113 protein-coding genes and 1 tRNA gene (1 of these 114 cut by a window edge) are annotated in these 110287 nt (G+C 66.3%); 57 read left to right on the top strand and 57 right to left on the bottom strand.

Annotated elements, in window-relative coordinates:
* A protein-coding gene (locus JI664_RS20440; protein ID WP_207015630.1) for a sodium:calcium antiporter crosses the window boundary here: on the top strand, positions 1–79 show its 3' end. It extends 950 nt beyond the left edge of the window; the window shows 79 of its 1029 coding nt (coding positions 951–1029); the start codon falls outside the window, past its left edge; the stop codon is at positions 77–79.
* 19 nt (positions 80–98) lie between these two features.
* Here JI664_RS20440 and JI664_RS20435 read toward each other — a convergent pair whose 3' ends face one another.
* Positions 99–494 carry a rhodanese-like domain-containing protein gene (locus JI664_RS20435; protein WP_207015629.1) on the bottom strand — a complete coding sequence of 132 codons (396 nt, stop codon included), beginning with the start codon at positions 492–494 and terminating at the stop codon, positions 99–101.
* Positions 495–670: 176 nt separating this feature from the next.
* Between JI664_RS20435 and JI664_RS20430 the strand changes: the two genes are divergently transcribed.
* Together JI664_RS20430 and JI664_RS20425 are read left to right on the top strand one after the other, a co-directional pair.
* Positions 671–1369, top strand: a complete 699-nt coding sequence (locus JI664_RS20430) for a hypothetical protein (protein WP_207015628.1) — start codon at positions 671–673, stop codon at positions 1367–1369.
* Between the two features lie 61 nt (positions 1370–1430).
* Positions 1431–1778 carry a hypothetical protein gene (locus tag JI664_RS20425; protein WP_207015627.1) on the top strand — a complete coding sequence of 116 codons (348 nt, stop codon included), beginning with the start codon at positions 1431–1433 and terminating at the stop codon, positions 1776–1778.
* Positions 1779–1784: 6 nt separating this feature from the next.
* Here JI664_RS20425 and JI664_RS20420 read toward each other — a convergent pair whose 3' ends face one another.
* Entirely contained in the window at positions 1785–2921 is a 1137-nt protein-coding gene (locus tag JI664_RS20420) for an ROK family transcriptional regulator (protein ID WP_207015626.1), read from the bottom strand.
* A gap of 213 nt (positions 2922–3134) precedes the next feature.
* Positions 3135–3209, bottom strand: a tRNA-Thr gene (locus JI664_RS20415).
* Between the two features lie 86 nt (positions 3210–3295).
* Here JI664_RS20415 and JI664_RS20410 point away from each other — a divergent pair.
* The 3 genes from JI664_RS20410 to hisD all read left to right on the top strand — a co-directional run bounded on the left by JI664_RS20410 (position 3296) and on the right by hisD (position 5358).
* Positions 3296–3499 (top strand): hypothetical protein, encoded by a 204-nt coding sequence (locus tag JI664_RS20410; protein ID WP_207015653.1) that lies wholly within the window; start codon positions 3296–3298, stop codon positions 3497–3499.
* Positions 3496–3990 carry a DUF2948 family protein gene (locus tag JI664_RS20405; protein WP_207015625.1) on the top strand — a complete coding sequence of 165 codons (495 nt, stop codon included), beginning with the start codon at positions 3496–3498 and terminating at the stop codon, positions 3988–3990. The genes JI664_RS20410 and JI664_RS20405 overlap by 4 nt, the downstream gene beginning before the upstream one ends.
* A gap of 66 nt (positions 3991–4056) precedes the next feature.
* On the top strand, positions 4057–5358 hold the full coding sequence (gene hisD / locus JI664_RS20400) for a histidinol dehydrogenase (protein ID WP_207015624.1): 1302 nt from the start codon (positions 4057–4059) through the stop codon (positions 5356–5358).
* 112 nt (positions 5359–5470) lie between these two features.
* Here the strand turns inward: hisD and JI664_RS20395 are convergent, their stop codons facing one another.
* Positions 5471–6688 (bottom strand): urate hydroxylase PuuD, encoded by a 1218-nt coding sequence (locus tag JI664_RS20395; RefSeq protein WP_207015623.1) that lies wholly within the window; start codon positions 6686–6688, stop codon positions 5471–5473.
* 96 nt (positions 6689–6784) lie between these two features.
* Between JI664_RS20395 and JI664_RS20390 the strand changes: the two genes are divergently transcribed.
* The 3 genes from JI664_RS20390 to JI664_RS20380 are packed head-to-tail and all read left to right on the top strand — an operon-like array spanning position 6785 to position 9505.
* Positions 6785–7774, top strand: a complete 990-nt coding sequence (locus JI664_RS20390) for a LysR family transcriptional regulator (protein WP_207015622.1) — start codon at positions 6785–6787, stop codon at positions 7772–7774.
* On the top strand, positions 7758–8690 hold the full coding sequence (locus tag JI664_RS20385; protein WP_207015621.1) for a diacylglycerol/lipid kinase family protein: 933 nt from the start codon (positions 7758–7760) through the stop codon (positions 8688–8690). The genes JI664_RS20390 and JI664_RS20385 overlap by 17 nt, the downstream gene beginning before the upstream one ends.
* Entirely contained in the window at positions 8687–9505 is an 819-nt protein-coding gene (locus JI664_RS20380) for a metallophosphoesterase family protein (protein WP_207015620.1), read from the top strand. The genes JI664_RS20385 and JI664_RS20380 overlap by 4 nt, the downstream gene beginning before the upstream one ends.
* 21 nt (positions 9506–9526) lie before the next feature.
* Here the strand turns inward: JI664_RS20380 and uraH are convergent, their stop codons facing one another.
* On the bottom strand, positions 9527–9883 hold the full coding sequence (gene uraH, locus JI664_RS20375) for a hydroxyisourate hydrolase (RefSeq protein WP_207015619.1): 357 nt from the start codon (positions 9881–9883) through the stop codon (positions 9527–9529).
* A gap of 186 nt (positions 9884–10069) precedes the next feature.
* On the opposite strand from uraH, the gene puuE reads away from it, so the two are divergent.
* The 5 genes from puuE (at position 10070) to JI664_RS20350 (ending at position 15811) form a co-directional block, all read left to right on the top strand.
* Entirely contained in the window at positions 10070–11452 is a 1383-nt protein-coding gene (gene puuE, locus JI664_RS20370) for an allantoinase PuuE (RefSeq protein WP_207015651.1), read from the top strand.
* Positions 11449–12291 (top strand): bifunctional allantoicase/(S)-ureidoglycine aminohydrolase, encoded by an 843-nt coding sequence (locus JI664_RS20365; RefSeq protein WP_207015618.1) that lies wholly within the window; start codon positions 11449–11451, stop codon positions 12289–12291. The genes puuE and JI664_RS20365 overlap by 4 nt, the downstream gene beginning before the upstream one ends.
* An 88-nt stretch (positions 12292–12379) precedes the next feature.
* Positions 12380–12871, top strand: coding sequence for an ureidoglycolate lyase (locus JI664_RS20360; RefSeq protein WP_207015617.1), 492 nt, complete (start codon positions 12380–12382; stop codon positions 12869–12871).
* Between the two features lie 141 nt (positions 12872–13012).
* Complete coding sequence (locus tag JI664_RS20355) at positions 13013–14416, top strand: uracil-xanthine permease family protein (protein ID WP_207015616.1); 1404 nt, start codon at positions 13013–13015, stop codon at positions 14414–14416.
* Positions 14417–14467: 51 nt separating this feature from the next.
* Entirely contained in the window at positions 14468–15811 is a 1344-nt protein-coding gene (locus JI664_RS20350; protein ID WP_207015615.1) for an 8-oxoguanine deaminase, read from the top strand.
* Positions 15812–15987: 176 nt separating this feature from the next.
* Here JI664_RS20350 and JI664_RS20345 read toward each other — a convergent pair whose 3' ends face one another.
* From JI664_RS20345 to JI664_RS20325, 5 genes are all read right to left on the bottom strand, one after another.
* A complete protein-coding gene (locus tag JI664_RS20345) occupies positions 15988–16704 on the bottom strand; it encodes an alanyl-tRNA editing protein (protein WP_207015614.1) in 717 nt (238 codons plus the stop codon).
* Positions 16704–19220 carry a DUF3772 domain-containing protein gene (locus tag JI664_RS20340; RefSeq protein ID WP_207015613.1) on the bottom strand — a complete coding sequence of 839 codons (2517 nt, stop codon included), beginning with the start codon at positions 19218–19220 and terminating at the stop codon, positions 16704–16706. The genes JI664_RS20345 and JI664_RS20340 overlap by 1 nt, the downstream gene beginning before the upstream one ends.
* A gap of 38 nt (positions 19221–19258) precedes the next feature.
* Entirely contained in the window at positions 19259–20281 is a 1023-nt protein-coding gene (locus tag JI664_RS20335; protein WP_207015612.1) for a cysteine synthase A, read from the bottom strand.
* Between the two features lie 34 nt (positions 20282–20315).
* Entirely contained in the window at positions 20316–20741 is a 426-nt protein-coding gene (locus JI664_RS20330; RefSeq protein ID WP_207015611.1) for a hypothetical protein, read from the bottom strand.
* 85 nt (positions 20742–20826) lie between these two features.
* Positions 20827–21273: a hypothetical protein gene (locus tag JI664_RS20325; RefSeq protein ID WP_207015610.1), complete on the bottom strand. Its 447-nt coding sequence runs from the start codon at positions 21271–21273 to the stop codon at positions 20827–20829.
* Between the two features lie 147 nt (positions 21274–21420).
* On the opposite strand from JI664_RS20325, the gene hisF reads away from it, so the two are divergent.
* Together hisF and JI664_RS20315 are read left to right on the top strand one after the other, a co-directional pair.
* A complete protein-coding gene (gene hisF / locus JI664_RS20320) occupies positions 21421–22179 on the top strand; it encodes an imidazole glycerol phosphate synthase subunit HisF (RefSeq protein WP_207015609.1) in 759 nt (252 codons plus the stop codon).
* Between the two features lie 56 nt (positions 22180–22235).
* Entirely contained in the window at positions 22236–22547 is a 312-nt protein-coding gene (locus tag JI664_RS20315) for a phosphoribosyl-ATP diphosphatase (RefSeq protein ID WP_207015608.1), read from the top strand.
* A 205-nt stretch (positions 22548–22752) separates the two neighbouring features.
* Here the strand turns inward: JI664_RS20315 and JI664_RS20310 are convergent, their stop codons facing one another.
* Positions 22753–23190 (bottom strand): Lrp/AsnC family transcriptional regulator, encoded by a 438-nt coding sequence (locus tag JI664_RS20310; RefSeq protein WP_207015607.1) that lies wholly within the window; start codon positions 23188–23190, stop codon positions 22753–22755.
* A gap of 119 nt (positions 23191–23309) precedes the next feature.
* On the opposite strand from JI664_RS20310, the gene rocF reads away from it, so the two are divergent.
* The 7 genes from rocF (at position 23310) to JI664_RS20275 (ending at position 29853) form a co-directional block, all read left to right on the top strand.
* On the top strand, positions 23310–24242 hold the full coding sequence (gene rocF, locus JI664_RS20305; RefSeq protein ID WP_207015606.1) for an arginase: 933 nt from the start codon (positions 23310–23312) through the stop codon (positions 24240–24242).
* Between the two features lie 10 nt (positions 24243–24252).
* Positions 24253–25311: an ornithine cyclodeaminase gene (locus JI664_RS20300; RefSeq protein WP_207015605.1), complete on the top strand. Its 1059-nt coding sequence runs from the start codon at positions 24253–24255 to the stop codon at positions 25309–25311.
* Between the two features lie 137 nt (positions 25312–25448).
* Positions 25449–26492 (top strand): tetratricopeptide repeat protein, encoded by a 1044-nt coding sequence (locus JI664_RS20295; RefSeq protein WP_207015604.1) that lies wholly within the window; start codon positions 25449–25451, stop codon positions 26490–26492.
* Between the two features lie 118 nt (positions 26493–26610).
* Positions 26611–27516, top strand: coding sequence for a tRNA pseudouridine(55) synthase TruB (truB, locus tag JI664_RS20290; protein WP_207015603.1), 906 nt, complete (start codon positions 26611–26613; stop codon positions 27514–27516).
* A 186-nt stretch (positions 27517–27702) separates the two neighbouring features.
* Positions 27703–28560 carry a branched-chain amino acid aminotransferase gene (locus tag JI664_RS20285; RefSeq protein ID WP_207015602.1) on the top strand — a complete coding sequence of 286 codons (858 nt, stop codon included), beginning with the start codon at positions 27703–27705 and terminating at the stop codon, positions 28558–28560.
* Positions 28533–29339: a potassium channel family protein gene (locus JI664_RS20280; RefSeq protein WP_286174211.1), complete on the top strand. Its 807-nt coding sequence runs from the start codon at positions 28533–28535 to the stop codon at positions 29337–29339. The genes JI664_RS20285 and JI664_RS20280 overlap by 28 nt, the downstream gene beginning before the upstream one ends.
* A 58-nt stretch (positions 29340–29397) precedes the next feature.
* Positions 29398–29853: a universal stress protein gene (locus JI664_RS20275; protein WP_207015601.1), complete on the top strand. Its 456-nt coding sequence runs from the start codon at positions 29398–29400 to the stop codon at positions 29851–29853.
* 16 nt (positions 29854–29869) lie between these two features.
* Here JI664_RS20275 and JI664_RS20270 read toward each other — a convergent pair whose 3' ends face one another.
* A complete protein-coding gene (locus JI664_RS20270) occupies positions 29870–31021 on the bottom strand; it encodes an alpha/beta hydrolase family protein (RefSeq protein WP_207015600.1) in 1152 nt (383 codons plus the stop codon).
* A 102-nt stretch (positions 31022–31123) separates the two neighbouring features.
* Between JI664_RS20270 and pyrF the strand changes: the two genes are divergently transcribed.
* Positions 31124–31837 (top strand): orotidine-5'-phosphate decarboxylase, encoded by a 714-nt coding sequence (gene pyrF, locus JI664_RS20265; RefSeq protein WP_207015599.1) that lies wholly within the window; start codon positions 31124–31126, stop codon positions 31835–31837.
* Positions 31838–31978: 141 nt separating this feature from the next.
* Complete coding sequence (locus tag JI664_RS24100) at positions 31979–34651, top strand: mechanosensitive ion channel domain-containing protein (RefSeq protein WP_286174210.1); 2673 nt, start codon at positions 31979–31981, stop codon at positions 34649–34651.
* Positions 34652–34725: 74 nt separating this feature from the next.
* Here JI664_RS24100 and JI664_RS20255 read toward each other — a convergent pair whose 3' ends face one another.
* From JI664_RS20255 to ectA, 8 genes are all read right to left on the bottom strand, one after another.
* Positions 34726–35313, bottom strand: a complete 588-nt coding sequence (locus JI664_RS20255; protein WP_207015598.1) for a PqiC family protein — start codon at positions 35311–35313, stop codon at positions 34726–34728.
* A 1-nt stretch (position 35314) separates the two neighbouring features.
* Positions 35315–37396, bottom strand: a complete 2082-nt coding sequence (locus tag JI664_RS20250; protein WP_207015597.1) for an MlaD family protein — start codon at positions 37394–37396, stop codon at positions 35315–35317.
* On the bottom strand, positions 37393–38022 hold the full coding sequence (locus JI664_RS20245; protein ID WP_207015596.1) for a paraquat-inducible protein A: 630 nt from the start codon (positions 38020–38022) through the stop codon (positions 37393–37395). Before JI664_RS20245 ends, JI664_RS20250 begins: the two co-directional genes overlap by 4 nt.
* Positions 37989–38648, bottom strand: a complete 660-nt coding sequence (locus JI664_RS20240; RefSeq protein WP_286174209.1) for a paraquat-inducible protein A — start codon at positions 38646–38648, stop codon at positions 37989–37991. Before JI664_RS20240 ends, JI664_RS20245 begins: the two co-directional genes overlap by 34 nt.
* Before the next feature lie 223 nt (positions 38649–38871).
* The gene (locus tag JI664_RS20235) at positions 38872–40308 is read right to left on the bottom strand and encodes an aspartate kinase (protein WP_207015594.1); all 1437 of its coding nucleotides are present in this window, start codon (positions 40306–40308) and stop codon (positions 38872–38874) included.
* A 35-nt stretch (positions 40309–40343) separates the two neighbouring features.
* Entirely contained in the window at positions 40344–40736 is a 393-nt protein-coding gene (locus JI664_RS20230; RefSeq protein WP_207015593.1) for an ectoine synthase, read from the bottom strand.
* Between the two features lie 6 nt (positions 40737–40742).
* A complete protein-coding gene (gene ectB, locus JI664_RS20225; protein ID WP_207015592.1) occupies positions 40743–42035 on the bottom strand; it encodes a diaminobutyrate--2-oxoglutarate transaminase in 1293 nt (430 codons plus the stop codon).
* Positions 42036–42090: 55 nt separating this feature from the next.
* Positions 42091–42618: a diaminobutyrate acetyltransferase gene (gene ectA / locus JI664_RS20220; RefSeq protein WP_207015591.1), complete on the bottom strand. Its 528-nt coding sequence runs from the start codon at positions 42616–42618 to the stop codon at positions 42091–42093.
* Positions 42619–42842: 224 nt separating this feature from the next.
* Between ectA and JI664_RS20215 the strand changes: the two genes are divergently transcribed.
* Complete coding sequence (locus tag JI664_RS20215) at positions 42843–43331, top strand: MarR family winged helix-turn-helix transcriptional regulator (RefSeq protein ID WP_207015590.1); 489 nt, start codon at positions 42843–42845, stop codon at positions 43329–43331.
* Positions 43332–43488: 157 nt separating this feature from the next.
* Complete coding sequence (locus JI664_RS20210; RefSeq protein WP_207015589.1) at positions 43489–45780, top strand: arginine/lysine/ornithine decarboxylase; 2292 nt, start codon at positions 43489–43491, stop codon at positions 45778–45780.
* Between the two features lie 137 nt (positions 45781–45917).
* Here the strand turns inward: JI664_RS20210 and JI664_RS20205 are convergent, their stop codons facing one another.
* Positions 45918–46841 carry a patatin-like phospholipase family protein gene (locus JI664_RS20205; protein WP_207015588.1) on the bottom strand — a complete coding sequence of 308 codons (924 nt, stop codon included), beginning with the start codon at positions 46839–46841 and terminating at the stop codon, positions 45918–45920.
* An 11-nt stretch (positions 46842–46852) separates the two neighbouring features.
* Positions 46853–47281, bottom strand: a complete 429-nt coding sequence (locus tag JI664_RS20200; protein ID WP_207015587.1) for a MarR family winged helix-turn-helix transcriptional regulator — start codon at positions 47279–47281, stop codon at positions 46853–46855.
* Positions 47282–47371: 90 nt separating this feature from the next.
* Between JI664_RS20200 and JI664_RS20195 the strand changes: the two genes are divergently transcribed.
* From JI664_RS20195 to JI664_RS20175, 5 genes are all read left to right on the top strand, one after another.
* Positions 47372–48322 carry an MBL fold metallo-hydrolase gene (locus JI664_RS20195; RefSeq protein ID WP_207012272.1) on the top strand — a complete coding sequence of 317 codons (951 nt, stop codon included), beginning with the start codon at positions 47372–47374 and terminating at the stop codon, positions 48320–48322.
* 5 nt (positions 48323–48327) lie between these two features.
* A complete protein-coding gene (locus JI664_RS20190; protein ID WP_207015586.1) occupies positions 48328–48843 on the top strand; it encodes a DinB family protein in 516 nt (171 codons plus the stop codon).
* 13 nt (positions 48844–48856) lie between these two features.
* Positions 48857–50503 carry an FAD-dependent oxidoreductase gene (locus JI664_RS20185; RefSeq protein WP_207015585.1) on the top strand — a complete coding sequence of 549 codons (1647 nt, stop codon included), beginning with the start codon at positions 48857–48859 and terminating at the stop codon, positions 50501–50503.
* 2 nt (positions 50504–50505) lie between these two features.
* Positions 50506–50694, top strand: a complete 189-nt coding sequence (locus tag JI664_RS20180) for a DUF2783 domain-containing protein (protein WP_207015584.1) — start codon at positions 50506–50508, stop codon at positions 50692–50694.
* 230 nt (positions 50695–50924) lie between these two features.
* A complete protein-coding gene (locus JI664_RS20175; RefSeq protein WP_207015583.1) occupies positions 50925–52298 on the top strand; it encodes an L-serine ammonia-lyase in 1374 nt (457 codons plus the stop codon).
* A gap of 169 nt (positions 52299–52467) precedes the next feature.
* On the opposite strand, the gene JI664_RS20170 is transcribed toward JI664_RS20175, so the two are convergent.
* Positions 52468–53151: a thiamine diphosphokinase gene (locus JI664_RS20170; protein WP_286174208.1), complete on the bottom strand. Its 684-nt coding sequence runs from the start codon at positions 53149–53151 to the stop codon at positions 52468–52470.
* 172 nt (positions 53152–53323) lie between these two features.
* On the opposite strand from JI664_RS20170, the gene JI664_RS20165 reads away from it, so the two are divergent.
* Positions 53324–56545, top strand: coding sequence for a hypothetical protein (locus JI664_RS20165; RefSeq protein WP_207015582.1), 3222 nt, complete (start codon positions 53324–53326; stop codon positions 56543–56545).
* A gap of 65 nt (positions 56546–56610) precedes the next feature.
* On the opposite strand, the gene JI664_RS20160 is transcribed toward JI664_RS20165, so the two are convergent.
* Both JI664_RS20160 and JI664_RS20155 read right to left on the bottom strand, forming a co-directional pair.
* Complete coding sequence (locus JI664_RS20160) at positions 56611–56844, bottom strand: DUF2842 domain-containing protein (RefSeq protein ID WP_207015581.1); 234 nt, start codon at positions 56842–56844, stop codon at positions 56611–56613.
* A gap of 2 nt (positions 56845–56846) precedes the next feature.
* Positions 56847–58142 (bottom strand): adenylosuccinate synthase, encoded by a 1296-nt coding sequence (locus JI664_RS20155; RefSeq protein ID WP_207015580.1) that lies wholly within the window; start codon positions 58140–58142, stop codon positions 56847–56849.
* Between the two features lie 280 nt (positions 58143–58422).
* Here JI664_RS20155 and JI664_RS20150 point away from each other — a divergent pair, with 280 nt between their 5' ends.
* The 6 genes from JI664_RS20150 to JI664_RS20125 all read left to right on the top strand — a co-directional run bounded on the left by JI664_RS20150 (position 58423) and on the right by JI664_RS20125 (position 63040).
* Complete coding sequence (locus JI664_RS20150; protein WP_207015579.1) at positions 58423–58839, top strand: VOC family protein; 417 nt, start codon at positions 58423–58425, stop codon at positions 58837–58839.
* Positions 58840–59138: 299 nt separating this feature from the next.
* Entirely contained in the window at positions 59139–59537 is a 399-nt protein-coding gene (locus JI664_RS20145; RefSeq protein WP_207015578.1) for a DUF6524 family protein, read from the top strand.
* Positions 59521–59934, top strand: a complete 414-nt coding sequence (locus JI664_RS20140; RefSeq protein ID WP_349768753.1) for a VOC family protein — start codon at positions 59521–59523, stop codon at positions 59932–59934. The genes JI664_RS20145 and JI664_RS20140 overlap by 17 nt, the downstream gene beginning before the upstream one ends.
* A 113-nt stretch (positions 59935–60047) precedes the next feature.
* Positions 60048–60581 (top strand): preprotein translocase subunit SecG, encoded by a 534-nt coding sequence (gene secG, locus JI664_RS20135; RefSeq protein ID WP_207015577.1) that lies wholly within the window; start codon positions 60048–60050, stop codon positions 60579–60581.
* Between the two features lie 204 nt (positions 60582–60785).
* The gene (locus JI664_RS20130) at positions 60786–62429 is read left to right on the top strand and encodes a CTP synthase (RefSeq protein ID WP_207015576.1); all 1644 of its coding nucleotides are present in this window, start codon (positions 60786–60788) and stop codon (positions 62427–62429) included.
* 113 nt (positions 62430–62542) lie between these two features.
* The gene (locus JI664_RS20125) at positions 62543–63040 is read left to right on the top strand and encodes a hypothetical protein (RefSeq protein WP_207015575.1); all 498 of its coding nucleotides are present in this window, start codon (positions 62543–62545) and stop codon (positions 63038–63040) included.
* A 329-nt stretch (positions 63041–63369) separates the two neighbouring features.
* On the opposite strand, the gene JI664_RS24095 is transcribed toward JI664_RS20125, so the two are convergent.
* The 6 genes from JI664_RS24095 to JI664_RS20100 all read right to left on the bottom strand — a co-directional run bounded on the left by JI664_RS24095 (position 63370) and on the right by JI664_RS20100 (position 68307).
* On the bottom strand, positions 63370–63501 hold the full coding sequence (locus tag JI664_RS24095; protein WP_286174207.1) for a hypothetical protein: 132 nt from the start codon (positions 63499–63501) through the stop codon (positions 63370–63372).
* 238 nt (positions 63502–63739) lie between these two features.
* Entirely contained in the window at positions 63740–64342 is a 603-nt protein-coding gene (locus tag JI664_RS20120; protein WP_414707752.1) for a pentapeptide repeat-containing protein, read from the bottom strand.
* A 252-nt stretch (positions 64343–64594) separates the two neighbouring features.
* Positions 64595–66205: a peptide chain release factor 3 gene (locus JI664_RS20115; protein ID WP_207015573.1), complete on the bottom strand. Its 1611-nt coding sequence runs from the start codon at positions 66203–66205 to the stop codon at positions 64595–64597.
* Positions 66206–66284: 79 nt separating this feature from the next.
* A complete protein-coding gene (locus tag JI664_RS20110; protein WP_207015572.1) occupies positions 66285–66473 on the bottom strand; it encodes a hypothetical protein in 189 nt (62 codons plus the stop codon).
* Between the two features lie 124 nt (positions 66474–66597).
* Positions 66598–66810 (bottom strand): hypothetical protein, encoded by a 213-nt coding sequence (locus JI664_RS20105; RefSeq protein ID WP_207015571.1) that lies wholly within the window; start codon positions 66808–66810, stop codon positions 66598–66600.
* A 609-nt stretch (positions 66811–67419) separates the two neighbouring features.
* Positions 67420–68307, bottom strand: coding sequence for a sensor domain-containing diguanylate cyclase (locus tag JI664_RS20100; protein WP_207015570.1), 888 nt, complete (start codon positions 68305–68307; stop codon positions 67420–67422).
* A 324-nt stretch (positions 68308–68631) separates the two neighbouring features.
* Between JI664_RS20100 and JI664_RS20095 the strand changes: the two genes are divergently transcribed.
* A complete protein-coding gene (locus JI664_RS20095; RefSeq protein WP_207015569.1) occupies positions 68632–70209 on the top strand; it encodes a DEAD/DEAH box helicase in 1578 nt (525 codons plus the stop codon).
* Positions 70210–70276: 67 nt separating this feature from the next.
* On the opposite strand, the gene JI664_RS20090 is transcribed toward JI664_RS20095, so the two are convergent.
* The 5 genes from JI664_RS20090 to JI664_RS20070 all read right to left on the bottom strand — a co-directional run bounded on the left by JI664_RS20090 (position 70277) and on the right by JI664_RS20070 (position 74295).
* Complete coding sequence (locus JI664_RS20090) at positions 70277–70531, bottom strand: hypothetical protein (RefSeq protein ID WP_207015568.1); 255 nt, start codon at positions 70529–70531, stop codon at positions 70277–70279.
* A 157-nt stretch (positions 70532–70688) separates the two neighbouring features.
* Positions 70689–72059, bottom strand: coding sequence for a glutamate--cysteine ligase (locus JI664_RS20085; RefSeq protein ID WP_207015567.1), 1371 nt, complete (start codon positions 72057–72059; stop codon positions 70689–70691).
* A gap of 57 nt (positions 72060–72116) precedes the next feature.
* Entirely contained in the window at positions 72117–72632 is a 516-nt protein-coding gene (locus JI664_RS20080) for a hypothetical protein (protein WP_207015566.1), read from the bottom strand.
* A complete protein-coding gene (locus JI664_RS20075; RefSeq protein WP_207015565.1) occupies positions 72625–73500 on the bottom strand; it encodes a GNAT family N-acetyltransferase in 876 nt (291 codons plus the stop codon). The genes JI664_RS20080 and JI664_RS20075 overlap by 8 nt, the downstream gene beginning before the upstream one ends.
* 48 nt (positions 73501–73548) lie before the next feature.
* Positions 73549–74295: a 16S rRNA (uracil(1498)-N(3))-methyltransferase gene (locus tag JI664_RS20070; protein ID WP_286174206.1), complete on the bottom strand. Its 747-nt coding sequence runs from the start codon at positions 74293–74295 to the stop codon at positions 73549–73551.
* Between the two features lie 12 nt (positions 74296–74307).
* Between JI664_RS20070 and ubiA the strand changes: the two genes are divergently transcribed.
* From ubiA to JI664_RS20050, 4 genes are all read left to right on the top strand, one after another.
* Complete coding sequence (ubiA, locus tag JI664_RS20065; protein ID WP_286174205.1) at positions 74308–75315, top strand: 4-hydroxybenzoate octaprenyltransferase; 1008 nt, start codon at positions 74308–74310, stop codon at positions 75313–75315.
* 70 nt (positions 75316–75385) lie between these two features.
* Entirely contained in the window at positions 75386–77344 is a 1959-nt protein-coding gene (locus JI664_RS20060) for an OmpA family protein (RefSeq protein WP_207015562.1), read from the top strand.
* A 70-nt stretch (positions 77345–77414) separates the two neighbouring features.
* Positions 77415–77738: a hypothetical protein gene (locus JI664_RS20055; protein WP_207015561.1), complete on the top strand. Its 324-nt coding sequence runs from the start codon at positions 77415–77417 to the stop codon at positions 77736–77738.
* A 190-nt stretch (positions 77739–77928) separates the two neighbouring features.
* A complete protein-coding gene (locus tag JI664_RS20050) occupies positions 77929–78543 on the top strand; it encodes a hypothetical protein (RefSeq protein ID WP_207015560.1) in 615 nt (204 codons plus the stop codon).
* 14 nt (positions 78544–78557) lie between these two features.
* Here the strand turns inward: JI664_RS20050 and JI664_RS20045 are convergent, their stop codons facing one another.
* From JI664_RS20045 to JI664_RS19970, 16 genes are all read right to left on the bottom strand, one after another.
* A complete protein-coding gene (locus JI664_RS20045) occupies positions 78558–78998 on the bottom strand; it encodes a molybdenum cofactor biosynthesis protein MoaE (protein ID WP_207015559.1) in 441 nt (146 codons plus the stop codon).
* Between the two features lie 4 nt (positions 78999–79002).
* Positions 79003–79254, bottom strand: coding sequence for a molybdopterin converting factor subunit 1 (gene moaD, locus JI664_RS20040; protein ID WP_207015558.1), 252 nt, complete (start codon positions 79252–79254; stop codon positions 79003–79005).
* Positions 79251–79919, bottom strand: a complete 669-nt coding sequence (gene pgsA, locus JI664_RS20035; RefSeq protein ID WP_207015557.1) for a CDP-diacylglycerol--glycerol-3-phosphate 3-phosphatidyltransferase — start codon at positions 79917–79919, stop codon at positions 79251–79253. Before pgsA ends, moaD begins: the two co-directional genes overlap by 4 nt.
* Before the next feature lie 40 nt (positions 79920–79959).
* A complete protein-coding gene (locus tag JI664_RS20030) occupies positions 79960–81444 on the bottom strand; it encodes a PAS domain-containing protein (protein WP_207015556.1) in 1485 nt (494 codons plus the stop codon).
* A gap of 76 nt (positions 81445–81520) precedes the next feature.
* A complete protein-coding gene (uvrC, locus tag JI664_RS20025) occupies positions 81521–83380 on the bottom strand; it encodes an excinuclease ABC subunit UvrC (RefSeq protein WP_207015555.1) in 1860 nt (619 codons plus the stop codon).
* A gap of 289 nt (positions 83381–83669) precedes the next feature.
* Positions 83670–84452, bottom strand: coding sequence for an SDR family oxidoreductase (locus tag JI664_RS20020; RefSeq protein ID WP_207015554.1), 783 nt, complete (start codon positions 84450–84452; stop codon positions 83670–83672).
* 7 nt (positions 84453–84459) lie between these two features.
* Positions 84460–85392 (bottom strand): calcium/sodium antiporter, encoded by a 933-nt coding sequence (locus JI664_RS20015; RefSeq protein WP_207015553.1) that lies wholly within the window; start codon positions 85390–85392, stop codon positions 84460–84462.
* Complete coding sequence (locus JI664_RS20010) at positions 85389–85592, bottom strand: hypothetical protein (RefSeq protein WP_207015552.1); 204 nt, start codon at positions 85590–85592, stop codon at positions 85389–85391. The genes JI664_RS20015 and JI664_RS20010 overlap by 4 nt, the downstream gene beginning before the upstream one ends.
* Before the next feature lie 13 nt (positions 85593–85605).
* Positions 85606–86415, bottom strand: coding sequence for a S49 family peptidase (locus JI664_RS20005; protein ID WP_207015551.1), 810 nt, complete (start codon positions 86413–86415; stop codon positions 85606–85608).
* A gap of 90 nt (positions 86416–86505) precedes the next feature.
* Positions 86506–87141, bottom strand: coding sequence for a hypothetical protein (locus tag JI664_RS20000; RefSeq protein ID WP_207015550.1), 636 nt, complete (start codon positions 87139–87141; stop codon positions 86506–86508).
* Positions 87142–87225: 84 nt separating this feature from the next.
* Positions 87226–87831, bottom strand: coding sequence for a hypothetical protein (locus tag JI664_RS19995; protein WP_207015549.1), 606 nt, complete (start codon positions 87829–87831; stop codon positions 87226–87228).
* 52 nt (positions 87832–87883) lie between these two features.
* Entirely contained in the window at positions 87884–88450 is a 567-nt protein-coding gene (locus JI664_RS19990) for a hypothetical protein (protein ID WP_207015548.1), read from the bottom strand.
* On the bottom strand, positions 88447–89388 hold the full coding sequence (locus tag JI664_RS19985; protein WP_207015547.1) for an aspartate carbamoyltransferase catalytic subunit: 942 nt from the start codon (positions 89386–89388) through the stop codon (positions 88447–88449). Before JI664_RS19985 ends, JI664_RS19990 begins: the two co-directional genes overlap by 4 nt.
* Before the next feature lie 151 nt (positions 89389–89539).
* Complete coding sequence (locus tag JI664_RS19980) at positions 89540–89941, bottom strand: thioredoxin family protein (protein ID WP_207015546.1); 402 nt, start codon at positions 89939–89941, stop codon at positions 89540–89542.
* 20 nt (positions 89942–89961) lie between these two features.
* Positions 89962–90879, bottom strand: coding sequence for a cytochrome c biogenesis CcdA family protein (locus JI664_RS19975; protein WP_207015545.1), 918 nt, complete (start codon positions 90877–90879; stop codon positions 89962–89964).
* On the bottom strand, positions 90767–91936 hold the full coding sequence (locus tag JI664_RS19970) for a YbfB/YjiJ family MFS transporter (RefSeq protein ID WP_207015544.1): 1170 nt from the start codon (positions 91934–91936) through the stop codon (positions 90767–90769). Before JI664_RS19970 ends, JI664_RS19975 begins: the two co-directional genes overlap by 113 nt.
* Before the next feature lie 188 nt (positions 91937–92124).
* Between JI664_RS19970 and pheS the strand changes: the two genes are divergently transcribed.
* A complete protein-coding gene (gene pheS / locus JI664_RS19965) occupies positions 92125–93186 on the top strand; it encodes a phenylalanine--tRNA ligase subunit alpha (RefSeq protein ID WP_207015543.1) in 1062 nt (353 codons plus the stop codon).
* A gap of 14 nt (positions 93187–93200) precedes the next feature.
* Entirely contained in the window at positions 93201–93800 is a 600-nt protein-coding gene (locus JI664_RS24190) for an HAD family hydrolase (RefSeq protein ID WP_207015542.1), read from the top strand.
* Positions 93801–94002: 202 nt separating this feature from the next.
* Here JI664_RS24190 and JI664_RS19955 read toward each other — a convergent pair whose 3' ends face one another.
* Positions 94003–94989 carry a 2-dehydropantoate 2-reductase gene (locus tag JI664_RS19955; RefSeq protein WP_207015541.1) on the bottom strand — a complete coding sequence of 329 codons (987 nt, stop codon included), beginning with the start codon at positions 94987–94989 and terminating at the stop codon, positions 94003–94005.
* A gap of 60 nt (positions 94990–95049) precedes the next feature.
* Here JI664_RS19955 and dapF point away from each other — a divergent pair, with 60 nt between their 5' ends.
* Positions 95050–95877: a diaminopimelate epimerase gene (gene dapF, locus JI664_RS19950; protein ID WP_207015540.1), complete on the top strand. Its 828-nt coding sequence runs from the start codon at positions 95050–95052 to the stop codon at positions 95875–95877.
* 14 nt (positions 95878–95891) lie between these two features.
* Positions 95892–97151: a tRNA (N(6)-L-threonylcarbamoyladenosine(37)-C(2))-methylthiotransferase MtaB gene (gene mtaB, locus JI664_RS19945; protein ID WP_207015646.1), complete on the top strand. Its 1260-nt coding sequence runs from the start codon at positions 95892–95894 to the stop codon at positions 97149–97151.
* A 228-nt stretch (positions 97152–97379) separates the two neighbouring features.
* On the opposite strand, the gene JI664_RS19940 is transcribed toward mtaB, so the two are convergent.
* From JI664_RS19940 to JI664_RS19930, 3 genes are all read right to left on the bottom strand, one after another.
* Positions 97380–99275, bottom strand: coding sequence for an acyl-CoA synthetase (locus JI664_RS19940; protein WP_207015539.1), 1896 nt, complete (start codon positions 99273–99275; stop codon positions 97380–97382).
* Positions 99276–99377: 102 nt separating this feature from the next.
* Positions 99378–100313 carry an alpha/beta fold hydrolase gene (locus tag JI664_RS19935; RefSeq protein WP_207015538.1) on the bottom strand — a complete coding sequence of 312 codons (936 nt, stop codon included), beginning with the start codon at positions 100311–100313 and terminating at the stop codon, positions 99378–99380.
* A 9-nt stretch (positions 100314–100322) separates the two neighbouring features.
* Positions 100323–100607, bottom strand: coding sequence for an SCP2 sterol-binding domain-containing protein (locus tag JI664_RS19930; RefSeq protein ID WP_109535172.1), 285 nt, complete (start codon positions 100605–100607; stop codon positions 100323–100325).
* 89 nt (positions 100608–100696) lie between these two features.
* On the opposite strand from JI664_RS19930, the gene JI664_RS19925 reads away from it, so the two are divergent.
* From JI664_RS19925 to JI664_RS19890, 8 genes are all read left to right on the top strand, one after another.
* Positions 100697–101299, top strand: coding sequence for a tetratricopeptide repeat protein (locus JI664_RS19925; protein WP_286174204.1), 603 nt, complete (start codon positions 100697–100699; stop codon positions 101297–101299).
* 90 nt (positions 101300–101389) lie between these two features.
* Positions 101390–104353 carry a helicase-related protein gene (locus JI664_RS19920; RefSeq protein ID WP_207015537.1) on the top strand — a complete coding sequence of 988 codons (2964 nt, stop codon included), beginning with the start codon at positions 101390–101392 and terminating at the stop codon, positions 104351–104353.
* Positions 104350–104760 (top strand): RNA-binding S4 domain-containing protein, encoded by a 411-nt coding sequence (locus JI664_RS19915; RefSeq protein WP_349768752.1) that lies wholly within the window; start codon positions 104350–104352, stop codon positions 104758–104760. Before JI664_RS19920 ends, JI664_RS19915 begins: the two co-directional genes overlap by 4 nt.
* A 4-nt stretch (positions 104761–104764) precedes the next feature.
* The gene (locus JI664_RS19910) at positions 104765–105415 is read left to right on the top strand and encodes a 2-hydroxychromene-2-carboxylate isomerase (protein WP_207015536.1); all 651 of its coding nucleotides are present in this window, start codon (positions 104765–104767) and stop codon (positions 105413–105415) included.
* A 113-nt stretch (positions 105416–105528) separates the two neighbouring features.
* A complete protein-coding gene (gene fdxA / locus JI664_RS19905; RefSeq protein WP_207015535.1) occupies positions 105529–105867 on the top strand; it encodes a ferredoxin FdxA in 339 nt (112 codons plus the stop codon).
* 297 nt (positions 105868–106164) lie between these two features.
* Positions 106165–106674: a CarD family transcriptional regulator gene (locus tag JI664_RS19900; RefSeq protein ID WP_109535176.1), complete on the top strand. Its 510-nt coding sequence runs from the start codon at positions 106165–106167 to the stop codon at positions 106672–106674.
* Between the two features lie 112 nt (positions 106675–106786).
* Positions 106787–107473 (top strand): DUF2726 domain-containing protein, encoded by a 687-nt coding sequence (locus tag JI664_RS19895; RefSeq protein ID WP_207015534.1) that lies wholly within the window; start codon positions 106787–106789, stop codon positions 107471–107473.
* A 63-nt stretch (positions 107474–107536) separates the two neighbouring features.
* On the top strand, positions 107537–108277 hold the full coding sequence (locus JI664_RS19890) for a YebC/PmpR family DNA-binding transcriptional regulator (protein ID WP_207015533.1): 741 nt from the start codon (positions 107537–107539) through the stop codon (positions 108275–108277).
* Between the two features lie 105 nt (positions 108278–108382).
* On the opposite strand, the gene JI664_RS19885 is transcribed toward JI664_RS19890, so the two are convergent.
* Entirely contained in the window at positions 108383–109057 is a 675-nt protein-coding gene (locus tag JI664_RS19885; RefSeq protein WP_207015532.1) for an NYN domain-containing protein, read from the bottom strand.
* 145 nt (positions 109058–109202) lie between these two features.
* On the opposite strand from JI664_RS19885, the gene JI664_RS19880 reads away from it, so the two are divergent.
* The gene (locus JI664_RS19880; RefSeq protein ID WP_207015531.1) at positions 109203–110201 is read left to right on the top strand and encodes an aldo/keto reductase; all 999 of its coding nucleotides are present in this window, start codon (positions 109203–109205) and stop codon (positions 110199–110201) included.
* Positions 110202–110287: the final 86 nt, after the last annotated feature.

The following is a 110287-nucleotide window of genomic DNA, read 5'->3' as shown; positions in this document are numbered from 1 at the left end:
GCCGGCGCGGATCGGTATCGAAAGCGTGCTTCTGATCGCGGTCTATGCGCTGGCCGTGGTGGTCGAACTGCTCGCCTGAGCTGCCTTGGCCTGCGGCGTCAGCCCTTTTTCTGCGGCTTTTCGCCCACCGGGCCGCCCGACTTTTTCCAGCCGCCGAAGCCGTCGGTGATGTGCATCACCTTCTCCAGCCCCATTTCCTGCGCCACCCGTGCCGACAGCGCCGAGCGCCAGCCCGAGGCGCAGTAGAACACGAACGTGTCGCCGCTCTGGAATTGCGGCTTGGCATAGGGGCTTTCGGGGTCGATCCAGAATTCCAGCATGCCACGCGGGCAGTGAAAGGCGCCGGGGATCATGCCGTCGCGCTCAAGCTCGCGCGGGTCGCGCAGGTCGACGAAGGTGACGCCTTCGGTTCCGTGCATGGAAAAAAGCTCGGCGGCGGGGGCGTGGGCCACCACCTCGTTGGCCTCGGCCACCATGTCCTTGACGCGTTTCATTCGGCTCTCCCTGTTTCAGTCGCAGGCAAACACGGCGCAAAACGATGCGCAAGTGGGTTCTGGAAAGGCTTCGTTTACGGGTCTGTGTCCTCATGGGCTTCTGGTGCCGTGCCCGTTCCGTTCCGGCCTTTCCCGTTTCCGGTTTCCGATTTCCTGTTTCCCGTACGAGTGGTCCCATGCTTGCCTTGCTTCCCATCAGACTGGCGCTTGCGCCGATCACGCTGACTCAATCGCTGGCCAGTCTGCGCCGGCTCACGCGCCTGCCGCCTGTTCCGGGCGCGCGCAGCGGTGTCATCGGCTCGGGCCCGGCGCTGCATCTCTTCATCGTGGGCGACGGCGCGGCGGCGGGCCTTGGCGCCCCCACGCTCGAGCAAACCTTCGCGGGCTTTCTCGTCGCCGATCTAGCGCGCGATTTCACCGTGCATTGGCGGGTCGAGGCGCGATATCTGGCGACCTCGGCGCAGGCCCTGCGCCATCTTCAATCGCTGGATCTGGGGCGCATCGATGTGGCGGTTTCCGCGCTGGGCATCGCCGATGTGCGCGGGCAGGTGTCGCCGCGCCGGTTCCGTAACCAGCAGCGCGCGATTGCACGGCTGTTGCTCGATCACGGCGCCAGACAGATCTGGCGCACCGGCCTGCCGCCGGTCGAACGCCTGACACACCTGCCGCAGCCATGGCGGATGTTGATGGCGATCCAAGCCCGCGCGCTGGATGCCGTTCTGGCTGCGGAAACCGCGCCGCCGATCTATCGGCTGCCTTATGATCAGGCCTTGCTGCGACCCGATCTGCGCACCTCCGACTCGCTCTTCCCGTCGACGGCCGCCTATGCCGAATGGGCGCGGCGTCAGGCACGCGAGATCCGGCTCCGCGCCTGAGACGCCCTTTCCGCCGAAGCCGCTTCGCGTTATGACCGGCGCCAAAGCAAAAGGCGAGATCATGGCCGAGCAAGCCGAACCCAGACCCGAAAAGAAGAAGCGCCAGCAGCAGGTTTTCACCCTGCTCGTCCAAGTCGGCCGCAAGGACGGCGACGGTCTGCCCGAGGGCAGCACCGGCGCGGGCCTGTTGTGCTATGCCTCGGGCGTGGACGAGGCCGAAGCGGTGCGCGAAACCGTGGCAATCCTGAAACAGGCCGATCTCGCGCCGCTCGACGTGACCGGCTACGGCACGCTGGATGACCGGCTGAAACAGGGCGACGAGATCGACCCCGAAGAGCGCGCCCTGATGCAGCGCGCGCTCGAGGAAAACGCCGTGATCGTCGCGCAGATGACGCCGTTCGACGACTGACCCCCGTCAGTCGGTCATGAACCGCGCGCGCAGCGGGCCGCTCGCCGCGCCCAGCGCGCGCGCCTGCGGCCCGATCGTGCCCTCGCGCAATTCGGGCAGCATCAGACCCCGGCGAAGGCCGTCGGGGTCCGGCACCGCCAGCGCCGCTCGAACGCGTTCGGTCAGCGCCCGGCGCAGCGTTGCAGGCATCCAGCCGTCGAGGACCACCAGCGGGACGTCCAGCACCGCAACCGCCGCCTGCACCGCCTGCGCGATGGCAGGCGCGGCGCGGTTGAGCCATGTCTCCATGATCGGTGCGGGCAGGTCCCAGCCGTCGGGCGGCGCCCATAGCGCGCCGCCATCATAGCCCCCGGCATTCAGCGCCGTTTCTAGACCGCTGAGCGAGGCCAGATCGATCAATTGCCGCATCCGGCCCGAGACGTCGCGCACCGGCAACGACCCCAGCGCCCCGGCAAGGCCGCGGGCGCCCGCGAACAACCGTCCGTCCAGCACGATCCCGCCGCCGATATAGAACCCCATATGAACATGCAGAAAATCGCGCGCGCCCCCGGTCGCCCCGAAGGTCAGATCGGCGCTGCAGGCCGCGTTCGCGTCGTTCTGCGCCATCACCGGAAAGGGCAGGGCGGCACCCAGTTCCGCCGCGATGTCGCGCACGGCCCAGCCTTGCAGCGCGGCGCGGGCATCGCCAGCGGCCTCGGGCCAGTCCCAGATCCGGTCGGGCAGGGCGATCCCCAGACCGGCGATTCGCGCGCGCTCGGCCAGCGGGCGCGCGGCGCTCATTTCGGCCACTGCCGTCTGCGCGAAACGCAGTACGCGGTCGATATCGGGTGCCTCGTGCTGTTCGATGCGCCGCGCAAGGCAGGTGCCGAGAAAATCGATCAGCACCATCTCGACCGCTCGCCGCCCGATTCGCAGCCCGTAGAACAGCGCTCCGCCGGGCGCCAGCGCCATCGGCACCGAGGGCTGGCCCACGCGCCCGCGTTGCGGCGTGCCGCGCGTCAGAAGGCCTTCGGCTTCGAGCGCGCGCATGATTACCGAAACGCTTTGCGCCGACAGCCCGGTCCGCCGCGTGATCTCTGATTTGGCCAGCGGACCGTGACGGCGGATCAGTGTCAGCACCAGCCGCTCATTGCGTGCGCGCATGCCGCTCTGATTGGTCCCCGCGGCGAGGGGCGGCTGCGCATCATCCATCGGGCTGGCCATCCTGTGTGTCGATACGGGCAGGATGCCGCTCGCACGGGCAGGGGTCAATAATTGCTCAACAAGAGTGAATTATTCGACAAACAGCGCCGCCGGTGCCGAAAAACGGCCCGTCCGGCGCGCATTCCGCGCCCTGTTCACGATGAAGGGGAAGGGTGGTGCTGCAAGCGAGGATTGAACTCGCGACCTCTCCCTTACCAAGGGAGTGCTCTACCACTGAGCTACTGCAGCGTCGCCACGGGCGGCTGAATAGACGCATCCCGCGCCCCGCGCAAGCCCCATCTGGACATTATTTCACCCGACGCTAAGACAGACCCATGACCAAGCGCGATCCCGAACAGAACCCCGCTGCCGACGGCTTTGACGGCGCCCGCCGTGTGACGTCGGTGAAAGGCACCAAGGGCGACGAAGCGAAAGCGACGCGCGTGAAAGCGGCGCTCAAGGCCAATATCGCCAAACGCAAGGCGCAGGCGAAACTCCGCGGTGACAATGATCACGGCGAGGAAGAGGATAATTCATGACCGACGCCCGTTTCGAAGACGGCGACGACGCACCGCTGCGGCTGATCGCCCGCGATGCCGACGACCTGAACGTGATTTCGACCCTGGTGCAGGATTCGGTGCTGACCGGCGCCGATCTGCGCTACAGCAAGGCCCGCAGGCGGTTCACCCTGCTGCTCAACCGCTTCCGCTGGGAAGACGAATCGCGCGCCAAGGCGTCGGGCCGCCGGGTCGAGCGCGTGCGCAGCCTGCTCGATCTCAGCGATGTCACCGCCGTCGCCCATCAGGGTCTGACGCGCGACAACGACACCGTGCTGTCGCTGCTCTCGGTCGATTACACCCCCGATGCGCCGGGCGAGCCGGGCGAACCCGCCGGTCCGGGCCGTGTCGTCCTGACCTTCGCGGGGGACGGGGCGTTGCAGCTCACCGTCGAATGTCTCGAGGTCGAGCTCAGCGACGTCACGCGTCCCTATGCCGCGCCTTCGGGCCATGTGCCGCACCATCCCGACTGATCCCGCCCGCTTGCCCATCCTCCGCCGATCCCCTATCGCTGCCCCGACCATGCACAGGAGATCGCCATGACCCAGTTTCTGAACGGCCAGAATCCCGGTTTCGAGGCCGATTTCACCCATCTTCTGGGCATGAAGCGCGAAGACAGCGCCGACGTGGACGCCATCGTCGCGGGGATCATCGAGGATGTGCGCCAGCGCGGTGACGCGGCAGTGATCGAGCTGACGTCGAAATTCGACCGGCTCGATCTGACGCCCGAGACGCTGGCTTTCTCCAAGGCCGAGATCGACGCCTATTGCGCGCAGGTCACGCCCGAAGACCGCGCGGCGCTGGAACTCGCCGCTGAGCGTATCCGCGCCTATCACGAGCGTCAGAAGCCCGAAGATGCGCGCTGGACCGATGCCTCGGGCGCCGAGCTCGGCTGGCGCTGGTCGGCGGTTGCGGCGGCGGGGCTCTATGTGCCGGGCGGGCAGGCGAGCTATCCGTCCTCGGTGCTGATGAACGCGATCCCCGCCAAGGTCGCGGGGGTCGAACATCTGGTCGTCGTCTGCCCCACGCCGGGCGGGGCGGTGAACCCGCTGGTGGTGCTGGCCGCGCGCCTGTCGGGCGTCGACGTGATCTACCGCGTGGGCGGCGCGCAGGCCGTGGCCGCGCTCGCCTATGGCACCCAGACCATCGCGCCGGTGGACAAGATCACCGGGCCGGGCAATGCCTTCGTCGCCGCGGCCAAGCGCCGGGTTTTCGGGCGGGTCGGCATCGACATGATCGCGGGACCGTCCGAGATCCTCGTGATCGGCGACGGGACCGGCGACCCTGACTGGATCGCGCTCGATTTGCTCAGCCAGGCCGAACACGATCAGGTCGCGCAATCCATCCTCATCACCACCTCGCAAGCCGAAGCCGATGCCGTGACCGCAGCGGTCGAGCGCCATCTCGAAACGCTTGAGCGGCGCGAGATCGCAGGGGCGAGCTGGCGCGATTACGGCGCGGTGATCGTGGTCGAGACGCTCGACGAAGCCGCGGCGCTGTCGAACCGCGTGGCGCCCGAACATCTCGAACTCTGCGTCGAAGACCCCGAGGCTCTGCTGCCCCGGATCCGCCATGCCGGGGCGATCTTCCTCGGCCATTGGACGCCCGAAGCGATCGGCGATTATGTCGGCGGCCCCAACCACGTCCTGCCGACCGCCCGCTCGGCGCGGTTCTCTTCGGGGCTGAGCGTGCTCGATTTCATGAAGCGCACGACCCTCGCCCGGATGACCCCGGACGCGTTGCGCACCATCGGTCCTGCGGCCGAGACGCTCGCGATCAGCGAAAGCCTGCAGGCCCATGGTCTGAGCGTGCGCGCCCGTCTCGACAAGCTCAACGACTGAACGGCTTGCCGCCGCCCGGTCATCTTTAATCGTCAAATATCCTGCGGGGGATTTTCAAGGGGACGCAAAGTCCCCTTGAAGCGGGGGTGCGGGGGCAGCAGCCCCCGCGTCTTCATCCCGCGACCGAGCGGTACCAGTCGCGGATCAGCGCCCGCTCGTCCTCTTCCATCCAGCTCACATTGGCCGGTGGCATCGCGTGGCCGCGTCCGGCCTGCAGATAGATCAGCCGCGCGGCCCGGGCGACCTGCGCGGGGGTTTCCAGAACCACGCCCCTCGGCGCCCAGTTGATGCCGGGATAGCCCGGATATTCCGAATGGCACATCGAGCAGCGCCCGGCGACGATGGAATGGGCGTCCTCGAACAGGTCGGCCTCGGCGAAACGCGCGACCGAGGGGGGCAGCGCGGCCAGATCCTCTTCCTCGCGCATCGCGGGCGCGATCGACAGCCACATCAGGATCACGAAGATCACCGCCGTCACCGCCCAGGTCCAGGTCGGGTTGCCGGTGCGCGCGTGGTTCGAGTTGAAATAATGCCGGATCGTCACGCCCATCAGGAACACGAGCGAGGCGATGATCCAGGTGTATTGCGTGCCAAAGGCCAGCGGATAGTGGTTCGACAGCATCAGGAAGATGACGGGCAGCGTCAGGTAGTTGTTATGCGTCGAGCGCTGCTTGGCGATCTTGCCGTATTTCGGATCGGGTTTGCGCCCGGCCTTCAGATCGGCCACGACGATCTTCTGGTTGGGGATGATGATCATGAAGACGTTGGCCGACATGATCGTCGCGGTCCACGCCCCCAGATGGATCATCGCCGCACGGCCCGAGAACACGCTTGTGTAGAAATAGCTCATGCCGACCAGCACGACGAACAGCGCGATCATCACCAGTGTCTGGTTGGAATTGACGAAGCGCTTGCAGATCTGGTCATAGATCAACCAGCCGAAGGCCAGCGAGGCGATCGAGATCACAATCGCCTGCCACGGCGCCAGATCCATCACCGCCGGGTCGATCAGGTAGAATTCCGAGCCCAGGTAATAGACCACCACCATCAGCGAAAAGCCCGAAAGCCATGTCGCGTAGCTTTCCCATTTGAACCAGACGAGGTGCTCGGGCATCCGTTCGGGCGCCACGAGGTATTTCTGGATATGGTAGAACCCGCCGCCATGGACCTGCCATTCCTCGCCATCCGCCGGGCCGGGGATGTCGCGGTTCAGGCCAAGGTCCAGCGCGATGAAGTAAAAGGACGAGCCGATCCACGCGATCGCGGTGACGACATGCAGCCAACGCAGCGCGAATTCCGCCCAGGCCCCCATGATGGCGAGTTCGAACATTCCGGTGTCCCCTTGTGGTTTGCGCGCAGGCTATACCGGCCTGTGTCTTTCTGATAATCCGTCAAATCTCTGAGGACTTTCAAGCGGGGGCTGAAAATGTCCTATGTCAACATGATCCGTATGTTCGTGCGTGTCTACGATTTGGGCAGCATGTCCGCCGCCGCGCGCGATCAGCGCACGTCGCCTGCCGTGGCGTCGGGGCGGATCAGCGAGCTTGAGAAACATCTCGGCGTGCGGCTATTCAACCGGACCACGCGCAAGCTGCAGCCGACCGAGAACGGGCGGCTTTTCTACGATGGCGCGCAGGGCATCCTGCAGGCCATCGAAGAGGCCGAAGCGGCGGTCGCCGACGCCACGCAAAACCCGCGCGGGGTGTTGTATGTAGGCGCGCCTCTGGGCGTGGGGCGGCGGCTTCTGGGGCCGTTCGTGCCGGCGTTCAAGGCCGACTACCCGCTGATCGATCTGCGGCTGCGGTTGTCGGACCGGATCATCGACGTCACCGCCGAGGGGCTCGACGCGGTTCTGCATCTGGGGCGGCTGGAAGACAGCGCGCTGAAAATGCGGGTGATCGCCGAATGTCCCCGGCTTTTATGTGCCTCGCCCGAATACATCGCCCGGCGCGGCCTGCCGCAGGATGGCGCGGCGCTTGTGCGCGACGGGCATGATTGCCTGAACCTGCGCTATCCGGGTGCCAAGGAATTTCGCTGGACCCTGCGGACCCCGCAGGGCGAGCAGAGCTACGAGATCTCGGGCCCGTTCGAATCCGACGATGGCGACGTGCTGACCGACTGGGCGCTGGCCGGTCACGGCGTCGTGATGAAACCGGTCTTCGAGGTGGGCGCTTACTTGCGGACGGGCGCTCTGGTGCCGGTGGCGCGCGCGACACCGCCCTTGCCCGTCACGCTGAGCCTGCTCACGCCGCATCGGCGGCTCCGCGATCCGAAGGTGCGGTTGTTTGCCGATTTCATCGTCGGCCGTATCCGTGCCGATATGGCGGCGCAGGTGCAGGGGCTCGATCTTCCCGGATCGGATGGCCCGAAGATGCCGGCTATGGAGGCTGCAGAGCGCAATGCTCAAGACCGATGAGATCAAGAGCAGCGACATCTGCGTCGTTGCGAACCCGAAATCGGGCCGAAACAGCAAGGATGCACAGGCCATCGATCACGCGATGGAGGCTTTGGGCCCCGGCGCGCAGCTGCGCCGCTGGTCGCGCGACGGCGGCCTGCAGGACGAGGTGAAATCCGCCATCGCCGACGGGTTCAAGGTGATCGTCGCGGCCGGTGGCGACGGCACGGTGATGGGCGTAGCGCAGGCCATGGTCGGCGCGCAGGCGCATATGGGCGTGCTGCCGCTGGGCACGTTCAACTATTTCGCTCGCGGCCTCGGCCTGCCGCAGGAACCCGGCCCGGCGGCGGCGGCGATCCTGAAGGGGCGCCCGCACAAGATTTCGGTGGGCACGGTCAATGGCACGGTGTTCCTGAACAATGCCTCGCTGGGTCTGTATCCCGCCGCGCTGAGAGCGCGCGAGGATGTCTATAACCGCTGGGGCCGCTGGCGCTTTCTGGCGCATCTGTCGCTGATCCGCACGATCTACCGCTTCCAACGCCCGCATGCGATGCATATCACCACCTCGGGCGGGGTCGAGCGGCGGCTGCGCTCGCCGCTCGTCTTCGTCGCGCGCTCGGCCTACCAGCTGGGGTATTTCGGGCTCGAAGGCTCGGATGCGATCGCCAATGACGAATTCGCGGTCTTCGTCGCCCGCCACGGGTCGCGCTGGCAGATGCTGAAACTGGCGCTGCGGCTGGCGATGGGCACGATGAAGGCGGGGCGCGATATCGAGCTGCTTTCAACGCGCGAGCTGGTCATCGAAACCCGCCAGCCCCGGCCTTATGTCGCGTATGATGGCGAGAAGCAGCGCATGCCCTCGCCGCTGACCTTCAAGATCCACGACGACGCGCTCAGCATTATCGTACCGAACCCGGAAGACCGGGTTTCCGCATGACGCGCATCGCGCATTTGTCCGACCTGCATTTCGGCGCCCATGAACCCGCGCTTATCGACGCGCTCTGTGATGCGGTCGAGGCCGCCGAACCCGATCTTGTGGTGATCTCGGGCGATCTGGCACAGCGGGGAACCTGCGGTCAGTTCTCCAAGGCGCGCGCGCTGCTCGACTGCCTGCCCGGTCCGCAGCTTTGCGTGCCCGGCAATCACGACCTGCCGCACTGGAACCCGGTATTACGCTTCACCGATGGCTACCGCCGCTTCCGGCGCGTGACGCAGGGGCCGACCGAACCCGTCTGGCGCAACGACACCACCGCGCTGGCCGGGATCAACACGGCCCACCGCATGCACTGGAAACGGGGCGAGATCGACCCGGGTCAGATCGAGCATCTGCGCCGGGGCTTCGACAATGCCGGCGACCGGCTGTGCATCGCGGTGATGCACCATCCGCTCGAACACGCCGCGCTGAATGTCGATGCGCTGATGGTCGGGGCAGGGCGGCTTCTGGCGGCGCTGCCGGGGATGGGCGCGCGGATCGTGCTGTCGGGCCATGTCCATGTCAGCTATATCGGCCCCTTCACCGATGCGCCCGAGGTGCTGTTCGTGCAAAACGGCACCTCGCTGTCGACCCGGCGGCGGGGCGAGGACAATCTGTTCCTGACCCTCGATACCGGCCCCGACTGCGTCACCATCACCCGCCATGTCGCCGACGGTGCGCGCTTCGTACCACATCGACCCGAACGCTGGTCCTTCGCGCCCGGCGGCTGGCAGCTGGATGAGGCGCGCATGGGCCAGAGCCGCAGCGCAACTGGCTGACGCCGCGCCAGCAAGCGGGCCTCAACTGCCGCGATAGGTCGAATAGCCGTACGGCGACAGCAGCAGCGGCACGTGGTAATGCGCCTCCGCGTCGTTCATGCCGAAACGGATCGGCACCTGATCCAGAAACAGCGGGTCGTCCCCCGCCTGTCCGGTCGCGCGCAGGTAATCCCCGCAAAAGAAGATCAGCTCGTAGGTGCCGGGCTTGAACATGTCCTGCGGCAGGATCGGCGCATCGCTGCGTCCGTCGTCATTGGTCACCGTCTCGGCGATTTTCTTGTGCGAATTGCCGCTCACCCGGTACAGAGCGATGCGAATCCCCTCGGCCGGCAGGCCGCGCGCCGTATCGAGGACATGGGTGGTCAGATAGCCGGGCATGATGGTCTCCTGTTCGCTGCCCGGCCATTGTGCCTGCTGCGCGCGCAAAAGCCAGTCCGCTGCGCGGGCAAAGGTCTTTTCGGGATATTTTGATAAACGCGCCGATTTTTTTGGCTAGGTTGATGATCGACGCCTCTTCGTTTCAAGGACACCCCCGTGACCGACGCCCCCCGCTATCCCCGCAACATGATCGGCTACGGCCCCCGCGCGCCGCGCGTCGTCTGGCCCGGCGGCGCGCGCGTGGCGATCAGCCTCGTGCTGAATTATGAAGAGGGTGGCGAGAACCACATCCTGCATGGCGACGGCCAGTCCGAAGCCTTCCTGTCCGACATCGCCGGCGCCGCGCCGTGGCCGGGTCAGCGCCACTGGAACATGGATTCGATCTATGAATACGGCGCCCGCGCCGGGTTCTGGCGCCTGCACCGCCTGTTCACCGAACGCGCCCTGCCGCTGACGATCTACGGCGTGGCCACCGCGCTGGCCCGTTCGCCCGAGCAGGTCAAGGCGATGAAGGACGCGGGCTGGGACATCGCCAGCCACGGGCTGAAATGGGTCGAGCACCGCGACATGCCCGAGGCCGAAGAGCGCGCGCAGATCGCCGAGGCGCTGCGGCTTCATGCCGAGGTCGTGGGAGAGCCGCCGCGCGGCTGGTATACCGGGCGCTGTTCGGTCAACACCGTGGCGCTGACCGCCGGGACCGGCGCGCTCGACTGGATCTCGGACACCTATGACGACGATCTGCCTTATTGGCTGGAAGTGGGCGAGCGCGACCAGCTGGTCATTCCCTATACGCTCGAAGCCAACGACATGCGTTTCGCCACCGCGCCCGGCTGGGTCACGGGGCATGATTTCGGCCAGTACCTTATCGACAGCTACGAGACCTTGCTGGCTGAGGGCGGGCGCATGTTCTCGGTCGGGCTGCATTGCCGTCTGATCGGACGTCCAGGCAAACTGGCCGGGCTGATCCGTTTCCTCGACCACGTGGCCGAAAAGGGCGAGGCATGGTTCGCCACCCGCTCGCAGATCGCCGATTTCTGGGCCCAAACCTATCCGCATACGCGCTACGAGCGCCCCTCGCGCATGGACCGCGAGACCTTTGTCGCGCGCTATGGCTCGATCTTCGAACATTCGCCCTGGATCGCCGACCGCGCCTGGCAGCTTGAACTCGGCCCCGCCCATGATACCGCCGCAGGCCTGCACAACGCACTCGCGCGCATGTTCCGCTCGGCCACGCGGGAAGAACGGCTGGGCGTTCTCAAGGCGCATCCGGATCTCGCAGGCAAACTCGCGCAGGCCAGACGCCTGACGGCGGAATCCTCGAACGAGCAATCCAGCGCCGGGCTCGATGCGCTCACCGATGATGAGCGCGCGGCCTTTCAGGCGCGCAACGACGCCTATGTCGGGAAACACGGCTTCCCCTTCATCATCGCGGTCCGCGACAACACCAAGGCCTCGATCATGCAGGCTTTCGATACGCGCATCGCCAACGATACCGACACCGAGTTCGCCACCGCCTGCCGTCAGGTCGAGCGGATCGCCGAAATCCGTCTGATGGATCTGCTGCCATGAGCACCTATGCCACCCCCGCCGACGGGCTGCCGCCGCAGACCCAGCTTCATACCGGGCGCGCGGTCTTCACCGATGCCTATGCGGTGATCCCGCGCGGGGTGATGCGCGACATCGTCACCTCGTATCTGCCGGGCTGGGAAAAGACGCATGCCTGGATCCTTGCGCGGCCGCTATCGGGCTTTGCCGAGACCTTCGCGCAATACATCCTGCTCATCGACCCCGAGGGCGGCACAACCGCGCAGCCCGAACCCGATCCGCAGGCGCAGGGCGTGCTGTTCGTCCTTGACGGGCGCGCCACGCTGACGCTCGACGGGCAAGATCATGCGCTGGCGCCGGGGGGCTACGCCTATCTCGCGCCCGGCGCCGACTGGGCGCTGCGCAACGACCAGTCTCAGCCCGCGCAACTGGTCTGGGTGCGCAAGCTCTACGAACCCGCGCCCGGCCTCGACACACCCGACAGCTTCGTGACCAACGAGCAGCACCACGTTCCCGCCGCGATGCCCGGCACCAAGGGCGCCTGGGCCACGACCCGCTTCGTCGATCCGCACGATCTGCGCCACGACATGCATGTCAACATCGTCACCTTCCAGCCCGGCGGCCTGATCCCGTTCGAAGAAACCCATGTCATGGAGCACGGGCTCTACGTGCTCGAAGGCAAGGCGGTCTACAAGCTCAACAAGGACTGGGTCGAGGTCGAAGCGGGCGATTTCATGTGGTTGCGCGCCTTCTGCCCTCAGGCCTGCTATGCGGGCGGGCCGGGGCCGTTCCGCTACCTGCTCTACAAGGACGTGAACCGCCATCCCCGGCTCCGCTCGCCCTGGCCCGGAGCGCCGCGTTGAGCCGCGCCCCTTTCACTTTGTCGCAAATACTCCACGGGGGTCCGGGGGTGTGAAACCCCCGGGGCCCGCCACCAGCGCACAGGCTTGCATGACCGAGACGATCCGCATCCAGCCCCTCACGGCCCGGGCCTTCGCGCCCTTCGGCGACGTCCTCGCGGCCACGGGTGCGCCCGACAAGATCATCAATCAGGGCCTTTGCGGGCGCTTTCACGACCGCGCGCAGCTCGATTTCGGCCCTCAGGGGCGGGCAGGAATTTCTGTCTTCAACGCCGAGCCGCGCGCGCTGCCCTACCGGCTCGACATGGTCGAGCGTCACCCCGAGGGCAGTCAGGCTTTCCTTCCGCTGCACCAGAACCCGTTTCTGGTCATCGTCGCGCCCGATCACGACGGCACGCCGGGACAGCCGCGCGCCTTCCTGACCGACGGGGCGCAGGGGATCAATTTTCACCGGGGGACCTGGCACGGGGTTCTGACCCCGCTTTCGGCGCCGGGTCTGTTCGCTGTCGTCGACCGTATCGGCTCGACGCCCAATCTGCACGAACACTGGTTCACCGAACCCTACCGCGTGGGCCGCGACTGAGACCGGGCGCCGGGCGGGCACGCCGCGCGGCGCCCGGCCCGATATTCCGGGCCCGGCCCGGAGCTTAACCGGACCGCTTCCCCGGGGGAGGGCGCGGAGACGGCGCGAAGAATCAACACTCCCCCCAAGGGAAACGGACAGATGGCTTCACAGACGATCGGTACGCCCGAACAGCTCAGGGATCCGAATTACACGCCGCCTCTGGGCGTCGCCATTCCACTGGGGATCCAGCACGTTCTGGCGATGTTCGTGGCCAATGTGACCCCCGCGATCATCGTCGCGGGCGCGGCGGGGATCGGTTTTGGCTCGGATCAGGGGGCGCTGGGCTTCCCCGACATGACCTACATGATCCAGATGTGCATGCTGTTTGCGGGCATCGCCACGCTCTTCCAGACCATCGGCCTCGGGCCCGTGGGGGCGAAGCTGCCGATCGTGCAGGGCACGTCCTTTGCCTTCATCCCGATCATGATCCCCGCCGTGGCGGGGCTGGGCACGGCGGGGCTTGCGGGCCTTACCACCGGCATCGTGGTGGGCGGGATCTTCCATTTCTGCCTTGGTTTCTTCATCGGCAAGCTGCGTTTCGCCCTGCCGCCCCTCGTGACCGGGCTGATCGTGCTGATGATCGGCCTGTCGCTGGTGCGGGTGGGTATCCAATACGCGGCGGGCGGCGTGCCGCTTATCGGCACCGACGCGTTCGGCGCGCTGGCGATGTGGGTGCCGGCGCTGGTCGTGGTCTTCGTCACGCTGGGGATCAAGTTCTTTACCCGCGGATTCACCTCGGTCGCCTCGGTGCTGATCGGCATTATCTGCGGCTATGTCGTCGCCTATGTGATGGGGCAGGTCAATTTCGGCGCGCTTGATCGTGCCGGCTGGTTCATGGTCCCCACGCCCTTCCATTTCGGCTTCCAGATCAACTGGGCGGTGATCGTCGGCATGTGCTTCATGGCGGTCATTTCGGCCATCGAGACGGTCGGCGACGTCTCGGGCATCACCAAGGGCGGCGCAGGGCGCGAGGCCACCGACCGCGAGATCCAGGGCGCGACCTTTGCCGACGGCGCGGGCACCGCGCTGGGCGGTCTGTTCGGTGCGCTGCCCAATACCTCGTTCAGCCAGAATGTGGGCCTGATCGCCATCACCGGCGTGATGAGCCGCCATGTCGTGACCTTCGGGGCGCTGTTCCTCATCCTGTGCGGGCTGGTGCCGAAGGTGGGTGCGCTCATCAACACCGTGCCGATCAATGTGCTGGGCGGCGGCGTGATCGTGATGTTCGGCATGGTCTGCGCCTCGGGGATCTCGATGCTGGCCGATGTCGACTGGAACCGCCGCAACATGGTCATCTTCGCTGTGGCCCTGTCGGTCAGTCTGGGGCTGCAATTGCAACCCGATGCGCTGCAACACCTGCCGCGCGTCCTGCAGATCCTGCTGACCTCGGGCCTGCTGCCCGCCGCCGCGATCGCCATCATCCTCAACCTCGCGCTGCCCGACACGCTGTCCGAGGTCTCGACCGATGAGATCTCGGGCGGCATGTCCGGCCACAAGCGCTGAAACCGGCGCGCGTCCTCAATCGGGGCGCGCGCGCACCCTCACGGAGGTTCCATGCCCCAGATCCTGATCCGCAACGCCGAGATCGTCGTCACCATGGACGGCACGCGGCGCGAACTCGCCGGAGCCTCGGTGCTGATCGAGAACGGCGCGATCAAGCAGATGGGGCCGGGGCTGACCGCGCCCAATGCCGAGGTGATCGACGCTTCGGGCTGCGTGGTCACGCCCGGTCTCGTCAACACCCATCACCATCTCTACCAGTCGCTCACCCGCGCCGTGCCGGGCGGGCAGGACGCGCTGCTGTTCGGATGGCTCAAGACGCTCTACCCGATCTGGGCGCGCTACATGCCCGAGGACATGCATGTCTCGACCCAGCTGGGTCTTGCCGAACTGGCGCTGTCGGGGTGCACGATGTCGTCCGATCACCTGTATCTCTATCCCAACGGATCGCGGCTCGACGACACGATCCATGCCGCGCGCGAACTGGGGCTGCGCTTTCACGCCACGCGGGGCGCGATGTCGATCGGCGAATCGAAGGGCGGCCTGCCGCCCGATGCGCTGGTCGAGGATGAAACCGCGATCCTCAACGACAGTATCCGCGTCATCGACGCCTTCCACGACCCGTCGCCCGGCGCGATGACCCGCGTGGCGCTGGCGCCCTGTTCGCCCTTCTCGGTCTCGCGCGAGCTGATGCGCGACGCGGCCCTGCTGGCGCGCGACAAGGGGGTGATGCTGCATACCCATCTGGCCGAAAATGACGAGGATATCGCCTATTCGCTCGCGCAGTTCGGCGTGCGGCCGGGGCAATATGCCGAGGATCTCGGCTGGACCGGGCCCGATGTCTGGCACGCGCATTGCGTGAAGCTCGACGCCGCCGAAATCGCGCTCTTCGCCCATACGAAAACCGGCGTCGCGCATTGTCCCTGCTCGAATTGCCGACTGGGATCGGGCATCGCGCCGGTGCGGGCGATGCGCGATGCGGGCGTGCCGCTGGGGCTGGGCGTGGACGGCTCGGCCTCGAACGACGCGGGCGATCTGATCGGCGAAGCGCGGCAGGCGATGCTGATGCAGCGCGTGGCCAACGGCGCGGATGCGATGTCGGCACGCGAGGCGCTGGAAATCGCCACGCTGGGGGGCGCCACGGTGCTGGGACGGGCGGAAGAGCTGGGGTCTATCGAACCCGGCAAACGCGCCGATCTGGCGATCTGGGACCTGCGCGCGCTGGCGGCGGCGGGATCCTGGGACCCGGTCGCGGCGCTGGTGCTATGCGGTCCCCACCGCGTGCGACACCTGCTGGTCGAGGGGCGCGCGGTTGTGCGCGACGGACGCATCACGACGCTGGACGAAGCGGCGCTGGCACAAAGCGCCCGGCGCGCGACGATGCGGCTGATCGGGTAAGGGGGGCTGTCTGCCCCCCTCGCGCTGCGCGCTCACCCCCCGAGGATATTTATGGATCAAAGATGCGCGGTTAACGAAAGCCTAACGCCCCATCTTTAATCTCTAAATATCCACGGAGGGGGTCCGGGGGAGGGGCGTGCCTCTCCCCCGGGGCCGGGCGGGGGCGGACGGCCGGGTCAGTCGAGATGCAGCGACACGCGGCGGTTTTGTTTGCCCTTCTTCTCGATCTTGCCCAGCCGGACCCGGCCGATTTCGGCGGTGGAGGCGACATGGGTGCCGCCGCAGGGCTGCAGGTCGATCTGTTCGTCCGTCGTGCCGATGCGCACCAGACGCACGCGGCCCTGACCCATCGGCGGTTTCACCGACATGGTCTTCACCAGATCCATGTTCGCCGTCATTTCCTCGTCGGTGATCCAGTTGTCCGAGACCGTGAGGTCGCGGGCAATGAGCGTGTTGAGCGCGTATTCCAGCGCCTGTTTGTCTTCGGGCGCCTCGGGCATGTCGAAGTCGAGACGGCCTTTTTCGGCCCCGATCGCGCCGCCGGTTACTGGCAGCGGGATCACCACCGACAACAGGTGCAGCGCGGTGTGGACGCGCATGTGGCGGTGGCGGCGGTCCCAGTCGAGGATCATCGTGACCTCGGTGCCCGGCGCCGGGGCGGGCGCGCCTTGGGCGAGGATCAGCGCGACTTCGGTGGCGCCTTCCTTGCGGGTATCGGTGATCGCCGCCTCGCCCCCATCCCAGCGCAGAGTGCCGCTGTCGCCGGGCTGGCCGCCACCCGCCGGATAGAAGACCGAGGCATCGACCACCAACGCGCCATCGTCGGCGATACGGGTCACGCGGGCGGTGCAGTCACGCGCGTAAGGGGTGTCGCGGAAAAGGGCTTGGGTCATCAGGTCTGCTCCGGATCGGGGGAGCCGTCGGGCTCGGTTTCGACGGTCTGGTCGGCCCAGGCCTCGGGCGTGCGGGTGCCGAGCGTACTGTCGCGGGGCTCGGGCGTTTCCGCAGGTTTGGGCGCGTCGGGCCGGGGCGGAGGGGCCGAGGCGGGGCGCAGCGCTTCGGGATTGCGCAGCCAGATATCGCGCTGGGCATAGGGGATCTCGATCCCTTCGGCGGCGAAGCGTTCGGCGATCTTGTGGTTCACCTCGGTCGCGAGCGGCAGCTTCATGCCCACGTCGCGGATGATCGCGCGGATGCGGAATTCCAGCGCATCCGCGCCAAAGCCGACGAAATCCACGCCTGGTTCGGGATCGAGCACGACGATCGGCTCGTTCTCGACGATCTCGCGCAGGATCGCTTCGACCTTTCGGGTGTCGGTGCCGTAGGCCACGCCGATATTCAGCACCAGCCGCCCGGTCAGCGAGGATTTGGTGTAGTTCGTCACCGAGCCCGAGATCAGGTCGGCATTGGGCACGATGATCTTCGACTTGTCGAAGGTCTCGATCACCGTCGAGCGCACCGAAATGCGGTCGACGATGCCCTGATTGCCGCCGACCTCGATCCAGTCGCCTTCGGAGACCGGGCGCTCGATCAGCAGAATGATGCCCGAGACGAAGTTCGACACGATGGTCTGCAGGCCGAAACCGACGCCGACCGACAGGGCACCTGCGACGATGGCGAGGCCCGACAGGTTGATGCCCGCCACCGAGAAGGCGATGAGCGCGGCCACAGTGATGCCCAGATAGCCCACGCCCGAAATAAGCGCTTTCTGCGCGCCTTTCTCCAGCGAGGTCTTGGGCAGGATCGACGTTCCCAGCGCGCCCTGAAAGGTGCGGGTGGTAAGGTAGCCGATACAGAAAACGACGACGAACCACATCACGCTGGCGGGCGAGATCCGCGCGCCGCCGAAGCTGACGCCCTCGGAAAAGCGCGTCCAGAGCTCGAGCATGTCGGTCTCGCGCGCGCCCCAGATCAGCGCCAGCGGCACCAGCGCGGCCAGCGACAGCATCAGGCCGGCCAGCGCCGGAACCAGACCCTGCACCGCGCGCTCGTCGTCGCCGATGATGGTGACGTAGATCGCGATGATCAGGCGGTGCAGGACGATCACCGTGCCCACAACGCCCAGCGAATTGACCGGCGGATAGGTCAGCATCGCCGCCGCCGCGATATAGCCCACGGCGCCCAGAACCGGCGAGATCAGGCCGAAGAGCAGCAGCGTGCGGCATCCCAGCGTGAGCATCCGGTCGAAGAAGGGCGAGGCCGCGACCGCCACGCCGTCCTGCACCACCTGCCGGGGCTGGTGGCGGCTGAGCACGCGCGAGAAGCGGATCATCGTCAGCGCGCAGAGCAGCACCAGCGGATAGGTGAGCGAGGCGAGGGCGGCACTGTTCAGCGTCTCTTCGACCAGCACCGTGCCGTAGAGCATTTCGATCCCGGCCAGCGCGCCGAAGATCAGCGACAGCCCGCGCGCCTTGCGCCGGTCGGCGGCGCTGAGATTGAGCGACAGGCGCGGGTCCTCGACGATCGGGAAGATATGCAGCGACAGCCAGCGGGCGATGAAGAACGCCATGCCCGCCTGAATCAGCACCACCGACAATGCGTCCAGCGTGGTTCCGGTCAGATGCGTGAGCCGGATCGCCACCGCCAGCAGAACCAGCCCCAGAAACGGTACGACAAGCTGCGAGAGCGAAACGAAGAACGCCACCACCACCCGTCCACGCAGGATCGAGCTTTGATGCAGCAGCCGCATCGTCAGGCGTTCCATCCAGTGGCGCCCGCGCAGGATCAGCAGCAGCGCCAGCAGCAGGCAGACGATGGTAACCGGCAGGTCGCTGCGCAATTCCTCGCGCTTTGCAGGATCGTTCCACGCGCGCAGCACCTCGGCGCGCATGTTCTCCCACGACACCACCATCGCATCGAGCCCGGCCATCCATGTCGCCGGGTTCAGCGGCGTCGGCCCCAGCGACATCAGCGCATTGGCCTGCCTTTCGCGCAATTCGCGGTCGATGAGCCGGATCAGCGCCTCGGCCTGCGCCAGACCTTCGCCCGCCGCGCGGATCGGCGCTTCGCGCTCGGCCAGCGTGGCCTGCAATTCGGCCCGGCGCTCGGCGATGTCGTCAGGTTCGCTCTCTCCCTCTTCCGGCGCGGGGGGGAGCGAGGCGATCTGCTCGCGCAAGAGCGTCAGCCGGTCGGCGACCACCGCCTGCGTCGCGGTGAATTCCGTGCGCATCTCGACCAGCTGTTCGCGCAGCTGGTTGAGCGTCTCATCGGTGGTGAAATCGTTTTCCAGCGCCGTTTCGACCCGCGTCGCAAGCCGGGCCCAGGCGTCGTAATCGATCACGCCCTGATCGGTGCTCTGCGCGAGCGCGGGCGCCGGGGGCAGACCAGCCCCCATGACGCCCGCGAGCACAGCGATAAGAAACGCTGCCAGATGCGTCAGCATCGGCACACGGAAAGTCTTTGTAATCATGCCATCAGGCCCGAAGAATGCGGGGCCGCCCGTTCCGGTTAATCCTGGAACATCACTGGCAGGGGCAGGGGCGCGCGGTCAAGCCATTCGGGCACCGGCAGGCCCTTTCCCTTCAGGAAGTCGGGATTGAACAGCTTGGATTGATAGCGTGTGCCGTAGTCGCACAGGATCGTCACGATCGTGTGGCCCGGCCCCATTTCCTTGGCCAGACGCATTGCGCCCGCGACGTTCACGCCCGAGGACCCGCCCAGACACAGCCCCTCATGTTCGAGCAGGTCGAAACAGACCTGCACCGATTCCGCGTCGGGAATGCGGAACGACATATCCGGGGTGAAGCCTTCGAGATTGGCGGTCACGCGGCCCTGACCGATCCCTTCTGTGATCGAATTGCCGGGATTTTCCTCGCCGGTATAGATCTTGTACATGCCCGCGCCCTCGGGATCGGACAGTGCCACCTTGACGCCGCGCGGCTGCAACGCCTCGGCCACGCCCGCCAGCGTCCCGCCAGACCCCACGGCGCAGGTGAACCCGTCGACCGCGCCGCCGGTCTGCGACCAGATTTCCGGACCCGTCGTCTCGATATGCGCCTGCCGGTTCGCCACGTTGTCGAACTGGTTGGCCCAGATCGCTCCGTTGGGCTCGGTCTTGGCCAGTTCCTCGGCCAGACGACCCGAATATTTCACGTAATTGTTCGGATCCTTGTAGGGCACCGCCGGCACCTGCACGAGCTCGGCGCCCGCCAGCCGCAGCATGTCCTTCTTTTCCTGGCTCTGGGTTTCGGGGATGACGATCACCGTCTTGAACCCCATCGAGGCCCCGACCAGCGCCAGCCCGATGCCGGTATTGCCCGCCGTGCCCTCGACGATCGTGCCGCCGGGTTTCAGCAGCCCCTTGGCCACCGCGTCGCGGATGATGAACAAAGCGGCGCGGTCCTTGACCGACTGGCCGGGATTGAGGAACTCGGCCTTGCCGAGGATCTCGCAGCCGGTTTCCTCGCTGGCCTTGCGCAGACGGATCAGAGGCGTGTTGCCGATCGCCTCGGCAAGATTGCGGCGGATCATGCGGATCATCCTTTCGCGGACAGGACAGGAAGGGTTAGTGCAGCACGCCGCGCCGGTTCTGGGCGCGGGCGTAAAGCCAGCCGAACAAGGGCATCACCACCAGCACGGCGATGACCGCCAGCAGCGGCACGGGCAGCAGCATCACCGGCGGCGCGGCCAGAAACAGGCCGATCCCGACGGCAACTTCGAAGGCGAAGGCGGCGAAGAACAACAGCACCGAGGCATCGTCGCGCAACGCGAGGAAAATCGCGGCCACCACGCCCAGCCAGACGCCCAGTGCCCATGTCACCTGCAGCCACAACGCGTCGAGCGGCATCAGCGGCATCAGCGCGGGCCAGTCCTGCGCGCCCAGATCGAAACGCGCGATAACGTAATCGGCGCCCAGAAGACCGTGCCAGATCAGCAGGATCAGGGCGACGGGCATCAGCGAGGACGGAGCGGGAGCAGTCGGTTGGGCCATGTTCGGTGCCTGTGCTATTCGGTTTCAAAGTGGCGTGCGCGGGCGGCGGTGTCCAGCCCCCGCGACCATCTGGCCAAGAGGTAGCTCACCGCGCGGCAATGGCGAAGAGCGGATCGCTCGTCAGATGCCCGGCCAGCGAGACCGGCACGCCGCGCGTGATCATCCGCCGATAGACCGTCTCGGCCCGCGTGCCCGCCTGCAGTCCCGGCGGCAGAATTGCCCCGGTGGCCGCGCGCAAGGATGCCATCTGCATATCGAGGTCCCGGTTGTCTGCCGCACTGACACCCGGACATCCCTCGCGCAGGCCGGGATGGGCGGTTTGGCCCGCAGCCTCCATCATCGTCTCGGCCCGCGCCAACAGGCCGCATTCGGCGGTAAGCCGCTCGGCGGCGCTGGGGGCAGGGGCCCGATCGGGGGCGGACCGGTCGGGCAGGCCGCAGGCCGCCAGCAATACCAGCGGGACCGCGTAAAGCGCAGCGCGCATGGCAGGGCGGAACGGGGCGGTGGGCCGGGGGGCGTGCGGATTGGACATGCCGCGCGGTTTAGCCGCTCGCCACCTGCGTGTAAATCGCGCGCGCGGCGGCCCGCCGGAGCCGCCACAGGCGCATCGGGCCTTTCCCCCGGAGACGCGGGGCGCTAGGGAAGGGCCAACAGCCTTGCAAGACCAAAGAGCGTGGCCATGCTGAAAACCCGCATCATCCCCTGTCTCGACGTGGCCGATGGCCGCGTGGTCAAGGGCGTGAATTTCGTCAATCTGATCGACGCAGGCGACCCGGTCGAAGCGGCCAAAGCCTATGACGCGGCGGGCGCGGACGAGCTGTGCTTTCTCGACATCCACGCCACGCATGAAAATCGCGGCACGATGTTCGACCTTGTGACCCGCACCGCCGAGCAATGCTTCATGCCGCTGACCGTGGGCGGCGGGGTGCGCACCCATCACGATGTGCGCGCGCTGTTGCTGGCCGGGGCCGACAAGGTGTCCTTCAACTCGGCCGCCGTCGCCAATCCCGACGTGATCGCCGAAGCCGCCGACCGCTTCGGCTCGCAATGCATCGTCTGCGCGATCGACGCCAAGACGGTCGAGCCCGGGCGGTGGGAAATCTTCACCCATGGCGGACGCAAACCCACCGGCATCGACGCGGTCGAATTCGCCCGCACGGTCGCGGCCAAGGGCGCGGGCGAGATCCTGCTGACCTCGATGGACCGCGACGGCACCAAGGCCGGGTTCAACCTGCCGCTCACGCGTGCCATCTCCGAGGCTGTCGACGTGCCGGTCATCGCCTCGGGCGGGGTAGGGACGCTCGATCACCTCGTCGAGGGTGTGACCGAGGGCAAGGCCTCGGCCGTGCTGGCCGCCTCAATCTTCCATTTCGGCACCTACACGATCGGCGAGGCCAAGGCCCATATGGCCGCCGCCGGTATCCCCGTCCGACTTTGACCCCCCGACTTTGAGCCCCCGGCTTTGAGCCCCGAGTAATGACCCAAGAGGCTGTGATGAGCGCCATCGACCGTCTTGCCGCCACCATCGAATCCCGCAAGGGCGCCGATCCCGAAACCAGCTGGACCGCCAAGCTGTTCGCCAAGGGCCCCGAGAAATGCGCCGAGAAATTCGGCGAGGAAGCGATCGAGGCGGTGATCGAAGCGGTCCGGGGCGACCGCGAAAGGCTCGCGTCGGAAGCGGCGGATGTGCTGTTCCACCTGCTTGTCATGTGCGCCGCCCGCGACGTCTCGCTTGCCGATATCGAGGCCGAACTCGCGCGGCGCGAAGGGATGTCAGGCATCGCCGAGAAAGCCGCCCGGGGCTGAGCCGCGCCTTTGCCCGGCGCTGATCCTGTGGCGGGCTGCGGCCAGAGGGGGCTGTCTGCCCCCTCTGGACACCCCCGAGGATATTTAGAGAACAAAGATGCGCGATTACCCTTCGTTAATCGCGCATCTTTGTTCCGAAAATATCCTGGTGGTGAGGCCGCAAGGCCGAGGGGGCAAAGCCCCCTCACTGTTTCTTGCCGTAATCTCAGCGCCGGGGCGTGGCGCGGCGGGTGGACATCAACAGATGCGTTTCGGATTGTGTCACCGCGTCGAGCCTGCGGATGCGCGCCAGCGTGTCGTCGAGATGGGCGAGGCTGTCGGTCGCCAGATCCACGATCACGTCCCAGCGTCCGTTCGTCGCGTGCACTGCACGGACCGCCGATAGTGTCAGCATTCGACCGACAGCGCGGTCCGTGCCGCTGCCCTCGATCGCGACCATCATCAGCGCGCGCACCGGGCTTTCCGCCAGATCGCCCTGTGTCAGCGCGGTGAAGCCCTGGATCTGGCCCGTCTCGAGCAGCCGGTTCAGCCGCGCGCGGACGGTGTTACGGCTCAGCCCCAGGGTGCCGGCGAGGGTGGCGAGGCTGGCGCGGCCATCGCGTCGGAGCGCCGCGATCAGGCGCAGGTCGGTTTCGTCACTCATGCGAAATGCCCAAAGTCGTTGTGCGGAATGCACAATGAACTGCCCGAAACGGGCAAGGCGTCAAGTGGAATCCCGCGCGGCTGCCGCTACACTTTCCAGCACGCAACACAGGAGTCCCCATGCCCCAGACCCATTGCCTGCTGATCGGCGCGCCGGTCGATACCGGTCAGCGCCGCCCCGGTTGCCTGATGGGCCCCGCCGCCTATCGCACGGCCGGGCTGGCCGAGGCGCTTCAGGCGCTGGGCCATTCCGTCACCGATCTGGGCGACGTGACCTGCGCGCCGGTCGAAGCGGCAAGCAGCAATCCCGCCGTGCATCACCTGCCCGAAACGCTGGGCTGGAGCGCCGCGCTTGCGCAGGCCGGAACGCAGGCGATGGGACAGGGGATGCCGATCTTCATGGGCGGCGATCACTCGCTGTCGCTGGGTTCGGTCGCCGGGGTGGCGCAGGCCGCGCGCGATCAGGGCCGTCCGCTTTTCGTGCTGTGGCTCGACGCGCATAGCGATTTCCACACGCCCGCGACGACAGAATCGGGCAATCTGCACGGGACGCCCGTCGCCTATCTGGCCGGGCGCAATTTCGAGGCCTTCCCGCCTTTCCCTGCGCCCGTGCCGCCCGAAAACATCTGCCTGTTCGGTATCCGCTCGGTCGATGCGGCCGAACATGCCGCGCTGCTGGAGCACGAGATCGCCATCAACGACATGCGCGTTCTCGATGAACGCGGCGTCGTCGCGCCGCTGCGCGAATTCCTCGAGCGGGTCGAGGCGGCGAACGGCCTTTTGCATGTCTCGCTGGATGTGGATTTCCTCGACCCGATGGTCGCGCCAGCGGTGGGCACCACGGTGCCGGGCGGCGCCACGTTCCGCGAGGCGCATCTGGTGATGGAGATGCTGCATGAAAGCGAACTCGTGACCTCGCTCGACCTTGTGGAACTCAACCCCTTTCTCGACGAGCGTGGGCGCACGGCGCATCTGATGGTCGATCTGGTCGCCTCACTGATGGGCAAGAAGGTCTTCGACCGTCCGACCCGCGCCTTTCGCGGGCAGCATTAAGGAGCTGACAATGCAGGCCAATCCCGCCACTCCGCCCGCCCCCTCGGCGCAGGCGCTGGTCCCTTTTGTCTCGGTGGCCGAGATCATGGCGATCATTCACCGCATCGGGCTGAAACCGGCGCTGGCGGATCTGACCGACAGGATCGCCGCCGATTTCCGCCGCTGGCCGGATTTCGACAAGACCCCGCGCGTCGCCGCGCATTCGCCGATCGGGGTGATCGAGCTGATGCCGACCTCGGATGGCGAGCGCTACGCCTTCAAATACGTGAACGGCCACCCCGCCAATACCAAGGCGGGGCTGCAGACCGTGACGGCGTTCGGCGTGCTGTCGGCGGTCGCGACCGGCTACCCGCTGATGATGTCCGAGATGACGATGCTCACCGCGCTCAGGACCGCCGCCACCTCGGCGCTGGCAACCCGCGCGCTGGCGCGGCCCGATGCGCGCGTGCTGGCGCTGATCGGCAACGGTGCGCAGGCCGAGTTTCAGGCGCTGGCGCTGCAGGCCGTCTGCGGCATCGACACGGTGCGGCTTTTCGATACCGACCCGGCGGCCACGGCGAAATGCGTGACGAACCTTGCCGAGAGCGGGCTGACGCTGATCCCCTGCACCAGTGCCGAGGCCGCCTGCGAAGGCGCCGATGTCATCACCACCTGCACCGCCGACAAGCGGCTGGCCACGGTCCTGCATGACAACATGATCGGCGCGGGCGTGCATATCAACGCGATCGGCGGCGATTGCCCGGGCAAGACCGAGCTTGCGCCCGCGATCCTGTCGCGCGCCGAAATCTTCGTGGAATACGAGCCCCAGACCCGGGTCGAGGGCGAGATCCAGCAGGTCAGCGCCGACCATCCGGTCACCGAGCTGTGGCAGGTGCTGGACGGGCAGGCACCGGGGCGACGCGACGCGCAGGCGGTGACCCTGTTCGACGGCGTGGGCTTCGCGGTCGAGGATTTCTCGGCCCTCAACTGGCTCTACGACCAGATCCAGCCGGGCGGCACGATGCTGGACGTGATCGCGGATCCCGACGATCCGCGCGATCTGTACGGCATGCTGCGGCGCGCGGGCTGAGCGGTCGGGCTGAGCAGGCGGGCCCCCTTGTGGCCTTCTCCCCACAACAGGACGGCGCGTCATCGCGGCATCTTGGGAAGCGGCGCCCCGTCATGCTAGGCTTTGCGCGAACGTGGCGTACAGGTGGTGAGACGGGGATGAGCGAGACGCGATTTTTAGGCGTTGCCCTGCTGCTGGCTGGCCTTTGCGCCGTGACCCTCGCCCCCGGCGCGGCGCTGGCGCTGGTCGATGGCCCGCCGCCGGTCTCGGATTGTGACCGGCTGGCGGGGTTTCGCGGCCTTCCCCGGCTTCCCGACGCGCCCGGCACCTATGCGATCCGCTATCCCGAAGCAGCTGTTACGGCCTGCGAGGACGCGCTGCGGGCCGCGCCGGGCGATCCTTTCCTGTCGGTTCTTCTGGCGCGGGCGCGGGTGGCGCGAGCACGCGACGACCGCACGGCGCTCGATCTGCTCAACGGTGCCCATGACGCGCTTCCGGCGCTGGTTTCGGGCGAAATCGGCAAGCTCTACGAGACCGGGCGCGCCGGTTTGCGCACCGCCGACCGTCAAGCGCGCAGCTTGTACCAGGAGGCCTGCGACCTTGCCCCGGATCCCCAGTCGCGCCCCGGCTGTACGCGGCTGGGTGTGATGATGATCGAGGGGCGCGGCGGCGCGACCGATCTGGAAACCGGCTTTGGGATGCTCGAGCGGCTTTGCGGTGCGGGCTGGGGGGCGGCCTGCACGCAGCTTGCCTTTCAGACCGACCTGCGCGGGATCGGCGATATGGACACGCTGTCTACGCGGGTCGCGGCCCTGTTCGAGACCGGCTGCGCCGCGGGCGACCTGCTGTCTTGCAGCCAGTTCGGCTTCCGGCTGGAACTGGGCGAGGGCGTGGCCCATGACCCGGCGCGCGCGCAGGCGCTCTATCGCGAAGCCTGCGAGGGGGGCGAGCCGCAGGGCTGCAGTTATCTGGGCGAGATCTATCGTTCAGGACTGGGCGTTCAGCCCGACATGGTCGAGGCCACGCGGCTCTTCGCCATGGGCTGCGATGGCAACGACCCCTATGCCTGCGTCACGCTGGGCGACATCCTGTCGGACGGACGCGGCGTACCCGTGGACCTGCCCCGCGCGCGCTCGGTTCTGGAACATGCTTGCTGGCTGGGCGACCCCGAAGGCTGCGACAAGGCCGACAGCCTGCGCTGAGCGATCCGCCTCCGGGGTATCCAAGTGGACCGGCCTTTAACCCGTTGCCTTTCACCCGCCGCCTTGCACCCTTTGCGCCAAACCTTTATCCGCCGCCTCTGACCGCAAGGGGACGCATATGGCACGCAAGAGCAAGGGCCGCCCGATCTCGGGCTGGGTGGTGATCGACAAGCCTGCCGGGGTGACCTCGACCTCGGTCGTGGGTAAGGTGCGCTGGGCATTCGATGCGCAGAAGGCGGGCCATGCGGGGACGCTGGACCCGGCGGCGACCGGCGTTCTGGCCGTCGCGCTGGGCGAGGCCACCAAGACCGTGCCCTTCGTCACCGACGCGATGAAAAGCTACCGTTTCATGGTGCGTTTCGGGCAGGCCACCGATACCGACGATGCCGAGGGGACGGTGATCGCCACCCGCGACGCGCGGCCCGATGACGCGCAGATCGAAGCGGCGCTCGACGCCTTTCGCGGCGATATCGAACAGGTTCCGCCGCAATATTCCGCCGTTAAGGTCGAGGGCGAGCGCGCCTATGACATCGCCCGCGCCGGCGAGGCGATGGATCTTGCCGCGCGGCCTCTCTTCGTCGAGACGCTGCGTCTGCTCAGCCGCCCCGATGCCGACTGCGCCGAATTCGAGATGGTTTGCGGCAAGGGCGGCTATGTACGCTCGATCGCGCGCGATCTGGGCGCCGCTCTGGGGTGTCTGGGCCATGTGGTGTGGCTGCGGCGAGAATGGTCGGGGCCGTTTCGCGCCGAGGCCGGGCTGGGGCTGGCGCAGGTCGAGGAACTGGCGCGCACGCCCGAGCTCGACGCCTATCTGCTGCCGGTCGAGACCGGGCTTGCCGATCTGCCCGAATTGCCGCTGGCCCCCGATGGGGCGGTGCGGCTGAGAAACGGCAATCCGGGGCGCGTTCTGTCGTCGCGCGCGGCCCCGGGCGAGACGGCCTGGGCCAGTTTCGAGGGCAAGCCGGTCGCCGTGGGCACCTATATGGGCGGCGAACTGCATCCGAGCCGGGTGTTCAACCTCTGACGTCTGGCGCGGGTGGCAGGGTCGCCCCCGAAGACGAGTATTTAGGGCAGAATGAAGGGTCGGGCTCTTGCAAGAGGGGCCGCGGGCGAGACGGCCTGTGGCGCGCGGGCTTTGTGACGCGGCGCGCCTCTGGACCTTGCCGCGCGCAGGGTGTTTAACTCGCGCAGAAAGACAAAGGAGTGTTCCATGGCCGTCGGTTCCCGCATCCGTACCTATTTCGAAGGGCGTTGGCACGAGGGCGACGTGCCGGTCATGAAAGCCGCCGATCACGGCTCGTGGCTGGGAACCACGGTGTTCGACGGCGCGCGCTTTTTCGACGGCATGACGCCCGATCTGGATCGTCACCTTGCGCGGGTGAATCGCTCGGCCCACGCGCTTATGATCAAACCCTCGAAAACCGTTGACGAGTTGCTTGAGATCACCCGCGAGGGGCTCGAAGGGTTCGGCAACGCGGTCTATATCCGGCCGATGTACTGGGCGATCGACGGGGGCCATAGCGGCGTTCTGGCGTCTTACGGCGAGACCGGTTTCGCTTTGTGCCTTGAAGAGATCCCGATGGCGCCCGACACCGCCACGACCTCGCTCACCACCACGCGCTTCCGCCGTCCGACGCTGGATTGCGCGGTGACCGACGCGAAGGCGGGCTGCCTGTATCCCAACAACGCGCGGATGCTGGCCGAGGCGGTGTCGAAGGGCTTTGAGAACGCGCTGGTCTGCGACAGTCAGGGCAACGTGGCCGAAAGCGCCACCGCCAACGCCTTCATGGTCAAGGATGGCGAGGTATTCACGCCCATTGCCAACGGCACTTTCCTGTCGGGCATCACCCGGGCCCGTCATATCGACAATTTGCGTCAGGACGGGATCAAGGTGCATGAAACGGTGCTGACGCTCGACGATTTCCGGGGCGCGGACGAGGTCTTCCTGTCGGGCAACATGTCGAAGGTCACGCCGGTACGCGCCTTTGACGACGTGAATTACCAGACCGGCCCGATCTCCAAGCGCACGCGGGAATTGTATTGGGACTGGGCGGCCTCGCAGCGTTGAGCGAGGGACGGTTCAAGCGCGCCGTCCGCCTGCTCTATGAGGGGCACTCGAAACGCGCGAAGCGGTTCCGCTACGCGCTGATCCTGTTCGACGCCGCGACCATCGTCTATTTCATCCTCTCGGCGGCACTGCCCTATTCGGGGTTACTGATGGCGGTCAACGCGGCGCTGACGCTGCTGATCGCCGCCGATTTCGCCGCGCGGCTGTGGATCGCGCGCAACCGCATGGCAATGCTGCGGCGGGTCTATACGATTGCCGACATGGTGGTGCTGGCCTCGCTGCTGGTCGCGCCCTTCGTGACCGAGGATATCGCCTTTCTGCGGATCCTGCGCGGCCTCAGGCTCTTGCATTCCTATCACCTGCTCACCGACCTGCGGCGCGACGTCAAACTGTTTCGCCATTACGAGGACCAGATCCTTGCGGGCATGAATCTGCTGGTCTTCCTGTTCGTCACCACCTCGCTGGCCTTCGCGCTGTTCTTCGAGGCCCATGCCGGGGTCGGCGCCTATATCGACGCGCTGTATTACACCGTGGCGACGCTGACGACGACGGGCTATGGCGACATCGTGCTGGATAGCCCGGGCGGCAAGATCTTCTCGGTGGGGGTGATGGTGATCGGCGTGGCGCTGTTCGTGAACTTCGCCCGCGCGCTGTTCCAGCCCACCAAGGTCAAGTTCGAATGCCCCGAATGCGGGCTGAATCGTCACGACGCGGATGCGGTGCATTGCAAGCATTGCGGCGAGACGCTGAAAATCCCGACCGAGGGCTTCGGCGAGTAAGGCCGCTGGACACAGGCAAGGTCAGCGGTATGATGCGGCGGACCAACCGGAGACCTTTATGCGCAAGTTTCTCGTCGTGCTCGACGACAGCCGAGAATGCCTCAACGCGATCCGCTTCGCGGCTCTGAGGGCCGCGCATACCGATGGCGGAGTGACGATCCTGTCGATCATCCCGCCCGAAGAGTTCCAGCACTGGATCGGTGTCGCCGACCTGATGCGCGAGGAAGCGCGCGAGCGGATCGAGGCCCATTTCGAGGTCTTCGCGAAGTGGATGCGCGACAAGCACGCGATTCAGCCCGAACTGGTGATCCGCGAAGGGCAGGCGGTCGATGAGATCCTTGGCCTGATTGGCGAGGACCCGGAAATCGGCGTGCTGGTGCTGGGCGCCGGGTCGGACCGGTCGGGGCCGGGGCCGCTTGTGTCGCAGCTGTCGCGCAATTCCGGTTCGCTGCCGGTGCCGATCACTATCGTGCCCGGCGCGATGGACAAGGAACGGATGGAATCCATCGCCTGAACCGCCAAGGCGGGGTTCAGCCCTGCCAGCGTTCCAGTTTCAGCCCCTTGGACAGCGCGGGCTCGAAACCCTGCGCTTCGCTCAGCGCGGTGGCGGGGTCGAGATCCGCGTCGCGTGTCGTGTCGTCCTTCAGGTGCCGGTCGAGGAACGCCGCGGCGAAATGCTGCGCCAGCGCGTTCATCCGCACCGTGTCCCAGACCGGATCCGCGTAGTGACGGAACGGCGCCCAGCCCAGACGGTTGCTCTGTGCATAGCTCTCGGCCGGGGCGGGGATGGGCGCGGCGGCGTTGTGACCGGCATTGACGAAGGTCAGCAGCGTGCCGCCCGACAGCTCGGCGATGGCGCGCATCGCTTCATATCCCGAGATTTCATCGACGCTGCCTGCCATCACCAGTAGCGGCAGGGTCAGCCGGCTCAGCGCGCGGGTGGACCACAGGCCGTGGCCATTACCCCATGGCCCGATGGCGATCAGCGCGCGCAGATTGGCCGGGGCGGGGGGCAGCTGGCCCTCGACATGCGCGCGCAAAACGCCGCGCGGCGGTGCAAGCTCGTGCTGCGCCATTGCCGGGACCAGCCCCGCGCCGCCCGTCACCAGCGCACCGTAGCCGCCCATCGAGAAGCCCACGATCGCCGCGCGGTCGGGATCGGCCAGGTCGTGCTGCGCCAGTGCCTCCAGCAGGAAACGCTGATCCATCGGGCGGTGATACAGCGTGTGGCCGAAGGGCTTCTGGTCGTCATAGGTGCTGGCCGGGTGGTCGGCGGCGGCGACCAGATACCCGCGCGAGGCCAGCGCCTCGGCCAGATGCGCCATCAGGTAGCGGTTGCCGGGATAGCCGTGCGACAGCAGAACCAGCGGCCAGCGCCCTGTCGCCGGTACCGCGTCGCGCGCGGCTCGCCCGTGCAGCACTGCCCGCGTCTCGCCGTCGCGTAACAGCGTCTCGTAGTGCCCGCCCGGTTCGGTGCCGAGGCTCGCGGGATACCACAGCTCGACACACAGCCTGCGCGCGGTGTGGGGCAGGGGGGCGCCAGCGGGCAGCCCGTCCAGCGCATCGAGGTCCAGCCGTTCGGGGTCGGTCAGGGTGATCGTGCGCACGCCCACTGGCAGCGGTCCGGGGCCGGATAGCGGCGGGGAATCGGGGCGGGTGGCGTCGACGCGGTTGTGCTCCATCGGCCGGATGCTGCCGTGCCGCGCGCGCGAGCGCAAGCTTGCCGCAACGCCCGGTTCGGCGTATCAGCGGCGCGTCCCATCAAGCCTGACCCGGAGCCCCCCATGACCGACGCCGCCATGCCCGCCGATGACCGCCTGATCGTCGCGCTCGATGTTCCCAACGTTATGGCCGGGCTCGAACTGACGGGCCGGATCGGCGACGCGGTCAGCTTCTACAAGATCGGGCTGGGGATGCTGACGGGCGGCGGGCTGGCGCTGGCCAATGAGCTTAAGCAGGAACACGGCAAGCGCATCTTTCTGGACATGAAATTCTTCGACATCCCCGCCACGGTCGAGGCGGCGGTGCGCGGCATCGCGCAGTTCGATTTCGATTTTCTGACCGTGCATGGCGATCCGCATGTGGTGCGCGCGGCCAAGCAGGGCGCGGCGGGCAGCAAGCTGAAGATCCTCGGCGTGACGATCCTGACGGCGATGGACCGCGCCGATCTTGACGCGTCTATGATCGTGCCGGGCGACATGGCCGAGATCGTGACCGAGCGCGCGTCGCGGGCGTTCGAAGCGGGCGCCGACGGTGTCATCGCCTCGCCGCATGAAGCGGCGATGATCCGCGCGCTTCCCAATGCCGAGGGGCGGCTGATCGTGACGCCGGGTGTGCGGCCCGAAGGGTCGGCAGCCGACGACCAGAAGCGCATCGCCACGCCCGCCGATGCGGTGCGTGCGGGCGCCGATCATATCGTCGTCGGGCGCCCGGTCTGGGCCGCCGAAGATCCGGTCGCGGCGGCGGGCGCCATCGTGCGGGAACTGGCATCGGCCTGACGCGGCGCCTCTGACCCCTCATAGATTTGATGTATCTCGCTTGCGTCTTTTTTGGCGATCGGATGCAATCGGGCTATGTCGCAACGCAGCGGCGGTGACGAAAGCCGCCGAAAACGGAACCACACGGGCAGACCGACGACCATGACAATCACGTTTCTCCGGATCCGGGCGCTCTTGGTGCTCCTTGCGCTGAGCCTTGCCGCGCCCGCCACGCTGAGCGCCCAGACCGGGCTGATCCCCGGCACCCAGAGCACGGAACGCTCGGATACGGCTTCGGGTGACGCCGCTTCCGGCGATACGGGCTCCACCGCAGCGGCCTCGGCCACGACGCCGCAATCCAGCCTGCAGCTTCTGCTCGACGTGATCGAGAATCCCCAGAGCCGTGACGCGCTGATCGCCGATCTGCGCGCGGCGCAGACCAGCGCCACCCCGGCGGACGAGGCCGTCGTTCAGACGCTTGCCGGCGACAACCCGGTGCCGCCCGAACAGCTGTCGTTCAGCCGCCGCATCGCGCTGATCACCCAGGAGACGGTCGAAGATATCGCAAGCCGGGCGGAAACCACGTGGAACCAGCTCATGCGCGCGCCCGCCGTCTTCGACGGGCTGAGCGGGCGCGAGGCGGGCGTCTTGCTGACCGCGTTGCAGGAACTGGCGCTGATCATCGTCGGCACCGTCGCCGTGTTCATCGCGCTGCGCCTTCTGGGCAAGGTGCTGTATGCGCGGATGGGCGCTGCGGCGGGGGCGAGTGGCTTTCTGCGCACGGCGCTGCTGTTCATTGGCTCGGTTCTTGTCGATGCGCTGTTCGTGCTGGCGGCCTGGGCGGTGGGCTACCTGATCGCCACGGTTTTCCTTGGCAGTTTCGGGCGCGTCGGCATCCGCGAGACGCTGTATCTCAACGCCTTCCTGATCGTCGAACTGGCCAAGGTGGTGGTGCGTCTGGCGCTTTCGCCCTCCGCTTCGAACCTGCGCCCGCTGCCGGTGTCGGACGAGGCCGCCAAGTACATGGCGTCGCGGTTCAACCTGATGGTGGGGCTGGTGGGATACGGCCAGCTTCTGATCGTGCCGATCATCAACGCGAATGTCTCTTTCGCGGCGGGCAGCGCCACCTCGGCGGTGATCGCGCTGATCGCGATGGGGCTCGCGTTCTGGCTGGTCTGGCGCAACCGCCGGCCGGTGGCCGACTGGCTTCAGCGCGGCGGCCAGACCGAGGCGCAATATCTCGAAGCGCAGCGCGCCGCTGAAGAGGCCGCGCGTCTGATCGCCGAGGAAGAGGCCGCACAGGCCGAGGCCACGCGCCTTGCCGCGCTGGCAGAAAGCGCGGCGCGCGAGGATGGCTCGACAGCCGGGGCGCCCAACGAATTCACCATGAGCGAAGCCGCCGCGCAGGAAGCGGCCGAGGAAAAGGCCCTTGTGGCCGAACAGGCCGCCGGCGAAGCGGCCGAGCGCGAAGCCGAGGAACGCGCCGCGCGCGAGGCTGCGGCGGAAGCGTCCGCGCAGGCAGCCATGCAGGCCGAAGAGGCCGAAACCGCAACCCAGCCCGCCGCCGCGCCCACCACGCCGCATATGCGCGGGCCGCTGGGTGTACTGGCGCGCAACTGGTACTGGCCGGTCAGCCTGTATCTGCTGTTCATGCTGGTCATTGTCCTGACCCGTCCCGGCAACGCGGCCTTCCGCGCGCTGGTGAATTCGGGGCAGGTGCTGATCGTGGTGCTGCTGGGCGTGATCGTCTCGGGCGCGCTGACACGGATCATGGTGCGCGGCGTGCAGCTTCCCGAAAGCGTCACCGCGCGGATGCCGCTTCTGGAAACCCGGCTCAACGCCTTCGTGCCCAAAGCGCTGTTCGTACTGCGGCTGGCGATCTTTGTTGTCGTCTTCGCCTTTGCCCTCAACGCGATCAGCGTGATCGACATGCGCAGCTGGCTGGCCAGCCAGATCGGCCTGCGCCTGACCAGCGTGCTGTTCTCGGTGGCGGGCGTGCTGCTGATGGCGTTCATCCTGTGGGTCGCGCTGACCTCGTGGGTGGACTACCGGCTGAACCCGGAATTTGGCACGATTGCCACCGCGCGCGAGCGCACGTTGCTGACGCTTCTGCGCAACGCCGCGACCATCGCGCTGGTGGTCATCACGCTGATGTTCGTGCTGTCCGAGATCGGTCTCGACATCGCGCCGCTTCTGGCCTCGGCCGGGGTGCTGGGTCTGGCCATCGGTTTCGGTGCCCAGAAGATGGTGCAGGACATCATCACCGGCATCTTCATCCAGTTCGAGAACGCGATGAATGTGGGCGATGTCGTCACCGTCGCAGGCACGACGGGCGTGGTCGAACGGCTGACGATCCGCTCGGTCAGCCTGCGCGACGTGACCGGGGCTTTCCATGTGATCCCGTTCTCGTCGGTGGACATGGTGACCAACTTCGCGCGCGAATTCGGCTATTTCGTCTGCGATATGGGCGTGGCCTACCGCGAGAAGACCGAGGATGTGAAAAAGGCCATGTTCGACGCGTTCGAAAAGCTCCGGACCGATCCCGATTACCGCGATGCGATCATGGGCGATCTGGAATGGTTCGGCATCAACGCCTTCGGCGACAGCGCCGTGGTGATGCGCGCGCGGATCAAATGCGTGCCGGGGATGCAATGGGGGGTCGGGCGCGCCTATAACGGCGTAGTCAAAGAAATCTTCGATGCCCGCAATATCGAGATCCCCTTCCCGCACCAGACGCTGTTCTTGGGCGAGTCGAAAGCCGGCGAGACGCAGGAATTCAAACTGCGCCTGCAGGGCGACGGGCAGACGGCGCTGCCGGGCAGTCAGACCAGCTAAGGCATAGCGCGAAACGAGAAAGGCGCCGCGACCCGAATGGGCGCGGCGCCTTTTTCATGCGCTCGTGCAAGGGATCAACGCGACAGTCGCGTCACGATCCGGTCGCGCAACTGTGCCAGCGCATCGCCATAGGCCGCCGCCAGCGCCGAGGGCGAGGCGGGCATCTCGGCCACAACCGAGGTGATCTCGAACCGGTCGATGAATTCGCGCACCACCTCGTCGATCGAGGCCACGGCGAATTGCCCGCCCATTTCGAACGTGCCGTCATGGTTCAGGATCAGCCGGTCGATCCGCACCTGCAATTGCACATCCGCCCGGTCGCTCAGCGGCCACGGTTCGGCGGCGACGCTGGCGGTACTGGCCAGATCGAGCGAACGCGCGAGCTCGGCGGTGATCGCCGCGCCCGTGGGGGCAGCCCATTGCGCGTCGGGCAGCGGCACCAGCCCGCCATCGGGGCCGCGATACTGCATCTGGCTGTCCTCGGCATAGGCCGGGACCAGCACGTCGCGCACTTCGATGCTCGAGACATAGAGCCGCCGCTGCGCGGTTTCGGCCCCCGGCGAGGTTTCGAGCGGGTAGAGCACGGCATTGCCGCCGAGCACGCAGCCCGAAAGCAGCGACAGGGCAAGGGCAGGGGCGATCAGGCGGAAGGTTGGTTTCATGTCAGCGTCCGAACAAAATGGAATTGGGCGAACGCTCGAGCGTCCGGGCAAGCTGGGCGAAAGCGCGCGCGGCGTCGCGGGCTTCGCGCAGCGTGGCGAGGGCCTCTTCATTGACGGGCGAGCGCGCGCCATAGGCCGCGACCAGCGCCTCGGCCTGCGCGACCAGTCCATTGAGCCGCTCGGCCAGTTGCGGCAGGTCCTGCGTCGCGGTGGCGATGGCATCGGCCGCCGAGCGGGCCGAGCCCAGCGTCGCGCTGACCTCGTCCACCAGCCCCGAGCCGCGCAATTCGGCCAGCGCCTGCTCGACCTCGCGCAGGGCCCCGGCAAGGGCCGGGGGCACCGCCTGCGTGCCGTCGTCATCAAGGAAGGTGTCGGCAGTGTTCAGCAGGTCGCGCGCGGCATTGACCAGCCCTTCGGCATCGAGATCGCCGATCCGTCCGACCACGCGGCGCACTTCGCTGATCAGCGCGGGCACCTCGGTCGTCGCATCGTCGATATTCGCCGCGACGCCCTGAACCGCCTGCATCGTTTCGACCAGCGTTTCGACCGCGCGCTGTTCCTCGAACCGCGCAAGCACGGCGCGCAGATCGGCCACCGTACCCTGAACGTCGCCCGGCAGAGCCTGCATCGAGTCCGATCCCACGAAATCGCGCGCATCATCCACCAGCGCCACCACCGAGGACGGCAGGGCGCGCGTGCCTTCGTCGGCCAGAAGATCCTCGGCGGCATCCATCAGGTCGATGGCCTGTTGCAGCACGCCCTCGATCGGCAGATCGGTCAGCCGCGCGATCAGCCCCTGCGCCGAGGTCGTCAGGTCGGTCAGGTTCGACGGCGCCGAAGGGATCACCGGCAATGCATCCTCGGGGCGCAAGAGCCGCTCGGGCGCGCTGTCCTGCACTTCGAGCAGCTCGACCACCAGCGAGGTCGAAAACACGCCCGATGCCGAGAGCCGCGCGCGCAGACCCGCCGCGACCTGCGCTTCGAGAAAGGCCATCAGCCGGTCGGGCGTGGCATCGGCGCCCAGCCCGAAAGCCGAAGGATCGAGCGCCAGCGCCGCCTGCATCCGGATCAGCGGGGCCGGGCCCATATCGACCTGCCGCGCGGCGATGCCGGTGACTTCGCCCACGCGCACGCCCCGGAAGCGCACCGCCGCGCCGGGCGACAGGCCCTGCACCGAGCCGTCGAATTCGGCGGCGATGCGCAACTGGTCCGAGGCCACGACCGAGGTGGCGCTGGCCATCGCCGTGTCTTCGTCTGAATACAATTCGAACACCGTGTCGGCGTCGATGGGCTCGCCCCCCTCGGTCAGCGTGTCGAAGGCAATGCCGCCCGTCAGGATCGAGGCCAGATTGCCCACGCTCAGCCGCAGCCCGCCGGTGCCCAGCGACACGGCGAAACCCGACGTGTCCCAGAACCGCGCGGTGGTCGACAGGCGCTGGTCATAGGGGGCTTCGATGAAGCCATCGACGACCACGCCCTCGGCCCCGTCCAGCAGCCGGGGCGCTTCGATCGAGCCGACTTCGACGCCGCGAAACAGGATCGGGGCGCCGGGGGTCAGGCGGTTGCCGTCGGGCGCGCGCAGCGTGATCCGCGTGCCCTGACGACCGGGCATGACCAGCGGCGCCTCGTCCCGCCCGGTGAAGCGGCGGCTGCCATCGGGCACGCTGCCGGGCACCAGAGCGGCCTCGATATAGACGCCCGACAGCACCGTGTTCAGCCCCGTGATCCCGCGCGCGCTGACCTGCGGGCGCACGACCCAGAACTGCGCTTCGGCGGACAGCGCCTCGGCCGCGGTGCGGTCGATCCGCGCCTCGACCTGCACATGCTGCATGTCGGGGGTAAAGTTGACCGTCTCGACCATGCCGATGGCCACGTCGCGATAGCGGATCTCGGTCGTGCCCGCCGCGACCCCGGCGGCGTTCTCGAAACTGATTTCGATCAGCGTGCCGCGATCGGCGAAGCTTTGCCACGCGATGCCCAGCGACACCGCGACAGCCAGCACCGGCACCAGCCAGACGGGCGAGAGATTGCGCCAGAAGGACCGGCGGGGGGGAGTGATCTCCATGTCGGAGGGCGTGCTCATTCGGTATCGGTATCCGCGGATTGCCAGATCAGGCGAGGGTCGAAGGCTTGCGCCGCTAGCATGGTGAAGATCACCGACAGGGCGAACGAGACGGCGGCGATGCCCGGGGCGATGGTGGCGGCAAGGTTGAATTGCACCAAGGCGACAAGGATAGCCACCACGAACACGTCGATCATCGACCAGCGGCCGATGAATTCGACGATTTCATAGAGATGGAAGCGCGTGCGCCCCTGCATCGGCCAGCCCCGGTGCACCGCCACCGCCAGATAGCCGATAGTGATGAACTTCGCGATCGGGATCAGGATCGAGGCGACGAAGACAATCCCCGCAACCCCCCAGGAGCCATGATGCGCCAGATCTATGGCGCCGCCCAGAATGGTGCTGTCGGTTTCCTCGCCCAGCATCGAGGTGCGCAGCATCGGATAGGTATTGGCGGGGATATAGACGATCAGCCCGGCCAGCAGCCATGCCAGCACCGGTTGCAGTCCGGCAGGCCGTGACAGGGCCGCGCCGCAGCGCGAACAGGTCTGCGCCGTGCCCAGATTGGCGCGGCCACAGATCCGGCAGCCCAGAAGGCCTGCCTTCTGCGCGGTCAGGACCGGCTGCGTTGTTCGAGCGTGCGCCATAGCGTCAGCCTGCACATGAAGTTGTCGTTAAGGATGTTGACCAGAACCAGCAGCGCCAGCGCCCAGAAGGCCGCGCCAAGCCCGACATGCGCCAGGCCTGCGATCTTGACCAGCGCCACGGCCACGCCGATGACGAAGATCTCGGCCATCGCCCAGGGTTTCATCTCTTCGGCCAGCCGTAGCGCGGTGCGGGCATGGGGCGGGGCGTACCAGCCCAGCGACATCGGCGCGAGCGCATAGACAATGGCCACCAGCCGCAGCACCGGCAGCACGATGATGAAGGCCGCCACCGCCAGCGCCAGAGGCAGGCTGAGCGACTGCGAAAAGGTCAGCGCCGCGTCCAGAACCGAGGTCCGCCGCGTGATGCCGCCGGCGGTGATCTCGATGAAGGGAAAGAACAGCGCGGCGGTCATCAGGACAAGCGAGGTCGCGGCCAGCATGACGATCCGCGCCATCGCGTTCTCGCGCGGGGCCATCAGCGAATGGCCGCAGCGCGCGCACCGCGCCCGCCCGCCATTGGGGACGCTTGCGACCTTGTAGAGGGCGTCGCAGCTGGGGCAGACGATCAGCTCGCTCAGCGCCCCGGCGCCGTCCGTGCCCCCGGCCTCGTTTTGCCTGTCCGTCAACTTACCCGATCCAGTCCAGATGCGCGGCCTATCCCGCGCCATTGGGACCAAGGTAAACCGAACTGGCCGATTTCAACCAGCCTTGCGGCGCAGACTGCCTGCAAAGTCCCGTGAAACGGGGGATTTTCGGGCCGCTGGACTTCGGGCGGACAAGCGAAAAAGGCGCCCGGCGGTAAAGCCGGACGCCCCTGTGGAACAGCGACCACGCGGTACGATGAACGGCTCAGGCCGCTTCGCGCGCGCTTTCGCGTTGTTTCTGACCCACCAGCGTGCTGTGCAGAACGCCCACCGCATGGTCGCCCTGATCGCGCGCGACGATGAACTGGATGTCCACGTTGCGCGGCGTCTGGTGCGCGGCGATCACGTCGATCCCGGCTTCTTCCAGCGCGGCGAGACCCCGGCTGAACGCCTTGAGACCGCTCAGATCGCGCCCGATGGCCGACACGACCGCCAGACTGCGCGCGCTGACCTGCGCCGAAGGATAGGCGGCTTCCAGCTCACGGATCACCCGGCGCACGGTCTTCAGCGGTGCCTCGACATAATGCGTGATGGTATTCGCGTTCGAGGTCTTCGACACGATCCGAACCTTGTGACGCGTCAGCGCCTCGAGCGTGGTGCTGTCATAGCCCTTCACACCGACCATGTCGGGTTCGAACAATTCCAGCGCCACCACGTTCAGGCCGGTGACGATCTCGACCCCCGGCGTGCCGCCGACGCTGTCGTCGATCAGCGTGCCCGGATCGCCCGGATCGAAAGCGTTCGTCACACGCAGCGGAATCCCCGCCTGACGCAGCGTCTTGGCAGCATTGGGGTGGATCGCTTCCATGCCCAGATTGGACAGCTGATCGGCCACGTCGTAATTCGTGTGCCCGATCTTGCGCACCGCATCCTCGCCCACCAGCTTCGGGTCGGCCGAGGACAGGTGGAACTCCTTGTGGATGATCGCCTCACGCGCGCCGCTATGGGCGGCCAGAGCCGAGAAGGTCACTTCCGAATAGCCCCGGTCGTATTCCTGCATCAGCCCTTCGCTGCACTGGGCATAGCCCGTGACGATCGGCATTTCGCGCGTCAGGTCGATACCGTCGAGCCCGTGCGCGATGCGCTCGTTGAGCGTGCATTCGGTCTCGTCGCGCCAGCCCGACAGATCGACGAAGCGTGCATTCACGCCGTGACGCTGAAGGTGCAGCATCGTGACATACGCCGAATGCGCCTCTCCCAGTCCCGACAGCAGCTCGCGCACGATCAGCATGTGCGAGGCCAGCCGGAAATGCCCGTAGGAACACAGCCGACGCAGGTCCAGCAGGACGCTGCGCGCCCCCGAGATCCGGTCGCGCACAAAGGCATCGGCCTTCACGCGGTCCTCGTCTTGGGACAGGATCGTGTTGTGCGCCTCGACCATCGCATCGGCCACGCGGGTCAGCGCCCCCAGCCAGCTATGGTCGTTGTCGTCATTGGCGAACATCGCGTAGACGCCCGGCTCGCCGGTCTTCTTGTGTTCCAGCAGCAGGTTGGTGATGCCGCTGAAGGCCGAAACCACGAAGACGCGGTGATACAGGTCCTCGCCGCTGCGGTCGCCGGCGAACAGGGTGTCCGTCAGCTCGGGGATGCGGCTCATCGAGGTGCCGCCGATCTTTTCGACAGTGTGGGCGGGATAGGTCAAAATGTCTTCTACCCGACGCGGGGCCGGGCCCTCTGTTAGTCGTTCACCAGCGCGTAGGAACCGTCTTCACGGTGGACTTCCTTGCCGGTGACAGGCGGATTGAAGCAGCAGGCCATGACAAGCTCTTCTTCAGCGCGCAGAATGTGCCGGTCGTGCTTGTTCAGGGCGTACATGACGCCGGGCTTGATCTCGTGCGTTTCGCCGGTGGCGATATCGGTGATCGAGCCCTTGCCCTGCATGCAATAGACGCTCTCGAAGTGGTTCTTGTATTCGAACGTGTGCTCCGAGCCCGCATCGAGGAAGGTGATGTGGAACGAGAAGCCCATGCCGTCATCGGCCAGAAGCATCCGGACCGAGGTCCATTTGGCATCCGACACGACGCGGGTTCGGTCGTCTTCGAGGATCTTGTTGAAATCGCGAACGATCATGTTGGTTTACTCCGCAGCAATCTTGGTGCCCGACATTTCGCCGATGACCGCGCGCGCGGCGTCCATCAGGATGTCGAACCCTTTGATGAATGTCTCTTTGCTGGTGGTCAGCGAGGCCAGCACCTTGACCACCTGACCTTCGGACCCAGAGGTCTCGATGACCAGTCCGTTTTCAAAGGCGCGCGCGCAGATCGCCGACGCCAGATCGCCCGACCCCACATCGACGCCCTGCATCAGGCCGCGGCCCTTCATCGTCGAGCCGGGCACCATGTCGGCCAGCTCGGACAGGCGGGTGTGGATCAGCGTGGTCTTTTCGACCAGTTCGGCGCGGAAGGCTTCGGTGGCCCAGAATTTCTCGATCGCGACGCGGGCGGTGACGAAGGCATGGGTGTTGCCCCGGAACGTGCCGTTATGCTCGGCCGGGCCGAACACGTCGTATTCGGGGCGCACCAGCACCAGCGCCATCGGCAGGCCGAAGCCCGAAATCGACTTCGCCATCGTCACGATGTCGGGCATCACGCCCATCTCGTCGAACGAGAAGAAGCTGCCGGTCCGACCGCACCCGGCCTGAATGTCGTCGATGATCAGCAGCGCGCCGTGCTCTTTCGCCAGAGCCGCCACGCGGCGGATGAAATCGGCGCTTGCGGCGTTCAGGCCGCCTTCGCCCTGCACGGTTTCCAGCATGATCGCCGCCGGGGCATCGACGCCGCTGGACGCGTCCTTCAGCACGGCGTCCAGATAGGCCGCGCTGTCGAGACCTTCCATGTAGCAGTCGAAGGGCAGGCGCATCACGCCGTTCAGGGGTGCCGAGGCGCCGCCGCGGTGATAGCCGTTCCCGGTCGCCGCCAGCGCACCCATGGTCACGCCGTGGAAGCCGTTGGTGAAGGCGATGATGTCGTTGCGGCCGGTGACCTTGCGCGCGATTTTCATCGCCGCTTCCACCGCGTTGGCGCCGGTGGGGCCGGTGAACATCACCTTGTGGTCCATGTCGCGCGGGGCAAGGATGTGCTCTTCGAACGCGGTCAGGAAGCCGCTTTTCGTATCCGTGTGCAGGTCGAGACCATGGGCAATGCCGTCGCCCGCGATATGCTCGATCAGGGCGGCCTTCATGTCGGGGTCGTTGTGGCCGTAATTCAGCGACGAGCAGCCGGCGAGGAAGTCGATATACTCGCGACCCCCGGCATCTTTCAGCATCGAGCCGCTGGCGCTGGTGAACACGGTGTCGAAGCCACGGCAATAGCTGCGGGCTTCGGATTCGCGACGTTTGTAAATACTGGCTGTAGCGGACTTGTCCGTCATGAGAAAATTCCTGTGATTGGGGGAGGGAAGGAAGACGCGGCGCCGAAGACGGCCCTCAGGCCATCGCGCGGCTGTCTTCCATCGAAATCGTTACCATGTGCTCGGTGTTGTGCTGGTCACGGAAATGCACCGACTTCTTGAAGTGGGCCTCGGACGACAGATCGGCGTCCCGGCGGTCGGCGAATTTGCGAAACAGCGCCCACGAGGCATCGTTATCGGCGGTGATGGTGGTCTGCATCTTGGACACGTCCTTGCAGACGTCGCGATGCAGAAGCGTGCTCAGCATCCGGCCACCCAGACCAAGACCGCGCGCGGCCTCGCCCACGGCGACCTGCCAGACGAACACCGTGTCCGGCTCATGCGGCAGCACGTAGCCCGATACCCATCCGACGATCTCGCCGTCCAGTTCGGCCACCACGCAGGTGTCGCGGAAATGGTCGCATTGGATCAGGTTGCAGTACATCGAATTTTCGTCGAGCGGCTTGCAGGCGCGCACCAGCTCCCAGATGTCGGCGCCATCCTCGGCATTGGGCTTGCGCAGCGTCAGATCGCTTCGACGGAAAAGGTCTCGTGCGTGTTGCATGTGCTGTGGCCTCGCATTTACTTCGAAAGGCTAAGTAGCATTCCGCCCCGGGTGTTTCAACCTTGCCAGGGAATTTAGCGCGTTTTTCTGCCCTTCGCGCCCGCGTAGCCTTGTTTTTAAGGGTGTTTTGGGTCCTTGGGGCTGGACTTTTTGCTTTGCTTAGCTAAATGAAGGGTTGAGCGGAGGCTGTTTGCAAGTCCCGCGCCCTTCTGCAAGATCAACCTATGGACCGTGTCGATATCTCTCTGATTGCCCTCCGCCGTATCCTTCGTGCCACCGACGAGTTCGGTCGCAAGCTCGCGCAGAGCGTGGGTTTGACGGCTGCGCAGTTCCGTGTGCTGCAGATCGTTGCCGAAGAGGGCCATTGCACCGCGACCGAAATTTCGCATCGCATGCGGATCACGCAGGCGACGGTGACGTCGCTGGTGGACAAGCTGGTGCGTCAGGACATGGTGGTGCGCGAGCGGTCGCAGACCGACCGGCGCCAGACCAATATCGTCGTCACCGACAAGGGTCATCAGGCCGTCGACGATGCGCCCGATGCGCTGCAGCAACGATTCGTCCGCAAGTTCGAAGCGATGCAGGATTGGGAACAGGCGATGATCATTGCCTCGCTCGAACGTGTGGCCTCGATGCTGGACGCCGACGAAATCGACGCCTCGCCGGTGCTTGATACCGGCTCGATCAGCAATACCCTCGTTCGGCCCATGTAAGGGGCTACGCTTTAAGCGTCCTACCCGGCACCGGATGCGCCATGCCGGTCCCGTCCTGTCCGGTTGTTTCGATGTGACCCGGAACCCTGCTCTTGACGGCGGGGCTAAGGGGGCGGAAACACAGCCTCAGCCGCGCCACCGATCGAAAGGAAGATCGATGAAGTTCCGCTTTCCCATCATCATCATCGACGAGGATTTCCGCTCCGAGAACACATCGGGGCTGGGTATCCGGGCGCTCGCCTCGGCTATCGAGAACGAAGGGTTCGAAGTGCTGGGCGTCACCAGCTACGGCGATCTGAGTCAGTTCGCCCAGCAGCAAAGCCGCGCCTCGGCCTTCGTTCTGTCCATCGACGACGAGGAATTCACGCCGGGCCCCGAACTGGACCCTGCCGTCCAGCAACTGCGCGCATTCATCGAGGAAGTGCGCTGGAAGAACGACGAGGTGCCGATCTTCCTGCATGGCGAGACCAAGACCTCGCGCCACTTGCCCAACGACATCCTGCGCGAGCTGCACGGATTCATCCACATGTTCGAGGATACGCCGGATTTCGTGGCCAAGCACATCATCCGCGAGGCCAAGAGCTATCTCGAAGCGATCCAGCCGCCCTTCTTTAAGGCGCTGCTCGATTACGCCGAGGACGGGTCCTATTCCTGGCATTGCCCGGGCCATTCCGGCGGCGTCGCCTTCCTGAAATCGCCCATCGGGCAGATGTATCACCAGTTCTACGGTGAAAACATGCTGCGCGCCGATGTGTGCAACGCGGTCGAGGAACTGGGCCAGCTTCTGGACCATAATGGCGCTATCGGCGCGTCCGAGCGCAACGCTGCGCGGATCTTCAACGCCGATCATTGCTTTTTCGTCACCAACGGCACCTCCACCTCGAACAAGATGGTCTGGCACCATACCGTGGCGCCGGGCGACGTGGTGGTCGTGGACCGCAATTGTCACAAATCGATCCTGCATTCGATCATCATGACCGGGGCGATTCCCGTCTTCCTGAAGCCCACGCGCAACCATTGGGGCATTATCGGCCCGATCCAGCGCTCGGAATTCGAGCCCGAGACGATCAAGGCCAAGATCCGCGCGAACCCGCTGCTCAAGGATTACGACGCCGACGCGGTGCAGCCGCGTATCATGACGCTGACACAGTCGACCTATGACGGCGTGCTCTACAATACCGAGGTCATCAAGGGCCTGCTCGACGGCTATGTCGACAACCTGCATTTCGACGAGGCCTGGCTGCCCCACGCGGCCTTCCACCCGTTCTATGGCACCTATCACGCGATGGGTCGCAAGCGCGGGCGCACCAAGACCTCGGTGACCTATGCCACGCAATCGGTGCACAAACTGCTCGCGGGGATCTCGCAGGCCAGCCATGTTCTGGTGCAGGATGCTGAAGAGGTGCCGCTCGACCGGCATCTGTTCAACGAATCCTACCTGATGCACACCTCGACCAGCCCGCAATATTCGATCATCGCGTCCTGCGACGTGGCCGCCGCGATGATGGAGCCGCCGGGCGGCACCGCGCTGGTCGAGGAATCGATCCTTGAATGCCTCGATTTCCGCCGTGCGATGCGCAAGACGGACGAGGAGTTCGGCGACAACGACTGGTGGTTCAAGGTCTGGGGCCCCGATCAGCTGGAAGAAGAAGGCATCGGTCGCAACAAGGACTGGGTCCTGCGCCGCACCGATGAGGACGGCGTGCATCTGGCCGATGGCGAAGACAGCTGGCACGGCTTTGGCGACATGGCGCCGGGCTTCAACATGCTCGACCCGATCAAGGCCACGATCATCACGCCGGGGCTCAATCTGGACGGGCGGTTCGAGGAGTGGGGCATCCCCGCCTCGATCGTCACCAAGTATCTGGCCGAGCATGGCGTCGTGGTCGAGAAGACCGGGCTCTATTCGTTCTTCATCATGTTCACCATCGGCATCACCAAGGGCCGGTGGAACACGCTTCTGGCCGCATTGCAGCAGTTCAAGGACGATCTCGACAAGAATCAGCCGCTCTGGCGCGTGATGCCCGAATTCTGCGCCAAGTTCCCGCGCTACGAGCGTATGGGGCTGCGCGATCTCAGCCAGCATGTGCACGCGCTTTACGCCAAGCACGACGTCGCGCGGCTGACGACCGAGATCTATTTGAGCGATCATACGCCGGCGATGACGCCTTCGGACGCCTTCTCGCATATCGCGCGCCGCAAGACCCAGCGCGTGCCGATTGACGAGCTTGAAGGACGGGTGACGACCTCGCTGGTGACGCCGTATCCGCCGGGCATCCCGCTGCTGATCCCGGGTGAGGTCTTCAACGCCAAGATCGTCGATTACCTGCGCTTCAACCGCGAATTCGGCCGCACCTGCCCGGGGTTCGAGACCGATATCCACGGTCTGGTGCTCGAGACCGATGACGACGGCGTCGTGCATCACTACGCCGATTGCGTGGCGGAATAAGCGATACGGTGGGGCGCTGGCCAATCTCGGCTGGCGCCCCCGTTCTCTGGTTGCGGGCAGATAGTTTTTTCTAAAAACAAGGGCTTTAGTATCCCAGTGCCTTTGGTCACGCGGTTGTGCCGGGCCAAAGCTCAGACCTAAAGCCCCAGCGCGATTTCCATATGGTCGGCCTGCGCGCGTACAAGGCGGCGCCCTTCCTCGATGCATTCCGGCGCGCGGTGCAGGTCCATGATCGACACGCCCTTCAGCCGCGCGCCCAGCAGCACCTGCGGCGGGTCGCCCGCCAGCCGAGAGCGGCGGATCTGTTCGGACATGATGTCGATCACCGCCATGGCCAGCGTCATGTAGGACGGCTCGGGCGGGTCCGGCTCGGTCTGTGGCGCGTCGGTGTCGCCGTCCTTGGCCCCGTCTTTGTCGCCGGTCCAGAGGTTGCGCAGAGCCTCGGGGATCATCGCCCCGAAGGCCGCGCCGCGCGGATGGGCTTCGGCCACGTCATAGAAGCCCCCGGCGATGCCCGCATCCGGGTTGACCGCGATCACCGCCTCGGCCCCCAGCGCCCGTGCGGCCGAGACCGGCACCGGGTTCACCACGCCGCCATCGATCAGCCAGCGCCCTTCATGCAGTTGCGGGCGCAACAGGCCGGGGATCGAGACGGACGCCCGCACCGCTGTCGCCAGCTTCCCCTTGCGCAGCCAGATTTCCCGCCCGTGGCGCAGCTCGGTCGCGACGGCGACGAAGGGCAGGGCGAGCTCTTCGATCGTCTCAGGCATGTTCAGCCCCTTCAGCATCGTCAGAATGCCCGCACCGCCGACCAGACCGGCCCCGGCGATGCCCACATCGATCAGCGGCAGGATCGTGCGCAGTGTCAGGCCGGTTGCCCAGTCTTCCAGCGCGTCGAGCTTGCCCGCAGCATAAGCCGCGCCCACCAGCGCCCCCATGGACGACCCGGCGACCACGTCGGGGCGGATACCCATCGCTTCCAGTTCGCGCAGCACGCCGATATGGCACCAGCCGCGCGCGCCGCCCGATCCCAGCGCCAGCCCGATTACCGGCTTTTTCATGCTCTGTCCTTTCAATCCTGCCCGAAGAGTCTTTCCAGTACCTTAAGCCCTTCGTCGATCTTGTGACGGTCTTCTGCGCTGAGCGGGGCGAGTAATTCCTCGGTCGCGGCGACCATTTCGGGTCGGATGCGGTTGAAGGCGCGCTTGCCCTTCAGCGTCAGGGCCGCATGGGCGACGCGGCGGTCGGCTTCGTCGGTGCGGCGCGTCACCCAGCCGCGCGCTTCCAGCGCGGCCAAGGCGCGGCTTACCTTGGTCTTGTGCGCGGGCACGCGTTCGCACAGCTCGCTCGCGGTCAGTGTCGGGGCCTCGGCCAGATTGACCAGAACCCGCCATTCCATCCGCGTCAGCGCGTGCCGCCGCCGATAGATGGCCTGCGTGTTTTCCGAGGTCAATTCGGCCAGAAGGTTCAGGCGATAAGGCAGATATCCCTTTAGAAACATAGGTCTGAAAAGCCCCGTTGATAGTTACATTTTCAACTAATATCCTGCACGAAACATGATTCGTACAGACAGGAAACGGGAGAATTGGTGATGGCCAAAGCATTTGCCTCCGCCGGGGACATGACCGAGAAGACGATCTCCTTCACGCAGGTGGGCGAGGGTCTTTACGCCTTCACCGCCGAGGGCGATCCGAATACCGGGGTGATCATCGGCGATGACAGCGTGATGATCGTCGAGGCGCAGGCGACGCCGCGTCTGGCGCGCAAGGTGATCGAATGCGTGCGCTCGGTGACCGACAAGCCGATCACGCATCTGGTTCTGACCCATTACCACGCCGTGCGCGTGCTGGGGGCCGCTGCCTATGGCGCGCGCGAGATCATCATGTCCGACACCGCCCGCGCGATGGTCGCCGAGCGCGGTCAGGAGGACTGGGATTCGGAATTCGGCCGCTTCCCGCGCCTGTTCCAGGGGCACGAGGAAATCCCCGGCCTGACCTGGCCCACCACCACGTTCTCGGATTCGATGACCGTCTATCTGGGCAATCGCCGGGTCGACATCATGCATCTGGGGCGCGCGCATACGGCGGGCGACGCGGTGGTCTGGGTGCCCGATGCCGAGGTGATGTTCACCGGCGATATCGTCGAATACCACTCGGCCTGCTATTGCGGCGACGGTCATTTTGCCGATTGGGAACAGACGCTTGCCAATATCGCCTCGTTCGAGCCGCGGGCGATTGCGCCGGGCCGGGGCGATGCGCTGGTGGGCGACGAGATGGTCACGGCGGCGATCGAGAACACCGCCGATTTCGTGCGCTCGACCTACAAGCCGGTGGCCCGCGTCGTGGCGCGCGGCGGCACGCTGAAAGAGGCCTGGGACGCGGTGCGCGCGGAATGCGATCCGAAATTCAAGGATTACGCGATCTACGAGCATTGCCTGCCCTTCAATGTCGGCCGCGCCTATGACGAGGCCCGCGGCATCGACACCCCCCGCATCTGGACCGCCGAGCGCGATCAGCAGATGTGGAACGACCTGCAGGGGTGAGAGCGATGCGCGACCCGTTCCTGATGATGGCTCTGAACAACGCTTGGGCGAATGCGACGCTCTACCGGGCGCTGTCGGGGCTGTCGGAGAACGGGTTCGCGGCCCCGCGCCCGGGGTTCTTCCCCTCGCTGAAAGCAACGCTAAACCATATCTGGCTGGTCGATCTCTATTACATCGACGCGCTGGAAGAGGGGGGCGAGGGGCGCGCGGTCTATGACCGGCCCGAACACGACAGCGTGGCCGCTCTGGCCGCCGACCAGGCCGCGGCCGATCTGCGCCTTGCGCGGTTTTGTCAGGCGTTGACGCCCGCGATGCTGGACGCGCCGCGCGTGACGCAGCGCCCCGAAGGGCCGGTGACCGAGCAGGTCGGGCCGATCCTGCTGCATCTGTTTCAGCACCAGATCCATCACCGGGGTCAGGCGCATACGATGGTGGCCGATGCCGGAATCGCGCCGCCACAACTGGACGATTTTTATCTCGAATATGGCCGCGTGCCGAGCGCACAGGCCTATTTCGGCTGACGGAGGAGCCCCGATGTTCGACGACCGCTATACGCTTGCCTACAAGCTGTACCCCTATGAGAAATCCGCCGATCAGGATCTCGACGCGCCCGTCCGGCACCCGGTCGTGGTGGTGGGCGGCGGGCCGGTCGGCGTCGCCACCGCGTTGGATCTGGGCCAGCAGGGGATCCCGGTTCTGGTGCTCGACGACCACGAGGGCGTCGGCATGGGCTCGCGCGCGATCTGCTTCTCGAAGCGGTGCCTCGAGGTTGCAGACCGCTATGGCTGCGGCACGCCGATGGTTGAAAAGGGCGTGACATGGAACCTGGGCAAGGTTTTCCATCGCGACCATAAGGTTTTCGAATTCAACCTGTTGCCCGAGGATGGCCACAAGTATCCGGCCTTCATCAACCTGCAGCAGCCCTATTTCGAGAGCTTCATGATCGAACGCCTGCGCGCGCTGCAGGCCGAGGGCGCGCCGATCCAGCTGCGCGGCAAGAACCGCGTCGACGCGATCGAGGTGAAGGACGACCATGTCGTGCTGACGGTGATGACACCCGACGGCCCCTATACGGTCGAAGCCGACTGGCTGGTCGCCTCGGACGGGGCCAGTTCGCCGCTGCGCGACAAGCTGGGACTGGGCTTCACCGGCAAGGTGTTCCGGGACAGCTTCCTGATCGCCGATATCCGCATGAAGGGCGACGTGGATTTCCCGACCGAGCGCTGGTTCTGGTTCGAGCCCAGCCATGGCGAAGGCGCGTCGATGCTGCTGCACCGTCAGCCCGACAATGTCTGGCGCGTCGATTTCCAGATCGGCTGGGATGTCGACCGCAAGGAAGAGCTGAAAGAAGAGAATATCCGCCGCCGGCTCGACGCCTTCCTGCAAGGGGTCGAGTACGACATGGTCTGGTCGTCGATCTACACGTTCCAGTGCAAGCGGATGGAACGCTTCCGCCATGGCCGCGTGTTCTTCGCGGGCGATGCGGCGCATCAGGTCTCGCCCTTCGGCGCGCGGGGCGCCAATTCGGGGATGCAGGATGTCGACAATCTGGGCTGGAAGCTGGGGCTGGTGATTCAGGGCAAGGCCCCCGAGGCGCTGCTCGACAGCTATTCGGACGAGCGCGTGCATGGCGCGGATGAGAATATCCTCAACTCGACCCGTTCGACCGATTTCATCACCCCGAAATCCGAGATCTCGAAGATCTTCCGCGACGCCGTGCTGGCGCTTTCGGATACCCATGACTTCGCGCGGCCCTTCGTCAATTCGGGCCGCCTGTCGGTGCCCTGCTATTATGACGGCCTGCCGCTGAACGGCGCGGACGACCTGCCGGGCGGTCCGGCCCGGGCCCGGCCCGGCGCGCCCTGCCCGGACGTGCCGCTGGGCGACGGGTTCCTGATCGACCGGCTGGGCGCGCGCAAGGGGGCGACGTTCCAGATCCTCGCCATCGATGCCGAGGTGCCGGAGCGTGTCAGTGCGCAGGGGCTCGATCTGGAGGTCGTGAAAGTCTCTGCCGCCGACGCGCCGCTTGTGGGGGAGCGCTATCTGGGCGCCGCATCATCGGCCGTTTACCTGATCCGCCCCGACCAGCATGTCGCGGCGCGCTGGGAAGCCTGGGACGAACAGGCGGTCGCGCAGGCGCTTGGCCGTGCGATAGGCCTCGATATGGGTAAGGAGCTGTGAGAATGGGACACCTGAACACGAGCCGCAACGTGGCGCGCGCCGACGATGTTTATCAGATGCTGATCGACGCGCATGAGGGCAAGACCAAGGATGAGAGCGACGCGTTCAACGCGCGGCTCATCCTGACGCTGATGAACCATATCGGCGACGAGGCGGTGATCGCCGAGGCGCTGGCGGTGGCCGAGGGCTGAGCTGGCCCGCAGGCGGCCGAAGCGCGCTCCACCCGCCCACCCCCGCGCGCTTCGGCCGCCGCCCCGTCCTCTGGCCGTCCCGGCGGTGCGCGGGCGGTGAGGGCGCTGTCGAGTATTTTCGGCAGCGTGAAGGGGGAGGGCGCAAAAGCGGCTTTGGGGGTCGCTGGCGGTCGAGTGGGGCAGGGCCTGACGGCTAGGGTGGCGCGAACATCCTTTCGGAGCGCGCGCCCATGTTCCTGTCCGTATTCGACATCTTCAAGATCGGCGTCGGCCCGTCATCCTCGCATACGATGGGGCCGATGGTCGCCGCCGCGCGGTTCCTTGATCGGCTGCGCGGCTCGCCGTTCCAGCCGCACGGGCTGCGGGCGTCGCTGCATGGCTCGCTCGCCTTTACGGGCGTGGGTCATGCGACAGACCGCGCGGTGATCCTTGGTCTTGCGGGATTCGTGCCCGAAAGCTTCGATGCCGCGCGCGCCGAGGCGGTGATGGCCGAGATTGCCGCCAGCAAACAGGTCAGCCCGCCCGATCTGCCGGTGATGCAGTTCGATCCGAAATCCGATCTGATCTTCGATTACGGGCCGGCTTTGGCCGGGCATGCCAACGGAATGATCCTGATGGCGACCGATGCGCAGGGCGATGTCATCGCGCAGGAGACCTATTATTCCATCGGCGGCGGTTTCGTGGTGACCGAGGCCGAGCTGCATGCGGGCGATAGCGGCCCCGGCACGACGCCCGTGCGCTACCCGTTCGAGAGTGCCGAAGCGATGTTGGCGATGGCGCGCGAAAGCGGGCTGCCGATCGCCACGATGAAGCGCGCGAATGAGCTGACGCGGCGCAGCCCTGAAGAGCTGAAAGCGGGCATCGCGCGGATCTGGTCGGTGATGAATGCCTGTATCGAGCGCGGGCTCGAGGGCGAGGGGATCCTGCCCGGCGGTCTGAAGGTGAGGCGCCGCGCGCGCGGCATTCATCAGGCGCTGCTGGCCGAGCGGGGGCTGAACCTGACCGCGCCGCATGTGATCAATGACTGGATGTCGGTCTATGCCATGGCCGTGAACGAGGAAAACGCCGCCGGCGGGCAGGTTGTGACGGCCCCCACCAATGGCGCGGCTGGCGTGGTGCCGGCGGTGATCCGTTACTGGCTCGACCATGTGCCGGGCGCGTCGTCCGAGAAGGTCGAGGACTTCCTGCTGACCGCAGCGGCGATTGGCGGGTTGATCAAGCATAATGCCAGCATTTCGGGCGCCGAATGCGGCTGCCAGGCCGAGGTGGGCTCGGCCGCGTCGATGGCGGCGGCGGGGCTGTGCGCGGTGATGGGCGGCAGCCCCGAGCAGGTCGAGAACGCCGCCGAGATCGCGCTTGAGCATCATCTCGGCATGACCTGCGATCCGGTGAAGGGGCTGGTGCAGGTCCCTTGTATCGAGCGCAACGGGCTGGGGGCGATCAAGGCAGTGTCGGCGGCCTCGCTGGCCTTGCGCGGCGACGGGGCGCATTTCATGCCGCTCGATAATTGCATCGAGGCGATGCGTCAGACCGGCGCGGATATGAGCGAGAAATACAAGGAGACCGCTTTGGGCGGGCTTGCGGTCAACGTGCCCAATTGCTGAAGCGGGCAGGGGGGCTTTGCCCCCCGGTTCGTGCTGCGCCCGACCCTCCCCCCAGGATATTTGCGGATTAAAGATGCGGGTTGTGCTGAAGGTCAGGCTTTCGTGCAGTGTAGGAAAAATGACAGCCGGTGGCCGCCATCGGCCCTGTTCAGGCGAAGTCATGTTGCATTTATGAAAGCGCCGGCCAGGTGGGCGCGTCCTTCAGGCCTGTCAGAAGTGCGTCGAGCGCGGTGACCGGGACCAGAAGCACCATGTGCGGCGCGGCGGGGGCGAGGCGGATCGGCCCGGTTTGCGCGGCGTTCGAGGTGCCGATGCGCCCCAGCGGGTCGAAATGCAGCGCGTCGGTAGGCCATTCGAGCCCGTTCGAGGCGCAGCGTACCGGAGCCAGCGGGTAGAGTGAGACGCGGGTCCCGGGATCGAGCCGCAGCGACAGGGCGGGGGGGCAGAGCAGGCAGAGATCCTCGCCGGTATCGAGGATCAGCCGACGCTCGGGATTGCGCGCCAGCGTGCTCATCGCGGCCAGCGTATGGTCGAGCCGGGCGCCGGTGAAGCCCACCGCGATCAGCACCGGCGCCGAGACTGCCGCCAGCACCTTGTCGAAATCGGTGGTTTCCTGATCGGGATTATGGTGGATGCGCGCGGCGCCCAGCGTGTCGCGGGCGCCCGCTGAGAGCGAATCGAGATCGCCCACGACCAGATCGGGCCGGTATCCCAGCGCCAGCGCGGCATCCGCGCCGCCATCCGCCGCCACCAGATGCGGGGCCACGGCCAACGCACGGCTGAGCGAGGCCTCGCTTGGCGCGCCCCCGCCGATCAGGGTGACGCCCTGCGTTTTCGTCATGAGAACCGACATGCGCGCTACTTGTCGCCATGGCCCGGCGCTTGTCAATTGGGGCAGGTCCGGGCAAGCTTGGCCACAATCCGATCAAGAAATTACCTTGTGCGCTCCTTACTGGCGCACCCTTGAGGCAGTCAAAGTCGAGCTTGAACAGTAGACCTCGAAGTCATTGAGGGTTGAGAAGCGTATGGTCGGTCCGAGCAAAATCCTGACGGTGTCGTATGGCACGTTCTCGTGCACCCTCGAAGGGTTCGACGAGCCGTTCAGCACGATGAAAGCGATCGCCGAGTATTTCCGCGATCTCGCTGCCGAGGACCGGTATTTCGGGGCCGAGCCGCCGACACCGGATGCCGAGATGCTGCACCGGATCGCCGAGCGCGAGATCAAGCGCCGGGTCGAGGCGAGCATTCAGGAAAACGGTGTCGTGTTGCGCCCTCAGATCGAGGCGGCGCAGGACGAGGCCGATGGCGAACCGGCGGAGCAGGGGAGCGACGCGGTCGCCGATCAGCCCGCCGAGGATCGCGCCGAGCAGAACGTCGCGCCGCGCCATGCCGCCAGCGCCTCGACCCTCGCGGCCGCTGATGCGGTCGATGCCGCTGCGCGCCGGGGAGAGGCCGCGTCGCAGACCGGCGAAGACCAAGGCGATCAGGGGCAAAGCGAGCCGCTGGAAACCGGTCAACTCAGCGACATCTCGGCCAAGCTGCAGCGCATTCGTGCCGCGGTCGCGCAGGTGCGCGCCGCCGAGCAGGAGGAAGCCCCTGCAGCGGCCCCGCAAGCGGATGTTCAGGACGCCGTGCAGGATGCGATGGCGTCGGCCGATGAGGCAGCGGACATCGCGACGCAGGCCGATGCGGACGCGCAGGGTGCCTGGGGCACGCCCGCCGAACCTGCGCCCACCGATCTGGTCGACGCGCCCGCCGACGAACAGCCCAATCAGCCCGGCGCGGATACCGAGACGCTCGCGCAGGCCGCGCCCTTTGACGACACGCAAGCCGACGCGCAGACCCCTTGGGCTGCCGAGGGCTGGATCGACACCGCATGGGAGGAAAGCCCCGCCGAGCCCGCGCTCGACCCCGCACCAGTTACGAATGATGGCTGGTCGCAGGACGTGGCTCAGGACGAGGCGCAGAGCTGGAACAATGGCTGGCAGGATAGTGGCGATTTCGCGCCCGCGCCCGAGGCCGAGCCGCAGCAGGCCCCGCAGACCGCCTATTACGGCGACAATCAGGTTTTCGCCGATCAGCAGTTCGACGCGGGTCAGGCCGCGCCGGTCCAGAATGACCATGGCGGCTACGCGGCCCCGTTTGAGCCCGCGCCGCTCTATGGGTCGATGGAAGAACTGGCGGACGAGACCGCCGATGGCGACCGCGCCGCAGAGGAAGCCGCCCGTATGGAGGCCGAGCGCCTCGCGGCTGAGGAAGCGGCGCGCCTTGAGGATGAGCGTCAGGCTGCTGAGGAGGCTGCGCGGCTTGAAGCCGAGCGTCTGGCGGCTGATGAAGAGGCGCGTCTTGAGGCCGAGCGTCTGGCGGCCGAGGAAGCGGCGCGTCTTGAGGCTGAGCGTCAGGCTGCTGAGGAGGCAGCGCGTCTTGAGGCTGAGCGTCAGGCGGCTGAGGAAGCAGCGCGGCTTGAGGCTGAGCGCTTGGCTGCCGAGGAAGCGGTGCGGCTTGAGGCCGAGCGTCAGGCTGCCGAGGAAGCAGCGCGTCTTGAGGCTGAGCGTCAGGCTGCTGAGGAAGCGGCGCGTCTTGAGGCTGAGCGTCAGGCTGCTGAGGAAGCGGCGCGGCTCGAGGCTGAGCGTCTGGCTGCTGAGGAGGCAGCGCGTCTTGAGGATGAGCGTCGGGCTGCTGAGGAAGCGGCGCGTCTTGAGGCTGAGCGTCTGGCTGCCGAAGAAGCCGCGCGGCTTGAGGATGAGCGTCAGGCTGCCGCCGTTGCGGCGCGGCTGGCGGAAGAGGGTTCGATGTCTGACATTGAAATGTCAGACGACCTTGGCGACGAAGACGACCTTGTTGCCGCCGAGGCCGCGCGCCTTGCCCACGCGCAGGGTACTCAAGTTGACGACGCGTCAGAAGCCGTTGAAGACACGAATGAAAGCGCCGCCGACGACACTGACGAGAGTGAACGTCTGGCAGCGGAACGTCAGCGCCTAGAAGCGCAGGTCCGTGCCGAACTGGCGGCGCGCGACAATGGCGACGATCAGGCTGCGGACCCGGCGACCGAACAGGCTGCGGCGTCGCAAACGCCCGCCGCGCCTCGTCAGGGCCGCCGCGTGGTGATCGTTCGTCCGGCGCCGCGCGCGGCAGCTCCGGCCCCGCAAGTGGACAGCGAACCCGCGCAGAGCGAAACCGCCCCGGCCGCGCTTGACGCCGGACAGCGGGACGCCACCGACAGCGTGCGCGCCACCATGGCGGCGTTCGCCGAGGACGGTTTCTCCGATGAGGATGCGCTTGAAGACACCCAGCCCGTCGCCGCCGAAACCCCGGTTGACGCGGAAGACGCCGCCGAGACCGACAATGATGACGATATCGAAGCCCGCGTTGCCCGCGCTCTGGGGGACACCGGCCTTGCCGCCGAGGACGAAGCCGAGCTGGTCGCCGAACTCGCCGCCGTCGAGCGCGAGTCGGAAACCGCGCGCCGTGCCGAAAGCGAACGCCGCGCGCTGCTGCGCGGGCAGGAAGCCGACGCCGCTGTCGATCGTCTGATCATCCAGGCCGATACCGAGCTTTCGGGTGAAGACGCGCAGCGCCGTCAATCGACGCTGAGCCATCTGAAAGCCGCCGTCATCGCCACCCGCGCCGACGAGGAAGCCGGTTCGGCCCGCAACCCCGAAGTGGCCCAGCAGGCCGAGATCGCCCGCTACCGCGCCGATCTGGAACGCTCGGTCCGGCCCAATGGCGACGAGGCCAGCGACGAGCGCGGACCGCGCCGCCCGCAACGTCCCGCAAGCCATCGCACCGAGCGTCCGCGCAGCGCGCAGCCGCCTCTGGTGCTGGTGAGCGAACAGCGGATCGACCGGCCCAGCGACACCGAGCTGGTGCGTCCGCGGCGGATCAATACCGGGGCGCTCGCGGTCGAGGAATTGTTCGACGAGGATGCGCCCGCGACACCGATGCCACGGGGCAAGGCCTTCGACGATTTCGTCGGGCCCATGCACCTGACCACACTTGCCGAACTGACCGAGGCCGCTGCGGCCTATATTACGCATGTAGAGGGGCTCGAGGAATTCTCGCGCCCGCAGGTCATGCGGCACGTCGTGTCGACCGGCCTGCCGATGACGCGCTCGCGCGAGAACCTGCTTCGCACCTTCGGTCTGCTGATGCGCCAGGGAAGCCTGGCGCGTTCGCGTCGCGGCCAGTTCCAGCTCGCCTCGGGATCGGAATTCGCAGAACAGGCTCGTCGCTTCGCCGGGAAGTAACCGGCGCGACGCCATCGCGGCCAGAAAACGAAAACGGGCGCCGATCCCTCGGCGCCCGTTTCGCGTTACAACTCGTCGCGCGGATCTTCGTCGGGATCGGCCTGCCCGACCCCTTTGAACACCGCCTTCAGCGGAAAGGCCCAGACCACGCCCAGCACGACATAGACCAGCAGCTCCAACAAGATGGGCGGCCGCTCGAATAGGCCCACGATGCTGATCGCCACGACGATGTAGAGCGGCAGCGCGACCAGCAGGACCAGAAGCGACAGCCGCCGCCGGGTTTTGTATGACAACGCCATGATCAATCCGCGAACGGGTCGGTAACGAGGATCGTGTCCTCGCGCTCGGGCGAGGTCGAGACCAGTGCCACCGGGCATTGGATCAACTCTTCGATGCGGCGGATATACTTGATCGCCTGCGCCGGCAGATCGGCCCAGGACCGCGCGCCCACGGTCGATTCCGACCAGCCGTCCATCTCTTCATAGACCGGCGTGCAGCGCGCTTGTTGGTCCGAGGCGATTGGCAGGTAATCCAGCCGCTTGCCGTCCAGCTCGTATCCCACGCAGATCTTCAGCACGTCGAACCCGTCGAGCACATCGAGCTTCGTCAGAGAGATTCCGGAAACGCCCGAGGTCGCGCAGGTCTGGCGCACCAGCGCCGCGTCGAACCAGCCGCAGCGCCGCTTGCGCCCGGTCACGGTGCCGAATTCATGGCCCCGCTCGCCCAGACGCTGACCGACTTCGTCATCCAGCTCGGTCGGGAAGGGACCTTCGCCCACACGGGTGGTATAGGCTTTGACGATGCCCAGCACGTAATCGATCGAGGTCGGGCCGACGCCCACCCCGGTCGCCGCCTGACCGGCGATGACGTTGGACGAGGTGACGAAAGGATAAGTGCCGAAATCGATGTCCAGAAGCGCGCCCTGCGCCCCTTCGAACAGGATGCGCTTGCCTGCCTTGCGCGCCTCGGTGAGCACTTTCCAGACCGGCGCCGCATAGGGCAGGATCTCGTCCGCGATGGCGGTCAGATCGGCCAGCAGACGCTCGCGGTCGACGGGTTCGATGCCCAGACCACGCCGCAGCGGGTCGTGGTGCTGAAGCGCCCGGTCGATGCGCGCGGCCAGTGTCGCGGGATCGGCCAGATCGGCCACGCGGACCGAGCGGCGCCCGACCTTGTCCTCATAGGCCGGGCCGATGCCGCGCCCGGTCGTGCCGATCTTCGTGCCCTTGGACGCCGCCTCTTCGCGCGCACGGTCCAGTTCGCCATGGATCGGCAGGATCAGCGGCGTGTTCTCGGCGATCATCAGCGTCTCGGGGCTGATCTCGACACCCTGATCGCGGATCTTGGCGATCTCCGAGACCAGATGCCACGGGTCCAGAACCACGCCATTGCCGATGACGCTGAGCTTGCCGCCGCGCACCACGCCCGAGGGCAGCGCGTTCAGCTTGTAGACCTTGCCGTCGATGACAAGGGTATGGCCGGCATTATGGCCCCCCTGAAAGCGCGCGATCACATCCGCGCGCTCGCTGAGCCAGTCGACGATCTTGCCCTTGCCCTCGTCGCCCCATTGGGCGCCTACGACAACCACGTTGGCCATGACGGAGTCCTTCCCCGGTTTGGTGAAACCGTGCGTTCTATAGCGATGCGCGCGCGCGGGTGAAACAGTCTTTTCGGACGCTGCCCGTTTCGGCGCCCAGTTTCGGTGCCCGGTTTCGTCGCACGGCCTTGGTGTGCCGCGGCGCCTGAAGGCCGCCGCGCCGGGGGCTTATCGGGGCGCGGGCGTCCGGGGCCGGGTGTTGAGCGCGCGGCAGGGCCGATCTACACGGGAACGACAGGCGCATCCGACCTGCGCCCGGTCCGGAAAGGGAATCACCCGCATGATCGCCTATGTCACGGTCGGCGCGGACGACATCGCCCGTGCGAGACGCTTCTACGACGCGCTTTTGCCCGCGCTGGGTTACGCGCTTACCGAAGGCCCCGAGGGGCTGAGCTATGCCCTGCCAATGACGCCGGGGCAAAACCCGGTCGCGCCCGACTTCTACGTCAAACCCACATTCGATGGCCGCCCGGCCTCGGCCGGAAACGGCGCGATGACCGCGTTTCAGGCACGCACGCAGCAACAGGTACGCGATCTTCATGCCGCCGCCCTTGCCGCCGGTGGCACGAATGAAGGCGCGCCGGGCTTTCGCGCCGCGTATGGGTCGCATTTCTACGTGGCCTATCTGCGCGACCCGCAGGGCAACAAGATTGCGCTCTTCTCCAGCGACCCGAATGAGCCGGGCCGCGACGACTGACCACGACAGCCCCTGCTGGCCACGTAGCCGGAACTCGCTGTCCCGGCCCCATGGCGGCTCTGCGACGTCTACCCGAAACAAGGGGACGCAGGGGGCAGAGTTCGGCCCCCAAATCAGGGCCGGGCTCCCCCCCTTTCACTTTGCCATAAATACTCATGCGACCGCCCCACCCGTGGTGACGCAGGGACACGGGCACTGCACAGACGCGACCCCCTCACACCCCCGTGCAGGCCGTTCCTCTGGACAGCGCGCCGCCTCTTGGGCACCTATGGGGTCAACGTTTCAAAAGGTTTTCCCGCATGCCCTTTCTCATCCGCTGGCTCATTGCCTTTGTTCTGGTCGCCGCGACATGGAATCCCACGCCGTGGAACTTCACCCGCTGGGTGCTCGATACCGGCACCGAGCAGCTTCCGATCTCGGTGCTCGTCGGGCTTGTGCTGCTGATCGGCTGGATCATCTATCTGCGCGCGACGCTGCGGTCGATCGGCCCGCTGGGCATGGTGCTGGTCGGGGCGGTCTTTGCCGCGCTGATCTGGGTACTGGTCGACTATGGCATCATCGACATTTCCAATCCCGGACTGAATGCGTGGCTGGGCATCCTGATCGCGTCGCTGGTTCTGGGGATCGGGCTGAGCTGGTCGATCATGCGGCGGCGAATCAGCGGGCAGGCGGATGTCGACGATGTCGATGTCGAGTGACGCAGCGAACGGGATGCTCAGCTATCTGACGCTGGGCACCAAGGATCTTGCCCGCGCGCAGGATTTCTACGACGCGGTGCTTGGTGCTTTGGGCTATGCCCGGCTGGGAAACGACGCGCATGGGCGGGGATACGGCCTGCCCGGCGCGGGGCATAGCGGGTTCTGGATCAACGAGCCCTATGACCGCAGGCCAGCCGGGGCGGGAAACGGCACCATGGCGTGTTTCAACGCCCCCTCGCGCGCGGCGGTGCGGGCCTTCCATGCCGCAGGTCTTGCGCAGGGCGGCACGGACGAGGGCGCACCGGGCCTGCGCGACTACGGGCCGCATTTCTACGCGGCCTATCTGCGCGATCCCGACGGCAATAAGCTCTCGGCGGTCTGCGAGGTGCCGGAGTAAGGGCCTGCATGCCGGATTGAGGGGGAAAACACCGGTCCACAAGCGGGCCAAGGGGCTTGCGCCCCCAAATTGAGCATCATAGATAGGCGCGAACCGAGACAAAGGCCGCCCCCATGCAGACTGTCGTCCTGATCATTCACCTTCTCCTCGCGCTGTCGCTGATCGGCGTCGTGCTTTTGCAGCGCTCGGAAGGCGGTGGTCTGGGGATTGGCGGCGGCGGCATGGGGCCGCAGGCGGGGCGTCCGCCACTGACCGGGCTGGCCAAGCTCACCTGGGGCTTCGCAGGGGCGTTCATCATCACCTCGCTTGCGCTCACCGTGATCGGCGCGTCGAATTCGGCCGAGACCTCGGTCCTCGACCGGCTCGGTGCCGGGGGTGGGGCGGAAACCGCGCCTGCCGGCGACACACCGTCGATCCCGCTGCCCGATATCCAGCTTCCGCCCGCGGGCGACCAGCCGGCGCTGCCGCCGGCGGGCGACGCCCCCGCGCTGCCGCCTGCAGAGGCGCCTGCCGAAACCCCGGCTGAGGCACCCGCCGAAGCGCCGGCGCCCGAGGCCGCGCCCCAAGACGCGGCCACCGAAACGGCCCCCGAGGCCGCGACGGGAACGGACGACCAGACCGCGCTGCCGCCGGTTCCGGCCGAGTAAACCAGACAGACCTAACCGAATCCCGGTGTCCCGGATCCAGCGATCCGGGCCGCCTCATCCGATCTATTCAACCCACATTTTGGGCCAAGCGCCCTGTCCGCTCAGCATGTTGCGTCCGTATTGCGGATCGCGCGGGATTGCGCTATAGCTCGACTCCCGTGATCCGGCCATTCTGGGCGGCGACGAACACGGGAGTTTCCGAACATGGCGCGCTACGTTTTCATCACCGGCGGTGTGGTGTCGAGCCTCGGCAAAGGGCTGGCCTCGGCGGCGCTGGGGGCGCTTCTGCAGGCCCGTGGCTTCACCGTGCGTCTGCGCAAGCTCGACCCCTATCTCAACGTCGATCCCGGCACGATGTCGCCGTTTGAGCATGGCGAGGTCTTCGTCACCGATGACGGCGCCGAGACCGATCTCGACCTCGGCCATTACGAGCGTTTCACCGGCGTTCCCGCGCGCAAGACCGACAGCGTTTCGTCGGGCCGCATCTATTCCAACGTGCTGGAGAAAGAGCGTCGCGGCGATTATCTCGGCAAGACGATCCAAGTCGTTCCGCATGTGACGAACGAAATCAAGGACTTCCTTGCCGTAGGCGATGACGAGGTCGATTTCATGCTCTGCGAGATCGGCGGCACCGTCGGCGATATCGAGGGCCTGCCGTTCTTCGAAGCCATCCGCCAGTTCATCCATGAGCGCCCGCGCGGCCAGTGCATCCTGATGCACCTGACGCTGCTGCCCTATCTGGCGGCCTCGGGCGAGCTGAAGACGAAGCCCACGCAGCACTCGGTCAAGGAATTGCAGTCGATCGGCTTGGCGCCCGACGTGCTGGTCTGCCGGTCCGAGCATCCGATCCCGGAAAAGGAACGCGCCAAGATCGCGCTCTTCTGCAATGTCCGCCCCGACGCCGTGATCCCGGCCTATGACCTGAAGACGATCTACGAGGCCCCGCTTGCCTATCACCGCGAGGGGCTGGATCAGGCCGTGCTTGATGCCTTCGGTATCACCCCCGCGCCGCGTCCCAACCTGACGCGCTGGGAGGACGTCATGGACCGTCTGACCCATGCCGAGGGTCAGGTCCGCGTGGCGATCGTCGGCAAATACACCCAGCTGGAAGACGCCTATAAATCCATTGCCGAGGCGCTGACGCATGGCGGCATGGCCAACCGCGTCCGGGTCATGGCCGAATGGATCGATGCCGAGCTGTTCGAGACCGGCGACCCCACGGCCGTGCTGGAAGGCTTCCACGCGATCCTTGTCCCCGGCGGCTTTGGCGAGCGTGGGACCGAGGGCAAGATCCGCGCCGCGCAATGGGCGCGCGAGCGCAAGATCCCCTATCTGGGGATCTGTCTGGGGATGCAGATGGCGGTCATCGAGGCCGCGCGCAACCTCGCCGGGATCAAGAATGCCGGGTCCGAGGAATTCGACCACGAGGCCGGCGCCAAGCGCTTCGAGCCGGTGGTCTATCACCTCAAGGAATGGGTGCAGGGCAATTACAAGGTCCAGCGCTCGGTCGGCGACGACAAGGGCGGCACGATGCGTCTGGGCGCCTATGACGCGGCGCTCAAGGCCGATTCGCTGGTGGCCAAGGTCTATGGGGCGACCGCCATCGAGGAACGCCACCGCCACCGCTACGAAGTGGACATCCGCTACCGCGAGCAGCTCGAGGAACAGGGCCTGTGCTTCTCCGGCATGTCGCCCGATGGCCGCCTGCCCGAGATCGTCGAACACAAGGGCCACCCTTGGTTCATCGGCGTGCAGTTCCACCCCGAGTTGAAGTCGAAACCCTTCAAACCGCACCCGCTGTTCGCCGATTTCGTCCGCGCGGCGGTCGAGGTTTCTCGGTTGGTGTGACGATCCGGACCGCTGTCTGCGGGTCCGCTGTCCACTGGGTCCATTTCGGCGCCGAGTTCGGCGGGCGATTTGGCGCTTTGTAGATCGCTTCCCGCATGGGATGATCCGGCGTCATGAGTTTGATTGGCGCCTATCTTCTTCTGTCTGCCATCGCGCTTGTCGGCGCACTCGCCGGGGGGCTTGCGGTGGCGATGCGCGTGGCCCCGTATCGCGGGACCAATCCCGATTTGCCGATCATCACGCGGCTGACGATCTTTGCCACGACGGTTGTGGCCGCGCTGCCGCTTCTGGCGGTGTTCCTCGGCCTGATCGACATGGCGGGGCTGGCAACCTACGGGCTGCTTGCGCTGACTTTGGGAGCGGGGCCGCTGATGCTGATCGTGCCGCCCGCGCGGCTGCCGCGATCCGAACCGGCGATTCTGGCCGCGTTTGCCGTTGCGGCGATCTGCGCGGCCGCGACGCTGTTTTCGGCCAGCGTGCAGTTGCGCGACGCCCGGGGCCGCCTCCATCGCGCCTGTGGCGCCGCCACCGACACGATCCTGGCCGAGCGGGCCTGCCGGGCGCATGTGGACAGCGTTCTGTCCTTGCCCGAGGGGATCGAGGCGCCGTGACGCCCGGCCCCTGAAGCCCGCCCGCGCCCGTGATCAGACCATCATTTCTTTCGTCGCCGTCAGCTTGACGCCAGGATGGTCGCGTTCGATCCGGTCGATGTCCCATTGCTGCCGCGTCAGATAGACCAGATCGTCGTCATGGTCGCGCGGCGATATGCTGCTTGTTGACGTTGATGACCTTGTAGACCTCGCCCTCTTTCAACGTGTCTCCGATTTGCAGTCTTGTAACTGTCGCCGTCGGGCGCGTGATCTCACGCACCGATCGGACAGACAAAAGGCGGGGAGTTCCCCGCCTTTTTCAATCCCGTATGCTGCCCGTCAGGGCCCGCTCACTTGACCTTCTTGCCGCCGATCGTCAGGTCCTTGCCGGCATTGGAATTGGCCGTGGCCAGAACCTTCGGCTTTTCCTGTTTCGGTTTCTTCGCTTCGCGGTTGCCGCGTTTGCTGTCGCCCTTGCCCATAGTGATCTCCGTTGCCGAAACACCGTTGGGCTTATGCCCGCCGGTCCGTTGCCTAGGGGAAAGTCAAGAAGGCCGGGTGGTCCGCACCGGGCGGTGGCTTTCGACAAGCAGCAGGCCCGCTTGTCCGGGTCTAACCCGACCAATGCCTGCATCTCAAATCTGGTGCCTGGACGGGACTTTTGCAAGGGGGAGGACGACCGGCTGGCGGTGGCGGCAAGCCACCACCGCGCGCGCCGTGTCAGTCGCCTTGGCCAGTCGCGTCGTCGTCGCCTGCGGCGCTGTCGCTGTCATCAGCGGCTGCAGCGTCATCCGCCGGGCTGGCCGATTGCTGCTCGAAGCCTTCCGGCATCTCGGCGTCCGCAGTGTTTGCGCCGCCAAAGCGTGCGTTTTCAAGGCTGGTGTCGGAAAAATCCGCGTCGTCCAGAACGGAACCAGCGAAATTGGCGTTGTCTGCGCTGCCGTCGGAAAGATCGGCTTCGGTCAATGTCGCGCCCGCAAGATCGGCCTGCGTCAGGGTTGCGCGCGACAGATCGGCCTCGGTCAGGTCGGCACCCGACAGATCCGCCTCGGTCAGGTCAGCGCGCGAGAAGTCCGCCTCGGTCAGATCGGCGCCGGCGAGATCCGCCCGTACAAGCGTGGCGCGTGACAGGTCGGCTTCGGTCAGGTCTGCCCCGGCCAGATCGGCGTCGGTCAGGTCGGCGCCTGACAGGTCGGCCTCGCTCAGATTGGCACCCGCGAGGTCGGCGCCGACCAGATCGGCGTCCGATAGATCGGCTTCCGACAGATCCGCGCCAGCCAGATCGGCTCCGGCGAGGTTGAGCCCGGACAGGTCGGCTTCCACGAAATCGCCTCCGGCGAGGTCACAAGACGGGCAATCCTCGCCATCGCGGACCGAGGCAGAGCGGGCGGAATCATACGCCAGAGCGGGCGAACCCGCAGTAAAAAGCACGAGGGCAACAAGGGTAAATGTACGCATGAGACGCCTATGTCTGTTGTTTTTCTAGGGCGTCGAGAGTGACGAGACGCAGCTCGGATGGCAACGATTAATAAAGGCGGCGAACCGGCGAGGCGTTTCAGCGGCTTTCGGGCTGCCTCAGACCATCATTTCCTTCGTCGCCGTCAGCTTGACGCCCGGATGGTCGCGCTCGATCCGGTCGATGTCCCATTGCAGCCGCGTCAGATAGACCAGATCGCCGTCATGGTCCGTGGCGATATGCTGCTTGTTGACGTTGACGACCTTGTCGACCTCGGCCTTTTCGCCCGAGATCCAGCGTGCCGAGGTGAATTGCGACGGCTCGAAGCGCACGGGCAGACCGTATTCCAGCTCGATCCGCGAGGCGAGGACCTCGAATTGCAGCGCGCCCACGACGCCGACGATGAAGCCCGCGCCGATATTCGGTTTGAAGACCTTGGCCGCGCCTTCCTCGGCGAATTGCATCAGCGCCTTTTCCAGATGCTTGGCCTTCATCGGGTCGCCCGCCCGGCAGGTCTGCAACAATTCCGGCGCAAAGGAGGGAATGCCGGTGAAGCGGATCGCCTCGCCCTCGGTCAGCGTGTCGCCGATCCGTAGCTGGCCGTGGTTGGGGATGCCGATGATGTCGCCCGCCCAGGCCTCTTCCGTCAATTCGCGGTCCGAGGCGAGGAACAGCACCGGGTTCGACACCGCCATCGGCTTGCCCACCCGCACATGCTGCAGCTTCATCCCGCGCTGGAAATGCCCCGAGGCAAGGCGCACGAAAGCCACGCGGTCACGGTGCTTGGGGTCCATATTGGCCTGCACCTTGAACACAAAGCCCGTGACCTTCTTCTCTTCGGGGTCGATCTGACGCTTGTCGGTCGACAGGGGCTGCGGTTCGGGTCCGAATTCCGCCATGCCGGCCATCAATTCGCGCACACCGAACGAGTTGATCGCCGAGCCGAACCAGATCGGCGTCATCGAGCCGTTCAGGACCTGCTCGCGGTCGAAGGCGGGCAGCAGTTCGCGCGCCATCTCGACCTCTTCGCGCAGGGTCTCCAGCATCGCAGCGGGGATATGCTCGGCCAGTTTCGGGTCGTCGAGGCCGCTGATCTTGACCGTCTCGCCAACCTTGTTGCGGTCGGCGCGGTCCATCAGTTCCAGCCGGTCGTGCAGGATGTCGTAACAGCCGAGGAAATCGCGCCCCTGACCGATCGGCCACGAGGCGGGGGTCACGTCGATGGCCAGATTTTCCTGAATCTCGTCGATGATGTCGAACGTGTCGCGGCTTTCGCGGTCCATCTTGTTGCAGAAGGTCAGGATCGGCAGATCGCGCAGGCGACAGACTTCGAACAGTTTCTGCGTCTGGCTCTCCACGCCCTTGGCGCCGTCGATCACCATGATCGCTGCGTCAACGGCGGTCAGCGTGCGATAGGTATCCTCGGAAAAGTCCGAGTGGCCGGGCGTGTCGACAAGGTTGAAGCGGAAATTGCTGTCGCCGCTGACGAAGTCGAAGGACATGGCCGAGGCCGAGACCGAGATCCCGCGGTCCTTTTCCATCTGCATGAAGTCCGAGCGCGTGCGCCGCGCTTCGCCCTTGGCGCGGACCTGTCCCGCCATCTGGATCGCGCCGCCGAACAGCAGGAACTTTTCGGTCAGCGTGGTCTTGCCGGCGTCGGGGTGCGAGATGATCGCAAAGGTCCGGCGGCGGGCGATTTCGGGCGGCAGGGTGGGGCGATTGTCCAGCATGTCGCGCCTGTAGCCCAAAGCGCGAGACGTGTCCATTGCCGGGCGTGTGCGGGGCAGACCGCACAGCACTGGGCGGGCGTCAGGTGCGCTCGGACATCTCGGGTGCCATCAGCGTGTCAGGGCGTGCAGGCGGGGGTGCCAGCATCCGCAGCGAGACGGCGCAGCCCCCCTCGGCATTGCACGGCGTCGTCGGCATCGAGGCGACGGCGATCGAGCCGTTGAGGGTCAGGGTGAGCAGGGTGGCAAGGGCGAGGGCGGTACGGGTCACGGCGGTTTATCCTGGCTGGATTCTGGCTGGCTGGGCTTTGCGCCCGCTGTCGCCAGATCAACCGACAAACGAGTCGCAAGTTCCGGCACCGGCAGAAAAAACACGCGGCAGATTCGCGTCCGGTTCAGCGCTGACCGATTGACGGGATCACGACTGCCGCGCGCAAGGCCAGACCTTCTGGACGTGGCGGGGGCGGGCTGAGCATCCTGAGCGGCAGGGTGCAGACAGCCCCCGGCTGGCAGGCATGCGATTGCGGTGGCACGTCAGCGGCGGCGGCGAGCGAGCCATTGAGCGACAGGGTGAGCAGGGCGGCCAGGGCAAGCGGCAGGCGGATCATGGCAATTCCTTCGCGATCAAAGGGCCGCGCCCGGATCCGCAAGGATCACCGCGCCAGCCATCGAATACGCATAGGTCGCGCGGGCGGCTGTCACGGTTCAAACGTCCCTGCGCCACGCCGCTCCGCCCTTCGATGCGCCGGACGAAAAAAAAGGCCGCCCGAAGGCGGCCGAAGAAAATTCAAGGGACAAACAAACGATGAGGCCGGACACGAGGGGACGCCCGGCCTCTTCACTCAGCAAACGTGGCATCTCGGGAAAGGTTCCCGCCGGATCGAAAAAAAGTTTGGGGTCTTCGCCAACCGGAAAACGGCGCTCTGAAACCCGGGGCGAGCCGCGGCTTTCAGCGCCCGCGCGCAAGATCACCGGGCAGGACGCGGGGCACGGGCCGGGGACGCTGGCGCGTGCCCTGCCAGATGGCGGGCGGGAACGAGGGCAGGGCGATGCGCGGCGGGTTCATGGCAGCTCTCCGGGGGGGCGGGATACCGATAGGTCGCACGGTCTGTGCGCCAGGTTCAAACGCGGCCACGGCAGACACGAAAAAGCGCCCCCTCAGGGACGCTGAACAGACGGCAATGAGTCCCTTGCTGTTAGCCCCGCGCAGCGCCGGGTCAGTTCAGCATCGCCGCGGCAGGGGGCGGGTCGCTGTCTTCGATGCAAACGCGGTTCCGGCCCTCGGATTTGGCGACGTAGAGTTGACTGTCGGCGCGGTCGCTCCAGTCTTCCATGTCGAGCACGTCATGGCTCGCCTCGGCCACGCCGAAGCTGGCCGTCACGTTGATCTGGCCATAGCCCGGGATCGGCAGGGCTTCGACGGCGCTGCGGATGCGTTCGGCCACTTCCGCAGCCCCCTGCGCGCCGGCATTGGCCACCAGCACGGCGAATTCCTCGCCGCCGACACGACCGAAACTGTCCTCGACCCGCAACTCGCGCAGCACGCAGCGCGCAACGGCTTTCAGCACGGCATCCCCGGCGGCATGGCCCCAATTGTCGTTGATCGACTTGAAGTGATCGAGATCGAACAGCACGAGCGAGGCGCGCGCCTGGGTCCGGGAATAGGCGGCGAAGGCCTTGCGCAGGATATCCTGAAACGCGCGGCGGGTCATGGCACCGGTCAGCACGTCGCGGCTGGCCTCTCCCCACAATTCGACCTGATCGACCACCAGCCGGGCGAAGCCCTCGAGCAACTGGCAGTCGCGATCGGTGAATTCGCGCTCAGCAGTGTCGAGGATGCGCAGCGAGCCGATCACCTCCTGATCCTTGATCAGCGGGATTTCCAGAAACGACCGATAGACGCCGCCATCGGCATTGGCGGGCGCACCATGCAGGGCGATCGAAACGGCAGGGACACAGAAGACCGACTTGATCAGGTCGATTGCGGCAGCGAATTGCGCGGGTCCGGGCAAAGCCGCCTGGATCGGTGTGTTCAACATGCAATCGTCCTCGGCCACGAGCGGCGCGGCACTGACAGGCAGTGGTACGGAAACTTGGGCACTCATTACACTCATCCTGGTCGATGTCGCCGGATGTCCCTTTTGTCGCCCGGGAATGCGACGGGGATGGGGACGGGCTGGGGCAAAAAGAAGGTTAAATCCGGGTTAACCTTGGAAATTCCGGGGCGACGCGCCCCATTTTCGCCGCAAAGTTGATGGGCAGGCGCCTGAATAAGAGGAAACGCCCTGTAGTCATTGACCCAAGCCGCAAATTGCGCTAGGTCGCCGCATCGGTCACGGCCTTGCGCGCGTGACCCGACCGCTGCCGGGGCGCGACGACTGGCGTCCCATAAATCCCTTGCGGCCCGATGCCGCAACAGATGGACGCCCATGACGAAATTTACCGATCTGAAGCTGGACCCCAAGGTCCTCAAGGCCGTTACTGAAGCCGGCTACGAAACGCCGACACCGATTCAGGCGCAGGCCATTCCCGAAGCGCTGGCCGGGCGCGACGTGCTGGGCATCGCCCAGACCGGCACCGGCAAGACCGCCAGCTTCACGCTGCCGCTGATTACCCGCCTGTCGCGGGGCCGCGCGCGCGCCCGGATGCCGCGCTCGCTGGTGCTGGCACCGACGCGCGAACTGGCCGCTCAGGTTGCTGAAAACTTTGACATTTACGCCAAGCACACCAAGCTGACCAAGGCGCTGCTGATCGGCGGGGTTTCCTTTGCCGAACAGGACAAGCTGATCGACCGGGGCGTCGATGTGCTGATCGCCACGCCCGGTCGTCTGCTCGACCATTTCGAGCGCGGCAAGCTGCTGCTGACCGGCGTCGAAGTGATGGTCGTGGACGAAGCCGACCGGATGCTGGACATGGGCTTCATCCCCGATATCGAGCGGATTTTCCAGCTCACGCCCTTCACCCGCCAGACGCTGTTCTTCTCGGCCACCATGGCCTCGGAGATCGAGCGCATCACCAACATGTTCCTGTCGAATCCGGTGCGCATCGAAGTCGCGCGTCAGGCGACGACCGCCGAGACGATCGAGCAGCAGCTTATCGAGCTGTCGCCCACGCGCCGCGACCGGGCCTTTGCCGAGAAACGCGCGCTGCTGCGGGCGCTGATCGAATCCGAAGGCGAGGCCTGCACCAACGCGATCATCTTCTGCAACCGCAAGATCGACGTGGATGTTGTCGCCAAGTCGCTGAAAAAGCATGGTTTCGACGCGGCGCCGATCCATGGCGACCTCGACCAGTCGGTGCGTACGCGCACGCTGGAAGGGTTCCGGGATGGCACGATCCGTTTGCTGATCGCCTCGGATGTGGCGGCGCGCGGGCTCGATATCCCGGCGGTGAGCCACGTGTTCAACTTCGACGTCCCGTCGCATTCCGAAGACTACGTCCACCGCATCGGTCGCACCGGGCGGGCGGGACGCAAGGGCAAGGCCTATACCATCGCCACGCCGTCGGATGACAAATATCTGGCCGCTATCGAGAGCCTTCTACAAAAGCCGCTGCCGCGCACCGCGGCGCCCGAGGGCTATGCCGAGTCCGCGTCGAGCGCCAAGCCGGAGCGCAAGCGCGCGGAGAAATCCGAGAAGCCCACGCGCAGCCGCCGGACGCGCGGTGACAAACCCGCCAAGGCGCAAGAGAATGCCGTGGTGGCCGAGGTCGAAGAGCCCACCGTCGCCCAGCCTGAGGCCGTCGAAGCCAAGGCCCCCCGCGAAGAGGCCGCCCGCGCCGAGCCGTCGCGCACCGAGACCGTGCAAAGCGAAAAGCCGAGCAGCGACAAGCCGCGCAACGAAGCCGCGCGCGACGACAAGAGCCGCGAGGCCCGGAACGATAATCGCAACGAGAACCGCAATGATCGCGGCGGTCGTGGGCGCCGCAATCGCGAAGAGCCGGTGGTCGGCATGGGCGATCACGTTCCCGATTTCCTGCTGCGCGAATTCCGCGCCAAGGCGAGCTGAGCGCGCCACGCATGTCACGAAAAAAGGGGCGCCCGTCGGGCGCCCCTTTTGCGTTGCGGCTCTGAGTTCAGCGCCGTTCGAGCAGGTCGGCGGTGCGCTTGGTGTTCTGATAGATGCCAAGGCCCAGATACATGAAACCGGCGATCAGCGTGACATAGATGAGCCCGCCGATCAGCACGCCGATGGCGACAAGACCGCTGGGAATGCCGGTCTGGCTGGGCACCATGAACACGCCCACGGTGCCGACAAGCACCCCGATCAGCAGGATGACAACGAGGACGTTGATCAGCTTCTCGAACATGTTGATGAAAAAGTCGCGCATGGAAATCTCCTGATATCGAATGAAAATCCGCAAAAAAGGTCGCGGTGGCGCAAACAAGCACGGCACGCGGGGCTCATCAAGCCATGCGTGCCGTCTGTGTCGTCGAAATGTCGATCTGTTTACCGCGCTGTAACGAAACAGCACGCCCGGCTTCGGGTCAGTAGCTGTATTCGCCGTAGATCCGCGACAGGTCACCGTTCCAGTCGCCATGATAGCGTGCCAGCAGCTCGTCAGCCGGGGCTTGCCCGGTTTCCAGACTGTCTTGCAGCGCGCTGAGGAAATGCGTCTCGTCGGGGACAAGGCCGCCGGCACCGGGACGCGCCCGCGTCTTCAGGCCCGCCTGCGCGATATCGACCACCTGCTTGGCCAGATCGAGCATTTTCACCCCCGGCACCTCGGCCTGCAGCCCGTCGACGCTGGCCGCGACGCGCAGCCCTTCGCGGGTTTCCAGATCCCAGTCCTTGCACAGATCCCATGCCGCATCGAGAGCGCTCTGATCGTAAAGCAGGCCCACCCACAAAGCGGGCAGGGCGCAGAGCCGGCGCCACTGGCCGCCATCGGCGCCGCGCATTTCCAGATATTTCTTCACACGCGCTTCGGGGAAGATCGTTGTCAGGTGATCGGCCCAGTCCGACAGCGTCGGCATCTCGCCGGGCAGGGCGGGAAGTTCGCCCTTCAGGAAGTCGCGGAACGACTGACCCAGCGCATCGATATACTTGCCGTCGCGATAGACGAAGTACATCGGCACATCGAGCGCGTAATCGACATAGCGCTCGAACCCCATGCCGTCCTCGAAGACGAAGGGCAGCGTGCCGGTGCGTGACGGGTCGAGATCGCGCCAGATGCGCGAGCGCCACGATTTGTGCCCGTTGGGCTTGCCTTCGAAAAACGGTGAGTTGGCAAAGAGCGCGGTGGCGACGGGCTGCAAAGCCAGAGCGACGCGCAGTTTCTGCACCATGTCGGGCTCGGACGCGAAGTCCAGATTCACCTGCACCGTGCAGGTGCGGTACATCATCTGCGTGCCATGGGTGCCGACCTTGGGCATGTAATCGGTCATCAGCCGGTAGCGCCCCTTGGGCATCATCGGCATCTGTTCATGCGTCCATTCCGGCGCCGCGCCCAGCCCGATGAAACCCACGCCGACCTCGTCGGCGATGGATTTCACCTCGCGCAGATGCTCGTTCACCTCGTCGCAGGTCTGGTGGATCGTCTCGAGCGGCGCGCCCGAGAGTTCCAACTGTCCACCCGGCTCGAGGCTGACATTCGCGCCGTCGCGCGTCAGGCCGATGATCTTGTCGCCTTCCAGAACCGGGTCCCAGTTGAAGCGGTCGCGCAGCCCTTCCAGCACCACGCGGATCGAGCGGTCGCCGTCATAAGGCAGCGGCTTGTGGCTGTCCTTGCAATAGCCGAATTTCTCGTGCTCGGTGCCGATGCGCCAGTCGTCCTTGGGCTTCGAGCCCGAGGCGAGGTATTCGGCCAATTGGTCGCGATGCTCGATCGGCCCGCCGCCGGATTGGGGGATAGACATTTTTAACTGGCGCTCCGGGCTGGTCTTTGGAACGTCAGACCTGTCGCGTGGGACGGCTCAAGTCAAGAGGCGGCGCGTGGGATGTCGCCAAATCAACCGCGCGCGGGGCGCCGGGCCGTCATCGACCATGCGCAAAAGTCGCTTCATGTCGAAGCCCGGCAGCAGTCCGAACGCATCGAACAACGCCGGATGGCCGGTCGCGGCGCGCGGAATCGCAAGGATCGTGCCGTCGAAGGATTCGACCAGCCAGAATTCCGCATCGGCACTGAGCGACAAGGCCAGTACGTGATCGAGCGCCACGACACCGCCGCCGCGCGGGCCGAGATAGCGGATCTCGCCCTCAATCACCTCGATCACGCCGGTCGCGATCCCCTTGGCGGTGAAGCGTGCGCGCTGAATGGCGCCCAGCGTCAGCCCCGCGCCGACCAGCGCCAGCAGCCAGCCCGCCCAAGGCACCCAGCCCGGCCCGGTCAGCCCCCACCAGCCCCCCACCAGCGTGATGACCAGCGCGCCGCCGGTCTCGCCCCAGCGATGGATCGCCGCGCGCATCTCGGGGCGGATGAAATCAAGCATCCAAAGGCCCCCTCGGGGTCTTGAGCAGCGCGATGGCGAAATCGCCGATCCGCTCGAACCCGATCGCTTCATAGGCGCGGCTGGCGGCGGGCGAGGCGGCGAACAGGATCGCCTGCCGGACGCCCGTTTCGCGCGCCTCGGCCAGATGCCGGGCGACGGCGGTGCGCGCGGCGCCCGCATTGCGATGGTCGGGCGGGGTATAGACGCCGCCCACCTGTACCATGTCGGGCAAATGCGCGTTGAAAGCTGTCATCGCCAGCGGCGTGCCGTCACGCTCGAGAATCCGGGCGTTCTGCTCAAGGATCGCACGGGCCGCCCGGCTGCGGGCCAGCGCGGCGGCCCGTTCGGGGCTGGCCCCCAGCGCTTCGATTTCCGATGCGGTGTACCAGGCTTCCAGCAGTGCCAGATCGGCAGGGACGGGGGCACGGAGCGACCCGTCTGCAAGGCCGTCGTCCTTCAGCCGGGACAGATCCAGCCGGTAGAGCGGTTCGTTGCGCCCCACGGCCAGCAGGTCGTCGGTCATTCCCAGCGCCTTGCGCGCCAGCGTCGCCTGTGCGACCGCGCCCGTCAGCCCCAGAAACCGCCGTGCCCCGATCCAGCGCGCCACGGCCTGCCATGTCTCGGGGTCCGCCTGTGGCGCCTGAAAGGTCGCGTATCCGCCATTCGTCAACCCGAAGACCCCGGTGATCGCGTCCCCGGCCTCGCGGGTCAGCGCCACATCCATAGCACGCGGCGATTCCGTATCCCCCAGTCCGTGCTCACGCAGGTTCGAGCGCAGGAACATCGAGCTTTCGGCCCGGGCGCTCAGGAAATCCTCGATCGCGGGAAGGTCGGCATCCGTGGCCGGGAGGAGGGGGGAGTGGGACATGACCTGTTTGGTGTCCGGTTTCGCGGGCTCTGTAAAGGGCCGGGGCCTTCAGCCGCCCCAGTCGCCATGCCGCAGCTGCCACAGCGTCAGCGCCGCCACCGCCGCCGTATCGGCGCGCAGGATGCGCGGGCCAAGGCTCAGACGGCGGATGAAGGGCAGGGCGGCAAGCCGCGCGCGTTCAGCGGCCGAAAAGCCGCCCTCGGGGCCGATCAGGATCGCGGCGGGTGCCGGCGCCGGGTCGGCGATCTCCGCGCCCGCAAGGCTTTCATCGGCCCACCACAGCAGCCGGTCTTCGGGCCAATCCGCGAGCAGCCGGTCAAGGCGCTGCAGCTCGGCCACCTCGGGCACGAAGGTGCCGCCCGATTGCTCGGCGGCTTCGACGGCATGGGCCTGCAGCCGGTCGCGGCGGACACGCTCGGAATTGGTGAATTCGGTCTGCACGGGCAGGATACGGGCGGCGCCCATCTCGACCGCCTTTTCGACGATGAAGTCGGTGCGCGCCTTCTTGATTGGCGCGAACAAGAGCCAAAGATCGGGCGGATCAAACTGCGGCGCGGTCTGCACCAGCGCCGCCAGCGTCCCGCCACGCTTGCCAAGTTCCACAACCTCGGCGCGCCATTCGCCGTTGCGGCCATCGAAGAGCGCGACCGCGTCGCCTGCGCCCATCCGCATCACATTGCCAAGGTAATGCGCCTGCGGCTGCGTAACAGCGACGTGTTGCCCTTCCGCCAAGCCATGCTCTACATAGAGCCGGACCTTGGGGCGTTCGGTGTCTTGAGGCGTCATCTTGGGCATGGACGGGACTGTATGACCGGGGCAGGGCAAACACCAGAGGGCGGCGAGGGCCAGCGCGCGGCGTCTTCCGACAAAGCCGATACCGCGATCCACGACCGGGTCGAGGGAAGCTGGGTCGACACCAAGGCGCCCGAGGAACTGCGCCCCTATCTGCGTCTTAGCCGCGCCGACCGGCCCATCGGCACATGGTTGCTGTTGCTTCCCTGTTGGTGGGGCGCGCTTCTGGGCGCGCTGGCCGCCCCCGAAACGCGGGGCCTGAGCACGCTTTGGATCATGATCGCTTGCGGGGCGGGAGCCTTCCTGATGCGCGGCGCGGGCTGTACGTGGAACGACATCACCGACCGCGATATCGACGACAAGGTCGAGCGCACGCGCAACCGACCTTTGGCTTCGGGCGCGGTGTCGGTGCGCGAGGCGCTGATCTGGATGGCAATCCAGATGATCGCGTCGTTCCTGTTGCTGCTGACCTTCAACGCGGCGGCCATCGCGCTGGGCATCCTCGCGCTGTTGCCGGTGGCGATCTATCCCTTCGCCAAGCGCTTCACATGGTGGCCGCAGGTCTTTCTGGGCCTCGCCTTCAACTGGGGTGCGCTTCTGGCCTGGACGGCGCAGACCGGCAGTCTGGGCTGGCCTGCGGTGATCCTGTATCTCTCGGGCATCGCGTGGACGCTGTTCTACGACACGATCTATGCCCATCAGGACCGCGAGGACGACGCGCTGATCGGCGTGAAATCCACCGCGCGGCTGTTTGGCGAGAATACCGAGAACTGGCTGCGCGGGTTTCTGGTCGCGTCGGTCGTGCTGATGTCGCTGGCGATCATCTATGCGCTGGCCCCGCTGGCCGAGCCTTTGCGGCTGTCGCTGACGCTGGCCGGGGCCTGGGCCTTTGGCGCGCATCTGAACTGGCAGCTGGGGCGGCTGAACATCCACGACAACGACATTCTGCTGCGACTCTTCCGCTCGAATCGCGATGCAGGGCTGATCGTTGTGCTGATTCTTGCCGCTGCGCTGTTGGTGTGATTGCATCGCGCCCGTCATCCGGCTAGGTCAGGCCTGATCGGCCCGACCGGGCGGCCCTGACGGAACTTCTATGTCACACAAAACCCTGATCGTCTCGATCGCGGCCTTTCTGGTGGCGGCGTGTCTGGCTCTGGTGACCTCGCTTGTGCTGGTCGGCATGGTCGAAAAACGCACCGGAGACGCGGTCAGCAACGCGTTCCGCCGTGCCGGGATCAACTGGGCCGAGATCGATATCGACGGGCTCAATGTCGGCATCAGTGGGACGGCGCCGACCGAAAGCGCCCGCATCCGCGCCTTGCAGGTCGCGGGCGAGGTGATCGACAGCTCGCGCGTGTCCGAAACCATCGTCGTGCCGGTCCGCACCGCCATCGTCGCTCCCACCTTCCGCGTCGAACTGATGCGCAACCGTGAAGAGCTGTCGGTGATCGGCCTTGTGCCCGAAGCCGCCGATGGCGGACCGCTGGTCGACCGCCTGGCCGGCGCGCTGCCGGGGCTCGAAGTGGTCGACATGCTGCAGACCTCGGACTACGCGGTGCCGGGCGGCTGGGTCGCGGCGATCAATTTCGCCATCGAGGCGCTCGAGCGTTTCGATGTGGGCCGTATTTCCGTCACCGCTGGCCGGATCGAGGTCGAGGCGCTGGTCGATGGCCCCGCGCAACGGCGCGAGATGGAACAGGCCCTGCGCGCCATCGCCCCGCGCGGTCAGGTGCTGCGGCTTGACCTTGTTGCGCCGCGTCCGGTCGCCGCGCCCTTCCTTTTGCGCGTCGATGCCGAAGGCGGGGCGCTGCAGACCGCGTCCTGCGTGGCCGACACCGCCGAAGCGCAGGAACGCATCGCCGCCGCGCTGACCGAGGCGGGCGTGACGCGGCGGCTCAATTGCCCGCTGGCGCTGGGTTCGCCCACGCCGCGCTGGGGCGAGGGGGCCGCCGTTGCCATCGCCGCGCTGGCCGAGCTGGGCGAGGGCAGCCTGACCATCTCGGACGGGACGGTGATCCTGTCGGCGCCACACGACATCGACGCTGCCGCTTTCGACCGCGCTGTGGGTCGGCTTGAAACCGCGCTGCCGGGCGCTTTCAGCCTCAACGCCGTCAAGCTCGACCCGCCCGTCGAGCAGGAGGAGGGGGCCGGCGCCGCGCCCGAAATTCAGCTTATGCTCAGCGAAGAGGGCCATCTGACCGTCGGCGGTCGTCTGCCCGACGAGCGTATCCGCGCCGCCGTGCGCGCTTTTTCCGGCGCTCGTTTCGGCCCCGATCAGGTCGAAGTCGCGGCGCGGCTCGATCCCGAACTGCCCACCGGATGGTCGGTTCGTGTGCTCACCGCGATCGAGGCCTTGGCCGAACTCCATCACGGCAGCGGCGTGGTGCGCGCCGACCGGGTGACGATCCGCGGCGTGTCGGGCAATCCCGACGCCCGCAGTCAGGTCACACAGGCCCTGCTGCAGGGGCTGGGCGCGCAGGCGAATATCGCCGTCGATGTGACCTATGACGAAGCGCTCGACCCGGTTGCCAATGCCCCGACGCCCGACAATTGCGAAGCGCAGGTGCAGACCATCCTTGCCGAGGACAAGATCACCTTCGATCCCGGCTCGACCGAGATCAACGAGGCGGCGGGACAGGTTCTGGACCGGATCGCCGACGTGCTGCGCGAATGCGGCGAATTGCCGCTTGAGGTCGCAGGCTATACCGACAGTCAGGGCCGCGAGGAAACCAACCTCAATCTCAGTCAGGCGCGCGCCGAAGCCGTCATCAACGGCTTGCTCGCGCGGCGGGTTCTGGTCGCCTCGCTGGTGGCGCAGGGCTATGGCGCAGCCGACCCGATCGCCGATAACGGCACCGAGGCCGGTCGCGAGGCCAATCGTCGGATCGAGATGCGGTTGATCCGCCCCGAACCCGATCCCGAACCCATCGACCCGGCGCTCGAAGCCGAGCTGGAATTCGAGATCCAGGAAGTCGGCGACGACACGATTCGCCCGCGCCGCCGCCCCGGCAGCGAGCCGGAAGTCGAGGAAACCGTGGGAAGCGGCGATTGACCTCGCCGCGTTAGCCCGCCATGACCGATCCGAGAGACCCAAGCCTGAAGCGCGCGCCGGAGAGACTGGAATGAACCGCACCGAATTCGTTGTCGTGACCCTGATCGTCCTGACCGCCGCCTTCGCGCTGGGTTGGTTCGTCAACTGGGTCGTGCATCGATTCACCCGCGTGACCAAGGCCGATCTGGGCGAGCTGGAACGCATGGCGCAGGCCCTGCACGAGGCCGAGGAAACCCGCGATCAGGCCATTGCTTATATCCAGCACCGCGACGAAGAGGTCAGCCGCGAGATGTCGGCCCTGCAGGCCGAGCTGCGCGCGGCGATGGAAGGCCTGCGCGACGCGCGCTACGAGGCCGAGAACCTGCGCCAACGGCTGGCCGAGCAGGGGCAGTGATCCGTTCCCGACCGGCGCACCCCCAGGGGGGCGCCGCGCGTACACATCGCCGCGAGCAGGTCTTGCCCGGTGCCGCGCGCACGGGCAAAGTGTCGGCCATGTTGAAGCCGAGCGAGACAACAATATGAGGGCTCGTTCCCAGCACCTGACCCGGCCCGTGCCCGGTCGGCCCCTTCGCCCTGCAACCCCGATGACCGCCCTGTCGCGGCTTCTGCGCGCCGTGCCGCTTGCACTTGCGCTGAGCGTTGGCGGCGTCGCGGGACTGGCGGCCCAGAGCCTGCCCGACACCGCTGCGCGGATCGATCAACTGATCGAAACCGGGCGCAGCGCCGAGGCGGTCGAGGCCGCGCGTCAGTTCCTGCAGCAGGTTACTGACCGCACCGGCTTCGGTGTCGCCAATGCACAGCTGACTGTCGGGCTGGCCGAAGGCTTCGGGATGTTCGAGCCGCGCCCCGACAATCGCTTCATCGTCGACGAGCCGATCTATGCCTATGTCGAGGTTTATGGCTTCAGCCTGTCGCCGCTCAGCAATGGCGCCAACCGGCTGTTGTTCGACGTCTCGTTCACGCTCGATTCGCCCGAGGGCGAGCAGCTGACCGACGACATGATCTCGATGGGCGAGGTTCAGCTCGATTCGTTCCGCGAGCCGATCGACGGTTATTTTCACCTGACCTACCGCGTTACCGGCGCCGAGGGCTCGTATATCCTGCGCACGCAGGTGATCGACCGGGCCAGCGGCCAGATGGCGGAGTTTTCGCTGCCGGTGGTGTTTTCCGCTGCAGGGTCGGCGCCGGCCGAGAAATAGCCCCGGGCAGGGCTTTACCAGCGCTTCAGCGCGGTTTCGTCACGCTCGGCCGCTTCGACCCAGGCTTCGCCCGTCGCGGTGATTTCCTTTTTCCAGAAGGGCGCGCGGGATTTCAGGTAATCCATCAGGAATTCGGCGGCGGCGAAAGCCTCAGCGCGGTGGCGCGAGGCGGTGGCGACCATCATGATCGTCTCGCCCGGTGCCAGCGGGCCATGGCGATGGATGATCAGCACCTCCGTCAGATCCCAGCGCTCGCCCGCCTGTGTGGCGATGTCGTTCAACGCACGCTCGGTCATGCCGGGATAATGCTCGATCTCCATCCGCGCCAGCTGCCCGCCCGCATCGCGCACGATGCCGCAAAAGCTGACCACGGCGCCGGCGCCCGGGGCGGATGCCGTGAAAGCATTGCATTCGGTGCCGTAGTCGAAAGGCTCGGCCTGAACGCGGATATCCATCACCTCAGCCCCCGGTCATCGGCGGAAAAAAGGCCACCTCGCGCACGCCGTCGAGCGGCGCGTCGAAATCGCTCAGTTCCTGATCCAGCGCCACGCGCACGGCGGCGAGATCGGAAAAGGCCAGCGCGTAACGCTCGCCTTTCGCGCGCAATTCGTCGACCAGCGCAGAGACGCTGCGAGCCTCGGTCTGAAGGGTTTCGCGCGGTTCGCCGATGCGTTCGCGCAGCCAGGCGAAATACAGGATCGTGATCGTCATTCCGAGCCGTCCTTCAGATGCGGCAAAGCCTTGCGCAGGTAGTCCCAGCCGGTAATCGCGGTCAGCGCGGCGGCAATCCAGATCAGGGCAAGGCCGATGGTCCAGACGACTTCGCCGCTGAGATTGGCGAGCGAGAGCATGTTGAGCTCGGCATCGATGCCCGCATCGGTCATCTCGCTGATCAGGGCGTTGTTGCTGGCAAGGGCCTGCTCGCGCACATATTCCAGCCCCAGAGCGGCGAACAGGGTCGAGATGGCGATCATCTGCGCCGTCGTCTTCCATTTCGCCAGCTTGGTGACCGCCAGAAGGCGCGAGGTATTGCCCAGATATTCTCGCAGGCCCGAAACGAAGACCTCGCGGAACAGGATGATCGTCGCGGGCAGAATCAGCCACGGATCCATGCCCGAATAGCCGGTGATCACCAGAAGCGCGATCACCACCATCGCCTTGTCGGCGATCGGGTCCATCATCGCCCCGATCCGGCTTTCCTGCCGCCACAGGCGGGCGAGATAGCCGTCGAAGTAATCGGTGATCGCCGCGACAAGGAATAGAACCAGCGCGAACCAGTCCGCCCAGGGCCGTGCGAAATAGAGGAACATCACCGCAACCCCGGGGGCAGCGAGCAGGCGCAGCAGCGTGAGCGAGTTGGGTAGGTTCCAGCGCATGGGCTGTTGGTAGCCCATGCACGAGGCGTGGGGAAGGGGCCTATTGGGCGGCGTATTCCACTGCGCCCTGTCCCGCCGATCCCGATGCCCGTCCTGCTGCGCCCGGCCCACCGTGATCGTCACGTTTCCCGGCCCCCGCCTGATCGGTTGCCTTTGCCGCGGATGCCCCGGTTGCCGCCTGCGTGCCGGCGCTGCTGCCAACCTTTGCACCACTTGCCGCCACGCCGCTCTTGCCGCCCCCCTTTTCCCGGCCCGTTTCGGCGGAAGCGGAATCACGGCGAGACGTGGTGATCATCGACAGGCTGGTCTGGATGACGACGGCGAGGCTCGACAGGTTCTGCAGGCTTTCGGTGATCTCGGACTGTGTGGTGTCGATCTGGTCCAGAGTTGCCGAGCAGGCCGCTTCGAACGTGTCGTCGCGGCGGCTTTCGACGCGACCGAGGATGCGGATCGTGTCGAGGCCCAGAACGAGACGCCGGATTTCGAAAGCCGAGGCGATCAGCTGTGCCGCCATCTTTCCCGCTTCATCCAGCGAGGCTTCGACCTGAGTCTCGCTCTGGACGCCCAGTTCTTGCACGATGAGGTGTTCGCGGCGCTGTTCTTCCCCTTCGAAGGATGGAGGCGGGCGACGGATATGTTCGGACATTTCCAGATGCAACCGGGCGCAATTGGCAAGGACCAGCGCGCGGCGCACGGCGGCGTCCATCTGGCCGCAGATGTTCTTTTCGCCGGTGACGAAATTGGTCAGCCGTTCGGAGATATTGTCGAAGGACGTCTTGTAGTTCATCGATATCTGGCTGATCGGGCCGCCCTGCGGTTCCAGCCGGGCCGCAATCAGGCGCATGTTCACCGGCAACAGCTTGAGGCTGTCGAACAGTTTGACCAGCCGTGCCTGTTCTTCCAGCGCCTTGGTCAGCGCGCCGACCAATTCGGACAGATGCGTCGCGGTCTTGTCCGGCTGGCGGTTCAGGGCCTGATTGCGCGCGTTGGTTTCATTCTGCAGCGCCGTGCTCATGAATTCGGCGTAGGACTGGAAACCCATATCGTGGAGACGTTCCAGAAGCAGCTCGGCCGCCTTTTCCGAGCTCAGATTCTCGGCCTCCTCGCGCCGCCGCACGCGGGCATATTCGTTGCGAATCTGGTGGAACAGGGGCGACGAGGGCTTCATGCGGACAGAGAAATACCCGCCGTCGCATGGGATCGCCGCGGCCAGAACCCAGTAATAGCGTCCGTCCTGCGAGCGGTTCTTGACGTAGCCGACCGCCGGTTCGCCCGCTTTCAGGTATTGCCAGAAGATGTGGAAGAAGCCCTTGGGCATATCGGGATGCCGCACGATCTTGTGCGGCGCGCCAATCAATTCGCGCCATTCGAAGCCCGACAAACGTTGAAAGACGGTGTTCGCCGACTGAATCAGCCCGCGTTCATTGGTCCGCGAATAGATCAGCTCTTCGGTATCGAAGGGCATGTCCTGCCCGGATTCGCGCACGGCTTGCGCATAGCTGGGTGAGGTCGATGACTGTGACATGAGCGCACGCAATGAGGAAAGACAACGTCCCCACCATGGCGCCTGAACCTTTCCAACCCGTTACTGCCTGCGCGGATCACTCGCCCGTATGGAAGAAATTGTAGATCGTTTCCGCCATGGCCTGCGAAATCCCGTCAACCGCCGTCAGGTCGGACAGCCCGGCCCGCGTCACCGCCTTGGCCGAGCCGAAATGCGCCAAGAGCGCGCGTTTGCGCGCGGCACCAATGCCCGGGACTTCGTCGAGCGGCGTCTTGGTGGTCGTTTTCGCCCGCGCCGCGCGGTGGGTGCCGATGGCAAAGCGGTGGGCTTCGTCGCGCAGGCGCTGGATAAAGTACAAGACCGGGTCGTTGCGCTGCAGCGCGAAAGGGTTCTCGCCTGGGCGGTGGAATTCCTCGCGCCCCAGATCGCGCTCAAGCCCCTTGGCCACGCCGACGAAGGGCACGTCGTCGATGCCCAACTCGGACAGCACCTCGGCCACCGCCGAGACCTGCGGTGCGCCGCCGTCGATCAGCAGAAGGTCGGGCCAGGCCGGGGTCTGGCGGCCGGGATCCTCTTTGAGCAGGCGCTCGAAGCGGCGTTTCAGCACCTCTTTCATCATGCCGAAATCGTCGCCCGGCGCGGTCTTGATGTTGAACTTGCGGTACTGGTTCTTCATCCAGCCCTCGGGGCCCGCGACAACCATCGCGCCCACCGAATGCGCGCCCTGAATATGCGAGTTGTCGTAGATCTCGATCCGCTGCGGGGGCTCGTCCAACCCAAAGGCATCCGCCAGCCCGCTGAGCAGCCGCGACTGCGCCGCGCTTTCCGACATCTTCCGGCCAAGGCTTTCGCGCGCGTTGCGCAGCGCGTTCTCGACCAGTTCGGCCTTTTCGCCGCGCTTGGGGATCGTCAGCGCGACATTGCGGCCCGCGCGGGCGCTGAGCAGTTCGTGGATCAGATCCTCGTTATCGATCGGGTGCGACAGCAGGATCTGCCGGGGCGGGGGCTTGCCGTCATAGAACTGAGCCAGAAAGGCTTCGAGGATCTCACCCTCTTCGGCGCCGGCGCCGGTGCGGGGATAGAAATCGGCGTTGCCCCAGGACTGGTTGGCGCGGATGAAGAAGACCTGCACGCAGGCCTGCCCTTTTTCCAGATGCAGCGCGACGACATCGGCTTCCTCGACGCCCTGCGGGTTGATGCCCTGCGATTGCTGCACGGCGGTCAGCGCGCGGATCCGGTCACGCAGCGCCGCCGCGCGCTCGAATTCCATCGCGTCCGAGGCGTCCTGCATCTCTTTGGCAAGCTCACCCTGAATATGCGAGGTCTTGCCCGACAGGAACCGCTCGGCATCAGAAACCAGATCGCGATAGGCTTCGGGCGTGATGAGGTTCACGCAGGGCCCGGCGCAGCGCTTGATCTGGTACAGCAGGCAGGGGCGCGAGCGGTTGGCGAAAACGCTGTCGGTGCAGGACCGCAGCAAGAACACTTTCTGCAGCTGGTTGAGCGTCCTGTTCACCGCCGAGCCACTGGCGAAGGGGCCGAAATAGCTGCCCTTGGTGGTGCGCTTGCCGCGATGTTTACGGATCTGCGGGAAGGCGTGGTTCTTGGCGATCAGGATATTGGGAAAGCTTTTGTCGTCGCGCAGCAGCACGTTGTAGACGGGCTTAAGCTGCTTGATGAGGTTCTGCTCGAGCAGCAGCGCCTCGGTCTCGGTGCGGGTCGTGAGGAACATCATCGACCGCGTTTCCGAGATCATCCGCGCGATCCGGCCCGAATGACCCGAGGGGCGAGCATAGTTCGACACTCGTGCCTTGAGGTTGCGCGCCTTGCCTACATAGAGCACCCGCGCCTCGGCATCGAGCATGCGATAGACGCCCGGCGATCCGTCCAGCGTACGCACGTAGCTGGCGATCAGCGCGTGGCCCGTAAGCTCCGGGGTGTCAGGCGTCTGGGTCATGGGATGATTCTGCTCTTGCTACGAGTGTACTGCGCCAGAATTCAAGGGCAAAGCTTTCCACGGAATCTGTGGATAAGCCTGTGAAGAGCCTGCGGGCAAAGGCGAGAAACCCTTGTATCGCTGGGCATTCCGTGATGTGCCTAATAATTAAGCGCTTTCGCAAGACATTGATATTGCTCGCGAAAATTATTGCTCGTTACAACCCTCTGAATTTCTTAAACATTTGGTGACGGGTTTGTGACAGCCCGCCGCCCGGTGGACAAGGTGACGCGGGGTCCGCCTGAAAGGCTTATTCCGCGCCCAGGATATCGGGGGTTTTCCAGCCCAGATGCTGACCGCCATCGACGCAGATAAGCTGCCCCGTCACGGCCTTCGCATCCAGCAGATAGCCCAGCGTGGTGCAGATATCCTCGGGGTCGGATCCGCGTTCCAGCACGGTATTGGCGCGTTGGCGGGCGAAATGTTCCTCGGACTGGCGGCTGCCGCGCAGGGTGGGGCCGGGGCCGATCGCATTCACGCGGATCGCGGGGGCGAGGGCCTGCGCCGAGGTCCGTGTGAGCGCCCACAGCCCCATTTTCGCCAGCGTGTAGGTCATGAATTCGGGCGTCAGTTTCTGCACCCTTTGATCGATCATGTTGACGATCAGCCCGGTCGGCAGCGGCTCGCCCTGCGCATCTTTACCGGCAGGGGCCGCCTGCGCCGCGAAAGCCTGCGTCAGCACGAAGGGCGCGCGCAGGTTCGACTCCATATGCCGGTCCCAGCCGGTGCGGGTGGCCGAGGCCAGCGTGTCATATTCGAAGATCGAAGCGTTGTTGACCAAGAGCGACAGCGTTCCGCCAAGGGCCTTGGCGGCGGCGGGCAGCAGCGCCTGTGTCGAGGCTTCGTCCAGCAGATCGGCCTGCAGCGTGACTGCTTTCACGCCCTTTTCGCGGCAGGCTTCGGCCGTGGCCTCGGCCCCGTCCTGCGAGGTGGCGTAATGCAGCGCCACATCCCAGCCGCGTCCGGCCAGATACAGCGCCATTTCGGCGCCCAGCCGCTGGCCCGCCCCGGTGATCAATGCCCGTCCGCTCATACTTCCCTCAGAACATCTGTACGACATAAGCGACATAGGCCGCGATCAGCAGAACGCCAGCGATCCGCCCGATGCTGCGCCCGGTAAAGACGAAGATCCCGAGCAGCGCCGACGAGGCCAGCATGACCCACAGATCCAGCCGCAGCATCGTCTCGGGGACCGGGATATTGCCGACGAAAGACGAAATGCCGATGATGGCCAGCAGGTTGAAGATGTTCGAGCCGATCACGTTGCCCATCGCCACGCCCGCCTCGCGGCGGAAGGCGGCGGCGACGGTGGTGGCCAGCTCGGGCAGCGAGGTGCCGACGGCGACCAGCGTCAGGCCGATCACCGCCTCGGACACGCCGAGCGCCGTGGCGACATCGGTGGCCCCCTGAACCAGCAGGTTGGCGCCGACCGGCAGGCCGATGATGCCGCCCACGAGATAGAGCGCGATGCGAAGGCCCGAAATGCCTTCTTCCGCGCCTTCGAGATCGGGCTCGGCGCTGCGCCGATGCGCGGTGGCGCGGGCATAGCTGGACCACAGCATCACAGCCAGTCCGGCCAGCAGCGCCAGCCCGTGCATCCATCCGAACGGGCCGAGAAAGGCCAGCACCACGAACAGCACGCTCGCGGCCATCATCATCAGGAAATCGGACATCAGGTCGCGCGAGACGGGCACCGCCGCGATCAGCGCGGGAATGCCCAGAACCAGCAGGATATTGGCGATGTTCGAGCCGACCACGTTGCCCATGGCCAGCGCCGGCACACCATCGAGGATGGCGTCGATCGACACCAGCAACTCGGGCGCCGAGGTGCCGAAGGCGACCACCGTCAGCCCGACGATCAGCGCAGGCACGCCCAGCTTAAGGCTCAGGTTCACCGCGCCCTTCACCAGGAAATCACCGGCCACGACCAGAAGGGCCAGCCCGGCCACGATCATACCGAAATCGAAGATCATTGAGAGTTTCCGCAATCCGGGCGCCCGCAGGGTTGCGAGCCGCTCCCAAGGTTAACGCGTTTGCAGGTGGGGCAGCGCAGCCGGTCCAGTGCGGCGCGCGGGCGGTCTTCACCCAGCCGTTTCTTCGGGCGCAGCGCTTTCTGGATCATCCCCATCGCGAGCATGAACAGAAGGAACAGGATGACGACGCGGATAATCATGTCGGATGCGTCCTCACAATCCCAGCCGCGCCCAGAGCGCCGCTTCCTCGATACCGCCCAGCGCATCCTGCGCCAGCGACAGCCCCACGCGCGACAACAGCCGCTTGCGCGGCCCGAAGACGCGGAACCGGGTTTTCTCGCCGTAGCGCGCCTTCAGCACCGGGGTGGCATGGCCGATGGCATCGGCAAGGCCCAGCCGCACCGCCTGATCGCCCAGCCAGAAGCGCCCGTCGAACAGGTCGGTTTCGGTGTTCAGCTTCGCGCCGCGCCGGGCCTTCACATGGTCGATGAACACGCCGTGCATCTGTTCGAGCAGGTCATTGAGCCGCGCGACATCGTCGGGGTTTTCCGGCTGGAACGGATCAAGCTGGCTTTTCGAGCGCCCGGCGGTGTGCACCCGCCGTTCGACGCCGATCCGGCCAATCGCCTGATCCAGCCCGAAGCTGGCGGCGATCACGCCGATGGACCCCACGATCGAGGCCGCGTCGCAGGTGATGTCGTCGGCCGCCGAGGCGATCCAGTAGCCGCCCGATGCTGCCGCATCCTCGACAAAGGCGTGGACCGGCACGCCGGTCTCGTCGCTCAGCCGCCGGATTCGGGCGCCGATCAGCGCCGATTGCACCGGCGAGCCGCCGGGCGAATTGATCAGCAGCCCGACCGCGCGCGGCTTGCCGGTCTTGAAGGCGCGTTGCAACAGCGGGCCGACACTTTCGTCAGACAGCCGTCCCCGACCCCCTGCCGCGATCATGCCTTGTAGGCGAACGAGATTTACCCGCGGCGGACGCTGCATCAGGCGCGCGGGCAGGGAGAGGGCGTATTTCATGCCCTCCGATGTAGGGGCGGGGCCCCGGACCAGCAAGGGCTGCCGTCGCGCGGGGCGGGGAATTTTCCATTCCGCCGCCGCGCCGGGCGGTCAATCTTCGCTGTCGGTTTTGCGGGCATTCTTCGCGCGCATGAGCAGCCCGTAGACCCGGCGCGCATCGGCGATCCGCTCGAAACCCTTATAGGTTGTCGTCGTGCGGTTCCGGCGTCGGCGCCCTCCCACACCGCCCGGACTGCCGGGTACGACGCCCGGAGCCGGCACGCTGCGATGCGACGTGGTTGTCGTGTAGCTCGTGGTTTCGCGGCGCAGCCAGATGGTGCCGGGATTGCCCTCGACCAGCGACAGGGCGTTCAGGTCTTCAAGACCGTGCCGCTCGAGCTTGCGCTTGCCGCGCAGGTCGGTGGCGATAAAGGCCGCGCGGTCGGTCAGCGTGTACCATGTGTTGCGCCGGATATGGGCGTCCCAGATCGGCGCGCCGATCATCATGTAGAGCCCGATCAGCACGAAGGGCACGCCGAAAAGCGGGAAGAAATCGAACCCGTCGCCCGGATTCATCCAGCGCGCAGCGCTGATCCACAAAACCGCGAAGCCGGTAAAGAAGAGCGCGAAGAATAGCCGGAAGCCGAAGAAATCTCCGACCCGCAGCCTTGGGTCGGGGCGGCCCTGCCACAGGATCTGCTCGCCCTCGTCCAGGATGCCTTCCCAGCCCGCCGGTATCTTGTTCATCAATCGTCTCACTTGAAATCGCCGGAAATATCGCGCGACGGTGCCGCGTTCCTCGGGGGCGATCAAGCGCAAAGCGCGGCTTGCTCAGCCGTTCACGGCCTTTCGATGCGGCGCCATCAGCGCGTAGACCGTTTCGGCTTCGGCGATGCGACGAAACCCCACGCGCTGGTATTCGGTATGCTGGCGGTTGGCGGCGCCCTGACCCGAGCGGGTGGTGTAGGTGAAACGCTCCTGCGCGAACCAGACATTGCCGGGCCGCCCCCGCGCGCCTTTCTCAAGCGCGATTCCGCGCATGTCGTCGGTGCCGTATCGGCGCAGCATGCGGCGACCGAAGACCTCGATCGCAACGAAAGCCGCGCGGTCGGTCAGCGTGTACCACGTCCCCCTCCGGATCCACGCATCCAGAACCAGCCGCCCGATTGCGAAATAGAGCGCGCCCAGCCAGACGAGCGCCGTTGTGATCCAGATCGTGACGCTCAGCCCGGCCTGCAGCCAACCCGCCGAGAAGGGCGGCAGGATCGACGGCGCGGCGCCGAGGAACATCGTCACGATGCCCAGAACGAACAGCCCGATCCTTGACTGCGCCTGCCCGATATCGCGCCAGATGATCCCGGTGCCGGGGCGTCCCTGCCACAGGATCCGTTCGCCGGTTTCGAGAAGGCTTTCCCAGCCGGGGGGCGGGTTCGTCATCGGCTACCTGCATCAGATCGGGCGCCCAGCTTCGCGCGGGGCCGGGGGGCGATCAAGTCAGCCCGGCGATCTGCCCGCGCTTGATCGCCAGAAGGTGATCATGGACCAGCTTGGCATCCTCGCCGATCCGCTCGAACCCGATATCCAGATCCTGACTGCGCCCGCCGCGACGGACCCGCATCCGGGCGAAGGTGACGCTGTCCCACGCGGTGCCGATGGGCGAATCGGGCGAAATCGGGAAACTGCGCACGGCGACCCGGCCGTTACGGTCGGATTGCGCGACGATGGCGCGGCGGGTGGTCAGGGCATAGCGCGTGTTGCGCCGCCGATAGGCATCGCGCAGATGCATCCACGGCCCGAGGAAGAACGCCATCAGCCCGAAGAACACCACGCCCGGCAGGACGGCCAGCGCGACGAGCTGCGGCAGCAGCAGCAAGAACATTCCCACAAGGATCAGCGTGCCGAAGCTGAAGCCTGCGGCCAGAACCGCCTCGACCGCGTGACGCCAGACAAAAACCAGCCGTCCGTCGGGGCGGCCCTGCCACAACAGCGTCTCGCCCGGTTCAAGCCGCGCCTGCCAGCCCGCCTCCGGGCCGTTGTCGAGCGCCGCCGCCGTCACGCCGCGCGCGCGGCACGCAGGTTGCGCGCCAGCAGATCCATCGCCGCCATCCGCACAGCCACGCCCATCTCGACCTGTTCCTGAATGACCGAGCGGTTGATGTCGTCGGCAATCGTGCCGTCGATCTCGACGCCCCGGTTCATCGGGCCGGGATGCATGACGATGGCATCGTCCTTGGCGAAGGCGAGCTTCTCGGCATCGAGACCATAGCGGTGGTAATACTCGCGCTCGGACGGGATGAAGCCGCCATCCATCCGCTCTTTCTGCAGCCGCAGCATCATCACGACATCGGCGCCTTCGAGCCCCTTTTTCATGTCGTCATAAACCTCGCAGCCGAATTCCGCGACGCCCGAGGGCATCAGCGTCGGCGGGCCGATCAGGCGCACGCGGTTCTCCATCTTGCCCAACAAGATCAGGTTCGAGCGCGCGACGCGGCTATGGGCGATATCGCCGCAGATGGCGACGGTCAGGCGATGCAGGCGGCCTTTCTTCCGGCGGATCGTCAGAGCGTCGAGCAGCGCCTGCGTGGGGTGTTCGTGCCGCCCGTCGCCCGCGTTCAGCACCGCGCAATTCACCTTCTGGGCCAGAAGGTCGACGGCGCCGGAATTGGGATGGCGCACGACCAGAAGATCGGGATGCATGGCGTTGAGCGTCAGCGCCGTGTCGATCAGCGTCTCGCCCTTTTTCACCGACGAGGTCTGCATCGACATGTTCATCACGTCCGCGCCCAGCCGCTTTCCGGCCAGTTCGAACGAGGCCTGCGTGCGGGTCGAATTCTCGAAGAACATGTTGATCTGGGTGAGACCGCGCAGCGTGTCGGAATGCTTGTCGCCCGAGCGGTTCTGCTCGACATAGGTCTCGGCCAGATCGAGCATCGTGGTGATCTCGGCCGAGTGAAGCGGCTCGATCCCGAGAAGATGGCGGTGCGTATAGGTCATGGGGGCCTCGCTTTGCGGTCTCGGGACTGGGTCCTCGGGGTATAGAAACCGGCGCGCGCGCGGGCAAGGGGTAAGGGGGGCTGCTCGCCCCCCTCGCGCAGTCGCGCTCACCCCCCGGGATATTTGGGGATTAAAGATGGGGCGGCGGCCCTCAGGCGGTGAGGGCGAGGTCGAAGAGCGCCCGGATGTCCGAGACCGAGGTGCCCGCGACGGTGCGGCCGAGTTCCCGTTCGCCCTTGAGCGCGATGATGGTCGAGCGGCGCGGCACGTTGAAGCGGCGCGAGAGTTCGCTGTCACCGTAATCGTCCCAGTCCACGTGGATCAGCGTGAGGTTCTGGTCATAGGCCGGGTTCTGCGCGCGAAGCTCCTCCATCACGCGCTGCTGGCGCGCGCAGGTCGAACACCATGTGGCGTAGAAATCGAGGATGATCCGGTCGCCGCGCTGCATGGCGTCTTCGGCAAGGCCGGGCGCATAGGGGACGAATTGCGCCTGCGCGCCCAGCGGCATCAGGCTGGCGGCGGCAGTGAGCATCAGGAAATCGCGTCTGAACATGGCAAGGCTCCGGTTTGGGGTCAGATCAGGATGGAGAGGTCGTTGAACCAGTCGGGCAGCGTCTGGATGGCCCAGAATTCAAGGCGTTTGTGCAGGCCGAACCAGAGCGCGGTGCCAATGAGCACGAAGCTGATGCCGATCACCGGCTTGGCGCGGGCCGAGAGGCGGCGCAGCAGGGTGGCGCGGCGCGCGAGCGCCTCGCGCGCACCGTAAGCCAATGCGAGCATGATGGTGGACACGCCCGCCGCGAAGGCCAGCATGATCGCCCCGGCCAGCACGAGATTGTCGCCCGTCGAGGCGAGCGCGATGGCGCCGCCCAGCGTAGGGCCGATACAGGGCGACCAGACCGCCCCCAGAAGCGCGCCGCCCAGCGCCATATTCCAGGGCCGGGCGTGGTCAAGCTGCGCGAAACCCGCATCGGCGCGGGCGGCGAACCCGGTCGTGGCCGAGGCGAAGCGGGTATTGAGCGCGGGCACCAGAAGGACGAGCCCGAAGCCGATCATCGCCAGCGCGGCGGCGGCCTCGACGCTTTCGGGGCGCAGGCCCAGCGCGGGGCCGAGCCGGGCGAGCGCGAGGCCGAGAAGGACGAAGCTGGCCGACATGCCCGCCATCAGGAAAAGCGGGCCGCGGCGATCCCCGGCCCCGGCGGAGGCCAACACGATCGGCAGGACCGGCAGGACGCAGGGATTGAGCAGCGTAAGGACGCCTGCGAGATAGCCGAGAAGGATGTCCATCGGGCGCTCCGCTTGGGACGGGTTTCCCTGCGATACGGATGCGCGCGCCCGTTCGTTGCCGCGCGGCGATGACAAATGCGTGAGCGGGCGTCTAAAGCGCCTTCTGGCGCGACGCCGCCAGCGCGCCGAGCAGAAGGAGCGCTGCAGCGGCCAGCAGGCTGGGGCCGATGCTGCCGGTCCGGTCGCCCAGCCAGCCCGCTGCATAGGGCCCGACGGTCTGGGCCACGGCGAAGATCACCGTAAAAAGGCTGATAGCAGAGCCCCAGCTTTCTGCGGGCAGGTTCTGGCGTGTGAAATTGGTGATCGCGGGCGGCGCCATGAAGACGCTCAACCCGAAGATCGTGGCCGAGACGACCAGACCGGCCACCCCCGGCCAGAGCACCGGCAGCGCCGAACCCGCCGCGATCGCGCAGAGCACCAGTGCCAGCGGGCGCCCTGAGGCGTGGCGGGCGAAGATCCCGCGCCACAAGAGCGGCGAGAGGGTGATGCAGCCGCCCAGCAGAATCCAGACCAGCGCGACCTGCAGCGTGCCCGCCGCCTGTTCGCGCATCCATGACGACAGGAAGGTCAGATAGACGATATAGCCCAGCCCGAACCCGGCATAGCCGACGAATTGTGCCGTCATCGCCGCCAGCGGCAGGGGCGGGGCGTCAGCCTTGCGGCGCGGGACGACAGGCGCGCGCCACGCCGCCCACAAGCCCAGCGGCAGGCAGGCAAGGCTCAAGCCCCCCACGATCAGCCATGCCCAGGGCCAGGCGGCGTCGCCCCAGCCGCTGAGCATCGCGGGCAGCGTGGCGCCGCACAGAACGATGGCCGAGCCCCCGCCTGAGCCGAACAGGATGCCGATCCCCAAGGCGTTACGGCGCGGATCCTCGGCCCAGAGCCGGGCGGCCAGTGCCCCGGCGGTCGAAAAGGACAACGCGCCGAACAGGCCGGTCAGGAAACGCCACAGGCTTTGCCACCACAGGGCGGGCACGAGGCCCGTCGCCACCAGCGACAAAGCCGTCACCGCCAGACCGATTGCGAACAGCCGGGCCGGGGCCATGCGGCGTAGCGCCAGCATCGTGCCCACCGCCCCGGCGATATAGCCCAGCGCATTCGCGGTGTTGAGCCAGCCTGCCTGCGCATAGCTCCAGTCCAGATCGGCACGCATCGCGGGCAGGATCAGGCCATAGGCAAAGCGCCCGAACCCGTTCGTGACCAGCACGCCCAGCGACAGGCCGGTCAGAACCAGCCACGGATTGGCCTCGCGGCGCGTCATTCGGGGTCCTCCACGATGTTTGCCGGTCGCACGGTGGTCGCACGGTGGTCGCCCAGTGACACCCGGCGGGGGCAGGGCGGCATGGTGGCGCGCCGCCCTTGCGTCAACAACCCCGCTTGGCCCCGCCCGCGCTTGCAATCACGCCACGTCACGGATAGCAGAAGTCTCGAATTCTGGAGGCCGTCGTCATGCAAGACCTGCGCGAAACCTATCTTGCCCGTATCTCGGGCGCTGCCGATCAGGCGGCGCTGGAAGAGGTACGCCTCGCCGCGCTTGGCAAGAAGGGCGAGATCAGCCTGAAGATGCGCGAACTGGGCCAGATGTCGCCCGAAGAGCGTCAGACCGTGGGCAAGGCGCTCAACGAATTGCGCAACGAGCTGGACACCGCCCTGCGCGCGAAGAAGGCGGCGCTGGAAGACGCGGCGCTCGACGAGCGGCTCAAGGCTGAATGGCTGGATGTGACGCTGCCCGCCCGCCACCGTGCGCGCGGCACGATCCACCCGGTCAGTCAGGTGACCGAAGAGGTCACGGCGATCTTCGCCGATATGGGTTTTCGCGTCGCCGAAGGGCCGCAGATCGAGACCGACTGGTACAATTTCGACGCGCTCAATATCGCGCCCGAACACCCCGCGCGGCAAGAGCATGATACCTTCTTCATGCACCGGGCCGAGGGTGACGATCGTCCGCCGCACGTGCTGCGCACGCATACCTCGCCGGTGCAGATCCGCGCGATGCAGGATCAGGGCGCGCCGATCCGCGTGATCGCGCCGGGCCGGGTCTACCGGATGGATATGGACCTGACGCATACGCCGATGTTCCATCAGGTCGAAGGTATGGCTATCGGCGAGGATATCTCGATGGCCAACCTGAAATGGGTGCTCGAGGAATTCTTCACCGCCTTCTTCGGCACCAAGGTCCGCACGCGCTTCCGCGCCTCGCACTTCCCCTTCACCGAACCCTCGGCCGAGGTCGATATCCAGTGTTCGTGGGAAGGCGGCCAGCTGCGCGTGGGCGAAGGCGATGGCTGGCTCGAAGTGCTGGGCTCGGGGATGATGCATCCCAAGGTGCTGCAAGCGGGCGGGATCGACCCGGACAAATGGCAGGGCTTTGCCTTCGGCATGGGCATCGACCGCATGGCGATGCTGAAATACGGCATCCCCGATCTGCGCGCGTTCTTTGAAAGCGACCTGCGCTGGCTGCGCCATTACGGCTTCGGCGCGCTGGAAGCGCCGAGCGTGCACGCGGGCTGAAAGGCGCGCCGCCGGTGGTCACCCATGTTGTCTTCGACATCGGCAATGTACTGATCGAATTCGACCCGGTGGCCGCTTTCGCGCCCGAACTCGGCGGGCGCGACAAGGCCGACGCTTTCCTGTCGCGCATCGACTTCGCGAGCCGGAATCTGCGCGGCGATGCCGGAACGCCCTTTGCCGAGCTTGCGGCGGAGCTGGACGATGCCGCCGACAGCGCCCTGCTGGCGCGCTATCCCACGCTGTTTCCCCGCGCCATCGCCCGGCAGATCGATGGGAGCTTCGCCCTGATCGACCTGTTGCGGGCACAGGGTCACCCGATCCACGCGATCACCAATTTCTCCGCCGAGACATGGCCTGAGGCCCTGCGCCTGCATCCCCGGCTGGGGCAGGTTTTCGACGTGACGCTGGTTTCGGGGCAAATGCGGATCATCAAACCCGACCGCCGGATTTTCGAAGCGCTGACCGACAGAACCGGCGCCCGGCCCGGGGATTGCCTGTTTATCGACGACAGCGCCCCGAACATCGCCGGTGCCCGGGCCGCCGGCTGGCGCACGCATCTGTTCGACGGGCCCGCGCGGCTGGAGCGGGCCTTGGTGGCCGAGGGGCTGCTGTAAGCAGGGTGTGCCTGCGGTATACGGCATGGGGGCTCTGCCCCCTCGCGCTGCGCGCTCACCCCCCGGGATATTTAGGGATTAAAGATGCGCGGTTAACGCCGTCTTAACGCCCCATCTTTGTTCTCCAAATATCCACCGAAGGGGGGCCGGGGAAGGGGCGTGCCTCTCCCCCGGGCGGGGGTGCGGGGGCCGCCGCCCCCGCTCACGCGGCAGCGTCACGCAAATCGGCCAGAAGCGCGGAGGCGCTCAGGTTTCGGCCGGTTCGTGCGGCCTCGATCACCAGCGCGGTCAGCCGGGCATTGACCGGCGCGGTCCGGCTCAGCCTTTCGGCCAGCCGCGCGACCGCGCCGTTCAGGGCTTCGAGTTCGGGCGCGCGGCCCGCGCTCAGGTCGTCGGCCATGGACGAGCGGGCGAGCGGATCGATGGCCAGCATCCGTCCCGCCACTGTCCGGAACAGAGCATCGGGCAGCCGCAGCACGCGCGGGATCCATGGTGCGGGCAGGGGCGAGAGGCGGGCGAGGGGCTGACCGGCCTCGCGACACAGCGACAGGAATTCCTCTTGCGCCAGCGCAAGGCAGCGACGGTAATCGCGCTGTTCGAGTTGAGCCCGCAGTGGCAGGCCCGACAGCGCGTTGATCGCGTTGTTGAGGTTGAGCATCAGTTTGGCCCAGAGAACGGGCGCCATGTCGGCATGGATTAGCAGCGGCAGGCCGGCGGCGGTGAAGGCCGCCTGCACCGCGTCGGGCACCGGCCCGCTATGCAGCGTGCCCTCGGTCCCGCGGTGGAGCGTGCCGTTTTCCTGCCAGGCGACGTTGAAGGGAACCATACCGGGGACGACCGAATGTTCCAGAACGCGGGCCAGCGTGGCGGCATTGTCGATACCGTTCTGCAGGCTGATGATCGTGGTGCCGGGCGTCATGTACGGTTTCAGCGCCGCAGCGGTTTGGGTGTCGCGGCTTTTCACGCAGACGAGCACTAGGTCAGCGCCGCTGACGCCTTCGGCCCCGGTGGCAAGCCGCAGGGGGCCGGTTTCGACCCGCCCGCCTTGGTAATCGCTCAGCACCAGACCGCGCGACACGAGCGGGGCTATCCTTTCACGACCGATCAGCGTTACCTCGGCACCGCCCGCAGCCAGCATGCCGCCGACAAAGCACCCGATGGCGCCCGCGCCGAATACCGCGATTTTCATGGCTCTTCCCTTTGTTTCTTCCACTGGCAGCGCTGGAGGAAAGCGCCTATATGCCCCGGCATGACCACCACAACCCAGAGCCTCACTTTCCGCAAGATGCACGGAGCCGGCAACGACTTCGTGATCCTCGATTCGCGCGGGCGCGCCCGGGTGACGACGCCTAAACTGGCAGCGGCGCTGGGCGACCGGCATCGGGGCGTGGGGTTCGATCAGCTGGCCGAGCTGCGCGATGCCGACGATGCCGATCTGGTGCTCGATTTCTGGAACAGCGACGGGACCATGGCGGGGGCCTGCGGGAATGCCACGCGCTGTGTGGCGTGGCTGGTGATGCAGCAGCAGGAGCGCGATACCCTGACCATCCGCACCGAGCGCGGATTGTTGCAGGCCGAGCGGCGCAATGGCCGGGTCTGGGTCAATATGGGCGCACCACTGACCGACTGGGACAAGATCCCGCTGAGCGCCCCGCATGACAGCCTGCATCTGCCGCTCGACGGCGATCCTGTCGGCGTCGGCATGGGCAATCCGCATTGCGTCTTCATCGTCAACGACGCCGAGAAGGTCGCGCTGGAAGAGCAGGGCGCGCGGGTCGAGCGCGATCCGCTGTTCCCTGAGCGCACCAATGTCGAATTCGTCAGCCTGCTGGGCGAGGATCACCTGCGCATGCGGGTCTGGGAACGCGGTACGGGTGTGACGCTTGCCTGCGGCTCGGGCGCCTGCGCGGCGGCGGTCGCGGCGGCGCAACGGGGCCTGACCGGACCGCGCGTGGTGCTCGAGCTCGATGGCGGCACGCTCGAGGCCGAGTGGCGCGACGACGGCGTCTGGCTGACCGGGCCGGTCGCGGACGTGTTCGAAGCCGAGCTGACGGCGGATTTTCTGGGCGCGTTATGAGCGGTACCCCCGACATCAAGGCGCCCGTCTTTACCACGCTGGGCTGCCGGCTAAACGCCTACGAGACCGAGGCGATGAAGGATCTCGCACAGGCGGCGGGCGTGGCGAATGCGCATGTCGTCAACACCTGCGCGGTGACCGCCGAGGCGGTGCGCAAGGCGCGGCAGGAGATCCGCCGCATCGCGCGGGAAAATCCCGGCGCGTCGATCATCGTTACCGGCTGCGCCGCGCAGACCGAGCCCGAGACCTTTGCCGGGATGCCCGAAGTCACCCGTGTGATCGGCAACCACGAGAAGATGCAGCCCGAGACCTGGTCGGGCATGGCGCCCGATCTGATCGGCGAGACCGAGCGCGTGCAGGTCGATGACATCCTGTCGGTGCGCGAGACGGCGGGCCATCTGATCGACGGTTTCGGCACCCGCGCGCGGGCCTATGTGCAGGTTCAGAACGGCTGCGACCATCGCTGCACCTTCTGCATCATCCCCTATGGCCGGGGCAATTCACGCTCGGTCCCGGCGGGCGTGGTGGTCGAGCAGATCAAGCGTCTGGTCGGCGCGGGGTACAACGAGGTGGTGCTCACGGGCGTCGATCTGACCTCGTGGGGTGCGGATCTTCCGGCGGAGCCGAAGCTGGGCGATCTGGTGCGGCGCATCCTCAAGCTGGTGCCGGATCTGCAGCGGCTGCGGATCTCTTCCATCGACTCGGTCGAAGCCGATCCCGCGCTGATCGAGGCCATCGCCACCGAGCCGCGCCTGATGCCGCATCTGCACCTGTCCCTGCAGGCGGGCGACGACATGATCCTGAAGCGGATGAAGCGCCGCCATCTGCGCGACGACGCAATCCGCTTTTGCGAGGATATGCGCGCGGCGCGCCCCGACCTGATCTATGGCGCGGACATCATCGCGGGCTTTCCCACGGAAACCGAAGAGATGTTCGCCAATTCGCTGAAACTGGTCGAGGAATGCGGCCTGACGTGGCTGCATGTTTTTCCCTATTCGCCCCGCAAGGGCACGCCTGCTGCGCGGATGCCACAGGTCGCCAAGCCGCTGATCAAGGAACGCGCGGCGCGGCTGCGGGATCTGGGCGCCAGTGTTGCCGCGCGCCATCTGGCGCAACAGGTCGGGCACGATCACCGCGTCCTTCTGGAAAACGCCCGCATGGGCCGGACCGAGCAATTTACCGAGGTCCGGTTCGACAGCGACCAGCCGGTGGGCCAGATCGTGCCCGCACGGATCGTCGGGCATGACGGACAGCAATTGCGCGCGGGCGCGTAAGGCTGGCGACCGCGACCGGGCGCGCTGGGTAATGCGAAAGGAAGGGGGGCTGTCTGCCCCCCTCTTGGCCTGCGGCCAATTCACCCTCTGAGGATATTTCCGGATTAAAGATGCGTGGTTAACCGGGTGTTAACACCCTATCTTTGTTCGTCGAATATCCAAGGAAGGGGCCTGGGGAAGGGCGTGCCCTGCCCCCGAGACCCTCGCGTGGCGGCGTAACGAGGCGCATCAGACCTTTTCCCACGGGACCGAGAACTGGCCCAGAATCTCGGTCAGCTTCGCGTCATCCACCCCAGGCGCGGCTTCGATGCGGGCCACGAGGCCGCGCTTCTTGTCCTCGATCACTTCGGCCACCTTTGCGTCGAGCTTCGCCTCACCGAGCGTCTCGTCGAAGACCCGGGTGATCGCCAGCCGCCGCAGGTCGGGTTTGAAGACCTTGCCGACGGCGGTTTTCGGCAGTTCGGGCAGGATCTCGATGTATTTCGGCACGGCGGCGCGCTCGGGGATGCGGTTGGCGGCATGGTCGGCCAGATCGCGTTCCGTCACGTTCTTGCCGCCCACCAGTTCGACATAGGCGCAGGGCAATTCGCCCGCCTTGGCGTCGGGCTGACCGATGGCGCCGACGAAGGCGACGGAGGGATGGCTGAGCAGCGCCTCTTCGATCATCGCCGGGTCGATATTGTGCCCGCCACGGATGATCAGATCCTTGGCGCGGCCGGTGATCCAAAGATAGCCATCGGGGTCGATCCGCCCCAGATCGCCAGTGCGCAGCCAGCTTCCATCGGCGTAAAGCCCGTCATTCTTGGCTTTCTCGGTATAGGTCGAGCCGGGGATCACGCCGGGATTCGAGATGCAGATCTCGCCGACCTCGTCGGGGCCGCACTCCTTGCTGACCCCGCCATCGGCGTCGTGATGCAGGATGCGCACGCTGCAATAGGGGAAGGGGATGCCGACCGAGCCCACCTTCTTCTCGCCGCTGATCGGGTTGCACGACACAAGGCAGGTGGCCTCGGTCAGGCCGTAGCCTTCGATGATCGACACGCCGGTTGCTTCCTCGAACCGGCGATAGAGTTCGAGCGGTAAGGGCGCCGAGCCTGAAAAGCCGCTTTTCAGGCTGGAGATATTGGCATTGACCGGGCGCTGCATCAGCGCCGAAAGCGCGGTGGGCACGGTGATCACGAAAGTGGCGTTCCAGCGCTCGACCAGCTTCCAGAAATTGTCGAACACCCCGTCACCCCGGTAGCCTTGCGGCGTGGGCATGATCACATGCGCGCCCGCGCAGGTGACCGACATCAGCACCGGGTAGGCGGCGAAGACGTGAAACAGCGGCAGCGGGCAGAGCACCACATCGGTTTCGTCCATCAGCAGCGTCGCGCCGATCCAGCCATTGTACAGAATGCCCGAATGGCGATGCTGGGCGACCTTGGGCAGGCCCGTCGTGCCACCGGTATGGAAATAGGCGCAGACCGGATCGTCCTTGGCCTGATCGAAGGTCAGCCGCTGGGCGGGCTGCTTTTCCAGTTCGCGGAAGAAGCTGAGGACGCGCGCGGTGTGGTGAACCGGGTTCTTGGGCCGGATCAGCGGGATGATCATCTTCTTGAGACCGGTCACGTAGTGGTTGAGATCCACTTCGAGCACGGTTTTCACGCTGGGGGCGTTGCCCACGGCTTCGGCCACTTTCTGCGCCACGTCCGATTTCGGAAAGGCGCGCAGGGTGACCACGACCTTGGCCTTCGTCTCGCGCAGGATGCCCGCGATTTTCTCGGGCTCCATCAGCGGGTTGATCGGGTTGACGATCCCTGCCGTCATCGCGCCGAACAGGGTGATGGCGGTTTCGTTGATCGTCGGCAGCACGAAGGCCACGGTATCATCGGGTCCGACGCCGAGACTGCGAAACAGGTTTGCGGCCTGCGTGACCTTGGCGTGGAACTGCGTCCAGGTCAGGGTTTCGGCATGGGCGCCGTCATCCGAGAAAAGCTGGAACGAGACGGCGTTGCGCCGGCCATGGGTCAGGGCCGTTCGCGTGACCTGATCGTAGACCGTGGCGGGCATGTCGCGGTCGGCCCAGGGCATCTCGGCCTCGATGGCGTTTCGATCCGCAAGGCTTGCGAATTGGCTCGTCATGTTCGTTATCCTCCCAGACGCGTCTGATGCGCGCAATCAATCTTGGCGTGAACGTCAGGGGGATTCAATCGCAACCGGTCGCTGCCGTCGCGTCGCCGGTTCTCAGGTCCGGTGACGGTCGAACAGCGCCACAGTGCGGGCGAGGAAATCGTCGCGAATCTCGGCGCGCTCCATCAGCAATTCGTGCCGGGCGCCGGGATAGTCGACCAGCTCGGCGCCGTGCCAATTGGCCACCCGTGCCCGGATCGCGGCCGGGGCGACGATGCCTTCGTCCCCGCCCAGCCCGAACAGCGCGGGGATCGCGGGCGAAGGCTGGTGCGCAAGGTCTGACATCTCGCGCAGCGCCGCACCCATCCAGCGCAGCGACGGTCCGCCCAGCCCGAAACGCGGCTCGGCGGCGATCTGCGCTTTCATCCGGGCGTATTGCTCGGGATCGGTGGTGAGGGTGTTGCGCTCGAAGGTCTCGGTCGCGATGCCGTAGGTCGGCCCCGTCGTGGGGGCGTATCCGGTATCCAGTCGCAACAGCCGGGCCGCCCCGGCGAGAAGCCCCAGCGCGCGCAATTGTCCCGCCGGGTTCGACAGGCCCAGCATCGGCGCGCTGAAGGCGATAGCAGGCGGGGTCTTGCCGCGCACCAGACCGCGCAGCGCGATGCAGCCGCCCATCGAATGTGCGAGCCATGGCACGCAATCCCCGGCAATGGCGCGGATCGTATCGAGCGCCACATCGAGGTCGCGCTGGAATTCGGCGAAATCACCGACATGGCCCTTCAGCCCGTCGCTGAAGGCGCGGTCGGCCAGTCCCTGACCGCGCCAGTCCAGCGCGAAACTGCCCCAGCCCGCGGCGTGAAGATCCCGCGCCACCAGCCCGTATTTCTCGATATACTCGGTGCGACCGGGCAGGATCAGCACGTGACCCTTGCCGCCCTCGGGCGCGGGCCAGTGGCCCAGCCGGATGCGAATGCCGTCGACCGCCGTCAGAAAGCGCGCATGGCCGCCCGCCGGGCCGCCATCGCCTTCCAGAGGGCGGATTTCAGCCATCGCCGCGTCTCAGCCCAGAACTGACGCGAGCTTCATCGCCTCGCCCATCGAGCCGTCGATCTTCAGCTTGCCCTGCATGAAGGCCATGGTCGGGTTCACGTCGCCTTCCATGATTGCCTGAAACGTCTCGGCCGAGGCGGTCAGCGTGACATCGGTGTCGTCATCCGATTCGCGCACGCCCGCGCCGTCCAGCACGATCGAGCCTTCGTTTTCGATGACGAATTTCGCCGAGCCGTCAAAGCTGTCCACCTTGGCCGAAAGGGCCGCGACGGCCTGGTCGATGATCTCGCTCATTGTGTCTTATCCTGATCGTGATGGGGGAAGGATTGCACGGGCCCGACGACCCCCTCGCTTTTCCGGTCGGGTACGCTATTTTCAGGACTATGGCGCAGGCGAAACGCATCCTCAATCCTGTCGTGGCGGCAACGCTGACGTTAACGTCAATTTTGGCGGCCGCACCGCTTTCGCTGGGGATTTCGGCGGCGATTGCCACCCCGGCCGCAGCGCAGACGAGCGATCTTGCCACGTTGCTCGACGATCTGTCGGACCCGCAACAGGAACGCTGGATGCGAATCGAGCGGCAGATCCTGCGCCAATGGGGGCAGTCGGGTTCGCCCACGATCGATTACCTGTTCCAGCGCGGGCAGGAGGCGCTGCAGGCCGGGCAGGCGGAAACCGCGATCTCGCATTTCAGCGCCGTGATCGACTATGCCCCCGATTTCGCCGAGGCGTGGAACGGTCGTGCCACCGCCTATTTCCTTGCGAATCGGCTGGGCCAGTCGCTGTCGGATATCGAACAGGTGCTGCGGCTCAATCCGCAGCATTTCGGCGCGCTGGCGGGGCTGGGGCAAATCATGGAGCAGTTAAACCGCGATCAGGACGCTCAGCGGGCCTATCGGGCCTCGCTTGCCATTCATCCCCATCAGCAGGGCGTGATCGAAGCGCTGCATCGCCTTGAGCTTGCCTCGGAAGGGCAGGCGCTTTAGCACCGGGCGGGCCGGGGCCGTGCCCGTCAGTGGTCCCCCGTCAGAGACGCCCCGACATAAAGCCCGTGGATCGAGGCAGCAGGCAGATCAATGAACACCAAAAGTCGGGTTACGGCGGTTCTGGGTCCCACCAATACCGGCAAGACCCATTACGCCATCGAGCGGATGCTCAGCCACCGCACGGGCGTCATCGGCCTGCCGCTGCGTCTGCTTGCGCGTGAGGTTTATGACCGCATCGTCGCGCTGCGCGGCCCGTCGGTCGTGGCGCTGGTCACGGGCGAAGAGCGCATCGTGCCTGAGCGCACGCAATACTGGGTCTGCACGACCGAGGCGATGCCGCTCGAAATCGGTGCCGATTTCGTGGCTATCGACGAGATCCAGCTTTGCGCCGATCTGGATCGGGGGCATGTCTTTACCGACCGGCTGCTCAATGCGCGCGGTCTGCACGAGACGCTGTTTCTCGGCTCGGACACGATGCGCGGCGCCATCGCGGCGCTGATCCCGGGCGTGCAATTCGTGCGGCGCGAGCGGATGTCGGTGCTGTCCTATGCCGGATCGAAGAAGATCGCGCGGATGCCCACGCGCTCGGCCATCGTCGCGTTCAGCGTGGAAAACGTCTATGCCATCGCCGAGCTGATCCGCCGTCAGAAGGGCGGCTGCGCCATCGTCATGGGCGCGCTGAGCCCGCGCACGCGCAACGCGCAGGTGGATCTGTATCAGAACGGCGATGTCGATTACCTCGTGGCGACGGACGCGATCGGCATGGGGCTGAACCTCGATATCCGGCACGTGGCCTTTGCCGGCACCTCGAAATTCGATGGCCGCCGGATGCGCCCGCTCAATCCTGACGAACTGGCGCAGATCGCCGGGCGGGCCGGGCGGCACACGGCGGCGGGCACTTTCGGCGTCACCGGTGAGGCGCGGCCACTTCATCCCGAGGTCGTCGAGGCGATCGAGACCCACCAGTTCCTGCCGGTCCGCAAGCTGCAATGGCGCAATGCGCGGCTGGAATTCGGCACCGCCGAGCGGCTGATCGACAGTCTCGAGCGGCCCACGCGCGACGAATGGCTGACCCGCGTGCGCGAATCTGATGACCTGATGGCGCTGAAAAGCCTCAACGCGATGCCCGAGGTCACGTCTCGCTTGCGCAACGCCCGCGACGTGCGTCTGCTCTGGGATGTCTGCCGCATTCCCGATTTCCGCGGGATTTCGCATACCGAGCACACGACTCTCTTGGCGAAGCTCTTCGAGTTCCTGCATGATGGGGGACGTATTCCCACCGACTGGCTGGCGCGGGCGATTGCCCGGATCGACCGGACGCAGGGCGATATCGATACTTTGTCGCGACGGCTGGCCTTTATCCGCACTTGGACTTATGTCGCGCAACGGGCCGGTTGGGTGGATGACGAAAGCCATTGGCGCGGGGAAACTCGCGCTGTAGAAGACCGCCTGTCAGACGCGCTGCATGCGAGGCTGACCGCAGCATTTGTTGACCGGCGCACAAGCGTGTTGATGCGCCGGTTGAACCAGAAGGAGAGCCTTGTGGCCGAGGTGAACGACAAGGGTGAAGTGACGGTGGACGGGGAACTCCTCGGCCGTCTCGAAGGGTTCCGCTTCCGTCAGGACAAGACCGCCTCGGCGGATGAAGCGCGGACCCTGCGGCAGGCCGCAGTGGCGGCGCTGGCGCCCGCGTTCAACCTGCGCGCAGACAAGTTCTATAACGCCCCCGATACAGAGATGGATTTCACCGAGCAGGGTGGCCTGATGTGGGGTTCGGAAGCGGTCGGCAAACTGGTCGCCGGCGCCGATGCGCTGCGTCCGCAGGTGCAGGCTTTCGTCGATGACGAAGCCGGTCCCGACGTGGCCGAGAAAGTGCGCCGCCGCCTGCAGCATTTCATCGACCGCAAGATCGCGGCCCAGTTCGAGCCGCTTGTGAACCTGCAGCGCGACGAAACGCTGACCGGCCTGCCGCGCGGCTTTGCCTTCCGTCTGGTCGAAGCGCTGGGCGTGATTCCGCGCGAAGGCGTCGCAGACGAGGTGAAGACGCTCGATCAGGAAGCCCGTGGCGCGCTGCGCAAGCATGGCGTTCGGTTCGGCCAGTTCACCATCTTCCTGCCCGCCTTGCTGAAACCCGCGCCGACTCGTCTGCGGCTGGTGCTGTGGTCGCTGACCGAGGGGCTTGAGACCTTCCCCGAAAGCCCGCCGCCGGGTCTGGTGACGATCCCCAACCTGCCCGAGGTTCCCGCGCAGCATTACACGCTGTCGGGCTACCGCCCCGCCGGGTTGCGCGCGATCCGCATCGACATGCTCGAGCGTCTGGCCGATCTGGTGCGCACCAAGGATGCGCGCGCCGGGTTCGAGGCCACGCCCGACATGCTGTCGATCACCGGCATGACGCTTGAGCAATTCGCCGATCTGATGCAGGGCCTCGGCTATGCCGCCGAGAAGGGCGAACGCGCGAAAACGCGTCCGCAACCCAGCGCCGAAGCGACCGCCGAGGATATCGCCGCCAAGGCCCGCAGCGAGGCCGAAGCGGCCCGCATCGCGGCGCAGGACGGTGACGAGGCGCCGGAAGCGGCAGCCGACGCTGCCGAAGCGCCCGCCGAGCCGGTGGTCGAAGCCCCGGCGGAAACGGCTCCGGAAACGCCTGCGGAGGAACCCGCCGTTGCGGCTGATGCCGAGGCTGCGCCTGATGCCGATGCCGAGGCCGTGGATGAGACGGAAGTGTTCTACACCTTCCGCTGGTCCCCGCGTCCGCGCAACAATCGCGGCGACGGTCCGCGTCGGAGCGGTGCCCGCCGCGAGCCGGGCACCGAGCAGGGCGCGCGCGACAAGGGCGACCGTCCGCGCCGCGAAGGCGGCAAGGGTGGCAAGTCCGACGGCCCGCGCGGTGATCGTCCCAAGGGCGGCCCGAAAGGTGGCAAGGGCAAGCCGGGCGACAAGCGCGGCCAGCAGCCCCGCAGCTTCTCGTCGGGCCCTGAGCGCAAACGCGACCGGATCGACCCGGACAACCCCTTCGCCGCCGCGCTGATGGGACTCAAGGACAAGAAGTGACCAACGACGCGACCGGCCCCGATAACACGCCTTCGCTGGGCGAGGGGCCGATCCGTCTGGACAAATGGCTCTGGCATGCGCGGTTCTTCAAATCGCGCAGCCTTGCCGCCGCCGCTGTCGGCGGGCCGATGCGGCTGAACGGTCAGCCGGTCTCGAAACCCTCGACCGCCGTTAAACCAAGCGATGTGCTGACCTTTGTTCAGGGCCGGCAGGTCCGCGTGGTCCGTGTGCTGGCTCCTGGCCAGCGGCGCGGCCCCGCGCCCGAGGCGCAGGCGCTCTACGACGATCTGTCGCCCCCGCCGGAACCCCGCCCTGCCGAGGCGGGCAAGCCGCAGGCCGAAGCGGGCGGGCGCCCGACCGGCAAGGCGCGCCGTCAGCTTGATGCATTCCGCGATCAGCCGGATTGACGGCATGACCGAGCCCGTCGATCTCTACGTCTCGTTTCGCAGTCCGTTCAGCGCGTTGGCGATGCCTGATTATCGCGCTCTTGCGCGGGATCTCGATATCGCCATCCGATTGCGTCCTGTCCTGCCGCTGGCCGTGCGCAAGGCGGATTTCTTCCGCCCCGAGAACCGCCCGTGGGTCGAGCATGTGCGCATGGATGCGCTGCGCCGGGCCGAGATGCTGGGCCGCGTGCTGATCATGCCCGACCCTGACCCGATCGTTATCGACCACGCCACCATGCAGGTCGCGGCCGAGCAGCCGCATATCCATCGCCTCACCCGGCTCGGCATCGAAGCCGAGCGGCGGGGCAGGGGGCTCGATTTCGCGGTCGAGGTGCTGGGCCTGATCTTCAGCGGTACGCCCGACTGGAACCGGGGCGAGCATCTGGAGCGGGCCGCGCAGCGTGCCGGGCTCGACCTGACTGCGATGGAGGCCGCTCTGATCGGGGGCGACCACGATGCCGACATCGCCGCCAACCAGCAGGCGCTGGTCGCGTCGGGCCATTGGGGGGTGCCCACCGGCGTGGTCCGCGGCGAGCCGTTCTTCGGTCAGGACCGGGTGGACACGTTGCGCTGGCGGCTTGGCACGCTGGGGATCGGCCCCCGCCCGGGGCCCTGATCGCGGCCCCGGCGTGACCCCCGTGCGCCAGATCGCCCGAAGCCGCCCGTGGCGTCTTGATTGATCCCGGCAACGGGGTTAAGTCCGCCACGGAAGCAACCGCGAGACCCGCCATGACCTATGTCGTGATCGACAACTGCATCGCCTGCAAATTCACTGATTGTGTCGAGGTCTGCCCCGTCGACTGCTTCTACGAGGGTGAAAACTTCCTCGCGATCCATCCCGACGAATGCATCGATTGCGGTGTTTGCGAACCGGAATGCCCGGCGGATGCGATCCGCCCGGATACCGAGCCGGGGCTGGAAAGCTGGGTCGAGCTGAACCGCAAATACGCCGAGATCTGGCCCGTCATCACCCAGCGCCGCGAGCCTCTGCCCAATGCGCAGGACCGTGACGGCGAGCCTGACAAGCTGAACAAGTATTTCTCGGAAGCCCCGGGCGAGGGCAGCTGAGCGCGCCGCCCCGGCGGCGCCGCAACGGAAGGTTGGCCCATAGGCCGGCCAGAGGGCGAAAAGACGCCGTTGGCGCAAACATTCACGTTGCAGTGCAGCGTGGAATCGGATTCCGTGCTTTGATTCGGGGCCGATTCGTGTTACAAGATTGCTACAACAATGATCTGTCCGGCATCCGCAGTGCTGCTCGCCTGTGCGATGTTTTTTTTGGCTCCGAGATTTGATCCGACGGGACGCTTCGGCACCCGTGGGTGTTCTTGACGCCGGAGTTCGGGCACAACTCGAGGAAGCTGAAGAATGAGCAAAACCCGTAAGTCCGACTTCCGCCCTAACGAATTCGTGGTCTACCCGGCGCATGGCGTCGGCCAGATCGTGTCGATCGAAGAGCGTGAAATCGCCGGGATGCAGCTCGAGCTTTTCGTCATCTCGTTCGAAAAGGACAAGATGACCCTGCGCGTTCCCACCGAAAAGGCGACTGCTGTCGGTATGCGCTCGCTCTCGACCCCTGACGTGGTGGCCAAGGCGCTCGCCACGCTCAAGGGCAAGGCCCGCGTGAAGCGCGCCATGTGGTCGCGCCGCGCGCAGGAATACGAACAGAAGATCAACTCGGGCGATCTGCTGGCCATCGCCGAAGTGGTGCGCGACCTGCACCGCACCGACGACCAGCGGGAACAATCGTATTCCGAGCGTCAGCTCTATGAGGCCGCGCTCGAGCGTCTGACGCGCGAAGTCGCTGCCGTCTCGGGCATCGACGAAGCCGGTGCCGCCAAGCAGGTCGACGATGTCCTCGTCGCCCGCGCGGCCTGATCCAGACTGAAATTCCAAGCGTTGAAACCCCGGGCTCAGGTCCGGGGTTTCGCGTTATGGTTGTCCAAATTCTGCCGAAATCGCCTGCCATGGCGGGGACATGGAACGTATCATGGAACGTATCAGTGTCTCGACCGGTGGTCTTTTCGATGTCTCGCACCCGCTTCTGGACGGGTTCTGGATCAGTCTTGGGCATTCGCTGATCCTGCTGGGCGGGATCGTGCTGGTCATGTCCTTTCTGATCTCGGCGCTGAAGCGATGGATCGGGCGGCGTAGGCGCGGTGAAAGACGCGGCCGGAAGCAGAAAGCCCCGGCGGGCCTGTCCGAGTTTGCGCCCGGCAACTTCACCGTTCGAGCGTTGCTCAATCAGACCGAACGCCGCCTGCACCGCGACCTTGCCGATCTTGTGCCGGTCCTGTTCGATCCCGGCGCGCGGCTCCTGTCTCAGGTCAGCCTGAGCAGCTTTCTGTATGCGCGCGAAAAGCGGGACTGGTACACCATTTCAGCGAAGTACGCGGATTTCGTGGTTACCAGCATCAGTTTCGAGCCGCTTTGCGTGATCGAGTATCAGGGCGGCGGTCATTTCGGGACCGATCAAGGCGCGGCGCGGGATGCGCGGCGGCGCGACTGGGAAAAGCGGCGTGCCTTGCGGCTGGCGAACGTGCCGCTGATTGAGGTGCCCGCACGCTATGACCGTCAGATGCTGGCCGATCTTCTGAGCGACGTCACCGGGCGGCGCCTGCAGTCCGTAGAGTGCCGCGTTCCCGTGGATCGCCCGGACTTGCCAGCCGAGGCCTGACTGCTTTATAGCCAAGCGCAATCCCCAAGTCCCCGACACGAAGACGAAGACCCGGAGCGTATCATGGCAGGCCATTCCAAATGGGCCAACATCCAGCATCGCAAGGGCCGGCAGGATGCCGCCCGTTCGAAGCTGTTCTCGAAATTCTCGAAAGAGATCACTGTCGCTGCGAAGATGGGCGACCCCGACCCCGACAAGAACCCGCGCCTGCGGCTGGCGATCAAGGAAGCCAAGTCGCAGTCGATGCCCAAGGACAATATCGAACGCGCGATCAAGAAAGCGATCGGCGGCGATGGCGATGCCTATGAGGAAATCCGCTACGAAGGCTACGGCCCCAATGGCGTCGCGGTGATCGTCGAGGCGATGACCGACAACCGCAACCGCACCGCGTCGAACGTGCGTTCGACCTTCACCAAGAACGGCGGCAATCTGGGCGAGACCGGCTCGGTCGGCTTCATGTTCGACCGTATGGGGCAGATCATCTATCCGGCCTCGGTGGGCGATGCGGACACGGTGATGGAAGCCGCCATCGAAGCCGGGGCCGAGGATGTCGAAAGCAGCGAAGATGGCCATGTCATCTGGTGCGCCTTCGAGGATGTGAACGAGGTCTCGACCGCGCTGGAAACCACGCTGGGCGAATCGGACTCGACCAAGCTGGTCTGGAAACCGCAGACCACGACCGAGCTCGATCTCGACGGCATGCAGAAGCTGATGAAGCTGATCGACGCGCTGGAAGACGATGATGATGTCCAGAACGTCACGGCGAATTTCGAAGCCTCGGACGAGGTGATGGAACAGCTCTGAGCGCAGTCTTTGCGTCGGTGTGGCGGAAGGGGGGCCCGGCCCCCCTCTTTGCCTTGCGGCAAATTCACCCCCGGAGTATTTCCGGCAGACTGAAACGCAGCGCGGTTATGGGCCGATCCGGTAGCGCGTCGCGGGGCCGCTGCCCTCGACCCGGAAGCCGGGAAGCGCTTTCTTCGCCCAGGCCCGCCAGCCGGCCGAGCCCTTGGGCACGGTGTGACCTGCCGCCTGCATCGCGCGGGCGAAGACCTGCGGCGTGACCGGGCCCTTGGCCAGCGCGGCGCGCGCGGTGGCTTCGGGCGCGGGTTTGGGCTTTGGCGCCGCGCTTTTGGATGGCTTTGACGCCTTGGGGAGCGGCAGGACATGCACCTGCGTGAAGCTCGCCCGTAAGAGGCCCGACGCGGCAGGGCCGATCAGCCCCAGAACCGGGAAGCCGCGCGCCGTCAGCGCCTGTACCATCGGCGTGAAATCGCCGTCATTGCTGGCCAGCGCAAAGCCGTCGACGCTGCCGGAAAAGGCCAGCTCCATCGCCTCGACCGTCAACAGCATATCGGTCAGGTTGCGGCCGCTGCCCGCATGAACCGCGCGGTAGCCCGGTTTTTCCAGCCACGTGCCGATATTGCGCGCATCTCCGTAGACCCGCGCCACCGTCACCGGACCCAGCGCGGCGGCGGCCTCGTGGCATGTCGCGGCCTGCCCGGGCGAGACATTCTCGCCATCGACCAGCAGGGCCACGGCGCGGCAACGGGTGAGCGGGGCGGCAAACGGGCTGGTCTGGTTCATGCGGGGCTCAACAGGGTAAAGGAACAGGGTTTTTCAACCCTGGCGGGCGCGCGTGGCGAAAGTGAGGCGGTTCGTTGCGAAGGGGCGGGTTGACCCCACCCGCCGATCTCCGCAGTTATGGCACATCACCATTTCGGAGCATCGGATGCAAACGCGCAAACTCGGATCCTCGGGGATCACCCTTTCGGCCATCGGCTACGGCGCCATGTCCTTCTCGGATTTCTACGGCCCCACCAGCGAAGAGGCCTCGCACGCGATCCTCGACACGATGCGCGCGCGCGGCGTGACCCATCTCGACACCGCCAATGTCTATGGCGCGGGACGGTCCGAACGCTGGATCGGCAGCTATCTGGCCAAGAACAAGGGCGCGCGCGACGACTTCGTCATCGCCACCAAGGCCTCGATCACGCAAGATGCCGACGGCAAACGCCTGCTGCGCAACGATGCCGAGCATCTCGAGAGCGAACTCGAGAAGAGCCTCGAGAAACTGGGCGTCGATCATGTCGACCTGTTCTACATCCACCGCCGTGAAGCCGGGCGCCCGGTAGAAGAGGTCGCCGAAACGCTCGACCGGCTGCGCAAATCGGGCAAGACCCGCGCTGTGGGGTTCTCGGAAATCGCGCCCGCCACGCTGCGGCGCGCGGCGGCGGTCACACGGATCGACGCGGTGCAGTCGGAATACTCGCTGCAGACCCGCTCGCCCGAACTGGGTCTGGTGCAGGCCTGCGCCGAACTGGGCACGGCGCTGGTCGCGTTCTCGCCGGTCGGGCGCGGTCTTCTGACCGATGCGCCGATCCCGCTCGAGCGTCTCAAGGACATTCCCTTCCTCAAGGGCAATCCGCGCTTCTGGCCTGACAATTATCCTGCCAACCTGAAGATCACAGACGCGTTCAGGGCTCTGGCGGCGGAAAAGGGCGAACCGGCGGCGGCCATCGCCAATGCCTGGCTTCTGGCGCAGGGCGGGCATGTGCTGCCCATCCCCGGCACCCGCTCGGTCCAGCATTTCGAAGAATGCCTGCGCGGCGCCGAGATCACCCTCACGCCCGAGGATCTCGCCCGCATTGAGACGGTTCTGCCGGTCGGCTGGGCGCATGGCGACCGCTACAGCGTCGATCAATGGGTCGGCCCCGAGCGGTATTGCTGATCGCCCCCGCGCCCCCGCGACGCGCGCATCTTTAATCCCGAAATATCCTCGGGGGGTGAATTGGCCGCAGGCCAAGAGGGGGGCAG

This window comes from Rhodobacter sp. NTK016B, from assembly GCF_017303295.1.
GTDB lineage: Bacteria > Pseudomonadota > Alphaproteobacteria > Rhodobacterales > Rhodobacteraceae > Pararhodobacter.
The sequence above is the reverse complement of the archived record's forward strand: the minus strand, read 5'-3'. Positions and strand labels throughout refer to the sequence as shown.

Coding starts and splice junctions, on each gene's coding strand:
- JI664_RS20330 (WP_207015611.1), bottom strand. CDS start 20,741: ATGGCCCAACCGACTGCTCCCGCTCCGTCCTCGCTGATGCCCGTCGCC.
- JI664_RS20045 (WP_207015559.1), bottom strand. CDS start 78,998: ATGGATATCCGCGTTCAGGCCGAGCCTTTCGACTACGGCACCGAATGC.
- JI664_RS20000 (WP_207015550.1), bottom strand. CDS start 87,141: ATGAACAAGATACCGGCGGGCTGGGAAGGCATCCTGGACGAGGGCGAG.
- JI664_RS20340 (WP_207015613.1), bottom strand. CDS start 19,220: ATGATTACAAAGACTTTCCGTGTGCCGATGCTGACGCATCTGGCAGCG.
- JI664_RS20355 (WP_207015616.1), top strand. CDS start 13,013: ATGGCTTCACAGACGATCGGTACGCCCGAACAGCTCAGGGATCCGAAT.
- JI664_RS19975 (WP_207015545.1), bottom strand. CDS start 90,879: ATGCAGCGGGCTGGCTGGGCGACCGGACCGGCAGCATCGGCCCCAGCC.
- hisD (WP_207015624.1), top strand. CDS start 4,057: ATGACCCAGTTTCTGAACGGCCAGAATCCCGGTTTCGAGGCCGATTTC.
- ectA (WP_207015591.1), bottom strand. CDS start 42,618: ATGCAACACGCACGAGACCTTTTCCGTCGAAGCGATCTGACGCTGCGC.
- JI664_RS20185 (WP_207015585.1), top strand. CDS start 48,857: ATGTTCGACGACCGCTATACGCTTGCCTACAAGCTGTACCCCTATGAG.
- JI664_RS19885 (WP_207015532.1), bottom strand. CDS start 109,057: ATGAACCAGACCAGCCCGTTTGCCGCCCCGCTCACCCGTTGCCGCGCC.
- JI664_RS20070 (WP_286174206.1), bottom strand. CDS start 74,295: ATGCCCAAGATGACGCCTCAAGACACCGAACGCCCCAAGGTCCGGCTC.
- JI664_RS20385 (WP_207015621.1), top strand. CDS start 7,758: ATGCTCAAGACCGATGAGATCAAGAGCAGCGACATCTGCGTCGTTGCG.
- JI664_RS19980 (WP_207015546.1), bottom strand. CDS start 89,941: ATGTTCAGACGCGATTTCCTGATGCTCACTGCCGCCGCCAGCCTGATG.
- JI664_RS20150 (WP_207015579.1), top strand. CDS start 58,423: ATGATCGCCTATGTCACGGTCGGCGCGGACGACATCGCCCGTGCGAGA.
- JI664_RS19920 (WP_207015537.1), top strand. CDS start 101,390: ATGAACACCAAAAGTCGGGTTACGGCGGTTCTGGGTCCCACCAATACC.
- JI664_RS20010 (WP_207015552.1), bottom strand. CDS start 85,592: ATGATTATCCGCGTCGTCATCCTGTTCCTTCTGTTCATGCTCGCGATG.
- JI664_RS20435 (WP_207015629.1), bottom strand. CDS start 494: ATGAAACGCGTCAAGGACATGGTGGCCGAGGCCAACGAGGTGGTGGCC.
- JI664_RS19940 (WP_207015539.1), bottom strand. CDS start 99,275: ATGACGAGCCAATTCGCAAGCCTTGCGGATCGAAACGCCATCGAGGCC.
- JI664_RS20275 (WP_207015601.1), top strand. CDS start 29,398: ATGCGCAAGTTTCTCGTCGTGCTCGACGACAGCCGAGAATGCCTCAAC.
- JI664_RS20100 (WP_207015570.1), bottom strand. CDS start 68,307: ATGAGTGCCCAAGTTTCCGTACCACTGCCTGTCAGTGCCGCGCCGCTC.
- JI664_RS19985 (WP_207015547.1), bottom strand. CDS start 89,388: ATGACCTATACGCACCGCCATCTTCTCGGGATCGAGCCGCTTCACTCG.
- JI664_RS20130 (WP_207015576.1), top strand. CDS start 60,786: ATGGCGCGCTACGTTTTCATCACCGGCGGTGTGGTGTCGAGCCTCGGC.
- JI664_RS20395 (WP_207015623.1), bottom strand. CDS start 6,688: ATGTTCGAACTCGCCATCATGGGGGCCTGGGCGGAATTCGCGCTGCGT.
- moaD (WP_207015558.1), bottom strand. CDS start 79,254: ATGACGATCACGATCCTGTATTTCGCCTGGCTGCGCGAACGCATCGGC.
- JI664_RS20390 (WP_207015622.1), top strand. CDS start 6,785: ATGTCCTATGTCAACATGATCCGTATGTTCGTGCGTGTCTACGATTTG.
- puuE (WP_207015651.1), top strand. CDS start 10,070: ATGATCGGCTACGGCCCCCGCGCGCCGCGCGTCGTCTGGCCCGGCGGC.
- JI664_RS20145 (WP_207015578.1), top strand. CDS start 59,139: ATGCCCTTTCTCATCCGCTGGCTCATTGCCTTTGTTCTGGTCGCCGCG.
- JI664_RS20285 (WP_207015602.1), top strand. CDS start 27,703: ATGGCCGTCGGTTCCCGCATCCGTACCTATTTCGAAGGGCGTTGGCAC.
- JI664_RS20055 (WP_207015561.1), top strand. CDS start 77,415: ATGAACCGCACCGAATTCGTTGTCGTGACCCTGATCGTCCTGACCGCC.
- JI664_RS20155 (WP_207015580.1), bottom strand. CDS start 58,142: ATGGCCAACGTGGTTGTCGTAGGCGCCCAATGGGGCGACGAGGGCAAG.
- JI664_RS20365 (WP_207015618.1), top strand. CDS start 11,449: ATGAGCACCTATGCCACCCCCGCCGACGGGCTGCCGCCGCAGACCCAG.
- JI664_RS20180 (WP_207015584.1), top strand. CDS start 50,506: ATGGGACACCTGAACACGAGCCGCAACGTGGCGCGCGCCGACGATGTT.
- JI664_RS20425 (WP_207015627.1), top strand. CDS start 1,431: ATGGCCGAGCAAGCCGAACCCAGACCCGAAAAGAAGAAGCGCCAGCAG.
- JI664_RS19925 (WP_286174204.1), top strand. CDS start 100,697: ATGGCGCAGGCGAAACGCATCCTCAATCCTGTCGTGGCGGCAACGCTG.
- JI664_RS19895 (WP_207015534.1), top strand. CDS start 106,787: ATGGAACGTATCAGTGTCTCGACCGGTGGTCTTTTCGATGTCTCGCAC.
- JI664_RS19880 (WP_207015531.1), top strand. CDS start 109,203: ATGCAAACGCGCAAACTCGGATCCTCGGGGATCACCCTTTCGGCCATC.
- dapF (WP_207015540.1), top strand. CDS start 95,050: ATGACCACCACAACCCAGAGCCTCACTTTCCGCAAGATGCACGGAGCC.
- JI664_RS20090 (WP_207015568.1), bottom strand. CDS start 70,531: ATGCGCGACTTTTTCATCAACATGTTCGAGAAGCTGATCAACGTCCTC.
- rocF (WP_207015606.1), top strand. CDS start 23,310: ATGCCCCAGACCCATTGCCTGCTGATCGGCGCGCCGGTCGATACCGGT.
- JI664_RS20245 (WP_207015596.1), bottom strand. CDS start 38,022: ATGGCGCACGCTCGAACAACGCAGCCGGTCCTGACCGCGCAGAAGGCA.
- JI664_RS19910 (WP_207015536.1), top strand. CDS start 104,765: ATGACCGAGCCCGTCGATCTCTACGTCTCGTTTCGCAGTCCGTTCAGC.
- JI664_RS24095 (WP_286174207.1), bottom strand. CDS start 63,501: ATGGGCAAGGGCGACAGCAAACGCGGCAACCGCGAAGCGAAGAAACCG.
- JI664_RS20310 (WP_207015607.1), bottom strand. CDS start 23,190: ATGAGTGACGAAACCGACCTGCGCCTGATCGCGGCGCTCCGACGCGAT.
- fdxA (WP_207015535.1), top strand. CDS start 105,529: ATGACCTATGTCGTGATCGACAACTGCATCGCCTGCAAATTCACTGAT.
- pgsA (WP_207015557.1), bottom strand. CDS start 79,919: ATGCGCTGGAACCTACCCAACTCGCTCACGCTGCTGCGCCTGCTCGCT.
- JI664_RS20050 (WP_207015560.1), top strand. CDS start 77,929: ATGACCGCCCTGTCGCGGCTTCTGCGCGCCGTGCCGCTTGCACTTGCG.
- uraH (WP_207015619.1), bottom strand. CDS start 9,883: ATGCCCGGCTATCTGACCACCCATGTCCTCGATACGGCGCGCGGCCTG.
- JI664_RS20140 (WP_349768753.1), top strand. CDS start 59,521: ATGTCGATGTCGAGTGACGCAGCGAACGGGATGCTCAGCTATCTGACG.
- JI664_RS20215 (WP_207015590.1), top strand. CDS start 42,843: ATGGACCGTGTCGATATCTCTCTGATTGCCCTCCGCCGTATCCTTCGT.
- JI664_RS20205 (WP_207015588.1), bottom strand. CDS start 46,841: ATGAAAAAGCCGGTAATCGGGCTGGCGCTGGGATCGGGCGGCGCGCGC.
- JI664_RS19970 (WP_207015544.1), bottom strand. CDS start 91,936: ATGACGCGCCGCGAGGCCAATCCGTGGCTGGTTCTGACCGGCCTGTCG.
- JI664_RS20095 (WP_207015569.1), top strand. CDS start 68,632: ATGACGAAATTTACCGATCTGAAGCTGGACCCCAAGGTCCTCAAGGCC.
- uvrC (WP_207015555.1), bottom strand. CDS start 83,380: ATGACCCAGACGCCTGACACCCCGGAGCTTACGGGCCACGCGCTGATC.
- JI664_RS24100 (WP_286174210.1), top strand. CDS start 31,979: ATGACAATCACGTTTCTCCGGATCCGGGCGCTCTTGGTGCTCCTTGCG.
- JI664_RS20430 (WP_207015628.1), top strand. CDS start 671: ATGCTTGCCTTGCTTCCCATCAGACTGGCGCTTGCGCCGATCACGCTG.
- JI664_RS19935 (WP_207015538.1), bottom strand. CDS start 100,313: ATGGCTGAAATCCGCCCTCTGGAAGGCGATGGCGGCCCGGCGGGCGGC.
- JI664_RS20175 (WP_207015583.1), top strand. CDS start 50,925: ATGTTCCTGTCCGTATTCGACATCTTCAAGATCGGCGTCGGCCCGTCA.
- JI664_RS20105 (WP_207015571.1), bottom strand. CDS start 66,810: ATGATCCGCCTGCCGCTTGCCCTGGCCGCCCTGCTCACCCTGTCGCTC.
- JI664_RS20165 (WP_207015582.1), top strand. CDS start 53,324: ATGGTCGGTCCGAGCAAAATCCTGACGGTGTCGTATGGCACGTTCTCG.
- JI664_RS20360 (WP_207015617.1), top strand. CDS start 12,380: ATGACCGAGACGATCCGCATCCAGCCCCTCACGGCCCGGGCCTTCGCG.
- JI664_RS20295 (WP_207015604.1), top strand. CDS start 25,449: ATGAGCGAGACGCGATTTTTAGGCGTTGCCCTGCTGCTGGCTGGCCTT.
- JI664_RS20315 (WP_207015608.1), top strand. CDS start 22,236: ATGAGCGCCATCGACCGTCTTGCCGCCACCATCGAATCCCGCAAGGGC.
- JI664_RS19890 (WP_207015533.1), top strand. CDS start 107,537: ATGGCAGGCCATTCCAAATGGGCCAACATCCAGCATCGCAAGGGCCGG.
- JI664_RS20085 (WP_207015567.1), bottom strand. CDS start 72,059: ATGTCTATCCCCCAATCCGGCGGCGGGCCGATCGAGCATCGCGACCAA.
- JI664_RS20345 (WP_207015614.1), bottom strand. CDS start 16,704: ATGACCCAAGCCCTTTTCCGCGACACCCCTTACGCGCGTGACTGCACC.
- JI664_RS20125 (WP_207015575.1), top strand. CDS start 62,543: ATGAGTTTGATTGGCGCCTATCTTCTTCTGTCTGCCATCGCGCTTGTC.
- JI664_RS20250 (WP_207015597.1), bottom strand. CDS start 37,396: ATGAGCACGCCCTCCGACATGGAGATCACTCCCCCCCGCCGGTCCTTC.
- JI664_RS20350 (WP_207015615.1), top strand. CDS start 14,468: ATGCCCCAGATCCTGATCCGCAACGCCGAGATCGTCGTCACCATGGAC.
- JI664_RS20020 (WP_207015554.1), bottom strand. CDS start 84,452: ATGAGCGGACGGGCATTGATCACCGGGGCGGGCCAGCGGCTGGGCGCC.
- JI664_RS20270 (WP_207015600.1), bottom strand. CDS start 31,021: ATGGAGCACAACCGCGTCGACGCCACCCGCCCCGATTCCCCGCCGCTA.
- JI664_RS20410 (WP_207015653.1), top strand. CDS start 3,296: ATGACCAAGCGCGATCCCGAACAGAACCCCGCTGCCGACGGCTTTGAC.
- JI664_RS20405 (WP_207015625.1), top strand. CDS start 3,496: ATGACCGACGCCCGTTTCGAAGACGGCGACGACGCACCGCTGCGGCTG.
- JI664_RS20325 (WP_207015610.1), bottom strand. CDS start 21,273: ATGTCCAATCCGCACGCCCCCCGGCCCACCGCCCCGTTCCGCCCTGCC.
- pheS (WP_207015543.1), top strand. CDS start 92,125: ATGCAAGACCTGCGCGAAACCTATCTTGCCCGTATCTCGGGCGCTGCC.
- JI664_RS20200 (WP_207015587.1), bottom strand. CDS start 47,281: ATGTTTCTAAAGGGATATCTGCCTTATCGCCTGAACCTTCTGGCCGAA.
- JI664_RS20015 (WP_207015553.1), bottom strand. CDS start 85,392: ATGATCTTCGATTTCGGTATGATCGTGGCCGGGCTGGCCCTTCTGGTC.
- JI664_RS20080 (WP_207015566.1), bottom strand. CDS start 72,632: ATGCTTGATTTCATCCGCCCCGAGATGCGCGCGGCGATCCATCGCTGG.
- JI664_RS20210 (WP_207015589.1), top strand. CDS start 43,489: ATGAAGTTCCGCTTTCCCATCATCATCATCGACGAGGATTTCCGCTCC.
- JI664_RS20335 (WP_207015612.1), bottom strand. CDS start 20,281: ATGATCCGCCGCAATCTTGCCGAGGCGATCGGCAACACGCCTCTGATC.
- ubiA (WP_286174205.1), top strand. CDS start 74,308: ATGACCGGGGCAGGGCAAACACCAGAGGGCGGCGAGGGCCAGCGCGCG.
- hisF (WP_207015609.1), top strand. CDS start 21,421: ATGCTGAAAACCCGCATCATCCCCTGTCTCGACGTGGCCGATGGCCGC.
- JI664_RS20255 (WP_207015598.1), bottom strand. CDS start 35,313: ATGAAACCAACCTTCCGCCTGATCGCCCCTGCCCTTGCCCTGTCGCTG.
- JI664_RS20005 (WP_207015551.1), bottom strand. CDS start 86,415: ATGAAATACGCCCTCTCCCTGCCCGCGCGCCTGATGCAGCGTCCGCCG.
- JI664_RS19995 (WP_207015549.1), bottom strand. CDS start 87,831: ATGACGAACCCGCCCCCCGGCTGGGAAAGCCTTCTCGAAACCGGCGAA.
- secG (WP_207015577.1), top strand. CDS start 60,048: ATGCAGACTGTCGTCCTGATCATTCACCTTCTCCTCGCGCTGTCGCTG.
- pyrF (WP_207015599.1), top strand. CDS start 31,124: ATGACCGACGCCGCCATGCCCGCCGATGACCGCCTGATCGTCGCGCTC.
- JI664_RS19930 (WP_109535172.1), bottom strand. CDS start 100,607: ATGAGCGAGATCATCGACCAGGCCGTCGCGGCCCTTTCGGCCAAGGTG.
- JI664_RS20195 (WP_207012272.1), top strand. CDS start 47,372: ATGGCCAAAGCATTTGCCTCCGCCGGGGACATGACCGAGAAGACGATC.
- JI664_RS20060 (WP_207015562.1), top strand. CDS start 75,386: ATGTCACACAAAACCCTGATCGTCTCGATCGCGGCCTTTCTGGTGGCG.
- ectB (WP_207015592.1), bottom strand. CDS start 42,035: ATGACGGACAAGTCCGCTACAGCCAGTATTTACAAACGTCGCGAATCC.
- JI664_RS19955 (WP_207015541.1), bottom strand. CDS start 94,989: ATGAAAATCGCGGTATTCGGCGCGGGCGCCATCGGGTGCTTTGTCGGC.
- truB (WP_207015603.1), top strand. CDS start 26,611: ATGGCACGCAAGAGCAAGGGCCGCCCGATCTCGGGCTGGGTGGTGATC.
- JI664_RS20300 (WP_207015605.1), top strand. CDS start 24,253: ATGCAGGCCAATCCCGCCACTCCGCCCGCCCCCTCGGCGCAGGCGCTG.
- JI664_RS20170 (WP_286174208.1), bottom strand. CDS start 53,151: ATGTCGGTTCTCATGACGAAAACGCAGGGCGTCACCCTGATCGGCGGG.
- JI664_RS20420 (WP_207015626.1), bottom strand. CDS start 2,921: ATGCGCGCACGCAATGAGCGGCTGGTGCTGACACTGATCCGCCGTCAC.
- JI664_RS20160 (WP_207015581.1), bottom strand. CDS start 56,844: ATGGCGTTGTCATACAAAACCCGGCGGCGGCTGTCGCTTCTGGTCCTG.
- JI664_RS20115 (WP_207015573.1), bottom strand. CDS start 66,205: ATGCTGGACAATCGCCCCACCCTGCCGCCCGAAATCGCCCGCCGCCGG.
- JI664_RS19900 (WP_109535176.1), top strand. CDS start 106,165: ATGAGCAAAACCCGTAAGTCCGACTTCCGCCCTAACGAATTCGTGGTC.
- JI664_RS20190 (WP_207015586.1), top strand. CDS start 48,328: ATGCGCGACCCGTTCCTGATGATGGCTCTGAACAACGCTTGGGCGAAT.
- JI664_RS20230 (WP_207015593.1), bottom strand. CDS start 40,736: ATGATCGTTCGCGATTTCAACAAGATCCTCGAAGACGACCGAACCCGC.
- JI664_RS20380 (WP_207015620.1), top strand. CDS start 8,687: ATGACGCGCATCGCGCATTTGTCCGACCTGCATTTCGGCGCCCATGAA.
- JI664_RS20030 (WP_207015556.1), bottom strand. CDS start 81,444: ATGTCACAGTCATCGACCTCACCCAGCTATGCGCAAGCCGTGCGCGAA.
- JI664_RS20075 (WP_207015565.1), bottom strand. CDS start 73,500: ATGTCCCACTCCCCCCTCCTCCCGGCCACGGATGCCGACCTTCCCGCG.